The sequence below is a fragment of the Chitinophaga sp. W3I9 genome (assembly GCF_050434025.1).
Classification (GTDB): domain Bacteria; phylum Bacteroidota; class Bacteroidia; order Chitinophagales; family Chitinophagaceae; genus Chitinophaga.
This window is the reverse complement of the sequence record NZ_JBNPWC010000001.1, coordinates 1809938-1925280: the sequence shown is the minus strand read 5'-3', so window position 1 is coordinate 1925280 and position 115343 is coordinate 1809938. Positions and strand designations below refer to the sequence as shown.

At 47.2% G+C, this 115343-nt stretch carries 103 protein-coding genes (2 of these 103 running past the window's edge); 38 read left to right on the top strand and 65 right to left on the bottom strand.

What is annotated here, in order from left to right; translation table 11 throughout:
• Both QFZ51_RS08300 and QFZ51_RS08295 read left to right on the top strand, forming a co-directional pair.
• Positions 1-518 carry the end of a Pls/PosA family non-ribosomal peptide synthetase gene (locus QFZ51_RS08300; protein ID WP_429044983.1) on the top strand. 3415 nt of this gene lie to the left of the window's left edge, so 518 of the gene's 3933 nt are visible here — the last part of the coding sequence; its start codon lies off the left edge, out of view; it ends in the stop codon at positions 516-518.
• Between the two features lie 19 nt (positions 519-537).
• A complete protein-coding gene (locus tag QFZ51_RS08295; protein ID WP_429044981.1) occupies positions 538-1020 on the top strand; it encodes an N-acetyltransferase family protein in 483 nt (160 codons plus the stop codon).
• 11 nt (positions 1021-1031) lie between these two features.
• On the opposite strand, the gene QFZ51_RS08290 is transcribed toward QFZ51_RS08295, so the two are convergent.
• The 7 genes from QFZ51_RS08290 to QFZ51_RS08260 all read right to left on the bottom strand — a co-directional run bounded on the left by QFZ51_RS08290 (position 1032) and on the right by QFZ51_RS08260 (position 10648).
• Positions 1032-2288, bottom strand: coding sequence for a DUF2264 domain-containing protein (locus QFZ51_RS08290; protein WP_429044979.1), 1257 nt, complete (start codon positions 2286-2288; stop codon positions 1032-1034).
• 18 nt (positions 2289-2306) lie between these two features.
• Entirely contained in the window at positions 2307-3500 is a 1194-nt protein-coding gene (locus QFZ51_RS08285) for a glucuronyl hydrolase (RefSeq protein WP_429044977.1), read from the bottom strand.
• A 21-nt stretch (positions 3501-3521) separates the two neighbouring features.
• Complete coding sequence (locus QFZ51_RS08280; RefSeq protein WP_429044975.1) at positions 3522-4574, bottom strand: LacI family DNA-binding transcriptional regulator; 1053 nt, start codon at positions 4572-4574, stop codon at positions 3522-3524.
• Positions 4575-4605: 31 nt separating this feature from the next.
• On the bottom strand, positions 4606-5367 hold the full coding sequence (locus QFZ51_RS08275) for an SDR family oxidoreductase (RefSeq protein WP_370909437.1): 762 nt from the start codon (positions 5365-5367) through the stop codon (positions 4606-4608).
• Between the two features lie 51 nt (positions 5368-5418).
• Entirely contained in the window at positions 5419-7641 is a 2223-nt protein-coding gene (locus QFZ51_RS08270) for a DUF4861 family protein (RefSeq protein WP_429044973.1), read from the bottom strand.
• Positions 7642-7663: 22 nt separating this feature from the next.
• Positions 7664-8506, bottom strand: coding sequence for a 5-dehydro-4-deoxy-D-glucuronate isomerase (gene kduI / locus QFZ51_RS08265; RefSeq protein WP_429044972.1), 843 nt, complete (start codon positions 8504-8506; stop codon positions 7664-7666).
• Positions 8507-8692: 186 nt separating this feature from the next.
• The gene (locus QFZ51_RS08260) at positions 8693-10648 is read right to left on the bottom strand and encodes a heparinase II/III domain-containing protein (protein WP_429044970.1); all 1956 of its coding nucleotides are present in this window, start codon (positions 10646-10648) and stop codon (positions 8693-8695) included.
• A gap of 464 nt (positions 10649-11112) precedes the next feature.
• On the opposite strand from QFZ51_RS08260, the gene QFZ51_RS08255 reads away from it, so the two are divergent.
• A complete protein-coding gene (locus QFZ51_RS08255; RefSeq protein ID WP_429044968.1) occupies positions 11113-12759 on the top strand; it encodes a UxaA family hydrolase in 1647 nt (548 codons plus the stop codon).
• 296 nt (positions 12760-13055) lie between these two features.
• Here QFZ51_RS08255 and QFZ51_RS08250 read toward each other — a convergent pair whose 3' ends face one another.
• From QFZ51_RS08250 to QFZ51_RS08230, 5 genes are read right to left on the bottom strand one after another with little or no spacing between them, the layout of a single operon-like run.
• A complete protein-coding gene (locus QFZ51_RS08250) occupies positions 13056-14345 on the bottom strand; it encodes an MFS transporter (protein WP_429044966.1) in 1290 nt (429 codons plus the stop codon).
• A 33-nt stretch (positions 14346-14378) separates the two neighbouring features.
• Positions 14379-15041: a bifunctional 4-hydroxy-2-oxoglutarate aldolase/2-dehydro-3-deoxy-phosphogluconate aldolase gene (locus QFZ51_RS08245; RefSeq protein ID WP_429044964.1), complete on the bottom strand. Its 663-nt coding sequence runs from the start codon at positions 15039-15041 to the stop codon at positions 14379-14381.
• 3 nt (positions 15042-15044) lie between these two features.
• A complete protein-coding gene (locus QFZ51_RS08240) occupies positions 15045-16043 on the bottom strand; it encodes a PfkB family carbohydrate kinase (protein WP_429044962.1) in 999 nt (332 codons plus the stop codon).
• Positions 16043-17437: a glucuronate isomerase gene (gene uxaC, locus QFZ51_RS08235; protein WP_429044960.1), complete on the bottom strand. Its 1395-nt coding sequence runs from the start codon at positions 17435-17437 to the stop codon at positions 16043-16045. Before uxaC ends, QFZ51_RS08240 begins: the two co-directional genes overlap by 1 nt.
• Before the next feature lie 7 nt (positions 17438-17444).
• Complete coding sequence (locus QFZ51_RS08230; protein ID WP_429044959.1) at positions 17445-18938, bottom strand: tagaturonate reductase; 1494 nt, start codon at positions 18936-18938, stop codon at positions 17445-17447.
• A gap of 210 nt (positions 18939-19148) precedes the next feature.
• Here QFZ51_RS08230 and mnmA point away from each other — a divergent pair, with 210 nt between their 5' ends.
• Positions 19149-20255, top strand: coding sequence for a tRNA 2-thiouridine(34) synthase MnmA (mnmA, locus tag QFZ51_RS08225; protein WP_429044957.1), 1107 nt, complete (start codon positions 19149-19151; stop codon positions 20253-20255).
• Positions 20256-20318: 63 nt separating this feature from the next.
• Here mnmA and QFZ51_RS08220 read toward each other — a convergent pair whose 3' ends face one another.
• The 5 genes from QFZ51_RS08220 to QFZ51_RS08200 form a co-directional block, all read right to left on the bottom strand.
• Complete coding sequence (locus QFZ51_RS08220) at positions 20319-21476, bottom strand: Fmu (Sun) domain-containing protein (protein WP_429044955.1); 1158 nt, start codon at positions 21474-21476, stop codon at positions 20319-20321.
• Between the two features lie 96 nt (positions 21477-21572).
• The gene (gene sucB / locus QFZ51_RS08215; protein ID WP_429044954.1) at positions 21573-22298 is read right to left on the bottom strand and encodes a dihydrolipoyllysine-residue succinyltransferase; all 726 of its coding nucleotides are present in this window, start codon (positions 22296-22298) and stop codon (positions 21573-21575) included.
• The gene (locus QFZ51_RS08210; protein WP_429044952.1) at positions 22261-23151 is read right to left on the bottom strand and encodes a biotin/lipoyl-containing protein; all 891 of its coding nucleotides are present in this window, start codon (positions 23149-23151) and stop codon (positions 22261-22263) included. The genes sucB and QFZ51_RS08210 overlap by 38 nt, the downstream gene beginning before the upstream one ends.
• A 96-nt stretch (positions 23152-23247) precedes the next feature.
• Positions 23248-24762, bottom strand: a complete 1515-nt coding sequence (locus QFZ51_RS08205) for a thiamine pyrophosphate-dependent enzyme (protein WP_429044951.1) — start codon at positions 24760-24762, stop codon at positions 23248-23250.
• Positions 24716-26008: a thiamine pyrophosphate-dependent enzyme gene (locus QFZ51_RS08200; RefSeq protein ID WP_429044949.1), complete on the bottom strand. Its 1293-nt coding sequence runs from the start codon at positions 26006-26008 to the stop codon at positions 24716-24718. The genes QFZ51_RS08205 and QFZ51_RS08200 overlap by 47 nt, the downstream gene beginning before the upstream one ends.
• A 241-nt stretch (positions 26009-26249) precedes the next feature.
• Here QFZ51_RS08200 and rpsT point away from each other — a divergent pair, with 241 nt between their 5' ends.
• From rpsT to QFZ51_RS08175, 5 genes are all read left to right on the top strand, one after another.
• The gene (rpsT, locus tag QFZ51_RS08195) at positions 26250-26504 is read left to right on the top strand and encodes a 30S ribosomal protein S20 (protein WP_079469282.1); all 255 of its coding nucleotides are present in this window, start codon (positions 26250-26252) and stop codon (positions 26502-26504) included.
• A gap of 72 nt (positions 26505-26576) precedes the next feature.
• Positions 26577-28301 carry a M14 family metallopeptidase gene (locus tag QFZ51_RS08190; protein ID WP_429044947.1) on the top strand — a complete coding sequence of 575 codons (1725 nt, stop codon included), beginning with the start codon at positions 26577-26579 and terminating at the stop codon, positions 28299-28301.
• Between the two features lie 153 nt (positions 28302-28454).
• Entirely contained in the window at positions 28455-29474 is a 1020-nt protein-coding gene (locus QFZ51_RS08185; protein WP_429044946.1) for a PDDEXK nuclease domain-containing protein, read from the top strand.
• Between the two features lie 97 nt (positions 29475-29571).
• A complete protein-coding gene (locus QFZ51_RS08180) occupies positions 29572-29937 on the top strand; it encodes a DUF1016 N-terminal domain-containing protein (RefSeq protein ID WP_429044944.1) in 366 nt (121 codons plus the stop codon).
• Complete coding sequence (locus QFZ51_RS08175) at positions 29889-30218, top strand: PDDEXK nuclease domain-containing protein (RefSeq protein WP_429044942.1); 330 nt, start codon at positions 29889-29891, stop codon at positions 30216-30218. Before QFZ51_RS08180 ends, QFZ51_RS08175 begins: the two co-directional genes overlap by 49 nt.
• Here QFZ51_RS08175 and QFZ51_RS08170 read toward each other — a convergent pair.
• From QFZ51_RS08170 to QFZ51_RS08125, 10 genes are all read right to left on the bottom strand, one after another.
• Positions 30215-31258 carry a beta-ketoacyl synthase chain length factor gene (locus QFZ51_RS08170; protein WP_429044940.1) on the bottom strand — a complete coding sequence of 348 codons (1044 nt, stop codon included), beginning with the start codon at positions 31256-31258 and terminating at the stop codon, positions 30215-30217. The two genes, QFZ51_RS08175 and QFZ51_RS08170, sit on opposite strands and share 4 nt — an antisense overlap.
• Positions 31248-32462 carry a beta-ketoacyl-[acyl-carrier-protein] synthase family protein gene (locus tag QFZ51_RS08165; RefSeq protein ID WP_429044939.1) on the bottom strand — a complete coding sequence of 405 codons (1215 nt, stop codon included), beginning with the start codon at positions 32460-32462 and terminating at the stop codon, positions 31248-31250. Before QFZ51_RS08165 ends, QFZ51_RS08170 begins: the two co-directional genes overlap by 11 nt.
• Positions 32463-32475: 13 nt before the next feature.
• Positions 32476-32733, bottom strand: coding sequence for a phosphopantetheine-binding protein (locus tag QFZ51_RS08160; protein WP_370909418.1), 258 nt, complete (start codon positions 32731-32733; stop codon positions 32476-32478).
• A 92-nt stretch (positions 32734-32825) separates the two neighbouring features.
• Positions 32826-34118: an ABC transporter permease gene (locus tag QFZ51_RS08155; protein ID WP_429044937.1), complete on the bottom strand. Its 1293-nt coding sequence runs from the start codon at positions 34116-34118 to the stop codon at positions 32826-32828.
• Positions 34119-34151: 33 nt separating this feature from the next.
• Positions 34152-34898, bottom strand: a complete 747-nt coding sequence (locus QFZ51_RS08150; RefSeq protein WP_168771237.1) for an ABC transporter ATP-binding protein — start codon at positions 34896-34898, stop codon at positions 34152-34154.
• A gap of 19 nt (positions 34899-34917) precedes the next feature.
• Entirely contained in the window at positions 34918-35922 is a 1005-nt protein-coding gene (locus QFZ51_RS08145) for a BtrH N-terminal domain-containing protein (protein ID WP_429044934.1), read from the bottom strand.
• A 90-nt stretch (positions 35923-36012) separates the two neighbouring features.
• Complete coding sequence (locus QFZ51_RS08140; protein ID WP_429044933.1) at positions 36013-36411, bottom strand: hypothetical protein; 399 nt, start codon at positions 36409-36411, stop codon at positions 36013-36015.
• A 24-nt stretch (positions 36412-36435) separates the two neighbouring features.
• Positions 36436-37572, bottom strand: a complete 1137-nt coding sequence (locus QFZ51_RS08135) for a beta-ketoacyl-ACP synthase III (RefSeq protein ID WP_429044932.1) — start codon at positions 37570-37572, stop codon at positions 36436-36438.
• 224 nt (positions 37573-37796) lie between these two features.
• Positions 37797-38717 carry a hypothetical protein gene (locus QFZ51_RS08130; protein ID WP_429044930.1) on the bottom strand — a complete coding sequence of 307 codons (921 nt, stop codon included), beginning with the start codon at positions 38715-38717 and terminating at the stop codon, positions 37797-37799.
• 326 nt (positions 38718-39043) lie between these two features.
• The gene (locus QFZ51_RS08125) at positions 39044-39781 is read right to left on the bottom strand and encodes a head GIN domain-containing protein (RefSeq protein WP_429044928.1); all 738 of its coding nucleotides are present in this window, start codon (positions 39779-39781) and stop codon (positions 39044-39046) included.
• Between the two features lie 65 nt (positions 39782-39846).
• Between QFZ51_RS08125 and guaA the strand changes: the two genes are divergently transcribed.
• The 4 genes from guaA (at position 39847) to QFZ51_RS08105 (ending at position 45542) form a co-directional block, all read left to right on the top strand.
• A complete protein-coding gene (gene guaA / locus QFZ51_RS08120) occupies positions 39847-41412 on the top strand; it encodes a glutamine-hydrolyzing GMP synthase (RefSeq protein WP_429044926.1) in 1566 nt (521 codons plus the stop codon).
• 130 nt (positions 41413-41542) lie between these two features.
• A complete protein-coding gene (locus tag QFZ51_RS08115; RefSeq protein ID WP_429044924.1) occupies positions 41543-42853 on the top strand; it encodes an ABC transporter substrate-binding protein in 1311 nt (436 codons plus the stop codon).
• A 73-nt stretch (positions 42854-42926) separates the two neighbouring features.
• Positions 42927-43934 (top strand): ligase-associated DNA damage response exonuclease, encoded by a 1008-nt coding sequence (locus QFZ51_RS08110; protein WP_429044922.1) that lies wholly within the window; start codon positions 42927-42929, stop codon positions 43932-43934.
• 3 nt (positions 43935-43937) lie between these two features.
• A complete protein-coding gene (locus QFZ51_RS08105; RefSeq protein ID WP_429044920.1) occupies positions 43938-45542 on the top strand; it encodes an ATP-dependent DNA ligase in 1605 nt (534 codons plus the stop codon).
• On the opposite strand, the gene QFZ51_RS08100 is transcribed toward QFZ51_RS08105, so the two are convergent.
• Positions 45507-46898, bottom strand: a complete 1392-nt coding sequence (locus tag QFZ51_RS08100) for an MFS transporter (RefSeq protein ID WP_429044918.1) — start codon at positions 46896-46898, stop codon at positions 45507-45509. The two genes, QFZ51_RS08105 and QFZ51_RS08100, sit on opposite strands and share 36 nt — an antisense overlap.
• 108 nt (positions 46899-47006) lie before the next feature.
• On the opposite strand from QFZ51_RS08100, the gene QFZ51_RS08095 reads away from it, so the two are divergent.
• Positions 47007-47504, top strand: a complete 498-nt coding sequence (locus tag QFZ51_RS08095; RefSeq protein WP_429044917.1) for an Lrp/AsnC family transcriptional regulator — start codon at positions 47007-47009, stop codon at positions 47502-47504.
• Between the two features lie 98 nt (positions 47505-47602).
• Positions 47603-48382, top strand: a complete 780-nt coding sequence (locus QFZ51_RS08090) for a hypothetical protein (RefSeq protein WP_429044916.1) — start codon at positions 47603-47605, stop codon at positions 48380-48382.
• Here QFZ51_RS08090 and QFZ51_RS08085 read toward each other — a convergent pair.
• Positions 48291-48875: a hypothetical protein gene (locus QFZ51_RS08085; RefSeq protein ID WP_429044915.1), complete on the bottom strand. Its 585-nt coding sequence runs from the start codon at positions 48873-48875 to the stop codon at positions 48291-48293. The genes QFZ51_RS08090 and QFZ51_RS08085 overlap by 92 nt on opposite strands.
• Before the next feature lie 162 nt (positions 48876-49037).
• Between QFZ51_RS08085 and QFZ51_RS08080 the strand changes: the two genes are divergently transcribed.
• The 4 genes from QFZ51_RS08080 to QFZ51_RS08065 all read left to right on the top strand — a co-directional run bounded on the left by QFZ51_RS08080 (position 49038) and on the right by QFZ51_RS08065 (position 52335).
• Positions 49038-49841: a PDDEXK nuclease domain-containing protein gene (locus QFZ51_RS08080; RefSeq protein WP_429044914.1), complete on the top strand. Its 804-nt coding sequence runs from the start codon at positions 49038-49040 to the stop codon at positions 49839-49841.
• 115 nt (positions 49842-49956) lie between these two features.
• Entirely contained in the window at positions 49957-50814 is an 858-nt protein-coding gene (locus QFZ51_RS08075) for a helix-turn-helix domain-containing protein (protein WP_429044913.1), read from the top strand.
• A gap of 61 nt (positions 50815-50875) precedes the next feature.
• The gene (locus tag QFZ51_RS08070) at positions 50876-51271 is read left to right on the top strand and encodes an ester cyclase (RefSeq protein ID WP_429044912.1); all 396 of its coding nucleotides are present in this window, start codon (positions 50876-50878) and stop codon (positions 51269-51271) included.
• A gap of 32 nt (positions 51272-51303) precedes the next feature.
• Positions 51304-52335, top strand: coding sequence for a S66 peptidase family protein (locus tag QFZ51_RS08065; protein WP_429044910.1), 1032 nt, complete (start codon positions 51304-51306; stop codon positions 52333-52335).
• On the opposite strand, the gene QFZ51_RS08060 is transcribed toward QFZ51_RS08065, so the two are convergent.
• Positions 52336-53661, bottom strand: coding sequence for an NCS2 family permease (locus QFZ51_RS08060; protein WP_429044908.1), 1326 nt, complete (start codon positions 53659-53661; stop codon positions 52336-52338).
• A gap of 52 nt (positions 53662-53713) precedes the next feature.
• On the opposite strand from QFZ51_RS08060, the gene QFZ51_RS08055 reads away from it, so the two are divergent.
• From QFZ51_RS08055 to QFZ51_RS08045, 3 genes are read left to right on the top strand one after another with little or no spacing between them, the layout of a single operon-like run.
• Entirely contained in the window at positions 53714-56167 is a 2454-nt protein-coding gene (locus tag QFZ51_RS08055) for a ligase-associated DNA damage response DEXH box helicase (protein ID WP_429044907.1), read from the top strand.
• A 41-nt stretch (positions 56168-56208) separates the two neighbouring features.
• Entirely contained in the window at positions 56209-56856 is a 648-nt protein-coding gene (pdeM, locus tag QFZ51_RS08050; protein WP_370909397.1) for a ligase-associated DNA damage response endonuclease PdeM, read from the top strand.
• Positions 56853-57752, top strand: coding sequence for a histone deacetylase family protein (locus QFZ51_RS08045; RefSeq protein ID WP_429044906.1), 900 nt, complete (start codon positions 56853-56855; stop codon positions 57750-57752). Before pdeM ends, QFZ51_RS08045 begins: the two co-directional genes overlap by 4 nt.
• On the opposite strand, the gene QFZ51_RS08040 is transcribed toward QFZ51_RS08045, so the two are convergent.
• Positions 57749-58399 (bottom strand): ABC transporter ATP-binding protein, encoded by a 651-nt coding sequence (locus tag QFZ51_RS08040; protein WP_370909395.1) that lies wholly within the window; start codon positions 58397-58399, stop codon positions 57749-57751. The genes QFZ51_RS08045 and QFZ51_RS08040 overlap by 4 nt on opposite strands.
• Positions 58400-58499: 100 nt before the next feature.
• Here QFZ51_RS08040 and QFZ51_RS08035 point away from each other — a divergent pair, with 100 nt between their 5' ends.
• Positions 58500-58721: a DUF2795 domain-containing protein gene (locus tag QFZ51_RS08035; protein ID WP_012794455.1), complete on the top strand. Its 222-nt coding sequence runs from the start codon at positions 58500-58502 to the stop codon at positions 58719-58721.
• 155 nt (positions 58722-58876) lie between these two features.
• On the opposite strand, the gene QFZ51_RS08030 is transcribed toward QFZ51_RS08035, so the two are convergent.
• From QFZ51_RS08030 to QFZ51_RS08010, 5 genes are all read right to left on the bottom strand, one after another.
• Positions 58877-59689, bottom strand: a complete 813-nt coding sequence (locus QFZ51_RS08030) for an enoyl-ACP reductase FabI (protein ID WP_079469311.1) — start codon at positions 59687-59689, stop codon at positions 58877-58879.
• A gap of 144 nt (positions 59690-59833) precedes the next feature.
• Positions 59834-61489 (bottom strand): DNA repair protein RecN, encoded by a 1656-nt coding sequence (gene recN / locus QFZ51_RS08025; protein WP_429044901.1) that lies wholly within the window; start codon positions 61487-61489, stop codon positions 59834-59836.
• Positions 61490-61521: 32 nt separating this feature from the next.
• Positions 61522-63009: a tetratricopeptide repeat protein gene (locus tag QFZ51_RS08020; protein WP_429044899.1), complete on the bottom strand. Its 1488-nt coding sequence runs from the start codon at positions 63007-63009 to the stop codon at positions 61522-61524.
• A gap of 282 nt (positions 63010-63291) precedes the next feature.
• Positions 63292-64044 (bottom strand): zinc ribbon domain-containing protein, encoded by a 753-nt coding sequence (locus tag QFZ51_RS08015; RefSeq protein WP_370909391.1) that lies wholly within the window; start codon positions 64042-64044, stop codon positions 63292-63294.
• A 3-nt stretch (positions 64045-64047) separates the two neighbouring features.
• On the bottom strand, positions 64048-65142 hold the full coding sequence (locus QFZ51_RS08010; protein ID WP_429044896.1) for a Nif3-like dinuclear metal center hexameric protein: 1095 nt from the start codon (positions 65140-65142) through the stop codon (positions 64048-64050).
• Positions 65143-65202: 60 nt separating this feature from the next.
• Between QFZ51_RS08010 and QFZ51_RS08005 the strand changes: the two genes are divergently transcribed.
• Positions 65203-66714 (top strand): carboxypeptidase M32, encoded by a 1512-nt coding sequence (locus QFZ51_RS08005; RefSeq protein ID WP_429044894.1) that lies wholly within the window; start codon positions 65203-65205, stop codon positions 66712-66714.
• Between the two features lie 67 nt (positions 66715-66781).
• On the opposite strand, the gene QFZ51_RS08000 is transcribed toward QFZ51_RS08005, so the two are convergent.
• Both QFZ51_RS08000 and QFZ51_RS07995 read right to left on the bottom strand, forming a co-directional pair.
• Positions 66782-67474 carry a rhodanese-like domain-containing protein gene (locus tag QFZ51_RS08000; RefSeq protein ID WP_429044893.1) on the bottom strand — a complete coding sequence of 231 codons (693 nt, stop codon included), beginning with the start codon at positions 67472-67474 and terminating at the stop codon, positions 66782-66784.
• Entirely contained in the window at positions 67456-68055 is a 600-nt protein-coding gene (locus tag QFZ51_RS07995; protein WP_429044891.1) for a methyltransferase, read from the bottom strand. The genes QFZ51_RS08000 and QFZ51_RS07995 overlap by 19 nt, the downstream gene beginning before the upstream one ends.
• Positions 68056-68186: 131 nt before the next feature.
• Here QFZ51_RS07995 and QFZ51_RS07990 point away from each other — a divergent pair, with 131 nt between their 5' ends.
• The 4 genes from QFZ51_RS07990 (at position 68187) to QFZ51_RS07975 (ending at position 77671) form a co-directional block, all read left to right on the top strand.
• Positions 68187-73058, top strand: coding sequence for a PKD domain-containing protein (locus tag QFZ51_RS07990; protein WP_429044890.1), 4872 nt, complete (start codon positions 68187-68189; stop codon positions 73056-73058).
• Positions 73059-73221: 163 nt separating this feature from the next.
• Positions 73222-76077: a PKD domain-containing protein gene (locus QFZ51_RS07985; RefSeq protein WP_429044888.1), complete on the top strand. Its 2856-nt coding sequence runs from the start codon at positions 73222-73224 to the stop codon at positions 76075-76077.
• Between the two features lie 20 nt (positions 76078-76097).
• A complete protein-coding gene (locus QFZ51_RS07980) occupies positions 76098-77129 on the top strand; it encodes a PorP/SprF family type IX secretion system membrane protein (RefSeq protein ID WP_370909384.1) in 1032 nt (343 codons plus the stop codon).
• A gap of 188 nt (positions 77130-77317) precedes the next feature.
• A complete protein-coding gene (locus tag QFZ51_RS07975; RefSeq protein WP_370909383.1) occupies positions 77318-77671 on the top strand; it encodes a T9SS type A sorting domain-containing protein in 354 nt (117 codons plus the stop codon).
• A gap of 81 nt (positions 77672-77752) precedes the next feature.
• On the opposite strand, the gene QFZ51_RS07970 is transcribed toward QFZ51_RS07975, so the two are convergent.
• On the bottom strand, positions 77753-78925 hold the full coding sequence (locus QFZ51_RS07970) for a class I SAM-dependent rRNA methyltransferase (RefSeq protein ID WP_429044886.1): 1173 nt from the start codon (positions 78923-78925) through the stop codon (positions 77753-77755).
• Between the two features lie 139 nt (positions 78926-79064).
• Here QFZ51_RS07970 and QFZ51_RS07965 point away from each other — a divergent pair, with 139 nt between their 5' ends.
• From QFZ51_RS07965 to QFZ51_RS07955, 3 genes are all read left to right on the top strand, one after another.
• Entirely contained in the window at positions 79065-79637 is a 573-nt protein-coding gene (locus QFZ51_RS07965) for a nucleotide exchange factor GrpE (protein ID WP_429044885.1), read from the top strand.
• 112 nt (positions 79638-79749) lie between these two features.
• Positions 79750-80925, top strand: a complete 1176-nt coding sequence (gene dnaJ / locus QFZ51_RS07960; protein ID WP_370909380.1) for a molecular chaperone DnaJ — start codon at positions 79750-79752, stop codon at positions 80923-80925.
• 224 nt (positions 80926-81149) lie between these two features.
• Positions 81150-82091, top strand: a complete 942-nt coding sequence (locus QFZ51_RS07955; protein ID WP_429044883.1) for a class I SAM-dependent methyltransferase — start codon at positions 81150-81152, stop codon at positions 82089-82091.
• A 4-nt stretch (positions 82092-82095) separates the two neighbouring features.
• Here QFZ51_RS07955 and QFZ51_RS07950 read toward each other — a convergent pair whose 3' ends face one another.
• From QFZ51_RS07950 to tgt, 17 genes are all read right to left on the bottom strand, one after another.
• The gene (locus QFZ51_RS07950; protein ID WP_429044882.1) at positions 82096-83841 is read right to left on the bottom strand and encodes a YfbK domain-containing protein; all 1746 of its coding nucleotides are present in this window, start codon (positions 83839-83841) and stop codon (positions 82096-82098) included.
• Between the two features lie 45 nt (positions 83842-83886).
• Complete coding sequence (gene hpt / locus QFZ51_RS07945) at positions 83887-84432, bottom strand: hypoxanthine phosphoribosyltransferase (protein WP_370909377.1); 546 nt, start codon at positions 84430-84432, stop codon at positions 83887-83889.
• Positions 84433-84482: 50 nt separating this feature from the next.
• Positions 84483-85919, bottom strand: coding sequence for a glucosaminidase domain-containing protein (locus tag QFZ51_RS07940; protein WP_429044880.1), 1437 nt, complete (start codon positions 85917-85919; stop codon positions 84483-84485).
• A gap of 24 nt (positions 85920-85943) precedes the next feature.
• Positions 85944-86585 (bottom strand): O-methyltransferase, encoded by a 642-nt coding sequence (locus QFZ51_RS07935; RefSeq protein WP_429044879.1) that lies wholly within the window; start codon positions 86583-86585, stop codon positions 85944-85946.
• 161 nt (positions 86586-86746) lie between these two features.
• On the bottom strand, positions 86747-87445 hold the full coding sequence (locus QFZ51_RS07930) for a TIGR00730 family Rossman fold protein (RefSeq protein ID WP_370909374.1): 699 nt from the start codon (positions 87443-87445) through the stop codon (positions 86747-86749).
• Between the two features lie 339 nt (positions 87446-87784).
• A complete protein-coding gene (locus QFZ51_RS07925) occupies positions 87785-88930 on the bottom strand; it encodes a TIGR03364 family FAD-dependent oxidoreductase (RefSeq protein ID WP_429044877.1) in 1146 nt (381 codons plus the stop codon).
• 21 nt (positions 88931-88951) lie between these two features.
• Entirely contained in the window at positions 88952-89629 is a 678-nt protein-coding gene (locus tag QFZ51_RS07920) for a phosphonatase-like hydrolase (protein ID WP_429044876.1), read from the bottom strand.
• Between the two features lie 288 nt (positions 89630-89917).
• On the bottom strand, positions 89918-90499 hold the full coding sequence (locus tag QFZ51_RS07915; protein ID WP_429044874.1) for a hypothetical protein: 582 nt from the start codon (positions 90497-90499) through the stop codon (positions 89918-89920).
• A gap of 41 nt (positions 90500-90540) precedes the next feature.
• A complete protein-coding gene (locus QFZ51_RS07910) occupies positions 90541-91950 on the bottom strand; it encodes an FAD-binding oxidoreductase (RefSeq protein WP_429044872.1) in 1410 nt (469 codons plus the stop codon).
• A 46-nt stretch (positions 91951-91996) separates the two neighbouring features.
• A complete protein-coding gene (locus tag QFZ51_RS07905) occupies positions 91997-93022 on the bottom strand; it encodes a PorP/SprF family type IX secretion system membrane protein (RefSeq protein ID WP_370909369.1) in 1026 nt (341 codons plus the stop codon).
• A 6-nt stretch (positions 93023-93028) separates the two neighbouring features.
• Complete coding sequence (locus tag QFZ51_RS07900) at positions 93029-94885, bottom strand: PKD domain-containing protein (protein ID WP_429044870.1); 1857 nt, start codon at positions 94883-94885, stop codon at positions 93029-93031.
• Positions 94773-96656: a hypothetical protein gene (locus QFZ51_RS07895; protein WP_429044869.1), complete on the bottom strand. Its 1884-nt coding sequence runs from the start codon at positions 96654-96656 to the stop codon at positions 94773-94775. Before QFZ51_RS07895 ends, QFZ51_RS07900 begins: the two co-directional genes overlap by 113 nt.
• 246 nt (positions 96657-96902) lie before the next feature.
• On the bottom strand, positions 96903-98759 hold the full coding sequence (gene recG / locus QFZ51_RS07890) for an ATP-dependent DNA helicase RecG (protein ID WP_429044868.1): 1857 nt from the start codon (positions 98757-98759) through the stop codon (positions 96903-96905).
• Positions 98746-99042, bottom strand: coding sequence for a hypothetical protein (locus tag QFZ51_RS07885; protein WP_429044866.1), 297 nt, complete (start codon positions 99040-99042; stop codon positions 98746-98748). The genes recG and QFZ51_RS07885 overlap by 14 nt, the downstream gene beginning before the upstream one ends.
• A gap of 65 nt (positions 99043-99107) precedes the next feature.
• Positions 99108-100433 carry a citrate (Si)-synthase, eukaryotic gene (locus tag QFZ51_RS07880; RefSeq protein ID WP_370909366.1) on the bottom strand — a complete coding sequence of 442 codons (1326 nt, stop codon included), beginning with the start codon at positions 100431-100433 and terminating at the stop codon, positions 99108-99110.
• A 1253-nt stretch (positions 100434-101686) separates the two neighbouring features.
• On the bottom strand, positions 101687-102766 hold the full coding sequence (locus tag QFZ51_RS07875; protein WP_370909365.1) for an LptF/LptG family permease: 1080 nt from the start codon (positions 102764-102766) through the stop codon (positions 101687-101689).
• A gap of 38 nt (positions 102767-102804) precedes the next feature.
• Positions 102805-103935, bottom strand: a complete 1131-nt coding sequence (tgt, locus tag QFZ51_RS07870) for a tRNA guanosine(34) transglycosylase Tgt (RefSeq protein WP_429044863.1) — start codon at positions 103933-103935, stop codon at positions 102805-102807.
• Between the two features lie 140 nt (positions 103936-104075).
• On the opposite strand from tgt, the gene QFZ51_RS07865 reads away from it, so the two are divergent.
• Positions 104076-105212: a glycosyltransferase gene (locus QFZ51_RS07865; RefSeq protein WP_429044861.1), complete on the top strand. Its 1137-nt coding sequence runs from the start codon at positions 104076-104078 to the stop codon at positions 105210-105212.
• A 53-nt stretch (positions 105213-105265) separates the two neighbouring features.
• Entirely contained in the window at positions 105266-105895 is a 630-nt protein-coding gene (rsmG, locus tag QFZ51_RS07860; RefSeq protein WP_429044859.1) for a 16S rRNA (guanine(527)-N(7))-methyltransferase RsmG, read from the top strand.
• Here rsmG and QFZ51_RS07855 read toward each other — a convergent pair.
• Positions 105885-106769: a cation diffusion facilitator family transporter gene (locus QFZ51_RS07855; protein ID WP_429044857.1), complete on the bottom strand. Its 885-nt coding sequence runs from the start codon at positions 106767-106769 to the stop codon at positions 105885-105887. The genes rsmG and QFZ51_RS07855 overlap by 11 nt on opposite strands.
• 89 nt (positions 106770-106858) lie before the next feature.
• Here QFZ51_RS07855 and QFZ51_RS07850 point away from each other — a divergent pair, with 89 nt between their 5' ends.
• The 5 genes from QFZ51_RS07850 to QFZ51_RS07830 all read left to right on the top strand — a co-directional run bounded on the left by QFZ51_RS07850 (position 106859) and on the right by QFZ51_RS07830 (position 109923).
• Positions 106859-107446 (top strand): RNA polymerase sigma factor, encoded by a 588-nt coding sequence (locus tag QFZ51_RS07850; RefSeq protein ID WP_370909360.1) that lies wholly within the window; start codon positions 106859-106861, stop codon positions 107444-107446.
• Positions 107447-107461: 15 nt separating this feature from the next.
• On the top strand, positions 107462-107893 hold the full coding sequence (locus tag QFZ51_RS07845) for a hypothetical protein (protein ID WP_429044855.1): 432 nt from the start codon (positions 107462-107464) through the stop codon (positions 107891-107893).
• 13 nt (positions 107894-107906) lie between these two features.
• Positions 107907-108116, top strand: a complete 210-nt coding sequence (locus QFZ51_RS07840; RefSeq protein ID WP_079469342.1) for a hypothetical protein — start codon at positions 107907-107909, stop codon at positions 108114-108116.
• A gap of 195 nt (positions 108117-108311) precedes the next feature.
• Positions 108312-108878 (top strand): DinB family protein, encoded by a 567-nt coding sequence (locus QFZ51_RS07835; RefSeq protein WP_370909358.1) that lies wholly within the window; start codon positions 108312-108314, stop codon positions 108876-108878.
• A 37-nt stretch (positions 108879-108915) separates the two neighbouring features.
• Entirely contained in the window at positions 108916-109923 is a 1008-nt protein-coding gene (locus QFZ51_RS07830) for a patatin-like phospholipase family protein (RefSeq protein WP_429044853.1), read from the top strand.
• Between the two features lie 63 nt (positions 109924-109986).
• Here QFZ51_RS07830 and QFZ51_RS07825 read toward each other — a convergent pair whose 3' ends face one another.
• The 8 genes from QFZ51_RS07825 to QFZ51_RS07790 all read right to left on the bottom strand — a co-directional run.
• Positions 109987-111345: a M1 family metallopeptidase gene (locus tag QFZ51_RS07825; protein ID WP_429044851.1), complete on the bottom strand. Its 1359-nt coding sequence runs from the start codon at positions 111343-111345 to the stop codon at positions 109987-109989.
• Positions 111269-111877, bottom strand: coding sequence for a hypothetical protein (locus tag QFZ51_RS07820; protein ID WP_429044849.1), 609 nt, complete (start codon positions 111875-111877; stop codon positions 111269-111271). The genes QFZ51_RS07825 and QFZ51_RS07820 overlap by 77 nt, the downstream gene beginning before the upstream one ends.
• An 89-nt stretch (positions 111878-111966) precedes the next feature.
• Positions 111967-112224, bottom strand: a complete 258-nt coding sequence (locus QFZ51_RS07815; RefSeq protein WP_429051569.1) for a DNA glycosylase AlkZ-like family protein — start codon at positions 112222-112224, stop codon at positions 111967-111969.
• Between the two features lie 37 nt (positions 112225-112261).
• Positions 112262-113038, bottom strand: a complete 777-nt coding sequence (locus QFZ51_RS07810; RefSeq protein ID WP_429044848.1) for a winged helix DNA-binding domain-containing protein — start codon at positions 113036-113038, stop codon at positions 112262-112264.
• Positions 113039-113117: 79 nt separating this feature from the next.
• Positions 113118-113786 carry a 16S rRNA (cytidine(1402)-2'-O)-methyltransferase gene (rsmI, locus tag QFZ51_RS07805; protein WP_370909354.1) on the bottom strand — a complete coding sequence of 223 codons (669 nt, stop codon included), beginning with the start codon at positions 113784-113786 and terminating at the stop codon, positions 113118-113120.
• A 102-nt stretch (positions 113787-113888) separates the two neighbouring features.
• A complete protein-coding gene (gene purS, locus QFZ51_RS07800; protein WP_142683702.1) occupies positions 113889-114134 on the bottom strand; it encodes a phosphoribosylformylglycinamidine synthase subunit PurS in 246 nt (81 codons plus the stop codon).
• A gap of 46 nt (positions 114135-114180) precedes the next feature.
• Positions 114181-114948, bottom strand: a complete 768-nt coding sequence (locus QFZ51_RS07795) for a CDP-alcohol phosphatidyltransferase family protein (protein ID WP_429044846.1) — start codon at positions 114946-114948, stop codon at positions 114181-114183.
• A 119-nt stretch (positions 114949-115067) separates the two neighbouring features.
• Positions 115068-115343, bottom strand: the 3' end of a protein-coding gene (locus QFZ51_RS07790; protein ID WP_429044845.1) for an aminopeptidase P N-terminal domain-containing protein. Its footprint extends 1020 nt past the window's final position; only the last 276 of its 1296 coding nucleotides appear in the window; its start codon lies off the right edge, out of view; it ends in the stop codon at positions 115068-115070.

Sequence of the window (115343 nt, the reverse complement as noted above, 5' to 3'; positions counted from 1 at the left end):
TCTTTTTCCTGGGGCTGCCGGCATTCTTCTTTACCGTGCTGCTCAAATGGATTCTTGTAGGCAAATACAAGGCTTTACAAAGCCCCATGTGGACATCCAATGTATGGCGCAGTGAAGCGATTACTTCTACCTACGAAGCACTCTCTATTCCATTCCTGCTGGAATACCTGAAAGGGACTCCGTGGCTGCCGGTAATACTCCGCCTGCTGGGTGTAAAAACAGGCCACCGCGTATTACTGAATACCGCAGATATCACGGAATTTGACATGGTGGAAATAGGTACTGATAGTATGTTGAATGAAGACAGCGGCCCGCAGACACACCTGTTTGAAGACAGGGTGATGAAGATAGGACCCATTAAAGTAGGTCGCAGAAGCAGCATTGGCGCAAGGTCCATTATCCTGTACGATAGTGAAATAGGCGATGATGTAAATATTGCGCCGTTGTCGTTGTTAATGAAAGGAGAAAAATTACAACCTGGTACCAGCTGGACAGGCAGCCCGGTTAAACCGGAATAACGCTATCAACTATACGAAAATGATTAACATCCAATCCATACAAATAAAAGATCACTATGCTCTCATCAGCAACATGATGGAGCAGCTGCATCTTTCGGAAAAAGCATTTTTCCCGAAAACGGCCACCTGGGAAAGCATTGCATCCAACTATATGCAACATGTGATAGAAATGCAGGAAACCTGCGGTGGCACTTGCCTGCTGGCCTATGCAGGTGATAAACCAGCAGGCTTCATCTTTGCATATCCGGAAGAACCGGACGACAGCCGGATTGAAGATTATACGGGTAACACCCTCTATGTATCTGATGGTTATGTAGCAGATGAATTCCGCCGCCAGGGTATTTACAGGATGCTGAATGAAGAACTGGAACGGATATACGTAGCAATGGGTATTCGCAGGATAGTCAGATATACGCTGGCGAACAACCATCGTATGCAACGGTTCCTGGCATCGGAAAAATATGAGCCGGTACGGCTGGTATATGAGAAGTGGCTGACTTAACAGCCCCTTCTCTAATAGTCGATAGCATGGTCCTTTTTCACAGAAGCTCCGGCATATACTTTCTTTGAGGTCCATGGCTGCGCCGGTTCCGACCAGAACGGACTGTCGTAAGGTAAGCCCAATGCCAGGAAACCGGTGCTGCATAAATACAGGCTGCCGGTAGAGGTATAGGTATCTGCAATCTCCGGCTGATGCCCGCAGAAACCAATCTTCAGCCATCCTTTTTTATCAAAAGTACCGGGCACCTCAAATATTCGTTTATTCACTGCCGTTAGTGCACACCTTACCTGTGCGGGCGATATTTCTTCCGGCAGTTTTTCTTCCAGTGCAATTTGCGCAAGTGCCTGGAAAGCCGCGTTGCGGTAAGGCATGGAGCGACCCACTACCGGGAAAGTTCCTTCAGGAGAAATTTGCCTTTCAAGAATAGCGGCATAACGCTGCATTCGTTTTAATGCCAGTTCATAGTTTGCTTTACTTCCCTCTTCTTTTTCAGCCATCACCTTTAGTACGTCTACCAGCATGGGCTGGATCACAAAAGAGTTGTAATAGTCGTAATGAAAATGCGCGCCGTCGCCATACATACTGTCACCCTTATACCACTCCATCATTTTTTGCACGGCCAGGTCAATTGGTTTGCGGTCCCAGTCGGCGCCGAATTTCAGCAGCATGGCTTCAATGATGGCGGAGAACAATACCCAGTTGTTGGTAAATGCTTTAATGCTGCGTAAACTGATTAATCCATCTATTACCTGCTGTTGTGTTTTGGGAGTGAGCCTGCGCCATACATGCTTTGGTGCGCGTAATAATCCATGCGCGAGGAAAGCGCCGTCTACCAGTGGTTGTGCATCAAATTTGCCGGTAAAGTTCATATAGTCCGGGGATGCAGGATCTACTGCCATCGCTATTGCTTTGTGGGTCATTTCCAGCATGGCAATACGCTTGCTTCCCTCCATCGTGTTGTCTGGTCCAAGTTCCAGCCAGGGGGCAATGCCGGCCAGGGTTCTGCCAAATGCTTCGAGGTAGGTTACTTTCTCCACCGGTTTTCCATAGTTCGGCGCCACTTCGGTAGGCATGGTGGCTTTCAGTTTTCCTTTGCTCAGTTGCTCAATAACGGGCTGGCATATACGAATCATCAGATCCACATTATACTCCCTGTCATCGGGTGCAGGCTTTTCAGCCGCCATCGCTTTCAGCAATCCCTTTTCAGAGCCTATAGTACTTGCCACTCCTGCCATAGGAATAGCTTTGATAAAAAAACGTCTGTCCATGCAAATAAATTTACGGCATTATTTTGCCCATTGTTTATACCGGAGTAATGCTTCTATAAAGTAATAATCAGCATAAGTGAGCGGTACATCCACTTCCGATTTATTAGGCAGGTGGCCTACGCTATGCATCAGTATAAAATCATTGTTTTCTCCTTCCTTCGCCAGGTATGCCGGGCTGCAAAGGCTTGCCAGCATTTTTTCTGCTGCATTCCAGTAACGTTTGCCATCGGCTTTATTGGTGAAACGGCTTAGCTCCAGCAAGGCTGATGCAGCTACTGAAGCAGCAGATACATCACGCAGTGCGTTGGGAATATCCGGTGCGTCGTAGTCCCAGTAAGGCACGAGATCGGCCGGCATATGCGGGTTATCCAGGATAAAGTTTGCGATATGACGGGCCTGCTCCAGGTAGGCTTTATCTTTTGTATCGCGGTACATAAGGGTATAGCCATATAGTCCCCATGCTTGTCCGCGTGCCCAGGCAGAACTGTCGGCCAGTCCCTGATGTGTTTTACGTTCATTTACCGCACCGGTAGCGGGATCGTAATCCACTACGTGGTAAGAGCTGTAGTCCGGGCGGAAATGGTTCTTCATCGTAGTGTTAGCGTGTATGCGGGCGATTTCTGCAAACTTTTTGTCGCCGCTTTCGCGGGTAGCCCAGTTCAGCAGTTCGAGGTTCATCATGTTATCAATGATCACCGGGAACTTCCATGCGCCGTGATCCCATGATTTAATACAACCTACGGTTGGGTTAAAGCGGGTGGACAATGACTTTGCGCTGGTGAGCAAAATGGATTTGTAAGCGGTATCTTTTGTGATGCGGAGGGCATTGCCAAAGGGGCAATACATCATAAAGCCCAGGTCATGTGTGTGGGTATTGTACTGTTCTTTTTGTACCAGCGCCATTCTCTTCAGGGCTTCGTTTTTAAAGGCCGGATCTTTGGTATATTCAAAAAGGTACCAGTTGGTACCGGGATAAAAACCGGAGGTCCACCAGCCGGAGTTAGATGTCATCAAACTGCCATCTTTGCTGGTGCTGCGTGGCAGCAAACTATCGGGTACATGCGTCATCATCAGCTTGTACTGCCTGGCGGCGAATTGCAGGGTGGCATCTGCTTTTGCGAGTAGGGCTTTATCTACTTTACCCGCCTGCGCATACGATTGCATCATAAATGCCGGCAATAACAATACCGTAAAGAACAGGTTCTTCTTCATAATAACGTGATTATAGTATGATCATTTCTTTTTTCCACTGCTCTTTGCTGTACCAGCAGAAGATTCGCGGGCTATCAGTTGAATAGGTATTATTTCCTGTGAATAACGTGATACAGTGGAAGGTGCGGTACTGATCAGTTCCATGAGAGCGGCTACCACACGTTCCCCCATCATGGCCGGGTACTGGTCTACACTGGTAACAGCCGGCGTTACGATTTCTGTACGGGGATCATTGGAATACCCTACTATTTTCAGGTCTTCCGGCACCCTTACATTTATTTTCCGGCAATACTGCATGATGGTAATGGCTGTTGTATCGTTAGATGCAAAAACGCCATCGGGGAATGGAGGTTGCGAGAATATTTTTTCACAGGTTTGCCAGGCGTTATCGCGGGTGAGTTCGTGATAAAATACACGCGTTTTTTTAAACGGCAGTTTTGATTCCTGTAATGCATTCTTATACCCTGCTACCCTTTCCACATAAAGGTTACAGCTGAGCGGCCCGGAAATGTGAACAATATCTTTACAGCCTTTTTCTATCAGGTGGTTAGTGGCGGTATAACCTCCCAGGTAATCATCTCCCTTAATTACCTTTACATTGTAATCCTTCGGTACCCTGTCAAAAAATATCAGCGGAATTTTGTTGTCCTTGAATACATCGAAATGGGAAAAGTCGGTGGTATATAAAGTGGTAGATACCACCAATCCATCTACCCTGGCGGAATACAGCGTATTTACCAGTGCTATTTCCTGTTCGTAGGAATCGTTGGATTGGCAGATGATCAGGTTATATCCATGTTCCTGCAGCTTGTTTTGAATGATGGTGCTGATGGTAGCTGGAAAGAACATAGAGATACGCGGAACAATAAGCCCGATGGTTTTGCTTTTGTTGTTGCGTAACCCGGCGGCTAAGGCGTTGGGACGATAGCCGAGTTTACGGGCCATCTTCTTTACCTTATCTTTCGTACGTGCGCTGATGTTAGGATTATCATTCAGGGCGCGTGAAACAGTGGATACGGAGAGCTTCAGCTCTTCAGCAATATCCACAATTGTTTTTTCGGTACGTTTGCTCATGTATAGAGGCTATTAGCTGTAATATGTCCTGTTATCTTCCCATCCAGCCACCATCCACTGTAAGGATTGTACCATGTATGTAATCAGCCGCTTTTGAGGCAAGGAATATTGCTGGTCCGGCAAAATCTTCCGGTTCACCCCATCTGCCGGCCGGAATGCGGTCCAGTATAGCGCTGCTGCGTTGCTGATCTGCCCTGAGGGCTGCCGTATTATCCGTGGCAATATAACCCGGCGCAATGGCATTCACGTTTACACCTTTTGAAGCCCATTCATTGGCAAATGCCTTTACCAGTGAGCCTACGGCTCCTTTACTGGCTGCATATCCCGGTACGTTAATACCACCCTGGAAGGTGAGCAAAGACGCTGTAAAGATAACTTTTCCGCTTCCACGGGCAATCATTCCTTTTCCTATTTCGCGGGTCAGGATAAATTGGGCGTTCAGGTTGATGTTAATCACTTCGTCCCAGTACTCGTCCGGGTGCTCTGCGGCGGGTTTACGGAGAATAGTGCCGGCGTTATTGACGAGAATATCTATTACCGGAACGTCCTGTTCCAGTTGTTTAATAAAGGCATAAAGGCTGGTCCGGTTGGAAAAGTCGGATTGATAGGCCTTAAAACTACGGCCCAATGCTTTTACTTCTTTTTCCACTTCGCTGCCCTCCAGCTCCAGGGAGGCTGAAACCCCGATAATATCTGCACCTGCGGTAGCCAGTGCCACTGCCATTGCTTTTCCTATGCCACGTTTGCAGCCGGTAACCAGCGCAGTTTTTCCTTTTAACTGAAATAAGTCCATGATGAATAAGTTGGAGTTTTCCGGCGGGCCAGTGGTGGCCTGCCGGAAAAGTTATTGAATCGTTACCTGTAAGGGTTGTTTAATCTTCCGGGCGAATGTTTCGAGATAAGCGAACCACTCTTCGGCAGAAGTGATCCTGCCACCTTTGCTCCATGCTGCCCCGAAATAGTACTCATATGGCTGCTGGCTCCCTGCTGTTCCGGGACTCAGCAAATGTACATGATCCGTTTTCATTCCGGGTACTTCCCGTGCAAAAACACAACCTATGCCCAGCGTGCCATCGTCGCCATGAGCGGGCTCCCAATAACCCATTACGCCTGTTTTCTCATCCAGCAATACGGTGCCGGGCTCTTTGCGTTTTACAATACCTGTTACCACGGGGATGTCATTCCCTTTGAAGCTGTATTGTACCTGCATTTTATTGAGCTGGGAACCTGCATCCAGGGAGATGGTTTTAGTAACGGTAACGGCGGTGTTGCCTGCCTGCCAGGTATCGTAGGTGAGGGAGAAAGTGGTGCGCAACGGACCATTGTCGAGGGTTTTCGACTGCCGGTAGTTTTTTGGGAAATAGATGGTATCCTGTCCGGATGGCGCTGTGTCACCTGCGCCAAGTGTTAAGCCCACGCTGTAATAGTCCAGTCCCTGCCCGTTATCGTGGTGATAGTTGTCCAGTTTATACCAGGTGTCAATCACCATATCGGTTGTACGCTTGGCCCATACATCAATACCATAGGCCATTTCTTTTGGTACTTTTTCAAGCGCCTTGCCATACATGCGATAGGCCATGCGGTCGTTTTCCCAGGCGTAATCATCTTTACGCTCCGGCACATAACGGCCGTATGCCTTTGCCTTTACGGGCGCAGGGGCGCCTTCCACTACCCGCGCATACAAACTTGCAGCAGCGGGCAGTGTTACCTGTACCAATATCTTCTTTGGCGATTTACCGCCTTCATAAATCAGTTGATAAGGAATTTCCTGTCCGCTCAATACGTCCACTATCTTAAAACCTTTCAGCGTTTGTTTGGATAATTTTGCACTGAAAGCGGGGTAAGGAATTTCTGTCACTTCTTCTATCCTGTTGATACCAGTGTTATTGGAGATGATTACCTGGGCAGCAGCACTTTTCCGGAGATCATATTTGATCAGTTCCGAGCCTGCTAACAGGAACGCACCTACGCCATATACTTCGGTATCATTGGCGGTTGCTTTTCCGGGTGCAGCGCCTATTTCCTGCACAAATCCCAGCTTACCATCCGGGTGCACGCAGCCGGTAAGCGCTTCCCATCCCTTTTGTATCACCGGTAAAAATTCCTTCTCCGGTAAAAGACCACTATTCACTCCCCACATCAACGCATATACGTAAAAGCCGGTGCCGCTTGTTTCCTTTGCTGGGTAGCTTTCAGGGTCCAGTAAGCTGGCGTGCCAGGTACCATCGGCTGTTTGCAGGGCTTTTATGCGGTAAGCCATTTGTTTATACAACTCCTGGAAACGTGCCTTTCCGGCGTAGCCGGCGGGCATATTATCCAGCATACGAACCAGGCCGCCCATTACCCAACCGTTGCCACGGCTCCAGTATACATTGGTCCCGTTCTTTTCTTTTTTTCCGATATAGCTGCCATCGCGGTAATAAAGGCTGTCCTGTTTATTATACAGGTAGTCTGTTGTTTTCCACCATAGCTTATCTGCGGTGGCCAGGTAACGCGGATCACCGGTGGCCGTGCTTAAATATGCCAATGCCGGGGGGCCCATGAATAAGGCATCACACCAGGCCCATTCGCGGTGGTGAACACCATTTTTCCATTCGAGTGATTCTGTATGCGGCGCTGCCACAATGCTATCTGCCAGCTTACGGAACTTATCGGTCATTACCGGATCTTTATAGACACTATTCAATTGTGAATAGAGCTGACCTACGCAATATTCATCTGCGAAGAAACGATCGGGCCCGGTGTTCCAGTTGTTGTCTTTCCCTACCTGTACCAGGCGGTCCACAAAAAAGGGATTGGATGTTACCTGGGCCAGCGACATCATACCGGCGTACATTGCGCCATTGGTCCAGTCGGTAGGCGCGTGGTTCCAGCCATTTTCAGCTATATGGCGCCATTGCCAGGAAGCCACTTTTTCCATTTGCGCCCTTACCGCAGCTGCGGTATAGGCATCCGTGAAAGCCGTGGCATGCAGGCTGGTAACGGGTTCCGCAGCATGCACCGGTAAGCCGGCATGCAGGAAAGACAAGCCCAGCAAGCTTCCTGCGATAATTTTTTTCATCATCATGATAGCAGCTATTATCAGTTCATTAACGTAGTTCCGTGATCTTGCAATGATCCATATCACTGTAGTCGAGGTTTTCACCGGCCATACCCCATATAAAAGTATAGTTGCTGGTGCCGGCGCCGGAGTGAATGGACCAGGGTGGGGAAATAACCGCCTGTTCATTCTGCATCCAGATATGCCGGCTTTCCTGTGGCTGTCCCATGAAGTGGCATACAGACTGGCCTTCCGGTATTTCAAAGTAAAAATATACTTCCATTCTTCTGTCGTGCGTATGCGCCGGCATGGTGTTCCATACGCTGCCTGGTTGCAGCTCTGTCATGCCCATTTGCAGCTGGCAGGTTTCCAGCACGCTGTTCACCAGCAGTTTATTGATGGTGCGGTGATTGGCAGTTTCCAATGTGCCCAGTGTTACCACTTCCGCTTCTTTTTTAGACACTTTACGGGTTGGGTAGCTATGATGCGCTGGTGTGGAGTTGAGGTAAAATTTAGCGGGTGTTGCTGCGTTTTTACTGGAGAAGATCACCTGTTGTTTTCCTTTGCCGATGTATAATGCTTCTTTATACGCCAGTTCAAATTTCTCACCGTCTACTTCCACTATGCCATCACCACCTACGTTGATCATGCCCAGTTCTCTTCTTTCCAGGAAATAGGTTGCTTTCAGCAGGTCAATGGTGTCCAGTGTTACCGGTCCTTTTACGGGCATGGCGCCGCCTGTGAGGTAGCGGTCATAATGTGTGTGGGTCCAGGCAATGTGGTCGGCGTCGAAGATTTTCTCCATTAAAAATGCCTGCCTGAGTTGTGCAGTGTCCATTTGCTTTACTTCAGCCGGACTGCTGGCATATCTTGATTCGAACGTGGTGCTCATATAGTCTGCATGTTTTTATTTATTTGAAACAGTAGCTGATGGTTCTTCTTCAGCTTACCGGCAATTTACATCATTATCTTTCCGGATAATTTTTGCTAATCAGGCGAAAACTCTAAAGTAATGCAAACGTTTGCAAAAATCAAGCATTTATTTAAAAAAATGCCTTCACAGGATGGCCAAATTCCTTTATTTACGGCGCATCACGAACTCCACCGAGTGTTTGCCGGTTAACGCCTGCTTCCGGGCCTTCAGGCTGATGCGTGTTACATACTCGCCCCACACCGGTGATAAGCGGCCGTCTTTTATTTCCTGTTGTTCCGCAGTTGCTTCAAATAAGGTAGGATCGTAGGTCAGTAACAGGTCAGCTGTGCTGCCTTTCAGTAAAATCCTCCCTGGCGTATGGATATCGGCATCCAGGCTGGTCATAAAATGCAGCAGGAAGGGCTCCTTCCAATCTTTCAACTGGTATGTTTCTGATAACTGCAGTGAAGTTTTGGCGGGGTTGAATGTAAAGGTGCGCTTCCAGGATTGCACCATAGCTGCCTCGGGATACGCCGCGGCAATGTCCATACTCAGCTTGTTACGGCTGTATTGCACAGCAGTAGCCTGGAACTGCCGGCCATCGCGTTGCTGAACACCGTTGATAGTAGGACAGTTATGCCATTGCGATTGCATAAACCATAGCTTATAGCGGTCGGCACTGAATGTTTGCTTTGTATAAGTGCCTACGCCCACATCAATAATGGCGGGTTTCCCATCCATGTACAGCACAAAATTCCCCACGTCGTTGTGATTATGGCTTTCTGCATTATGTCCGCCCTGTGCGGCAAAGAACAAGCCTTTGGATACGCCGGCTTCTGAGCGAAGGGACAATACCTGCAAATCCGGGAGCCAGTTTTCAGCGGTATAAGGGGCTGCTGCTTTAGCAGATAACAGGGCGTTGCGAAGTTCCACGTTATACACAAAGAAAGCCAGGGAAGGCGTCTTCACCCTGTTGGTGTCGGGGCTCTCCAGCCTTGAGAGATAAGCGGCGAAGTTGACCAGCAATGGATCATGAAAGGCTGCTCCGAATAAATACACCGTATGTGCGGGCGGAATGGTGCTGGCAGAAGCATCTGCAAAATTCACAAACCGGCTGCTGTCCACATGCATTTTATAAATGTAGGCCCCAATGCGGTGAATCAGTTCATTGTTGCTCCAGCTCAGCTGGTGTGCAGAAGCACTGTTCAGCAAATCGATAAATTCAATGAGTTTACCTCCTGCATGTCCCCAATAGGTAGGTCCTTCATCGCAGCCGCCATCCTCCGGATAGCCGTTCACGAAATTATCCGCGCTGCGGATCGTTTTCTCAATTACTTTATTTCGTATATCCGTTTCATTTATACCCAGTAACGCAGTTTGTAAAACATTGGTATTGATCCAGATATTCCAGTTATTCACGCTGCGGCCGGCCCATCCCATCCACCAGAAATCGGTCCGTTTCAGGTAAGGCTCCACAATGCGGTGTTGTAGTTCATAGGTGATCCGCTTATTTACTACCGGGGAAAATTTATCCAGCTGATCGTGCAGCAGGAACTGTGCCCAGCTCAGTGTGGCGGCAGTTTCCCCTGCAAACAGGTCTACCACCGGCTCTTCAGGGTCCGGCAGATCGCTGCCTGCTTTCTGTGCCCCGATATGTGCCGGCAATACCCAGGTGCTTTCTTCCAGGATCAGCCATAAACCATTTACGATTTGCGGTATATACTTTCCTTTCCCCTCCACCAGTTCTCCTGCCACTAATGCCGCTAATACCTTCCGGCGTTCAAACTGTGCATTTTCAAAATTTACGCGGTTGCCATTATCACGGTATTGCAGGTATAAAGTAGCCGGCAATGAAGGCCAGCTGAACGATAAATTTTTATCCGCTTCCTTCAGCAATATGGCCCTGCTGGCGGCCGGCAGGCCGGCAATTTGTTCCACGATGGATTTATATCGTTGCTGCCTCCATTGCACAATATTTTTAAATGCAGCATCACTACCTTTCTGCCTGTATTCTTCGTACAAATAATTTCTTGTTTTACCAGCATCCTGGGCACCAACGTTGCCGCCTATACTAATACCTGAAAAGAGCAATACCGTGCATACCAGTTTTTTAACGTGCATTTGACATTTATTTTTAATAAGATATAAGCAGGACGGAATTATAGGCTAAGGTGTGGAGAGGCACTGTCATGTATTTGTTACAATACTGTCATTCATTGTTCACCTGGTGCTTACTTTCAAACGGAATCGTGCCGCCTCCGGTAAATAGTGCCCATACCGGCATCTTTAAAAATATTACCTCTTCTCCCATGGAATTTACTAGTTTCATCGCCGGAAACCCGCGCCGGTGAATCAAAAATATCAAAATATACCAGAATTACAAACGTTTGCATAAACATTACCGGATAACTACCTGCTCCTATCCGGCCGGTGAAATCCTACTGATAGCCGATTAACAATTTATAATTCATTCCTGACCTGCTCCCATAAGGTGTTCCAGCGGTATAATCAAATAGTCAAAATCTTATCATGGATTAACATTTTACTATCACCAGCCGGAGCAGTTATTTACTACTTTAGCTCCTATGAACGCTTATTTACAAATTCATCCTGACGATAATGTGCTGGTAGCCTTACAGGATATACCGGTAGGAACCGATATCTCATTTAACGGACATAACATTCAACTGCAACAAAATATTTCTGCTAAACATAAATTCCTGGTAAATGATATCCGTGAAGGGGATCCCATCACGATGTATGGCGTGCTGGTGGGCAAAGCCAGCAAAAGCATCAGGAGGGGAGAAACCATTACCACGGAAAATGTGATCCATGATGCCAACGCATTTCATGAAAAAGACAGCTCCCTGGAATGGCAGGCGCCCGATGTGAGTAAATGGAAAACCCGCACCTTTATGGGCTACCACCGGGCCGATGGCCAGGTAGGCACCCGTAATTACTGGCTGGTAATTCCATTGGTTTTTTGTGAAAACAGGAATGTAAGTGTAATTAAAACTGCCTTCGAAAAGGGTCTTGGTTTTTCTCCTGCCGAAGTATACAACGAACAGGTAACAGACCTGGTTTCGCTTTACAAAAGCGGTGACCTGGAAGCCATTAAAAACTACGAGGCAGGCGCACTAACGGAAACGAGTAAACGTAACGTAGTTTTCCCGAATATTGACGGTATCAAATTCCTCACCCATGAGGGAGGCTGCGGAGGAACCCGCCAGGACTCAGACGCTTTATGTGCCCTGCTGGCCGGTTATATTCATCACTCCAATGTTGCCGGAGCCACTATTCTTAGCCTGGGATGCCAACATGCGCAGGTATCTATCCTCCAGGAATCACTGAAAAAGCTCAACCCGGCCTTTAACAAGCCGGTATTGGTATACGAACAGCAGAAAAGTGCTTCCGAATTTGCGATGCTGTCTGCCGCCATCAAAGACACGTTCCTGGCGCTGGTGGAAGCCAATAAGCTGACCCGCAAGCCAAGCCCGCTCTCCAAACTGGTCATCGGACTCGAATGCGGGGGCTCTGACGGATTTTCCGGCATTTCGGCTAACCCGGCCGTAGGTCATACCTCCGACCTCCTGGTAGCGCTGGGCGGCACTTCCATTCTTTCTGAATTCCCTGAACTCTGCGGCGTGGAACAGGAACTGATTAACCGCTGCCAGACAGAAGAAATTTCCGATAAATTCATCCGCATTATGCGCATATATGAAAACCAGGCCCAGTCAGTGGGTTCCGGTTTTTATATGAACCCTTCTCCGGGAAATATCAAAGACGGCCTCGTTACAGATGCCATCAAATCTGCCGGGGCAGCTAAAAAAGGCGGCACCTCCCCGGTTACAGACGTACTGGATTATACAGAATATGTCACCAAACCCGGTCTGAACCTGCTTTGCACGCCTGGTAACGATGTTGAATCCACTTCAGCAGAAGTTGGTTCCGGCGCTAACGTGGTGTTGTTTACCACGGGCCTCGGCACGCCTACCGGCAACCCGATTGCACCGGTAGTAAAACTGGCCACCAATACCAAACTGGCCACCCGCATGAAAGATATCATCGACATCAACACCGGTACTATCATCAGCGGCGAACAAACCATTGCCGGCATGGGAGAAGAAATCCTGGAATACGTTATCCGTACCGCCAGCGGCGAAGTGCATACAAAGGCCGAGCAGCTTAACCAGGACGATTTTATTCCATGGAAACGGGGAGTTTCTTTGTAGCGAAGGTTGTCTTACTCAGGATTACGCTGATTAAGCTGATTACTTTGATTTTGTCTTTTTGATTTTATTTTGATTTTACTTTTGATTTGTGAATTAAGAGAGATACTAAGCGAATAATTTTTGATACTCATAAGAATAAAAACAAACGTCCGGACATCTGCCCGGACGTTTTCTATTTAAAGGAATTTACAATTCTTTCTTACTCTTATTAAATCTTATAAATCAAAATAAAATCAAAAAGACAAAATCAAAGTAATCAGCTTAATCAGTGTAATCCTGAGTAAGACAAAATCCGCTTAGTTCAGGTTAACCGCCTCCATTTTAGGGGCAAAGAAGTGCATTACGGTCCAGGCTACCAGGTAGGCTAAAGCGCAAATGGTGAATAGGATATTGTAGCCAATACCAATGTTGCCGATTAATTTATAATGATCCAGCATAGCGCCGATCAGCATGGGAAACAGCGTACCGCCAATAGATCCGGCCATACCACCGATACCCACTACAGAACTTACCGCCCGTTTAGGGAACATATCAGATGCAGTGGTGAATATAGTGGCGGACCATGCCTGGTGTGCTGCGGTAGCCAGGCTGATCAATGCAATAGCGAACCATACATTATTGGAATACTGTATAAGCATAATAGGCAATACACAAAGCGCAAAGATCAACATAGACACTTTACGGGCTTTGAAAACCGGCCAACCGGATTTGATCAGGTGGGAAGATAACCATCCGCCACCGATGCTGCCAAAGCTGGTAATGGAATAGATGATGATTACCGGCAGACCCAGCGTTTCTTTCATATTTACATGGAAAATAGATTCCAGGTAACCTGGTAACCAGAACAGGAAAAACCACCATACGGGGTCTGTCAGTAGTTTTCCAAATATGAAAGCCCATGTTTGCCTGATACCCAGGAGTTTACTCCATTTAATGGGTTTGGGTTTCAGTTCTTCCACTTCCTGGTCGGAATGGATATGATCAAATTCTGCTTTGGATAATTTCTTGTGACGGGCAGGAATTTCATAATAGATCCACCAGAATATCAACCAGATAAAACCGATGGCGCCGGTCCATACAAAAGCATTTCTCCAGCCATGATTGCTGGCCAGCCAGTATACCATAGCCGGTCCTATAACAGCCGCAATATTGGAACCTGAGTTAAAAATGCCTGTAGCCAGTGCCCGCTCCTTTTTTGGAAACCATTCCGCGGTGGCTTTAATAGCCGCAGGGAAGTTACCCGCTTCACTCACACCCAGGATAGATCTTACCACACCAAAACCCAGCGTGGAACGCACCAGTCCATGTGCCATCGCCGACAGGCTCCATACCACAATAGATACCGCGTATCCCAGTTTGGAACCTATCTTATCTACCAATGCGCCAAAGAAAAGCAAGCCAATCGCGTAGGAAGCGGAAAATGCCATTACCAGGTTGCTGTACGCCGTTTCCGACCAGTTAAACTCGGCTGATAAATCAGTTTTAAGCAATCCTAATATCTGTCTGTCTATATAATTAATGGTTGTAGCAACAAATAAAAGTGCACATACCCTCCAGCGATACTTACCTAAAGTTGTGGAATTCATTACGGTTTATTTGGAATTTATAAAGTGCATAAGTTACTTCTTAGCCCTGAGAAATGCAAACGTTTGCACTATTTTATCTTTCAGCGCGCCCCAGTCCTTACTTTCAATCAGGGACTTAGACAGCAAATTAGACCCCATTCCCACGCATACCACGCCGGCATCAAACCAGGCATCCATACTAATACGAGTAGGTTCTACACCGCCTGTAGGCATAAACTTCAGTTGCGGGAACAGCGGCTTAATGGAATTTACATAGCCCGGTCCGAGTACATTACCCGGAAACAGCTTCACCAGCCGGGCGCCATTCTTTTCGGCAACAGCAATTTCGGTAGGCGTCATACAGCCGGGAATCCAGGTAATGCTTTCAGCACTGCAATATGTAGCCGTTTCCGGATCGGTTACGGGACAAACGATAAAGTCGGCGCCCATACCGGTATATACTGCGGCATCTGATGCGTTTTTAATAGTTCCGATACCCAGGTACAAATCCGGCATGGCAGCCAGTTTCCTGTCGCGCAGGGTAGCAAAGTTCTTTCGTGCATTTTCTCCCCTGCTGGTAAATTCAAATACCCGTAAGCCGCCATCATAACAGGCTTGCAGTACTTCCAGGCAAACATTTTCATCATCATGATAAAAAACCGGAATAATCCCGCTTTGCTCAAATGCTGCTATAATTGTATCAGGACTTGGTGCCATATGCTATATCAGTTTTATTATTTCTTTCTCAGAGGTAGTATTAAAATCTCCCATCACAAAAAATTTGGAATACGCGGCAGCGGCGGCAAAGGAAATGATCTGCTGATCGTCCAGTCCCTGCAGCTGTGCATGTATTAACCCGGCCATGAAGCAGTCTCCGCTACCTACGCGATCCACCACGTCATTGGTATCATATTCACGGGAAATACTCATCTGTCCTTCGTTATAGTAAAAAGCGTAGTACAAATTATGAGTAGGAGCATTGCTGAAACGGAAAGTGAACGCCACCCGCTTGCAACGCTTATACGTAGCAGTGATTTCTGCTGCTACCTTTTCTGCCTGTTGCAGGTAGGTGTCCTTGCTATTGGCTTCCAGCGCAGCTGTATCCAGTACGGTATCCAGCATGTTATTGGCTGCCCAGATGTTGCCCATGATTACATCACAGTACTGCACCAGCTCCGGCATCACATCCACCGGCTTTTTCCCATACTGCCATAGCTTGCTGCGGTAGTTAAGATCCGTGGAAATGATCAACCCCTTCCGGGTAGCCGCTTCCAATACTTCCTTGCAAACTGCGGCTGCATCGGGGTTTAAGGCGGGCGTAATAGCGCTCCAGTGAAACCATTCGGCATCACCAAGCAAACTGTCCCAATCAACCGTGCCGGGGGCTATCTGGCTGAAAGACGACCATGCCCTGTCGTACACCACTTCTGCATGTTTAAGGTCGCTGCCCTGTGCCAGGTAATAAATACCAATGCGCGCGCCGCCCCACAATACCCTGTCGGTATGGATACCGCGGTTACTCAGTTGCTCCAGCACGTCTTTCGACAGGCCGTTTTCAGGCACTTTGCTGATATAGGCCACTTCTGTGCCCCAGTTGGCCAATGCAGCGGCAACGTTGGCTTCCGCACCGCCTACGTAAATGGCGGCAGTATTTTGTGCCAGCTGCGGCGACAAGCGTAATAATATTTCTCCGAATGTGATAACTTTTACCGGCTTCATTAGAATCCAAAATATGCTTTTGCGTTATAGTAACATATATCCTGTACCATTTTCCCTAACCAGGCAATATCATTTGGCAGCTCTCCCTGCTCCACATCGTTGCCGATCAGGTTACACAAAATACGGCGAAAATATTCATGGCGGGAATAAGACAGAAAACTTCTGGAATCGGTTAGCATTCCTACAAACCGGCTCAGCAGGCCCATGTTGCTTAATACGTTCATCTGCTTTTCCATACCGTCTTTCTGATCCAGAAACCACCACCCGGAACCATACTGGATTTTACCGGCAACGGTGCCATCCTGGAAGTTGCCTGCCATAGTCGCAAAAACTTCGTTGTAAGAAGGGTTGAGGTTATACACTACTGTCTTTGTTAACTTATCTTTCTTATCCAGTGCATCTAAAAATGCGCTCATGGCTTCCGCAACGCGCCAGTCGCCGATAGAATCCACACCTGCATCTGCCCCTACCCGTTGCAGCAGGCGGGAATTATTATTACGGATAGCGCCTACGTGAAACTGTTGTGTCCATTCCCGTTCGTGGTTCCACTCGCAAACAGCCAGCAGGATCGCCGTTTTAAACTGTGCATTCTCGTAAGGCGTTGCTGCGCGATGGTCTCGGGTATTATTGAAAATAGTGTCCAGTTCCTTTCCGGTAGCCGGTGAAAAATAAAAGGTGCTGATGCCATGATCACTCAGGCGGCAGCCGGCTTCATGAAAATAGGTATGCCGGCTATGTAATGCTTCTATGAGATCATCGAACCTGGTGATTTCTTTATTGGTAACTGCCGCCAGCTCGTTAATAAAACGGTTGAACACCCCGGGATTGTCCACTGCCATGGCCCTGTCGGGGCGGAAGGTAGGCAGCACCCGTGTGCCGAAAGGCTTATTGGCAATAGCACGGTGGTGTTCCAGCGAATCTACCGGGTCGTCGGTTGTGCACAGCGTGTCTACTTTATAATGTTGCAGGAGTGTTTGTGTGGATAACCGGGGTAATTGTGCATTACAGTCGTGGTATATCTTCTCCGCCGTTTTTTCATTAAGCAGGTCCGTTACACCAAAAGGATTCTTTAATTCCATGTGCGACCAATGATACAACGGATTCCGCATGGTATACGGCGTAGTAGCTGCCCAATGGCGAAATTTCGTATAGTCGTCGGCGGGGCCGGTAATAAACTCTTCCGGTACGCCATTGGCACGCATGGCCCGCCATTTATAATGGTCTCCTTTCAGCCAGATGGCATACAGGTTGGCAAATGTTTTATTCCCTGCTATTTCGTCCGGTGGCAGGTGGTTATGATAATCTATCACCGGCATGGACGCGGCGTAATCAAAATATAATCGTTTAGCCGTTTCCGTTTTTAATAAAAAATCTTCAGACAGAAATTCCTTCATAACATGATTAATTTTTGAGCAGCTGCGATTGAATAAATGCTTTCACGCCGTTGCTTTTCAGCATTTTTAAGATCCCGGCCACCTGTTCAGCAAAACCGGGAATGGCCGACAGATCTGTTTCCCATAAACGTTTATCACTGCAGATCCCGGTTACCATATCGCTTATATTGGTGTGATCACGCCACCAGGCGGCAAAAACCGTGGCGTTATCATCGGTAATGACATATTCCTCCCCGTTCCTGCTGCCGTAATATTTACCGGCTTCTTCCCTCGCCGGCTGCAGGAACAGCAGCATGGCGGCGAAGCCCAGGCACAGATGAGGCGGGAGCGCTTTGTATTTTTCGTAGTAACGTACCAGTGTGCGCACGTTGCGCGCATTCATCTTGGAACTTTCCTGGAACGTGATGCTGATGAGCTTATGCGCAATAAACGGATTGGCAAAACGATCGAGCACTTCCGGTGCAAACGCGGCGGCCGTAGGACAAGCCTCTTCAATGGTAGGCAGTATTTCCCGGAGCACGACTTCTTTGAAGAAATGACTCATATAATCGTCCTGCATGCACTCGTATACGGTGTTGAGGCCCGACAGGAAAGCCAATGGCACTGCCGCGGTATGACTACCGTTCAGTAACCGGAGCTTCTGTTCACGGAACGGGGTGATGCTGGGCTCAATCAACATTCTTTCATCTGCCTTATAAAAAGATAATACGGAACGGGTACGTTCATTCCCTTCTATGGCCCACAACAGATAGGGTTCTACTTCTATCCATAATTTATCGGTGTACCCGGCCTTTTGTTCAATTTCCGCCAGGTTACGGGGTTTACCGGGAACGATCCTGTCGACCAGGGAATTGCAGAATTGATTATCCTGCTGGATCCACGTGATAAATGCCGGCGGCAGTTCATTATAGGCGGCCAATTGCAATACAATATCTTTTAAAAGGCGGCCATTGTCTACCACCAGTTCCGTGGGTACAATGACGAAGCCGGTATTGGCGCTACCTTTAAAAAAGGTAAACCGCTCCCACAGCACCGCCAGCAATTTGCCCGGGAAGGAGGCTGGTACGCCGTCTGCTATTTTTTCCGGAACATATTGGATTCCTACTTCTGTGGTATTGGAGATAATTGTTTGTAAAGCGGGCTGATGAACCGCAGCTAATATTTCCTGCCATTCTGCATTCGATTGCAAAACCCGGCTAATAGCGGCGTTGATCAGCACCTGATCTACCAGTTCTCCCTGGGAAACACCTTTGATATGGGTGGTAAACAGGCTATCCTGACTGGAAAAATCAATGGTATCGCCATCGGTCGATTTCACTACCACAATCCTTCCTTCGTAAATTCCCTGGCGGTTGGCTTTATCTACAAGGTAGTCTACTAAACCGCGTAAAAGCACGCCGGTACCGAATTGAAGGATCTTTTCCGGGAAGGTGAATGTTTTTTCATGAACGCCGGAATCCTGGTTTTTAAATATAAGCTCTTTGTTTAATATAGGTAGCATTGCGACTAATTTATGCTAAAAGGTGGCTAAAACTAATAAATATATAATTCACAACTAACAATTTATAGTGTTTCGGAAAATAATCGCCAAAACTTGTTAAAATTATACCAGGGATATAATTAGAATCAATCCCGCCATTGTCAGGATCAATAAAGCACAGATGGCCGTTGGCTTAAATTTAAGTAATTTTGTTGCTCTAAACTTTTATAAATGAGCAAGCATGGTAAAGTGCTGGTAGCCATGAGTGGTGGTATTGACAGCACTGTTACAGCGCTGATGCTGCATGAACAGGGGTATGACGTGGTGGGCATCACCATGAAAACCTGGGATTATGCATCTGCTGGTTCCAGTAAAAAGGAAACCGGCTGCTGTAACCTGGATTCTTTTAACGACGCCCGCGCGGCAGCGGTGCATCACGGCTTCCCACACTTTGTGCTGGACATCCGTGATGAATTTGGTGATTTTGTAGTGAATAATTTTGTCGAGGAATATATCGCAGGACGTACGCCTAACCCGTGCGTACTGTGCAATACCCATATAAAATGGCGCGCACTGATGAAACGTGCAGACGCAATGGATTGTGAGTTTATTGCGACTGGTCACTATGGCCAGATCCGTCAGCACGACAATGGCCGCTATGTAATCAGCAAAGGCCTGGATGAAACCAAGGACCAAAGCTATGTGCTGTGGGGCATTCAACAGGATGTACTGGCCCGCACAATTCTTCCTTTAGGCAAATACCGTAAAACACAAATACGCCAGATGGCCTTTGATTTCGGTTATCCCGAACTGGCTAAAAAAGCAGAAAGCTATGAGATATGCTTTGTGCCGGATAACGACTACCGCGGTTTTCTGAAAAGAAAAGTAGCCGGACTGGAAGAAAGAGTAAACGGCGGCAATTTTGTGCTGGCAGACGGCACGATCGTTGGCCATCACAAGGGTTACCCCTTCTATACCGTTGGGCAGCGTAAAGGGCTTGATATCGCCCTCGGACGTCCTGTTTTTGTAACGGAGATTATTCCCGAAACCAACACCGTGGTGTTAGGTAATGAAGATGAATTACAGAGAAGCGAAATGTTTGTAAGCGGCATTAACATGGGTAAATACGATACCATTCCAGATGGCATGGAAGCGGTTACCAAGATCCGCTATAAAGATAAAGGCGCGCTGAGTAACCTGTACAATGAAAACGGACAGGTAAAAGTAAGCTTCTACGAAAGTGTGAAAGGCATAGCCCCGGGCCAGTCGGCTGTTTTTTATGAAGGCGACGATGTAGTTGGCGGAGGAATTATCCAGCGGACGATGCCGGTTTTGTAAAAATTAATTTCATAAAAAAGGGTGGGAAGACAAATCTTCCCACCCTTTTTTTATCTTCAAAAACTAAGACAATCTTACTGCATACATGGTATCCGCGCCCTTGTCGTATCCGGCAATTACGCCTCCTTCCTGCTTCCGCAGATCACTGATCTCTTCTATATATTTCACCACTTCTTCATTCTCCTGTTTAAAAACAGAGCAGGTGATATAGATCAGCGAGCCTCCTTTTTTTACAAATGGCGCTACATTATGAGCAATCTTTTTCTGTAACTGCTGGTATTTCCCGATCTCCTCTTTTTTAAAGAAGGAGATGCTTTCCGGGGTACGGCCCCAGGTACCGGAGCCGCTGCAGGGCGCATCCAGGATGATGCCATCAAACTGCTGACTTCCCATAGAAGCAGGAAAGTTTTCTGCTGTAAGATCTGCCACACGTGCTTCAAAATGCTTGACCCCTGCTATCGCAAAACGTTGCTGCAGATTTTCCAGGATAGATCTTCTCACATCAGATACCAGTAATTGTACACCGGGCTGCTGGTCTTTCAGCAAGATGGATTTACCACCGCTGGCAGCACAGCAGTCCCACCAACGCTGCTGCTTCTGCGGATGGAATAATTCACCGGTCTGCTGACTGGAAGCGTCCTGCACCTCGTACCAGCTTTTTTCCGGTACCACTACTTCTATTTTAGTGCCGTTGGGCAATGCCAGGGTAGTATTATTGGGAAACAGTTCATACGGAATGGCTGCCTTATCCAATAATGACAATACTTTATCGAGCTTATTATTGCGCACGCGGATAAATAACCGCGGCTGCTTTAAGACAGTATAGGCGTATGCGTTAGCATCTATTCCGTCCGACAGGTCGGGCAGAAACGGAAAAAGTGTATCAGGAGTTAAAGGAACAGGCAGCAGCGCTGCTTTATCAGTCAGCGGCGATGTGATCTGCTGGTTCCAGGCAGGGCGGATCGCTGCCAGGAAATCATTCGGTGTGGTTTCGCAAAGAAACGCGCCGGTAATGATCCGTTCGCTTACAGAAAGGCTTTTACCCCAGCTTCCGAGGCGGAAGTAATGATATACCAGCTGTGAAATCCAGCGCCGGTCGCGGCCTCCCATGTAGGGATGTTCCTTGAAAAAAGATTTCAGGAAATGGTGTAATGGCAGGCTGCCCTGGTAGGCGCCGATAATTTTTTCTGCGGATGCTAAATAATTTTCCCAACGGGTCATACGCGAAGATAAGGGCTAATATTGACGCGGTGGTGATCGCACAAAAAAATCCGGCCTGATAACAGACCGGATTTTATTTTATTTTCTCAGCTGAAACTAGAGTTTCAGCAATGCTTTCAGCGGATCTTTACCGAACAGCAATTGTTCAGGATTTTCCAGCATTTCTTTTACTCTTACAAGGAAGCTCACTGATTCGCGGCCATCGATAATACGGTGGTCGTAGCTCAGCGCCAGATACATCATCGGGCGGATCACCACCTGGCCGTTGATGGCCATGGGGCGGTCCTGGATTTTGTGCATACCCAGGATAGCGGATTGCGGGATATTGATGATAGGTGTGCTCATCAGGGAACCGAAAACACCACCGTTGGTGATGGTGAAAGTACCACCGGTCATTTCAGGCATGGTCAGTTTGTTGTCGCGGGCTTTGGTAGCCAGTTCCACTACTGCTTTTTCAATACCTGCCATATCCAGGCTTTCTGCATTGCGGATCACCGGTACTACCAGTCCTTTCGGAGCCGATACCGCGATAGAGATATCGCAGTAGTCGTGGTACACCAGTTCTTCTCCGTCGATATAAGCATTTACAGAAGGGAATTCCTGTAAAGCGAAGCAGCATGCTTTGGTAAAGAAGCTCATAAAGCCGAGGTTTACCTCATGCTGCTTTTTGAATACTTCTTTATACTTAGCACGCAGCGCCATAATTTCTGTCATATCTACCTCGTTGAAGGTAGTTAGCATGGCCGTTGTATTTTTCGCTTCCACCAGGCGGCGGGAAACGGTTTTACGCAGGTTGCTCATTTTTTCCGCGGCGTTCGGCACGGGTAAACATTTCCTGACCTATTGCCACGCCTGGATTTTGCAGGGCGGCATATACGTCGTCTTTCATGATCTTGCCATGAGCGCCGGAGCCTTTGATGCTGGAAGGATCCACATGTTTATCGGCAATCACTGCGGCAGCTACCGGGGATGCTTTCACATCATTCGGGATGCTGGTAACAGGCGCCTGTTGCGGTTGTGGAGCAGCTTTGGCGGGTTGTGCGGCGGGAGCGGCTGCCGGTGCGGCTTTGCCTGCCGGTCTGCCAACACTGGTATCAATTTTACAGGCAACGTCGCCTATTTTTAACGTATCGCCTTCTTTGGCTACGGTAATCAGTGCGCCGGCTTCTTCTGCATTCAGTTCGAAGGTGGCTTTTTCTGATTCCAGTTCACATACCACTTCATCACGCTCTACATAATCACCATTATTCTTCAGCCACTTTACCAGTGTTACTTCACTAATAGATTCTCCTACTGTAGGCACTTTCATTTCAATCGTCCCTTTATTTGCTGCAGGTGCTGCCGGTGCGGCTTCTGCCGGAGCAGGTGCAGGAGCTGCTGCTGCTGGTGCAGCGGGTTCAGCTGCCGGTGCGGCGCCGGTTGCTGGTGCAGCGGCGTCTGTATCGATGCTACAGGCTACATCACCAATCTTCAAAGTAGCTCCTTCCTGAGCTGCGGCGGCAATTTTGAGAACGCCCGCCTTTTCTGCATTCAGTTCGAAGGTGGCTTTCTCAGATTCCATTTCACACAATACCTCGTCCTGCTGAACATAATCTCCGTCTTTTTTCAACCACTTTGCAATTGTTACCTCGCTAATAGATTCTCCTACCGTAGGGACTTTGATTTCGATAACCATATTTAATCAGTTGATGGTGATACCAGGTTTTGCATTTAGCGGTTAGCCCTTAGCTTAACGTAAAACCCCGTTATTCTGTTTATACTTTGAATTTCTTTAGATGTTAAAAGCCGTGTCAATGATCTGTTGCTGCTCACGGGCATGAACTTTCGCATAACCGGTTGCTGTGGAAGCGCTCGGGTTGCGGCTGATAACACCATAATTGATCTGTTTCAGGTTCATTTGCAGGAATGCTGCAGCGCCCATGTTCAGTGGTTCTTCCTGTACCCAGAAGAAGGTAGCTCCTTTATACTTCTGCGCGATGGCTTCCAGTTGTTTAACCGGCAGCGGATACAGTTGTTCCAGGCGAACAATCGCTACATCTTTGCGATCGTCTTTCGCCTGTTTGTCACTCAGATCAAAATACATTTTACCGGAGCACAGTAATACTTTCTTCACTACAGCGGCGTCGTCGATAAACGGATCATCCAGTACTTCCTTAAAGCCACCCTGTGTAAATTCCTGCATGGCGGAATAAGCGCCCACGTGACGCAGATTCGCTTTTGGAGAGAAGTTGATGAGTGGTTTGCGGAACTGCCAGGTTAACTGGCGGCGTAACGCATGGAAGAAGTTGGCAGCAGTAGTAATATTGGTGATCACCATATTTTCTTCTGCGCATTGTTGTAAGAAGCGTTCCGGGCGGGCATTGGAGTGATCCGGTCCGCCGCCTTCATAACCATGAGGCAGCAGCATTACCAGGCCATTCTGTGTAGTCCATTTCTGTTCTGCACTGCTGATGTACTGATCAATCACTGTTTGCGCACCGTTTACAAAGTCGCCGTACTGTGCTTCCCATAATACCAGGTTATTAGGATTAGCCATGGCATAGCCATATTCAAAGCCTAATACCCCATATTCGCTCAATAACGAGTTATAAATTCTGAATTTACCCTGGTTTTCCTGGAAATGACTGAGACGGCTATACGTTTCATTGGTATTTTCATCAAACAACACCGCATGACGGTGGGAAAATGTACCACGTTTTACGTCTTCCCCGCTCATTCTTACGTCTTTTCCTTCGATCAGGAGGCTGGCATATGCCAGCAGTTCACCGGTTGCCCAGTCCACCTTGCCTTCTTCCTGGTAGAGTTTTATTTTGTCCTGCAGCAGTTTGCTCACTTTACGCAGTGGCACAAAGCTTTCAGGCCATTTCATAAGGCCGTCGAACAGCCGTTTAAAATCTTCTTCTTTAATAGCGGTTACCGGGGAAGCCTCAAAGTCTTGCGGGGTGGCTTTGCGCAGCGCCTGCCACCACTGCTCCGGTTTCTGGCTTACATAAGGCAGCGGATGTTGTTTTACATCATCCAGGCGGGCCTGTAAATCGTCCCAGAAGCCTTTTTCCATTTCTTTGGCCAGCGCCTGTGCTTCAGATTCTCCGTTGTTCAGGAGGAACTGGGTATATACTTCCCGCGGATTCGCGTGTTTTTCAATCAGGGCGTAGAGGCTCGGCTGTGTAAACTTAGGCTCATCGCCTTCGTTGTGGCCATGTTTGCGGTAGCAAACCATGTCGATGAACACATCTTCGTTAAATTCCTGGCGGTAGCGGGCAGCGAGCTGGGATACTTTCACCACTGCTTCTGCATCGTCGCCGTTTTACATGGAATACTGGAGCCTGTACAATAGATGCAACGCTGGTACAGTAGTCTGACGAGCGGGCATCATCAAAATCGGTGGTAAAGCCGATCTGGTTATTGATTACAAAGTGAATGGAACCACCTACGTAGTATCCTTTCAGTTTGCTCATTTGTTCCACTTCATACACAATCCCCTGGCCGGCAACGGCAGCGTCGCCATGAATGAGGATAGGGAGTATTTTGTCGTAATCGCTGTTGTAGATCACGTCTGCTTTACTGCGTGCAAACCCCACAACGATCGGGTCCACCACTTCCAGGTGGGAAGGGTTGGGCATCAGTTGCAGGTTAACGGGTTTGCCGCCGGGAGTGGTTACCTGTGAGCGGAAGCCGAGGTGATATTTCACGTCGCCGCTACCCATGGTCATATCCGGTACGGCGAGGCCTTCAAATTCATTAAAGATCTGTTCGTAGGTTTTACCCAGGATATTGGCCAGTACGTTTAAACGGCCACGGTGGGCCATTCCTATCACGGATTCCTGTACGCCATATTCTGCGGCTACGTTAATGATCGCATCCAGCGCCGGAATGGTGGATTCTCCTCCTTCCAGGCCAAAACGCTTCTGTCCGATATATTTTGTGTGAAGAAACTTTTCAAAAATAACGCCCTGGTTGAGCTTCTGCAGGATGCGTTTGCGCTGTTCCAGCGACAACGGTTGCAGCATGATCGACTCAAACTCTTTCTCCATCCACTTCGCTTTATCGCGGTCGTTGATGTAAGTGTATTGAAGTCCTACGGAACCGGCGTAGATCTGCTGCAGGTAGGCAACGATCTTCTCCAGGGTGGTTTTACCCACGCCAATGGTGGTTCCGGCGTAAAATTCTGTTTTAAGATCAGCGTCCCCTAATCCGAAACTGGCGAGGTCCAGGTTGGCCTTGCGGTCTTTTCTTTCACGGATGGGGTTGGTTTTAGCAATTAAATGGCCTTTTTTGCGATACGCCTGTATCAGGCGGTACACGCCCAGTTCTTTCGCCAGCTGGTCGTCGTTCACAGGCAACGAAGTGCTGCCCCCTGCCACCGGCGCTGTTGTTGCCGCCTTGCCGTTTACGTTGGATACTGCAAAATCAAATCCTTCGAAAAATTTAACCCAATCCGGGTCTACAGAGTTGGGATCTTTGCGGAAATCCTGGTATAACGATTCAATGTAAGCAGGATGTGAGTTAGTGACGAATGAGAAGTCCTTCATTTACAACGAGTTTTGCTGATCTTCAGTTCAAATACTTTTCTGTTGATCCCAATATATTAATATATGGGATTGCAAATATCGCTCGTTTTTCGATACGCTGGTTGGAAAAAATGAGAAAAAATCAACTGATTATCTGTGATAAAAGGTGCTTATATTTGTAGCTCACCGGAAAAACTAGATTTAGTTTGTTTTGTAAAGGGAATATAGTTACCTTTGCCGTCCGAAACTTGAAATTTGAAAAATGGCAAACCATAAAGCAACAAAGAAAGACGTACGTCAAAGCAGAAAGCGTAATGAGCGTAACCGTTACTATGGTAAAACTACCCGTAACGCCATCCGTGACCTGAAAGCAGTTACCGATAAAGCAACAGCGGAGAAAGATTTAACTGAGGTAGCTTCTATGCTTGATAAGCTGGCTAAACGTAACGTTATTCACAAGAACAAAGCTGCAAATCTGAAAAGCAAGCTGGCTAAGAGAGTATTAGCTCTGGCTTAATTGCTTCAGTAACAATATTTATAGCTCTTCCTCGAAAAGGAAGGGCTTTTTGTTTTTCCATTTATCAAGACGATGAAAAAGATACTCCTGCTGCTGACCGCCCTGTTTCCCCTGCTCTCTTCTGCGCAGGATTTCACCACGCGGTATGAAAAAACCAATGGCCGGGAAACCGCCACTTACACTGAAGTGATCCGGTTTTACGAACAGCTCGCCAAAAGCTTCCCGCAAATCCATATACAAACCGTTGGCGCCACCGATGCCGGATTCCCCCTGCACCTGGTTACCTACTCCCCCGGCCGGAATTTCGACTTTAAAAGCCTTCACCGGCAAAATAAACGGGTTATCCTCATCAATAACGGTATCCATCCCGGGGAACCAGATGGCATAGACGCCAGTATGATGCTCCTCCGCGACCTTGCACAGGGGAAAATCCATCTCCCGGAAAATATTATACTCGCTGTAATCCCCGTATATAATATCGGCGGAATGTTGAACCGCTCCCCCTGGTACCGGGTAGACCAGAACGGACCCGATGCCTTCGGGTCCCGCGGCAATGCCCAGAACCTGGATCTTAACCGCGACTTCATCAAAGCCGATTCAAAAAACGCCCTCGCCTTCCAGCAAATCTATCACCTCACCGATCCGGATGTATTTGTGGATAATCATGTGAGCAACGGCGCCGACTATCAGCATATCATGACCCTGCTCACTACCCAGCACAATAAACTCGGCGGACCAATGGGCGAATTCATGAACAAAACATTTGAACCCGGATTATACGCCCTTATGAAAAATAAAGGTTACGACCTCGTTCCTTATGTAAATCACTTTGGTGAAACGCCCGACAGCGGCTGGGTAGAATTTGCCGACGCTCCCCGCTACTCCACCGGCTATACTACCCTCTTCCATACCTTCGGTTTTGTACCGGAAACACATATGCTGAAACCCTATCCATTACGCGTAAAGGCAACTTACGCCCTGATGGAATGCTTTATTAGTTTTACTGCGACCCACAGCGAAGAGATTAAACACCTGCGCGAACAGGCAAAGCAAACTGCTCTTACACAAAAAACATTTCCGCTCGCCTGGGAGTTTGATATGAACAAATACAGCCTGATCACTTTCGGTGGCTTTGCTTCCGGGCACAAACCCAGTGATATTTCCAGCCTACCCAGGTTGTACTACGACCGCTCGAAACCCTACACCAGGCAGGTGAAATTTTATAACTACGCCAACGAAGAAAACTTTGTGGAAAAACCGCAGGCCTATATTATTCCACAAGGCTGGTGGGCGGTAATTAACCTGCTTAAAAATAACCAGGTAAAAATGCAGCCACTGCAACACGATACTACCATCCTCGTAGAAGTATACCACATTGCCGACTTCCAGAGCTACACCAAACCGTTTGAAAAGCATTATCTGCACACCAATATTAAAGTAACCAGCAGTAAAGATTCCATCAGGTTCCGCAAAGGAGATTACTACATTCCCATGAATCAGAACGCCAACCGTTTCCTGATAGAAACACTGGAACCCACCGGTGGCGATTCGTTTTTTGCCTGGAACTTTTTTGATGCCATCCTCGGACAAAAAGAAGGATATTCTTCCTATGTTTTTGAAGATACCGGTGCTGAATATCTGAAACAACATCCGGAGCTGCAGGAATTGTTAGCTAATAAAAAGGCTACCGATACCTCATTTGCAAACAGTGCCAGTGCGCAACTGAATTTTGTGTTTAAAAATTCACCTTATGCAGAGCCGGAATTCATGCGTTATCCGGTGTACCGAGTGCGATAAAATATTATCAGCTATAAAGGCGGAGATATAAGCAGGGCTTATGTCTCCGCCTTTTTTTATGCATGCTGTTCATGATAATGAACGGATCATTTCACCCCTGAATAAAATGAACGGTTTTTTATTGGAACATACTTTAAATTCGTCCGCGTTTAAATGTTTTTCGTACAGGATTTAAAACAAAACATTGTTCGAAGCAGATACATTGCTGCAAGGCTCGCAAATCAGGAGCAATTAAAACTCTATTTCAAAATTGGACAAATGCTTTCCGAGAAAATAAATGCGGAGAACTGGGGAGCAAAAGTAATAGAACAAATAGCTATAGATCTTCAACAATCATTGCCAGGTCTCAGAGGATTCTCCGCCAGTAGCCTGAAAAGGATGCGGCAGTTTTCCGACCTCTACGGGAAGTTTGTAATTGGCCCATCAGTGATGGGCCAATTACAAACTTCCTTTTATAGCATAAGTTTTACACATCACAACCGTATTCTTGAAAAATGTTCCAGCGAAAATGAACGTTTGTTTTATATCTTTCAGGCCGCGGAACAATTCTGGTCAGTAAGAGAATTAGAACATCAAATTAACGCCAATCTTTTCAAACACCAGGGCAATATGCCCCACAACTTCAATAAAACACTGCCGGAAAATATCAAATCCAAAGCACTGGAAGTATTTAAAGACGAATACCTCATCGACTTTGTTAATATTAATGAAGATGATGATGAAGGCATCCTTGAAAACGAAATAGTGAACAACATCAGGAAGTTTATTATGAGTATGGGAAAAGGATATTCCTTTATTGGCAATCAATATAAACTGGAAGTAAACAACAATGAATTCTTTGTAGATCTGCTCTTCTATAACCGGCACCTGCAATGCCTTGTGGCGATTGAACTTAAACGTAAAAAGTTTAAACCTGAATATACCGGTCAGCTGAACTTTTATCTGAATGTGCTGGATGATAAAGTAAAGCTGCTACACGAAAATCCAAGCATCGGCATTGTGCTCTGCAAACAGAAAGACAATATGGTGGTAGATTATGCTATCAAATCTATCGATAAAGCAATGAGTGTAGGCACCTATACACATTATCAGGCCAATAGTATACCTGAAAACATGAAAGAATTTTTACCTAATGCTGAAGCACTAGGCAAATGCTATAAAAAAGTTAATTAACAACTCATTTTAATAATCCCAAAATAACTGCAGTTCCCGTCTACACGTTATCATTCTTCCTTTACAACAAAATCTCTCATATAAAACCATTATCAAAATGAAATTTAACCATCTGCTTAACAGCATTGAAACCACACATGTACATTTCCAGGAAGTAGCTGCCAAAGCCATTAATCGTTCCCTTACTATCCGTAACTGGATGATTGGATGCTATATTGTAGAGTATGAACAAAAAGGTGTAAACAGGGCCAGATATGGCGCACAATTATTGGAACAGATTTCAAAAGCGTTACCGATGCTAAAACTATCCCCTACAAACTTAAAGTTGTGCAGGCAATTCTATCAGTATTATCCTCAGATTAACTCTGAAATCTCAGTCGAATTAAAAACAGTGCTTTTCAAATTCATCAGTCAATGGCAGATGAATTTGAAAAAATTAACATGCGAATTCGTCAGTCAGTGACTGACGAATTACAATCAACTGATAGTCAATTAAATAGAATTCGTCATACAGTATCTGATGAATTGGGAACTTCAAATAATCCAATTGACCCTTTTGCGCCAGGTGATAATCCACCGATCGGTATTTTATTGGTTACCAATAAAGATGAGGCACTTGCTGAATATGCCATTCCTTCGGGAATGGACCAGCAAATGTTCATCTCCACTTATGCAGTACAGCTCCCTACCAAAGAACAGTTACAGCAGTTCCTGGCGGGTGAATTGAGAAGATGTGAAAGCTAAACCCTTTCCAGTTTCAGCATGACATGCTGTTCCCCGTAAAAATGATTGTAAAAAAGAAGAGAATGCACAGGCGCAGACAACTGCTCCGTACCGGGAAACCAGGCCACGGGTATTTGCTGCGCTTTGATAATCTGCGCGGCCAACCATAATCCGAACGCCCCGGCGGTGTCATATTCACCGCAAAGATGCTTGAACGGCAACTGTGGTATGCCAGGAAAACACTGATCCAGCTCCTGGTAAAAATGTTCGTAGTTACTGTCGCCATTACGGCCGGTAATGATCAGGTCAGGAGGGGTGATAAAGGCTTTCAGTGCGGCAGACAATTTCTCCCCGGTTGGTTTGTACAGCATCCTGAAGTCGGCAATAGACGCGTAACTCTGCGGTGTAGGCGTGCCCGCTAGTGTGAAGAAAGTAGCGCCTTCTCCGGCAATGCTGCCGGGGGAGAGATGACGGTACAATTCCCGGTTGTCGGTGGGCTGGTCTTTCCAGAAACCGATCCGGCTTTTGATATAAAAATGTTCTTTTGTAATTTCTTCGAATGCGCCGGTAAGCGTGTGCGTGGCGCCTTCCTGCAACAGCATCATACTGTCCAGCAAAGCATTTTCAAAGGAAAAACCCCGGTGTACAAAAGTGTTGTTGTAAGCGGTACACTTTTGCTGCAATGCAATTAATCCATTCACAGAATTGTAAGTAGATTGAATAAAAGGAGTGGGATTCAGGGCTGTTTCCTTGTATTCGGCAATCTCTTTGATAAACTTTTCCGTGTCTTGTAAACTGCCTTTGCCGGTACCGGTAACAATAGGGCCTGGTGTGGTGATACCACTTTCCTGGATGCATTTAAGTGCAGCGGTCAGTCCCATTTTAAGCACCCTTGTCATACGACGCAGGCTGTTGCCGGGAATGAATGGCTTATAATCGGGTTCAATACAGGCAAGCAGATTACTATCTGTATGTGCCAGCTGTGCCGAAAAAATATCCCCTTCAAAAGTTGGCTGCGGGGAGATGGCCGCCATTGCTTGTATGTAACACTTACCCTTCATATTTGCTGATCACCAGGGAAGCATTGTTGCCCCCAAAGCCGAATGAGTTTGAAATAACATGATTTACCGGGTATCCTTCCATCAGGGTGGTAACCGGACTAATATTCAATTCCTCCATTCTTTCAGAGAAATTGAGATTGGGAAATATTATCCCATGTTGAATGGCCAGTATGGAATAGATGGCTTCTATTGCGCCTGCTGCAGCCAGCGTATGTCCTGTAAAAGGCTTGGTAGAACTGAACAGGGGCACTTTATCGCCGAATAAGCGTTCCAGCGCCTTTCCTTCGGAAACATCGTTATTCAGCGTGGCAGTGCCATGTACATTGATATAAGATACTTCTTCCATTGAGCACCCGCTCATAGCGAGGGCCATTTTCATGGCCTCATAGGCGCCGTCGCCATCCGGTGAAGGAGACGTGGGGTGGAATGCCTCGTTAGTATTACAGTATCCGCTTAGCTCTGCCAGGATGCGGCTGTTGTTGGCCCTGGCAAAAGATTCACTTTCAAGTACGAGGTAAGCCGCGCCTTCGCCCAGGTTCAAGCCGGTGCGTTGCTGATCAAAGGGACGGCAAAACTGCTTATCCACATTTTTCAGGGAATTGAATCCATTCAGTGTAAAACGGGTAAGCGCTTCAGTGCCGCCGCATACCATCCGTGGTAACATCCCCAGCTTAATCATGCGTGCACCAAACATCAGCGCGTTGGCAGAAGAGGAACAGGCAGTGCTGATGGTAGCAATATGTTCACTGAACCCTACGGTGTCGGCTATACGCTGCGTGCAATCCGCACAATCCAGCGTATCTATATATTGTAAAAAGGAACCTGTCTTTTCAGGATTGATAATGTCAAAATATAACTTCTCGGTATCGCACATACCTCCTACGGTACTGGCGTTAATAAAGCCTGTAGGGGCCGATTGAACATCCGTAATGCCGGCATCCTGCAAGGCTTCCCGCATAGCTGCCAGTCCGAGTAAAGTGGTACGTGTATACCCTTCCTTTACCGGTACACCGGCCAATGCAAACAAGGCATCGCTGGCATGTTTTACTTCTGCAACAGGCAGCACATTTTTGTAGATGGTATCAATGTAGTTGCTGTAACCCAGTCCACTTTGCTGTAACCGCAGATGGTGCAAGTTTCCGGCTACATTATCACCAATGGCGGTGATCATTCCTATCCCTGTTATAAACACTCTTTCCGCCATGTAGCCAGTTTACTTATGCTGGTTGTTTTGATTGGATAAACTCCGCCATAGACTGAACAGACTGCAGGATCTTGCGGCCTTCGCGCGGGTCTTCTACTTTGATATGATACTGTCTTTCCAGCAATACCATCAGTTCAAGCGAATCGATGCTATCGAGACCCAGGCCATCTCCAAATAACGGTGCATTGTCATCAATGTCTTCCGGCTTGGTATCCTGAAGGTTGAGCGCCTCAATGATTTGTTCTTTCAGTTTCTTTTTTAATTCTTCCATAATGTTGTAGGTTTATCACCTGTTGTTCACAACAGGCGAATGCCCTTGTGGGGAGTAAAAATACAGTTTTACTATTGTTTTGAAAACATTTATCAGTTCATTCTTCTTTTTTCCACCCATCCGGCTATGGCCAGCATAGCGAGTCCGGTGAGTATTAATCTCAATACATTTTTCCACACAAACCTGACATCTCCGTTGCGAAGGTAAATATCGTTAATAGCATCGAGTCCCCAGCTTAAAGGCGACAAATGCCCCAGCAGCTGCATCCTGGCAGGCATCACCTCCAGCGGAATCCATATGCCGCCAATGGCCGACAGTATCACGATAGAGATTGCCCCGAAGTTCAGCGCCTGGTTAGGTGTTTTAAATACCGTGCCAATCAGGATGCCATAAGCGGTTGCGGCCAGTCCTATTCCACCGGCTACCAGCAGGGTAGCCCCCGGATGCTGTCCCATTACCAGTTGTGGTAAATCCAGCAGTGGCAGCACATAAATGCCGACCAGCATCATCAGGTAAAACTGCAATACACAAACCCCTACAAAAAACAGCATCTTACCAGCCAGTATAGCCAGGTAAGACCCCGGTATCAGCTTCATCCGCAGCAGGCTGCCATCCTCCCTTTCGCGGATCATATTGCCTGCAATGGGTATCACAATAAAGAACATCGCAAAAATGCTCCAGGCAGGTACGTTATGCTGAACAGAATTAGAAATTACATCCAGTTGTTTTGCCGTGCCGGTGCTTTGTTCCTTCAACCCCACTGCCTGTAGGCGGATGGCCAGCGTATCAGCAGGAGCAACCGTGCTGTCTTTACTCTTCAGCTGTTGTTTAATACGGCTTAGCAGCAAATCTGTTTCCACCTGTGTGAGGAAATTATCTACTGATTGATGAATAGCGCCTTTAAATGCTTTCTTCGCGGCCGGGTCGAAATAGATTGTTACGTTTAATGAATCAACGGTTTTCTTAACCGGCAGGGATACCGACATGCCCATTCGATGGGTGATATCATTTACAATGCGGTTGGCATTGCTCACAATAGCGGCTGTAGCACCTGCCGGTATGATAATGCTGATCTTGTATTTCCCTTCGTTCACCAGTTGCCTGGCCCGTTCGGCCGTTACTGGCTGGCCATCAAGAGAATCGATTATATTGAATTGCCCGCCGGAAGCCAGTCCTTCTTTTACAGACCGGCCCAAACGGCCGTGGTCATTATCTACTGTTAAGATATCGAACCTGATATCCTGGTAATCTTTGAAGGGCGCGTCCTGGATCAGCGCCATTACTGTAATCAATACCACAGGCATTACAAACAGAAGGATGATCCCTGTTTTATCACGTAACAGCAATTGCCACTCTTTCCTGATGGTTGCCAGTAGTCTTAACATTGCTTTTGGCCCTTCGCTTTTAGCTTTAAAAAATTAATCCCGGAGTGCATTTCCGGTGAAATGCAGGAATACGTCTTCCAGGTTATTACAGTCAGGATGCTGATGGATCAGGGTTTGCGGGTTACCCTGTACGATCATTTTTCCTGCATCCATGATCACTACTTCTTCACATAACGATTGCGCCTCTTCCAGCAAATGGGATGTATACAGTATACTGGCTCCCTGGCTGTTGTAATCGCGCAGGAACTGTAATATCATACTGCGCGACTGCACATCCACGCCGGCAGTAGGTTCATCCAGCACCAGCAGTTTGGGGTTGTGGAGGATGGCTGCAATAATGTTGGCCCGCCGTTTCATACCGCCGGAATATTTGTGAATTTCTTTGTGTGCGCTTTTCTCCAGGCCGAAAAGCTCCAGGTAATGCATAATTTTTTGTTGCAGTGGCTTTCCTTTGAAACCGTAGAGATTACCAAAATAAGTGAGATTTTCTACGGCAGATAGCTGTGGATACAAGGCTATCTGCTGCGGTACGATCCCGATAATATGTTTGATTTCCTCCCGGTGGGCGGCCTGCTGTTTTAAGTCGTGTATGATTACTTCTCCGCTGTCGCCTCTCACGATACCGCATAATATTGAAATCGTGGTGGTTTTACCTGCCCCGTTGGGGCCGAGTAGACCGGCAATCTTCCCCTTCCCGAACTGAAACGTAAGTCCTTTCAGTGTGGGCTCTGCACTACCCTTGTAGGTTTTATATAGATCTTTTACAGATATGCCGGACATAATTCAATTGGATATTTAATTACCACTTCACCTGTGCCAGCTTGCGGAAGAATGCGTCTTCCGATGCCGCGCACTCCAGTAACATCTGGCTCAGCTCTTTATAGGAAACATTATCCGCCGATCTGCTTTTGCATACGCGGCCGGCGGCAAATGCAAAATTACGCCATAAGTCGCCGGTTTTTGTCAGTTCCCCTGCAAGTCTGCTCAATTCATCTTTCTTCAGTAAAACTGCTGCTTCCTGTAAAAAAGCGGCGTACAGGAAACGGAAACCTGCGCCACCGGTGCCGATCTCTTCCTGCATGCGGATAATATTTCCAAGATACAGGGTAGCTTTCCGGTCGCCGGGATTTTCAGCATAGTTGGCGACCCTTTTGGCAAGGAAGCGGATTCCTTTTACGCCGAACATGGGAATAGGCACTTTCAGCATAAAGTGGCAGGCCTGTTCTATGCCGGCTTTGATCGGTTTCTCAAATGAGGCAGAAGGCGGTACGTGTACCGGGTAATACATTTTTCCTTTAGGGGCCGGAAACCCTTTGGCAAAGCGGGCCTGCGCCAGGCTTTCCGGGTCAATGGTGGTGGCGGTATCCATTACGGGATCGCTTACCAGGTATTGTCCGTCCTGTTTGCCGTAAACAACCAGGTTATGTGCGTTAAAGTGAAACCGGTAAGAAGCTGGAAAGTAGGGCAGGTAATAAACACTGGATTGTAATCCGACGGGAATACCCGCTTCAATTACTTTATCCAGGGCCAGCATTCCTTTTTCCGGTGTAGAAAATTTCTCGGATTCCATCCGTACGCCCAGCCGTTTGCACACCCGTTGAAAAATAGCGCCTGGCCATATCCGGTAAGTGGTACCAGGCACGCCGTTCACCTTTACAAAAGGCAGGTGGCCGAAAAAGATGCCTGCACCAATGCCAAAAGCCATTGGTTCACTGATCTGCAAACCATAATGTCCCAGCAGGTTTGATATTACTCCACTTTCACAATGGGCGGTCTGGTGGTGTTGGAAAAAAGAATTAGTCATAATATTTTTTGTGGCAGCATGACGAATAACGGATTTGTGGGAAGATCATCGGATATCATCTACCCACAAATCCGTTACTATTGGTATGCTTTATCTGATGTGCAGCAGATCTGTTAAACTCACTTTGAAGGCATCTGCATAACGCTGCAGCAGTTTAGGACTGAGCTTTTTGAATACGCCGGGTTTCATGTGTCTTTTTACCTGCCACTGGAATTTACCGACATAGCTGGCCAATAATGGCAGGTCCATCAGGTTTTTTTCCATGTAATAGGCAACAGGACTGATTTCGCCGGCTTCTACCCTGGCGCGCGCCGCTTTTACTCTTTCGTTTACTTCTTCCCAGGCCTGGTCCAGAGCAATGTTTTCCGGCTCCCAGCCTGCGCTCTGCACCTGTACATAATTGCCGGAATTATCCACCGCATACATAATCTGCTTGAATGTACCTTCATGCAGGTTATCACTATCCTGTGGTACTTCCTCTTTTTTCATGATAGCAGTTTTAGAAGTGATTGCTTATACCACGGTGATATGTGCATAAGCATATGAAAAACGTGCACTTTCCGGAACCATCATTACTACTTTCTGACCTTTCTTAAAACGGCCGCTGTTCATCAGTTCTTCCAGCATCAGGTAAGGTGATGCGGTGCCTACGTTTCCTACCTCGGCCAGGTTGGTGAACCATTTTTCCAGAGGAATAGGAACGCCTAACCGGGTAATTTCCTCGTCTATCTTTAACCTGAAAAATTCAGACGACAGGTGAGGCAGGAAGAAATCTATTTCATCAAGATTAATCTGGTGGCGCTCTACCAGCTCTTTCCACATTTGTGCTCCGGAAGGAACAATATTTTTACCGAGTAAACGGGTATCTTGTTTAAAGGAGAATACGCTATGCTGCGCCCATTCTTCCGGGGTCATATCAATCCATCCGGTGGTGCTGCCATCCGGTTGCTTGATAGCGCCGGCATACATACATGTTTCCAGCTCATTAGCATAGGAAAGTATTTCTACCCAGTCTACCCGCAGGGATAAGCCGTCTTCATTGGGTTTATCCTGGAAAAGGGCTGCACTGGCGCCGTCTGATAACATCCAGCGGAGAAAGTCCTTTTCAAAAGCGATGATCGGATTTTCGTCGAGGCTTTTCAGATTTTCTGCTTCCGGCTGGAATTTCTGCGCCAGCATCCAGGCGGAAAACTTTTCAGAACCGGTGCTTACGGCATTGGAAGTATTACCACAGCGGATAGACATCCAGGCGTATTTAAAAGCCTGCATTCCTGCCGCACAAGCACCTGTGGCTGCAATCAGCTCTACCGGCTGGCATTTCAAAATACCATGCACCATCGCAGCATGATTAGGCAACAATTGATCAGGAGAAGTGGTACCGCAGGCCAGCAACTGTAATTTGCTGATCGGAAACTGCTCATCAAATAATTGTGACACGGCAGTTGCGGTCATCTCTGCATTAGAATGCGTGGATTTCCCTTCTTTGTCCAAAGAGTAGTAACGGGTTTTGATTTTGTTGTTACCCAGTATCTTCAAACGCGCACGGGAAGCCTTTCCATCTACCATGCCGAGAATGCTCTCCATTTCCTCATTTTCTACAGGCTTGTTAGGTAAAAATTTAGACAGCCTGGTAATATAAACTTCCTTCATTTGAATTATTCGTCTTTTAAGGCTACATGTAAAACCTGGTCAAAGCTGCCCTGCCTTGCCAGCCAGCTCACAGTGAAAAACATATTTTAATTTAATATACGTTGTATACAGACGTAAATATAGAATTCTAATTGGAATTACAAGTATCACGCCACTGCCTGAAGGTCGCTTTATACACGCTTTATGTACGGCTTTGATACGCCTTTAAGGTGGACTTGATCCTGTTATCTCAGGGAAATACCCTTATAATAATCTACTTCGCGGCGCAGCTTAGCCTTTTTCAGATTTAACTGTATAAGAGAAGTAATCAGGGATATTGGTGTTAAAACAAAAATACCTACCAGCAGTAATCCCCGGTACATGGATACGCGTCCCTGACGGGAAGGGGCTCCCGGACCACCTTTAGCGCTGATGAACTTTGCCCAGAAGCGGAAAGCCTTCATTCCTTTATTTTCCAGTACTACCAGGTTGGGAATCAGTTCTACCGCATCCAGCGACAGCAATTGTGCATGCAGGGTGTCCCATTGATTCCTTTGCAGCGCCTCGGCTATCGGTGCCGCAAACCGGCCGGAAGTAATGATCTCGTTTTCCTGTACTCCTGCCTGGGGCAGAAAGCGCGTGGCTTCCTTTTTTCCTTTAAACGCCCAGCGAAGGATGGTAATTACAGAAATGAGGTTAGGTGATTTATCCACCAGTACAATATTGCCCACCAGGGTGCTGCCTGCCTGCTGCAGGTAATTTTTCACCTTTTCCTGTGCATTCAGCCACATATTCCGGCTGCCTAGCAGGGTAACCACCTTTTTGCCTTTCAGCAATTGTTTGGCAGCATCACTTTGCAGGAAAGCGGCGGTTGGTTGTGAAGGAGAAAGAAACCAGGGCTGATAAGCCAGTATCACCAGGTCGAATTGCGCATTCACGTCCACTTTCAATGGTTCAATACCACGGGGGGTGGATTGAACGGTTTCCGGCATGGTATCATAAAATTGCTGTTTCCCCCATGGGAAAGGGAAAGGCGTTACAGGCACCAGTTGCTCAAAAGTAATATCGGCTTTGCCTTCCAGCGGAGCCAGCACATGATCAATAATCCTCTTCAATTGCCCTGTCTGTGTATAATATACCACCAGGATCTTCGGTCTTTCGTTCATAAAAGGAATAGGAGTTCAACAATTCAAAACGTAAATCAAACAGTTCAAATAGTAAAATCTACAATTCAAGCCGTAAACATACAAAAAAACGGCAATGATTCATGTGATTTAATGATAATTTGACGCGAATTGTTGATGGGGTGGGGTATTTATTAAGGGGGTAATGTCTTGTGCCCCAGCCAGGTACAGCATCAGCGGGATAATTAAAGCGAATGCTGTACCTGGACTCAAGGACTTGATATTGTTTTCTTCAAAACATCTCTATAAACTCTCTAACGCCGCCAAATATGATATTGAGAATGTTAAAGATTTGTAAATGTTGAAGCTTATTTTTTACTAATACTGCCAGAACCCGCTACAGAAGAGGAAATTTGCGGGGTACCCTTGTAATTTACGTTTCCGGAGCCGGCAATTTTTGCATCCAGCTTTACGCTGGCATATACATCTGCATCACCGCTACCTGCAATATTTACACTTACATTTTCCGATAGCAGCTCATCTGCCTCAAAATTACCGCTGCCTGCAATAGACAAATTAACATCCTTTGTTTCGCCTTTCAGGAACATATCGCCGGAACCGGCAATGGAGGCTTTTACTGCCGGGGCGTTGATTTCGCCTTTGAGGTTACCGGAGCCGGACAGGTTGAACTTCACATCAGATCGGGAAGTAAATTTGCCATCCAGTTTCAGGTCGCCGGAGCCAGCCAGGCTGGCCTCATTGATTTCCGGGGTGGTGAGGAATACGTTCAGATCTTTATGGGTGCTGATGGAAACGCCGCGTTTCAATCTTACAATGAGGCGGCCGTCTTCTTCTACCAGCTCCACCAGTGGGGCGATATTATCTTCTGCCTCAATAACAGCCGCTTTGGCAGCGCCCTGTGTGAGGTATACATTCATGCTTCCTTCTACTTTGATCCTTTGAAAGGGGACTACCTGCCGTTCTTCCTTGATAACATGGCCGTTACCTTTTACACGATTTTGTCCGATTACATCACAGGAATAAAAGAGTACAGAAACAGAAGAGGCCACTATGGCCTGATACAGGAGCGATTTTGCTGATATCATGGGTTTAAATTATAATAGAAAGATACGCCAGATTTCCGAAATTCGAATTTCCAAATCCGAAATTCGTGGAAGGACTTTATCTTTGCACCACCATGACAGAAAAGATACTTATCCTCGATTTCGGTTCCCAGTATACACAGCTGATTGCACGCAGCATCCGTGAACTGAATGTTTATTGCGAAATTAAACCTTGCCTTCAGCCCATTGCCTGGGACGAAACTATTAAAGGTGTTATATTATCAGGCAGTCCTTTTTCGGTGAATGATGAGCATGCGCCTATCATTGATATTGCCGCGATTGCTGCAAAAGTACCCGTACTCGGTATTTGCTACGGCGCACAGATGATGGCCAAAGTTTTTGGCGGTGAAGTGGCTAAAAGCAACCTCCGTGAATATGGACGCGCCTTTATGGAGCACAACGACAAAGAGGAAAAGTTATTATATGATATCTCTGCAAAAAGCCAGGTATGGATGAGCCACGCAGATAGCATTAAACGTATTCCTGAAGCTTTCGAAATTATTGCCACTACAGAAAATATCCCGGTAGCAGCTTTCAAAAATACTACGCTGGCCGCCAACCCGATGTTTGGTTTACAATTCCACCCGGAAGTAACCCATTCCCTGGAAGGTAAGCTGATCCTCCGCAACTTCCTGTTACACATCTGTAACTGCAGCCAGGACTGGACACCGGCGGCTTTTGTACATGAAACCGTAGAAAAGATCAAGGCGCAGGTAGGCGATAAAAGAGTGGTAATGGCCCTCAGCGGCGGTGTGGACTCTACCGTTGCCGCTGAACTGATCCATAAAGCCATCGGCAAAAACCTGTTCTGCATCTTTGTGGATAATGGTTTGCTGAGAAAAGACGAATTTGAAACCGTACTGGAATCTTATAAACACATGGGACTGAACGTAAAAGGGATCAATGCAAAAGATCTTTTTTACGGAAAACTGGCAGGCGTTTCCGATCCGGAACAAAAACGAAAGATCATCGGTGGCCTGTTCATCGATGTTTTCCAGCAGGAAGCCACTCACCTTACTGATATCTCTTTCCTGGGCCAGGGTACCATTTACCCCGATGTAATTGAATCCGTTTCCGTAAACGGTCCTTCCGTTACTATCAAGTCGCACCACAACGTAGGCGGGCTGCCGGAAAAGATGAATATGCAACTGGTAGAACCGCTGCGCTTCCTCTTTAAAGATGAAGTACGCCGCGTGGGTCGTGAAATTGGCATCAGCGAAATATTCCTGGGCCGCCATCCTTTCCCGGGTCCTGGCCTGGCCATCCGTATCCTCGGCGCCATTACCCCCGAAAAGGTACACATGCTGCAGGAAGCGGATAATGTATATGTAGAAGGACTGAAAGAAGCCGGCTTATACGACAAAGTATGGCAGGCGGGCACCATCCTGCTACCGGTTCAAAGCGTTGGCGTAATGGGCGACGAACGTACCTACGAATTCACAGTAGCTTTACGTGCAGTAACTTCTGTAGACGGAATGACCGCCGATTGGGCGCATTTGCCTTATGAATTCCTCGCTAAAATGTCTAACGACATCATTAACAAGGTAAAAGGCATTAACCGCGTAGTATACGATATCAGCTCCAAGCCACCTGCTACCATTGAGTGGGAATAAAAAAAGGAAGCAATAAAATACTGAGCTATAGTTACGGAGTTGTGGATAGACAGATAATTTCTTCTATCCATAACTCCGTAATGCTTTATTTCACATTCCCCGGAATGATTTTTGTAAATTAGCGCCAATTATGAACCACTTAGTTTCAATTAAGCACCTGTTATCCGGATTGGCTTTATTGGTTTTGATCAGCTCCTGCTCATCTACCAGGAAAAGTGCCAGTAAGGTAGACGGGCCACCACCATCTCTGAGTAAACCTACACCGGCCAAAAAACCGGAGGATAATAAGAAAGACGCTGCAAAAGCGCCTTTTAATGTGCCCGCATTTGGGAAAGAAGTTAAAAAAGCTTCCTATAACATTGCCTTCTTCGCACCATTATACCTCGATTCCGTTTTTGCCAACAGCAGTGAAATTCCCGGCCGGACCATGCCACGGTATGTATTGCCTGGTCTCGAATTTTATGAAGGCGCGCAACTGGCACTGGATACGCTGCAACAACAGGGATATAACCTGAAAGTGACCGTATATGACAGCAAAGCAAGGCAAAGTGTATCTTCCCTGATCCGCAGCAAAGCGCTCGATGAAACGGACCTGATCCTGGGTGCTGTGAGCAACCCGGAGCTGAAAGAACTGAGCGACTTTGCCAAAAACAAAGAGATCAACTTTGTTTCCGGTACCTTCCCCAACGATGGCGGTATCAGCAACAACCCGTTTTTATACATCTCCAACAGCACGCTGAAAACACATTGCGACGCGCTCCAGAATTATATCCAGGACGCATTTGCCACCAAAAACATTGTGTTGTTCCGAAGGAACACGGCCTTTGAAACAAGGCTGGCAGCAGATTTCAAGGCATCCTATGATAAAATGGAAAGTACCAAAAAATCAAGGATCCGGGAAGTAGTATGGAATGAGGCCACCACACCAGAAGAAATTTCCAAATACCTGCTGGCAGACCGTACCAATGCTGTCATCGTAACTGCCCTGGATGAAGCCGGCGCCAAAAGCCTGCTGCGTAAGCTGAGCATTTCTGCCACTACCTATCCGCTGCAGATCTTTGGTATGCCCACCTGGGACGTGATTAAGCTGAAAGAACCCGAGTTTAAAGGCTTACAGGTATTTTATTCATCTCCCTATTATAACGACAAAACAGATTACTACAGCCGGTATGTTTCCGATTATTTCCGCAGGGTATACAAAGCACGCCCGTCTGACATGGCTTTCAAAGGCTTTGACCTGACCTACTACTTTGTAAAACTGCTGTATACCAATGGCGTTTATTTCAACAATATGGTGAGTACTTCCCCCAAAGTGATCACCAACTATAACTTCCTTCCGGTGTATCTGAAAGAAGGAGAGGAAACGCCTTCCTACTTTGAAAATAAAAATATCTACATCATCCAGAAGGGCGACAGCGTAGACATTAAAATGAATAAATAGTTGCTTTGCAACACCACTTACTTCGTGCCACGGCGGTTGTCGTGGCACGATTTTTTTTACGTACATTCCCTATATGAATGTGCTGCAATTTACCGACAACGGCATCTACTGCCCTGCAGGCGATTTCTACATTGATCCCTGGAAACCCGTCAAACGAGCGGTGATCACGCATGCACATTCCGATCACGCCAGGTGGGGAAATCAATACTACTTATGTGAAAATGCCAGTGTTCCCTTACTGCGGTTAAGGCTTGGCAACGACATCCAGGTACAGGGCGTCGCCTATGGAGAAACTATTTTTTTTAACGGGGTAAAAGTATCCCTGCATCCCGCAGGCCACATCATTGGCTCCGCACAGATACGGGTGGAACAGGATGGAGAAGTATGGGTAGCCAGCGGGGATTACAAACTGGAAAATGATGGGCTGTCGGCCCCCTTCGAACCTATCCGCTGCCATACGTTTATTACCGAATCTACTTTCGGGTTACCTATTTACCGTTGGGCGCCGCAGCAACAGATCTTTGATGGCATCACCCAATGGATATACGAAAATCAGCAGGCCGGTAAGGCCAGTGTGCTACTGGCTTACAGCCTGGGGAAAGCACAACGGCTGCTATATCACCTGAAAGATAAAGTGGATCATTTTCTGGCGCATGGCGCCATCGCCATTCCCCATGAAGTGCTGCTGCAGGAAGGATGGGCGCTACCTCCCGTAGAAAGAATAACGCCCGAAACACCTAAAACTGCGTTTAAGAATGCGGTAATTATTGCCCCGCCTTCGGCGGAAGATAATGTCTGGATGCGCAGATTCCAGCCATACTCACTGGGTATTTGCAGTGGCTGGATGCAGGTGCGTGGTAATATGCGCCGCAGGAATGCGGATGCGGGATTTGTATTATCGGATCATGCGGATTGGGCCGGCTTGCTGGAGGCGGTAACCGCTACCGGAGCAGAACAGGTATATGCCACTCATGGCTTCAGCAGCGTATTTGCCCGTTATCTTACAGAAAAAGGTATTGCCGCCAAAGAAGTAACTACTTCGTATGGCGATGAGGAAATTATTAATAATCCTGAATCGTAAACCGTGCAACAATTTGCTGAACTGGTACAATTATTAAGCAACAGCACCAAAACCAATGAGAAGTTGGGGGCGCTGAGCCAATACTTTGCCACAGCGCCGGATAAAGATAAAACCTGGGTGCTGGCATTGTTTTCAGGTCGCCGGCCCAAACGAACGGTCAACAGCACACAACTGAAAACCTGGTGCATGCAGGCCACGGGGTTGTCCGACTGGCTTTTTGAAGAATGCTATCATACGGTGGGAGATCTCGGGGAAACCATCGCGTTGCTGCTGCCACCACGCACCACTCCTATAGCGGCGCCCCTGCATTACTGGCTGGAGCAGCTGCAGCAACTGGAGAAAGCAACCGAAGAAACGAAACAGGCTTTTATTTTGCAGGCATGGGATGCATTGGACAGCGGGGAAAGGTTTGTATTCAACAAGCTGATCACCGGTGGATTTCGTATAGGCGTGTCGCAGAAAATGATGGTGAATGCACTCGCTAAAACGTACCAGATTGAACCTGCTACGCTTTCACATATGATCAGCGGCAACTGGGATCCGCATAATGTTACGATCGAAGAACTGCTGCATCAGCATACTACCGGCGCAGACGCTTCCCGGCCATATCCATTTTATCTCGCTTACGCACTGGAAGGATTACCGGAATCACTGGGGCCGGAAACAGACTGGCAGGCGGAATGGAAGTGGGACGGCATCCGCGGGCAGATCATCAAGCGGGAAGGACAACTGTTTGTATGGTCGCGGGGAGAAGAACTGATCACTGAAAAGTTCCCGGAGTTTACGCCATTAACTGCCGCTCTACCGGATGGTACTGTACTGGATGGAGAAATACTCACCTTTGCCAATGGCCTCCCACTACCCTTTCAAACACTGCAAACCAGGATAGGCCGTAAAAATGTAACCCGCAAACAACTCCAGGAAGCACCGGTTATATTCCTGTGTTACGATCTGTTGGAATGGGAAGGAACCGATATCCGGGAAAAAACGCTGGCAGAACGCCGTGCACTCCTGGAAGCGCTGGTGCAGAATATGCAGATGCCGGTATTGCAGTTATCGCCCGAAATTATTTTTGACAGCTGGGATCAGTTAACGCAACTGCGGCTTCAATCACGCGATAAAGGCAGTGAAGGACTGATGCTCAAGAAAAAGATAACCGCTTACCAGGTAGGCCGCAAACGCGGCGACTGGTGGAAGTGGAAAATAGATCCACTGGTAATAGATGCCGTGATGATATATGCACAGAAAGGTCATGGCCGCCGTTCAAATTTATATACTGATTACACTTTTGCAGTAAAAGATGGCGATCAACTGGTAGCCTTTACCAAAGCCTATTCCGGCCTGACAGACAAAGAAATTGCGGAAGTGGATAACTGGATCAAGCGCCACTCTATTGAAAAATTCGGACCGGTAAGAACGGTGCAGCCGCAGCTGGTATTTGAAATTGCCTTTGAAGGCATTGCCGCCTCTAACCGCCACAAATCCGGAGTAGCCCTGCGCTTTCCACGTATCAACCGGTGGAGGAAAGATAAGCCGGTAGCAGAAATAAATACGCTTGAAGACCTGAAAGAACTATTGCGGGTGAACGGCCACAACACCAGCAGCTGATTGATTGCGCCTATAAAATACCAGCAGCTGTATAATAGCTGCCAGCGCAATCATCGCCAGCATGGTTAATCCTGCGCCATAGCTGCTCCAACCCTTTATTGAAGCCAGCTGCATCATCAATCCGACCAAAGATAAACCCAGGCCGCCGCCCAACGCATTGGCCGTCCCATTAATGCCAGAAGCAAGTCCCTGCTGTGGTTCGGGCACCGACTGCACCGCCAGGATAGTTACGCACGGGAAAGTAATAGCCATACCAAATGAATTGATACAGCCTACCGCGCAAAAAATAAACAACAACCTATAATCTGTGAAGTAGCTCACGATAAAAAAGAGTATGCCACATGCCATAAAAGCATTTCCCAGCATGCCTGTTTTTACCACGCCCAGCCTGCTAAACAAACGGGGTAATATAAATTTTGAAATGACACCTGATAAAATACTAAAGGGGAATAACAGCAGGCCGGCCTGTGAAGAGGTGAAGTGCAGATCCTGTTGCAGGTAGATGGTGAGCATAAAAATATAGCTTAGAAAGATACAACCCAGCATTACTGCTCCTATATTTCCGGTGATCACCCCCTGTGACCTGAACAATTTAAAGTCTACTAACGGAGACGGATGTACGCGTTCACGGCGTATAAAAAACATACCGGCTGCGAGGAACAGTAATAACCACAGGCAGTATTCCATATAGTGGTAGGTGATATTGCCAAGATCATGGATCAGCCATGCTGCCAGCATCATCAGTCCGGTAATCAATAATGCACTGAGTAAGTTATGCGCTGGTTTTGCCGCGGTCTTTTCATCAGCGGGAATATATGCCATCGCCAATATCACTGCCAGTCCTATTACCGGTACATTAATAAAAAATACCCATTGCCACCCGAGATAATTGCTGATTAATCCGCCGATAGCAAGCCCCGTGGCAAATCCAATGCCCGCTGTAGCGCCAAAAATTCCGAATGCGCGGTTTCTTGCTACCGGTTCTTTAAAAGTATTGGTAATAATAGCCATTGCCGCCGGAATGGCTAATGCCACACCGGCGCCTTGCAGTGCCCTGCATACCAGCAGCCAGGTGAAGTTTTGGGAAAAACCTGCTGCCAGGGAAGCCAGCACAAAACAGCAGGCGCCTGTTACAAATACTTTCTTTCTTCCTATAGTATCTGCCAGCCGGCCGCCAAGCAATACGAGTCCCCCATAAAATAAAACATACACGGTTTGTACCCATTGAATGGCAGCTGCATCAAAATGAAAAAATGATTCCATCTGCGGAATCGCCATGTTGAGCACAGATACATCCAATGCTTCAAAGAAGATAGCCATGCAGGCAACTGTTAATATGATTCGCTCCTTTTTCACAGTACAAACGTATTAAAACATCTCAAAAGGAATTTAATTCCTAAAAATTTAGAACAAACGGCTATAATCCCGCAATAAATTAGATATTTGTTCCAAACACATATGCACATGGTAAGCAAAAAAGAAAATAATACGGAGGACATACAATTGAACCTGGATGAGAAAGACCTGGGTATCCTGAAGTTATTACAGCAGGATGCAAAAATGACCATCCGGGATATTGCCCGTCAGCTGAACCTCAGCACTACTCCGGTGTACGAGCGGATCCGGAAAATGGAACAGGCAGGCGTTATCAAACAATATGCAGCCATCGTAGATCCCAGGAAGATTAATAAGAGCCTCACTGTTTTATGTTATATCACCCTGAAAGAACACAATAAAAAGTGCGGTAAGAAATTCATCCAGGAAATACTGGGTTTCACGGAAGTAACGGAGTGCCTGAATATTTCAGGAGAGTTTGACTTCATGATCAAAGTACAGGTAAAAGACATGGATGAGTACCGTGAATTTTACGTGAATAAACTGGGTGAGTTAGACAATCTGAGTCATACACAAAGCATATTTGTGATTTCCGTGATTAAAGCAACGCACCAGGTAGTGTTTTAACACCAGCAAACGGGTTAGGGATCAGCAGTACACGATAAAATTGATACACAAAAAAATATATACTGTAACCTTATAACTTATTTACCCGTTTTAAACCTATGAAATACCTTTACCTATCCCTGTTAATGTTTGTAACTGCTACTGTCACTGCCCAAAAGAAATCTTTTCAATCTGCTGCCGGAATAGGCGGTATTGGTGGCTATCATTACGGCGCCCTGGCTTTTAGTTTTGAGCCCCGATTTAATTTTTATGAATTTTCTGAGAAGGAGAGTTTATCAGTTGGCGTCTGCTTTGCGATGGGCCCTTCCATTGGTTCTGACCGGCGTACTGATCGCGATAAGATTTCCGGCGGCCCTATACAGCCAGGATGGATGGTGAATATTCCCGTTACCGTTCATTATACTTTTGGCAATGCTGCCACTCCCCGAAGCTATAAATATATTGGGTACTCTGTTGGAGCAGGCTACGCAGCGCACAATGGCCGCCGCTATGTGGATCCGGGACCCGGTATCGATACGGTGGAAGTACATGCGCATGGCCTGGTGCTGGATGGCAGCATCAATTTCCCTATGGGTAATTCCTCATGGAGCCTGCAGTCTTCCTATATGTTTAACTTCAGCAACAACAATCCTGATATCAAAGGTATATTCAGCATGTCGTTGCTCTATAATATCGGCATCTGTATACATCAGCACAGGGAAAAACGGCACTACGACCACCCCAGGGAATACTATCACGAACTGGACCGGGAAATGAGAAAGAAAAAGATGGAGAGCCGGCGAAAAATTATGGCGCCACGGGGTTCATCAAATCAAAACCCGCGTGAAAGTCGAGATAGCCTGCTGCAGATTCCCCCGGATCAAAAACAACTACCATAGAACATACCGGCTTCCTGCTGCGGGAGTTGGTTGTTTCAAAAGCAATGCCCTGTTTCTTATCCTCATATACTACAATTTTTCTTGCCTTATTAGCAGATTCATAGGCCTGTGCTTTTTGAACACCCGGATATGCTTTTTTGATGGCTGCAATGCTGCTTCCTGGTCCCACGCCTTTATGGGTTCTGAACTTCGGTGAATTTACGCGGATCTGTTTTACGTACTGCGTATCCTGTGTGCGCATCGCGGTAAATACGGCCAGCATATGCGACGAATCAATACTGTCGTCTTTTCTGCGGCTGTACCATATCCGCCAGGCTTTCATCATAGCGGCATCGCCGCCATCCGGTTTCCCCAATACCGCCAGGCTCTGTGCCGGTGCTTCGAGTTTTATTTGTCCGATTGATTTTCCGGGTGTGATGAGCCAGGCGCTTTTCTGGGCGAATGCTGCGGAGGTAGCGGATAAGATGGATAAGAAAATGATAAGGAGGCGCATAGTTTTCGTTTAGGAAATGAGTTCAAAAATGTTGCCATTAATAGTAACGTTCTCCTCTACAGAAAAGTTAAAATTGCAGTCAAAAATATATAAAACAGCAGCAGCAATGTGACGTTTACACAAACAATGGTGTATATACTTTGAACATAAAAATTACACCTAATGGTCAATATAAAAACATCATTTTTAGCAGATATTAAAAGCATGCTTTTTACCGCCAGACAGAAAGCATATGCCGCTGTTAATTCTGCAATGGTAGAAGTATACTGGAACATCGGCAAACGTATTTTTGAAGAAGAGCAGTTAGGAAAGGAACGTGCAGATTATGGTACCTTTCTGATAAAGGAACTTGCAAGGCACCTAACTAAGGAGTTTGGGAAGGGTTTTGATGAAAGAGAACTACGCCGTATGCGGCAATTTTACCAGCTATTCCCAATTCGGGACGCACTGCGCCCCGAATTGAGTTGGACTCATTATCGCATTATTTTACGAGTTGACAGCCCAACAGCCAGGCAATATTACCTTATAGAGACTGCAGAGCAATCCTGGAGTACTCGCCAGCTTGAACGCAATATCAATACCCTTTATTACGAACGGATATTATCGACCTCTAATAAAAGGGAGGCCTTATTGGCCGAGCAAAAAATGGAAAAAACAAAGCCTGACGATGTTATCAAAAACCCTTATGTTTTGGAATTTCTAGGATTAGAGTGGCCAACCGGATACTCAGAAAGCGAAATTGAGTCTGCGATTATTACCAATTTACAATCATTCTTACTCGAATTAGGTAAAGGCTTCTCATTCGTTGGACGCCAATATCGTATTAAGACAGATACTAAAGTGTTTTTCATAGACATGGTTTTCTACAACTATATTTTAAAATGCTTCGTATTAATTGACCTGAAAATTAAAGGACCTCACACATCAGGATATTGGGCAGATGGATATGTATGTTCGGATGTTTGAAGATCTCAAAAAATGAACTTGAACGCGAAAAGCAATTTATCCGGGAGCAAATTGCCAATAAGCAACCAGCTTCTTAAAAATCTATTTTTAGCAAATCTCGTGTACCTTTACCCCCATGTTACTCAAATTTCCCAAAGATCAAAACGGGCAGCAGATCCTCAAAGCAGGCAATACCCACTTCGCCATGTTAAAGCAAAGGAGTAAGGCTGATAAACGCACTATATTCCTGACGGAAAACGTGATAATATTTGTATTGGCGGGACATAAACTGCTGCATTTCGACCAGCATACTGTAAAAGTGGAAGCGGGTTCTGTATTGCTAATGAAACGTGGGTTTTACGTAATGTCCGACTATGTGAGGGAAGAAATACAATTTCAAAGTTTGCTGTTATATTTTTCAGATGAACAACTGCGCAGGTTCCTCCATAAATACAATTACCTTACGCCTGTAAAATCTGCTGCCACCAGTCATCTTACCTTGCCCATTACTCCATTGCTGGAAGTTTTCGGGGAACATTATACCGCCTACTTTACACAAACACCGTCTACGCTGGCGGCGCTGTTATCTGTAAAACTATACGAGGCATTCCTCCTATTGCTGGCTACGCCGCAACATGCTTCCGTGCTGGCGTTTATGCAACAGATTGTATATGCACAGCCGCAGGACATTGCCTTTATTGTAAAACAACATCTGTTTCAACCTATTACCCTGGCAGAAATGGCCAGGTTGTCCGGCCGCAGCCTGGCTTCCTTCAAGCGGGATTTCCAGCAGCAATACCAGTCCTCGCCCCGGCGGTGGATCAATGAGCAGCGACTGTCCTATGCACACATGCTCCTGGAAACCACTACACAGCAGGTAGCTGAAATAGCTATTGCCTGTGGCTTTGAAAGCACGTCCCACTTCATTCGCATCTTCAAACAAACTTATGGTATCACGCCCAATCATGTAAGAGCCAAAAAAGCTATCATCTGAGCTTTTTCCGTTACCGGCGATGCGTATTCGGGGATAATTTTGCATTTATAAAAAGAAGAATATGCAAACATTATCTGAAAAGAATAAGGCAGTGGTAAAACGCTTCAATGAAGAATTCCTGGTGAAAGGCAACCTGCAGGCTTTTGAAGAAATAGTAGCACCGGACTTTATTAACCATACTGCACCTGCCGGCAACAACGACCGTATTGCCACCCGCGATTTTATCCTACAGTTACTACACCCTGCTATGCCGGATCTTCAACTGGAAATTTTTGATATGATAGCGGAAGATGACAAGGTAGTAACCCGCAAAGCATTTACAGGCACCTTCACCGCACCTTTTATGGGACAGGCGCCCACCGGCAAAAAAGCCACTCTGCGTATTATTGATATCATACAGCTGAAAGACGGGCAATACATTGCCCACTGGTCTATCCGTGAAATGATCACCACATAAATTATTTGCTGAAATATGCTTATTTTAAGCGTATGAACCGCAAACACTTTTTGTCTGCTCTTATTACCACCGGCGCGGGCCTGCCGGCACTGCAAACACTCGCCGGCATTGGGTTATCTGCTCCTTCAGATAAGAAGGAACCGCTTGTTCCTCCTTATCTGAAACCCGGTGATATCATCGGCATTACCTGCCCCGCAGGATATATCAGCAGGGAGGAGATCCAGCCCGCGATCCGGATTATGGAAAGCTGGGGTTTTAATATTCGTATAGGCAAAACCGTGGGCGACCGGGACTATAGTTTCGGCGGTACCGATGCGGAACGACTCGCGGATTTACAAGCCATGCTGAATGATGATGATATTAAGGCTATTATGTGCGGCCGGGGTGGTTATGGTACCGCACGGATTGTGGACAAACTCGACTTCTCCCGCTTTCAGCGGAAACCCAAATGGGTGATTGGTTTCAGCGACGCTACCGTATTGCATTGCCATATTAGCCGGCACTTTGGTATCGCTTCCCTGCATTCAAAAATGTGTAACAGCTTCCCGGACGATTTCGGAAAATCAGAACCCGTTATCCAGGATACCATCATGTCTATCTACCAGGCGCTTACCGGCAAAAAAATGCAATACAGCGCCTTACCGGATACCCGCAACAGGAAAGGAAAGGCGAGAGGGGTGCTCACCGGCGGTAACCTGTCTATTATTCAAAGTATGTCAGGCACCAATTCGGAAATTGACACCAACGGGAAGATCCTGTTTCTGGAAGAGGTGGGCGAATACCCGTATAGCCTTGACCGTATGTTAGGCACCCTGCAGCGCTCACATAAACTCGATAATCTCGCAGGCCTTATCATTGGCGGATTTAACAGGATTAAGCCGGATGATCCCGGTGAAGAATTTGGCAGAACCGTGTATGATATGGTACTGGAAAAAGTGAAAGATTTTAACTTCCCCGTGTGTTTTAATTTCCCCGTAGGACATCAGAAAAATAACTATGCCCTTAAATGCGGCATGATGCATTCCCTCTATGTTGGCGACGACACGGTTACTTTAAAGGAATAATTACTTTACAAGAAATGTAATGATAAATAACACGGCCAGTACATACATGACCGGGCTGATGCTTTTGTATTGCCCGGTTAATACTTTCAGTAATACGTAAGACAACATACCAAACACAATGCCTTCTGCAATGCTATAGCTGTATGGCATCATCACAATAGCCAGGAATGCAGGAATTGCTTCTGTTACATCATTGAAATTAATTTTGGTGACCGCTCCCATCATCAACATCCCTACAATGATCAAAGCCGGTGCAGTGGCAGCTTGTGGAATCATAGCAAAAACAGGTGCAAAGAAAAGGGAGAGCAGGAACATAACAGCTACTGTAAGCGCCGTTAAACCGGTTTTACCACCGGCGGCAATTCCGCTGGCACTTTCTACATAAGCGGTTACTACGCTGGTCCCTAATAAGCCTGCCGCCGTAGTACCCACCGCATCTGCCATCAAAGCCTGCTTGGCGCGGGGAAGCCGGCCCTGCTCATCCAGCAGGCCTGCCTTATTACAAAGACCAATCAGCGTTCCTACCGTATCAAACAGGTTTACCATTAACAAGGTGAACAGGATCATCACCATATCCAGGGTGAATATTTTATCGAATTGCAGCTTAAAGGCTATCGGCGCCAGCGAAGGCGGCAGACTTACCAGGTGACCATTGGCCGGCAAATGCGTGATGCCAAGCGGAATACCCACTACCGTTGCAGCCAGGATACCAATCAGCAACGCGGCATTCACATTCCGGTACATCAGCACCGCACTTACGATCAGTCCTATCAGCGCTACCAGGGGGCCGATACTGGTCACATCGCCCATCTTCAGGATCACACCATCCAGCTTTCCGCCGCCCACATGATGCATCCCCGTTTCAATAATACCTGCATTGGCCATGCCTATCAAGGCAATCAATAACCCGATACCCACTGAAATAGCATGCTTCAGATTTTCCGGTATGCTGTTGATGATCGCCTCCCGGATCCTGAACATCGACAAAAAAATAAAAATAATGCCTTCCAGGAAAACGGCCGTAAGCGCAAACTGCCAGCTGTAGCCCATAGAAGATACAATGGTGTAGGCGAAAAATGCGTTTAGGCCCATCCCCGGCGCTACGCCAATAGGTAACCTGGCATATAATGCCATCACCAATGTGCCAATGGCAGCGGCCAGGGCAGTAGCGGTAATCAACGCATTAAAATCCATTCCTGTGCGCGACAGGATACTGGGATTAACGGCCAGGATATACGCCATGGTGGAAAAGGTGGTTAACCCTGCCAATACTTCTTTCTTAACAGTAGTGTGATGTTCGGAGAGCCGGAAAAATTTTGCGAGCATGATGCAAAAATAAGCGTTTCACGATTTATCATTTTATCCTAATTTCATTCCTATGCAACAACGTTCGGGTGGATGGAAAGTGATTAATAATTGGTTGGGCGAAAAAGAACTGAAGCCCTTCAAATTCCAGGAGGATGCCTGGAAGGCTTACCTGCAGGGCAAATCAGGAATCGTAAATGCACCTACAGGTTTCGGAAAAACCTTCTCCCTGTTCCTGGGCGCCGTTATCGCCTGGATAGATGCGCACCCGAAAGATTATACCCACAAAACAAAAAACGGGTTACAGCTATTATGGATAACGCCGTTGCGTGCGTTGGCCAAAGACCTGGGCCGGGCCATGGAAAGCGCCCTGCAGGAACTCAATGTTCCCTGGCAGGTAGGCATCCGCAGTGGCGACACACCCGTTGCCACGCGGGCGGCACAAAAAAAGCAAATGCCGGAAGTACTTATTATTACACCGGAAAGCCTGCACCTGCTGCTGGCGCAGAAAGAATACCCTTCCGTATTTAAATACCTGCACACCGTGGTGGTAGACGAATGGCATGAGCTGATAGGCAGTAAACGCGGTGTAATGGTGGAACTGGGTCTCAGCCGGCTGAGGGGACTGCGACAGCATCAGCTAAAAGTCTGGGGGATTTCCGCTACCATCGGCAACCTCGATGAAGCGCTGGAAGTGTTGCTGGGCCCCTATCATAGCGATGGCCTTATTATCCGCGCCAAACTGAAAAAGAATATTGCCCTGAAAAGCGTGATCCCCCACGAAATAGAAAATTATCCGTGGGCAGGGCATCTCGGCATCAAAATGCTGCCACAGTCGTTACCCATTATCAACGACAGTCAAACCACCCTAATATTTACCAATACCCGGTCACAGTCGGAGCTGTGGTACCAGGCGCTTCTCCGTGAAGATCCCATGCTGGCAGGCGCACTGGCTTTGCACCATGGCTCTATAGATATGGAACTGCGTATATGGGTGGAAGAAGCCCTGCACAACGGTATCCTGAAAGCGGTGGTATGTACGGCCAGCCTGGACCTCGGGGTGGACTTCCGGCCGGTAGACAGCGTTATACAGGTGGGCAGCCCGAAAGGGGTGGCCCGATTCCTGCAAAGAGCCGGCCGTAGCGGACATCAGCCGGGAGCCATCAGTAAAATTTTCTTCCTGCCTACCCATGCCCTGGAACTGGTAGAAGCGGCAGCGCTGAAAGCCGCTATGGAACAGGATCTTATAGAAAGCCGGATGCCGGTGCTACTCGCTTATGATGTATTACTCCAATACCTCATGACGCTGGCGGTATCCGACGGCTTTCATGCCAATGAAATATGGGAAGAAGTAAGACATACCTTTTGCTATCAGCATATTACCGAAGATGACTGGCAGTGGCTCCTCTCCTTCCTCACCACCGGCGGCGAGGCGCTGGGCAGTTATGATGAATTCAAAAAAGTAGAGCGGGAAGGTAACTTCTACATCTGCCGCAGCCGGATGATGGCCATGCGCCACCGTTTACATATAGGCACCATTGTAAGCGACGCGATGCTCAAAGTGAAGTTCATGAGCGGAGGCTACATCGGTGTCATCGAAGAGGGTTTCATTTCCCGCCTGTCGCCCGGCGATTCCTTTACCCTGGCTGGCCGCAACCTGGAATTTGTCCTGATCAAAGATATGACGGTACTGGTCCGCAAATCAAATTCAAAAAGATCGATTGTGCCCAGCTACCAGGGCGGCCGTATTCCACTTTCTTCCAACCTGGGACGGATGCTGCGCGAAAAATTTAATGAGGCGCTTTCGCGTAATACAAAAGATCCGGAGCTGATTGCCTTACAACCACTGTTCAACCTTCAGGAAGAACTGTCGCATATTCCAAAAGCCAATGAACTGTTGATTGAACAGATAGCTACCAAAGACGGTTACCATCTTTTCGTGTATCCTTTCGAAGGGCGGCTGGTGCATGAAGTAATGGCGGCGCTGCTGGCTTACCGGATCAGCCGTATCCAGCCCATTACTTTTTCTATCGCCATGAATGACTATGGCTTTGAGTTGTTGTCTGATCAGCCTATTCCGCTGACGGCCGAAAACGCCAAACAGCTTTTTTCTACCGAAAACCTGCTGATGGAGCTGCAAACCAGTGTAAACTCTACCGAGATGGCCCGGCGAAAATTCCGCGACATTGCGGTGATAGCCGGTTTGATATTCCAGGGATATCCCGGTAAACACAAGGCTAACCGTCACCTGCAATCGTCGGCTTCGTTGTTGTTTAACGTGTTCAAAGACTACGATCCGCAAAACCTGCTGCTAAAGCAGGCTTTCAACGAGGCGTTCTTTTACCAGATGGAAGAGGCCCGTTTGAGGGAAACGCTGGAACGCATTGCCGTTAGCAGGATCGTGATCACCACACCACAAAAGCTCACGCCTTTCTGCTTCCCGATTAAAGTAGACAGTTTACGTGACACCATGACCAGCGAAAAGCTGGAAGACCGGATCAAAAAATTGATCACGGTGAACGGTTAAGAAATCTCTAATTTGCACCTCATTAAAAAACAGTTGATCCAGTGGTCGCGGAAATATTTCACTTTCAGGAACAGCATTGGCATTTATCACCTCAGCGGGCAATTTTCTGGGAAGAAGAAAAAGCGCTGATCCTTTCAGATCTGCATCTGGGGAAGGCGGCTCATTTCCGGAAGGCAGGGATTGCCGTGCCGGCGGGTATTGTACAGGAAGACCTGTTCCGGTTACAGCAACTGATTACCCATTACCTGCCAGACAGAATTATTATAGTGGGAGATATGTTTCATAGCCGGGAGAACAATGAAGTGCAGTATTTTAAATTATGGCGGCAGCAGTTTTCCAGGATCTCCTTCGACCTGGTGAAAGGTAATCATGATATTATGGCCGATGCTGTGTATGAGCAGCTGCAGATCAATGTACACCCTGCACTTACTTTGCGTAATATTCATTTTATCCATGAGCCTTGTGAAGACAACAATGGCTTCGCCTATACTTTTTCCGGACACCTGCACCCGGCTTTCGTGATGCATGGAGCCGGCAGGCAACGGCTGCGTTTACCCTGCTTTTATTTTGGCCGGCATTGCGGCATTTTACCCGCTTTTGGCCACTTTACCGGTTCCGCGAACCTTGACCCCGAGGAAAGGGATCCTGTGTTTGTAATAGCCGGAAAATCGATTATACGCGCCCAATGAAGATTGCTAGTCACGATATATATACCCATCCTTTGCCGGCAGATCATCGTTTCCCGATGCTTAAGTATGAACTGATACCAGCACAGCTGCTGCGGGAAGGCATTATCACCCCCTGGCAGTTATTCGCTCCCGAACCGGTTACAGAAGAAACTATTCTCTTAACACATACCGCCGCATATTGGCATAAGCTGAGAGACCAAACGCTGGAGCCCCGGGAACAGCGGAAAATAGGCTTCCCCCAATCGCCTGCGCTTACCCTGCGCGAGATGGTGATTACACAGGGCACCATCGATATTTCGCTGCATGCGCTCGATCATGGTATTGGTTTTAATGTAGCTGGCGGCACCCACCACGCGTTTGCGGATCATGGGGAAGGTTTCTGCCTGCTCAACGATTTTGCTGTAGCTGCCAATTACCTGCTGCACCGGCAACGTATCAAACAGGCACTGGTGATAGACCTCGACGTGCACCAGGGCAACGGCACCGCCGCACTGTTTGCCGGTAACCCTCATGTATATACGTTTAGTATGCATGGCGCACACAATTATCCATTTCATAAGGAAACATCCGACTGGGATATTCCCCTGGCAGACGGTATGGATAACGGCACTTACCTGCAGTTGCTGGAAGAAGCCCTGCCAGTGCTGATTAACCGGGTAAAACCGGATCTTGTTTTTTATCTTTCCGGGGTAGATATCCTGGAAACGGATAAATTCGGGAAACTGAAGGTAACGCAGCAGGGCTGCCTGGAACGGGATGAAATGGTTTTCCATTCACTGAAAAAACATCACATCCCCTGTGCAGTGGCGATGGGAGGAGGTTATTCCACCCACATTCGCGATATCGTAAATGCGCACTGTAATACTTTTAAGGCAGGCATCCGTATTTACGGTTAAATAATTTTCCCGTCTTTCATTACCAGCTGGCGGTCGCTCATAGGCGCCAGTTCTTCATTATGCGTAACAATGATAAAGGTTTGCTTCAGTTTATCGCGCAGTTCCATGAACAGGTGATGCAGTTCCCGCGCGTTACGGGAGTCGAGGTTACCGGTAGGTTCGTCTGCCATTACCACGTCGGGATCATTGATGAGGGCGCGCGCTACAGCCACTCTCTGTTGTTCTCCGCCGGAGAGGGCGTTGGGTTTGTGCTCAAGCCGGTCTTTTAATCCGAGCGTTTCCAGGAGGAACACCGCTTTTTCCTTTACCTGGCTTTTGCGGGTGCCGGCGATATAACCGGGGATACACACATTTTCGAGGGCAGTGAATTCCGGCAGTAGGTGATGGAACTGGAAAATAAAGCCAATATGACGGTTCCTGAAATCGGCCAGGGCGTTTCCCTTTAAACCGGTCAGATTGACATCATTAAGCCAGATACTGCCAGCAGTAGGTGTATCAAGGGTTCCAAGAATGTGCAGCAAGGTACTCTTACCAGCTCCGGAGGAGCCTACGATGGTTACAATCTCTCCCTTACTGACAGTAATGTCTACCCCTTTTAATATGGGTAAATTGGAATAATTTTTGGTAACATTGCGAGCGGTTAGCATAACCCAAAGAAAAGTAATTAACCGATAAAATAGTAAAAGTTGTTTATTTCAAATTAAATAATACTTTTGCGGAAAATTAAAAAGTAAAAATTTTAATAAGATGTACTGGACATTAGAATTAGCTTCATACCTGGAGGACGCTCCATGGCCAGCTACTAAAGACGAACTTATCGACTACGCCATTCGTTCCGGTGCACCGATCGAAGTAATCGAGAACCTTCAGGAGCTGGAGGATGAAGGGGAAATTTATGAGGGGATTGAAGATATTTGGTCTGATTATCCGTCGCAGGATGACTTCTTCTTTAATGAGGATGAATATTAGCCAGTATCACTGACCGCACTCCCGTTCAACTATGACAAATAATTACTAAGCCGCTCCTGATAAGGAAGCGGCTTTTATTTTTGGTATTCAGAGATCCGGCGATGTGGCAGAAATGATTGTTTCTGCTGCATCGCCGGGCTCAATAAATAACTGGTTTATTTTTCCATCTGGTCGATCACCGGTTTGGAAACGCCGGTGAAGGAGAAACCTCCGTCGTGGAACAGGTTCTGCATGGTCACCATTTTGGTGAGGTCAGAGAACATGGCTACAGCGTAGTTAGCGCATTCGTCTGCAGTGGCATTACCCAGCGGGCTCATTTTCTCTGCATAGGACATAAAGCCATCGAAACCTTTCACACCGCCACCTGCGGTTGTTTTAACCGGTGACTGGGAGATGGTGTTCACACGTACTTTTTTGTGGGTACCGTAATGGTAACCGAAGCTGCGTGCAATTGATTCCAGCAAGGCTTTTGCGTCGGCCATTTCACCATAATCGGGGAATACACGCTGAGACGCGATATAAGACAATGCGATAACAGATGCCCATTCGTTCAGTGCATCCAGCTTGTAGGCTGTTTGCAGCACACGGTGCAAAGACATCGCAGAGATATCAAATGTTTTGTGATTAAAATCGTAATCCAGGTCGGTATAGCTTCTGCCTTTACGGATGTTCATACCCATTGCTACGGAGTGGAGAACGAAGTCGATCTTACCACCAAAGTGCTCCATGGATTTGTTGAACAGGTTGGCCAGATCATCCATATTGGTAACATCAGCCGGAATAACAGGTGCCTTACAGGTTTCCGCCAGTTTGTTGATCTCACCCATACGCAGGGCAATAGGGGCATTGGTAAGCACAATTTCAGCGCCTTCTTCCACGCAACGCAGTGCAGTTCTCCAGGCAATAGACTTGTCGTCCAGTGCGCCAAAGATGATACCTTTCTTCCCTTTTAATAAGTTATGAGCCATTTGGTCAAAAATTAATTTCGGCAAAAATAGTCGTTATAGTTGAAAAAAAAAGCTGTTAGCTGTCAGCGACCAGCATTTAGACGGTTAGTCTTTAACTAAATGCAGCCTGCTAAAGGCTAACAGCTATTATGAGATAGCAGTTTATTAATGTACGGCCAGCATTTCGCGGGCGTTCTCCAGCGCAGCGGCAGTAGGCCGTTCTCCACTCAGCATCTGGGCAATTTTATTCACCCGTTCGTCCTGCGACAATAAACGTACGCTGGTAGTTACTTTATCCGCTTTAGCGTCTTTATATACAAAGTAATGTGCATCTGCTTTCCCGGCTATCTGTGGCTGATGGGTAATACAGATGATCTGGTGTGATTTGGCCAGATCTTTCAGAATAACTCCCACCTGGCGGGCAGCTTCTCCTGAAATACCGGTATCAATTTCATCAAAGATCAGGGTAGGCAGCGCTACCGACTGGGCTACCAGCGACTTGATGCATAACATGATGCGGCTCAATTCCCCACCAGAGGCCACTTTGCCCACTGGTGCAAACTGGTTGCTCTTATTGGCGTCAAACAGGAATTCGATGGTATCCTGTCCGTATGAATTGAGTTCTCCGGGTATGATGTCTACTTTCAGGCGGGCGTTAGGCATACCTACCTGCGCCAGTAAAGTGTTTACATGTTTTTCAAAAGGACCGGCCTGCTCCTGGCGATGCCCGGTGATGACTGCGGCCGCTTGCTGCAGGCTTTCTTTCAGCCGGGTTTGTTCCTGCTCCAGTGATGCCAGCTGTTCGTCCAGGTTTAGTACATCCTCTACTTTCTGTGTCAGCACTTCTTTTATGGCCAGCAATTCGGCAGTGGTATGCACCCCATGTTTCTTGAACAAACGGTAACCCAGCGCCATTCTTTCATTCACCAGTTCTATCCGTTGCGCATCATATTGTACATGGTCGTTGATGCTTTCCACTTCACCGGCAATATCCTGCAGTTCGAGATAAGTGGACAATAGCCGTTCAGATACCGCGGGCATCTCTTTATGGAAGGCAGATAAGGCCTGCAGCGATGACTGCAGCTGTTTCAGCTGTTGAAGAATGGGTTGTTCATCTTCCTTCAGCTGGAAATAAACCCGGTTCAGGGTGTTCTTTATTTCTTCTGCGTGACTCAATGTTTGCAGTTCTGCTTCCAGTTCTTCTATTTCGTTGGTGTTGAAGCCTGCTTCCGCCAGTTCATCAAGCAGGAAGCGGTTATAGTCCAGCTCTTTGTTGGCATTGTCGCGGTTATCCAGCAGCTGTTTGTATTTCTTCTGTACCTGTGTGTACTGAACAAATCCCTGGTGGTACTGTTGCAGTTCCGTTGGTTTGTTTACCAGGGCATCGATCACTTCGCGCTGGAAATCGGCGTTACCGAGCGCCAGTGTATCAAATTGTTGATGGAGGTCTACCAGGTATCCGCTGAGTTCTGCCAGCTGGGAGATGTTCACCGGCGTATCATTTACAAACGCCCTTGATTTACCGGCAGCACTTACTTCTCTTCTTATGATCAGCTGATCTTCCAGATCCAGCTCATGCTGCTGGAAGAAGGCCGCCACCTGTGATTTCTTTACTTTAAAGAGCCCTTCTATGATGCATTTGCCGGTTTTATCGAACAATACTCCCGGGTCTGCTCTTTCTCCGAGTATCAGGGAAAGGGCTCCGAGGAGGATAGATTTACCTGCACCGGTTTCTCCGGTGATCACATTCAGGTTCCCTGAGAAGTCTACTTCCAGGTGATCGATAATTGCGTAGTTCTTGATGGTTAGTCGCTGTAACATAAGTAAGGAAATTCCTTTATGATGTTGAAAGCTCAGGTTCCGTTTACCCGCTGCATGCCTGCTTTGGCGCGCTGGTCAAGGGAATTCTTATAATCGTGGCCTTTCATGTTCAGACAACGCTGATAACATTCTATGGCTTTGGCTTTTTCGTTTCTCTTTTCATAAATGTAACCCATTTGGAGGGAAGCCCGTGCCGCATAATATTCCGGCCTGTTGCTGCCCACTTTCACGGTTACCTCGTACATGGCAATGGCCTGATCATCCTGCCCGCTTTCATCATATATGCGGCCCAAACGGTAGGCATATTCCAGCTTATCTTCCATTGCAGGGAATTCAGCCGCTTTTTTGGTAAGCAGCAATGCCAGCGCTTTATTGAAATATCCGCCATCGCTCAGTAAACGTACGCGCAACAGGAATGGGTTGGGCCATTTACCGGTTTTGGCTTCTTTCAGTGCCTGTTTGTCGGCGTCCGTTTCCAGTCCCCCTTTTGTGAGGATCAGGGCGCGGTATTTATCTGCCGCAGCCTGGTTTCCCTCCAGGTAATAATACCAGCTGAGTCGCTGCAAACACTCCTTCACATAAAACTTGCCTTTAAAATTACTGACAAACCGCTCCAGGTAAATATGTGCATCCGGATCCAGCCGTGTTAATTTCAGTAATCCCATTACATAATTGTAATACTGCATGTCCGCATACTCCGCTGTATCATTCCGTTCCTGCAACACTTTTATGCCGGTAGCTGCCCTTTGGTTGTTTAAAGAAAGGTTCGCCACCATTAAAGCAAACAGGTAGTTATTTTTAGTATCCAGTTGTTTTTTTTGTAAGAATTCCCACGTTTCTTCCGGTTTATTCACAATAAACAACATCAGGTAGCAATAATAGTAGTAAGATTCTTCCCGGAACATTCTGGCTTCGGGCGCATTGCTCTCAATGAACTTATTCACATTCGCCATGCCTTCTTTCATACTGCCCTTAAGGCCAAGGATATTGGTGATCCACTTATAGCCTTCCGGAATAGTGCCGAATACGGTTTGCATGGCGCCCAGCAGCAGGTTGTTGGGAACAAAGCCCGGAAACCGTTGCTGGTTTTCTTTCAGCATGATATATGCTTTCCGGATCTCCCAGGTCGCATCCCATTTTTCATCAAACTTTATTTTGATCAGGGCCCACTGGAATTTGATGGCCGCCTGTGTGTACAGGTAATAAGGCGAGTCCGGGGAACCTTCTGCCATTTTATTCAGCCGGAAGGAACGCAGACTCCTTTTCTTTGAATACTCTGCAGGGTCTTCATTAAAGAAGAGTGGGAAAAAATCTGCATAGTTATCCAGGAAATAGGGCGCCAGATTATCCGGATGCTCTTTTTTTTCTGCTTCCAGCAAAGCCTTACCGGTGTTTAACCTCAGCTGCATAATGGCATCATATGCCTGCTCGCAGCGGGTGTTAAAATCAAATACTTTCTGCCTGGCGCTCACGTTAAATCCTACACTCAACAATAACAACAAAGAAAAAATAATACGCATACGGGGAAAAATTCCAAAATTAAAGGCCAAATCTCTCATAACATCCTCCAAATCCCAAATAACACTTCACATTTTTTAAAGTTGCATTGTTTTAGCTAAATCCCTGCCACAAAATAAAAGAACTACTACGCAAGGTACCTGCGCAACGGCAATGCACACAAAGCTAATATAATTAGTAAAACAAAACTAAATAAATTAGTATATTTTTTTATGCACATACACCAATAGAAAAAGGACATCCGGAGATGTCCTTTTAAATACTTATTGCTGAGGGACTATATTTTAGATAGTCACAGTCGCTTCGAGATCGTTATCCACCAGGATACGTCCGCAGTGCTCACAAACGATGATCTTTTTGTGCTGACGGATTTCTGCCTGACGCTGAGGAGGGATCGCATTAAAGCACCCACCGCAGGAATCACGCTCTACAGTTACTACAGCCAAACCGTTGCGGTAGTTCTTACGGATTTTTTCGTAAGCCTGCAATAAGCGGGGATCTACCTTGGTTTTAGCATCTTCACTTTCTTTGCGGAATGCTCTCTCTTCTTTATCTGTTTCGCCGATGATCTTTTCCAGTTCGCCTTTCTTGTGCTTCAGGTTCGCTTCTTTATCTGCCACCGCTTTCTTGGCTACTTCCAGTACGCGGCTTTTTTCCTTGATCTCTTCGTTAGCGTCCTTGATATGCTTTTCAGCCAGCTTGATTTCCAGCGCCTGCATCTCCATTTCTTTGGTGATGGCTTCAAACTCACGGTTATTCTTCACATTATCCTGCTGCTTCTCGTACTTCTTGATCAGCGCTTCCGCTTCTTTGATGGCGTTTTTCTTGCTGGCAACAAAGTCTTGTATACCTTTCATTTCATTCTCAATGTGAGACTGACGTGTGTTCAGGCCTTCGATCTCGTCTTCCAGGTCTTTTACCTCCATCGGCAACTCCCCTTTCAACACCTGGATCCCATCCAGCTTGGAATCGATCTTTTGCAATCTGAGTACAGACGCTAATTTTTCTTCAACGGAGTATTCTTTTACGGTTGCCATGTATTATAAATAATTTACCGGGTTTGTTTTAATCGTAGATTTAAGAGGCGCAAAATTACGGAATTTTTCGGTCAATATATGATAAAATAATTCCACTGTGAACTGCTCACTCTCAAAATGTCCGATATCTGCTATAATTAATTGATTGTCAGCGTCAAAAAATTCATGATACTTGAAATCAGCCGAAATGTAGGCATCTGCCCCGGCCGATATTGCCTGTTTCAACAGGAAACTGCCCGCTCCACCACACAACGCCACTTTTTTTACGGGACGCCCTCTCAAAGGAGTATATTTCACACAACCAGTCCGGAACTGCTCCTTTACAAACTGTAAAAATTCCAGCTCTTCCATTGCCTCCGGCAAAGTACCTATCAATCCCGAACCTACCTGCTGATAAGCATTTTCCAGGCTTACTATGTCATAAGCCACCTCTTCGTAGGGATGGCTGCTCAACAGCGCCTGTAAAATTTTTCCTTCCAAATATACCGGAAAAATTACTTCCAACTTTATTTCGGCCTCAAAATGTCGTTTTCCGGGCGTACCTACGTAAGGATCAGTGCCTTCCGCCCCTTTAAAGGTGCCTTCTCCCGCGCCGTTGAAGCTGCATTCACTGTAATTGCCAATATGGCCGGCGCCCGCTTCAAACAAGGCAGCCCTTACCGTTTCCACATCTGCCGAAGGCGCAAATGTGAATAACTTTTTTAATAATCCCCGCTTAGGCTGCAATACCCGCGTTTGCTCCAGCCCCAGTTTAGCCGCCATCTGCGCACATACCCCGTTCCGTACATTATCCAGGTTGGTATGCGCTGCATACACGGCAATATCATGTTTAATGGCTTTAATAGCCACCCGTTCTACATAATTATTCCCATTAATCTTCTTCAATCCCCCGAAAACAATGGGATGGTGGGCAATCACCAGGTTACATCCGGTTGCAATGGCTTCGTCAATAACAGCTTCAGTGGCGTCCAGGGTAAGCAGGGCATTGGTCACCTCCACATCCGCCCGCCCGAAAATAAGCCCGGCATTGTCGTAGCTTTCCTGGTACTGCAAAGGCGCGAACTGTTCGATGGCCTGTATGATCTCTTTTATCTTCATATCTGCAAAAATTAATGGTTCATTCCCGGCATCTGCTAAATTTGCAAAAAAATATCTTTTATGCCCGGAAGCAAATCTACAGCAGAACAGTATGCGGATTACAAAATAAAAATGCAAAAAATTGCGGACGTAAGAAATGCCCTGGCGGTACTTGGATGGGACCAGGAAACCTATCTTCCGGAAAAAGGCGCGGGATTCCGCGGTCAGCAGATCACCACCCTCAGCTCTATAGCTCACGAACTATTCACCGCCCCGGAACTGGAAGCCATCCTCCAGGCCCTGAAAGGGAATACCACACTGAATCCTGTAGAACAGAAAAATATCATTCTTTCCACAGAAGACTTTGAAAAGAATAAAAAATACCCGGCAGCCTTTGTGGCAGAAATGTCGAGAGTGACCAACGAAAGCTATCACGCCTGGATAAAAGCCCGCAAAGCCAACGACTATTCCATTTTCGCCCCGGCGCTCGCCCGGATGGTTGAACTGAAAAAACAGGAAACGGATATCCTCGGCTATGAAGGACATCCCTACAATGCCCTCCTGAATGAATATGAAAAAGGCGCCCATACCGGTATGCTGGATACCATTTTCAATGAGGTGAAAACCGCCCTTTCACCACTGCTCAGCCAAATAGAACAACAACCCGCTATCAATAAGGATTTCCTTCATCTGCATTATAACCGCGATGTACAATGGAAATTTGGTCTCGCCCTGCTGGAAGGTATGGGATACGACCTGAAAGCAGGCCGGCAGGACGTTTCAGAACATCCTTTCACCACCAGCTTCAGTCCACTTGATGTAAGGGTAACCACCCGCATCGATGAAAATGATTTTGGTAACATGACCTGGAGCTGTATCCACGAAGGTGGCCATGCCCTTTACGAGCAGGGGCTTCCTACCGAACAATACGGCCTTCCCTGCGGAGAAGCCACCAGCCTTGGCATACATGAATCCCAGTCGCGCCTCTGGGAAAACAACGTGGGCCGGAGCCTTCTTTTCTGGCAATATCACTATCCCCGCCTGCAGCAACTCTTCCCTGAAAACCTCGGAAACGTGTCGCTGGATGCGTTCTATAAAGCCATTAATAAAGTGCAGCCTTCCCTCATCCGCACGGAAGCAGATGAACTCACCTATCATTTCCACATCATGATCCGGTATGAAATTGAAAAAGGATTGATCGATGGCAGCATTGATGTAAAAGATCTGAAACACACCTGGAATGAATACTACCGTCAATACCTGCACGTAACGGTACCCGACGATGTTCATGGCGTATTGCAGGACATCCACTGGTCGCACGGCAGCTTCGGCTACTTCCCTACCTATTCACTCGGCAGTTTTTATGCCGCCCAGTTTTTTGCTGCTGCACAAAAACAAGTACCTGGTTTGGACGCACGTATTGCCGGCGGCAATTACCAGCCGTTACTGGAATGGCTGCGTACCAACGTACATCCGTTTGGAAGATTTTATACCTCAAATGAATTGTGTGAGAAAGTAACCGGGAAACAACTGGTATTTGGCGAGTTCCTGGAATACGCGAAAGCGAAATATGCCGGGATATACGGTTTCTAAAATAAAAGTCCGGAACGATCTGTGAAAGATGGTTCCGGACTTTCCTGTTACTTGTAGTATACTTCGATTACAACCCCGCCAGCTTCTCCAGCTCTGCCAGCTCCATCACACCCTGCTTCCGCGCTATTTCTTTACCATCCTTATAAAAAATAAAAGTAGGCAGCTTAGTTGCATCAACAGATTTCATTACGTCCTGGTCGTTACCGCCATCTACCAATACCCTCTTTACCTGCGGATGTTTTTGGAAGAATTTTTCCAGCACCGGCTCCATCTGTTTACAGGGAGGACACCACGCAGCTCCAACATCGGTAAGTACCATTCCTTTTGCATGAACGGCGTTGTTATAATCCGCTATAGTAAGCTGCGGCTTCTTTTCAGCGACACCCTCCAATTGTTTGCCTGCCCGCTTCCATGCATTGATGCCGCCATCCAGCTCCACCACCTCCGTAAAACCATGCTCTCTCATCCATTTGGCGGCGGCGGTGCTGCGGCCGCCGCTCAGGCAGTAAATATAAACGGTCTTTTTCTTGTCCAGGTACTGCGCCCGGTCCATGAATTCTTCTTTCTTTGTATAATCGGCCTGTAAGGCATGCGGCAAATGCCCGGTACTGAATTCCCCGGCGGTACGCACATCAAACACCTGTGCATCCGGCTGTTGAATATCCTTTTCAAATTCCGCGGCATCCACTTCCTGCCGCTCCTGTGCCATTGCGGTAATGCCTGTGAGCATCAATAAGATGGCTAAGAAAACTCGTCCCATATCTTCTTTATTTTCGGCATAAAATTAATAAACAACTCTGCACCTTGCCTGGCCGGATGAGAATTATAACAGGGCTGTAACGTTTTTATATCAAATAAGTGAGAAAACAACTTGGTGTATTCCGCTGCTGTACCACCGAAGGGCGGCCCGTCCTGCGTAAAATGACGGTTAAATAACACCCCTGCCAGGTGCCCGCCAGGTTTGATCAGCGAATACATATGGTCCACGTAATCCATCCGGAGGAAAGGAGGCAACGCGCAGAAAAATGTTTGTTCCAATACCAGGTCGTAACTGCCTTTATGCGCAAAAAAATCTTCTTCCAGCACTTTCACACGGGTACGGGCAAACGTTTTTTTCAGTTGTTCCACCAATGCCGGTGCAATATCCAGCACCGTTACATCGCTGAAAGCCTGGCCTGCCAGGTAAGCAGCCTCGTAACTGTTGCCTCCACCGGGAATGAGTATACGAATATCCCGGTCCACCAGCTGATCAATATACTCTTTCAGGGGTGGCGACACCGCTCCCATATCCCAACCCGTATCTCCTTTAAGATAGCGGTCATTCCAATACTGACTATCCATATCCGGCATTGCTTTTTATGCTAAGTTACGGCCATTCAGCCACATACATAAATGCATCGCTTTTCCAAACATTATTACTATTTTTATGCTTTGAATATACCTGTGAAAAGGCCTTAACGCCAACCTATGCCATGAAAAGCCTACACAATTATTTGTGGATTGTCACAAAACATATTTTGCTTTGCCTGCTGCCGGTGATGGCCCTGGCCGTTGCTGCCCGTGCGCAGTCAGTTGCCATCAATGCAGATAAATTAGCAGGCTGTCCTCCTTTCCTGGTGAACTTTACCGCCACATTAGATGCAGGCTACCAACAGATAGAATGGGATTTCGGACTTGGCGCCAATGTGACCAACGACCTCACCCCCTCCAAAACATTCCAGGACCCCGGCATTTACCATGTTAAACTAACGGCTACCTACGGCGCCAATACCATCGTCAAACAACTTGACATCCAGGTATATAACAAACCCCTTGTCAACTTCACCATCCCCAACACCACCGGATGCGCACCCTTCATGGCTACTTTCAGGGACCAGTCTGCCCCCGGAAACGGCAGCATTGCAGATATTACCTGGGACTTCGGCGACGGTGGAGGCGCCACAGGCGCAAATGTTACACACACCTATACGCAGGCAGGCACTTATAATGTACTCAGCGCTGTAACTAACAGCCACGGATGTACGGCATTTAAAGGACCCGAACCAGTGAAAATACAAAGCGCGCCTACGCCGGCTTTCTCGGCCGACAAAACACAAAGCTGCACCACGCCATTCATGGTAAATTTCTTTAACAATACAGTGAATAACTCGCCCGATCCGGTGACCTATACCTGGGATTACGGCGATGGCACTACCAGCACCGCCAACCAGCATACCTATACCAGGGAAGGCCGTTTCACCGTAAAGCTCACCGCCACTACCTCCGGTGGATGCTCCGCTCCTCTTACTAAAACGGCGTACATCGTCATTGAAAAAGTGAAACCGGCGTTTACTTTTTCAGCACCCTGTGCTGATCAACCGGTTAACTTCACCAATACCACACAACCTGTTCCGGACCAGGTGACCTGGGCATTCCCGGATGGCACTACTCAAACCACTGCAAACGCGGTGAAACAATTTGCCACGCCGGGCGACTATGTCGTGAAAATGCGGGCCACCCTCGGTACCTGCATGGAAGAGATCCAGCAAACTATTCACGTAGCTCCTTCTCCGCAAATCAACCCGGCAGCTACGCCACTCAGCGCCTGTAATACGCCTTTTACCACGCAGTTCAACGCGCAATCCGCCAACGCTACTGCATGGAACTGGAACTTTGGAGACGGCGCTACTTCTACGCTCGAAAACCCTTCACATACCTACACCCGCGAAGGATCATTCACGGTAAGTCTCACCGCCACCAATGCTTCGGGCTGCAGTAAAACAGTCACCAATCCTGGTTACATCAACATTGCCAAACCCAACCTGAGTATTTATCGCAGCGCAACGGAAGGATGTATCCCTTTACCGGCGGACTTCTACATAGAACTGGATGTTACCGATCCCATTGTCAGTTATCAATGGAACTTCGGTGATGGCAGCACGTCTACCGATGCAAGGCCCCATCATATTTTCACCACACAGGGAACTTTCACGGTTACCATTACCGTAACCACAGCAGGCGGATGTACTGCCAGCGGCACTACTATTGTTATGGCAGGAACAAGACCAGTAGTGGATTTTGTTGCCACCCCTCTGAAATCATGCGCTAAAGACCCGGTACAGTTCACCAACCTGTCTGTTCCCCGTGGTACTTCCTGGATCTGGACATTTGTACAGGATAACAGCACCAGTACAGAGGAAAACCCCAACCACACCTTCAATGAAATCGGCAGTCATGATATCATTCTCACAGTAAACAATAACGGCTGTATTGAGCAGTTAATAAAGCGGAATTATATCCAGATCATTCCACCTATTGCACGGTTTGAAACTGCGCCGGATTGCATGGATCCCTATCACCGTAAATTCACGGACAATTCCACCTTTGGGCCTATTCCCACCGCAGTAAAATCCTGGCTTTGGGAATTTGGCGAAAACGGCGCTACTTCCACCGATCAGCATCCGGATTTCCGGTACCAGACAACAGGTCTGAAACAGGTACGGCTCACCATCGACAATGGCATCTGTACTTCTACCACTACGCAATCGGTGAACATCATTGATGAAAAGCCCGTTATTACTGCTGATAAGCCCAGGATATGCAAAGGAGAAAACATCCACATTTCATTAGGACCGCTGAATAATGCCAATATCAACGAATATAACTGGGATTGGGGCGACGGCAGCGCCATTCAAAATATACCGGCATACAATTTTAATCCTGCCAATGGTATCACACATACCTATAACAAAACAGGCACCTTTACCATTAAGCTTACCATTACAGATAAAAACAGCTGTATCCGCGAGGCCCCACCCATTAGCATTGATGTAAACGGGGCTACACCTGATTTTGATTACACCGGCAAGAGATGTAAAGATGAGATTTTCAGCTTCACGGATAAGTCTACCGTAAACAGCGGCAACAGCATACTCAACTGGGAATGGGATTTCGGGGATCAGAGCAATAAAGAGAATTATACTACACAACCCATTGACATAAAACATACCTATACTAACGCGAACGATTACACGATATCATTAACCGTCACCGATCAGTTTAGTTGTGCAGTGAAAATCCAGAAAGTGATTCGTTTCGACCGGGTGAAGGCCGACTTTATGGTGCCATCCAATATCGCTTGCCTGGATAAGTCGTTTACATTTATGGATCAGTCGCAGGGTACTATCCAAAACTACGCATGGGATTTCGGCGACAATACCACCGGCACGGGAAACAGACCTGTAAAGGTTTACAGCGCCCCTGGCCAATATAACGTAACACTCAAAGTAACCTCCCCCGCGGGTTGTACGGATGAAATCACCAAAACAAATGCCATCAGGGTTCCTGATCCGAAAGCATCTTTCACGATACCGGATAACCTGGACCTGTGCCCGCCGGTGAAAGTATTATTTACCAATACTTCTACTGATTTTGTAAACTCCAGCTGGAATTTTGGTGATAACGGCACTTCCGCCAAAAATGATCCCGATGTGCATATATACGCACGGGCACGCACCTACGACGTAGTGCTCACCGTATATTCAGAAGGAGGTTGCTCCAGCACTGCCACGCTTCCTATTGCCATCAAAGGACCGGACGGCACCATGAAAACCACGCCTACACAGGGTTGCGTACCACTGGCAATCAGTATCAGCGCTACCTCTGTTAAAACCGACAGCTATATGTGGGACTTCGATGATGGTACCGTACTTACTTCTACCACACCGGTATCCCCGGCACACACCTACACCAAGGCAGGCATATATTATCCGCGTGTATCTTTACTGGACGATCAGGGTTGCGTGGTAAAAGCGGCAGGCAACGATAAGATTATTGTAGATCAAACAATAGCTGATTTTGCTACCAATGATTTCCAGGTATGTGGCGGTGGTGAAGTAACTTTTACCAACAAGAGTAAAACGTTAACCAAAGATTCACTTGCACTTGATTTCACCAATGCCTGGGACTTTGGCGCACCGGGTCATCCCGGCAACAGCGCTGCCACCGTGAACGGCTTGTTTAATTATCCGCAGCCTGGAACTACTCATGTTAAACTGGTAGTAACCAGCGCCTATGGTTGTATAGATGAGAAGATCCTGCCGGTGGTAATTCCGCCGCAACCGGTGGCCGTCATTGCTCCTGTTTTACCGCTTTGTGTGTCTGGAAAAGTACAGCTGGCCGGCAGCGACAGCAAAAATATACCAGGCACCAAGTGGCACTGGCAGATAGGAACCGGGCAAACATACGACGTACCTGTTCCGCCGGAAATACTTTTAAACAGCACCGGCACCATACCGGTGGTATTAACGATCACCAACAGTGATGGTTCCTGTCCTTCAGAAACTACTACTCAGATGATCGTACATCCTTCACCGGTATTAAATCCCTCTCCGGTTTCGGCCACTATCTGCCGTGGTGCGGCATTACAGTTACAGGCGAATACCACCGCCAATGTAGCAGTAAACTGGACTGATTACAACATCTCCGACGTAACCAGCGTATCGCCGCAGGCAACGCCGGATATCGATACCTTATACCGGGTTACCGCCACTAACGAATACGGTTGTACGAATATTGGTGAAATAGCCGTTACCGTTACGCAGCCGTTCAAAATTTACGCGCAGGATGCCGAAATATGTGCGGGCGAAAGCGTGAAGATGAATGCAGGCGGTGCCTTACACTACCAGTGGATTCCCGCCAGGGGCTTGAACCGCGCGGATATTGCCGATCCCGTTGCCAGTCCGGATGGCAATATCACTTACCAGGTAGTGGGTTATAACAACAGCACCTGCTTCACAGATACTGCGTTAGCAAGAGTTTACGTACGTGCGGTACCGGTAGTGAATGCCGGTCCGGATATGGTGATAGCTACCGGCTCTGTTATTCCATTGCCGGTAACAGGCAGCGGCGATATTATTAAAACTGAATGGACGCCGGTAACTGGTTTGAGCTGTTACGACTGCCTGACGCCTACGGCCACGCCCACAGACGATATTACTTACCATGTAAAGGTAACCAACCAGTTTGGCTGTGTAAGTACCGACGATGTAGCGATCAAGCTGGTATGCAATGAAGGTAATGTATTCATCCCCAATACATTTTCTCCCAATGGCGATGGACAGAATGATGTTTTCTATGTGCGGGGCCGCGGTATGCAGTCCATCCGCATTTTCAGGATCTTCAACCGCTGGGGACAACTGGTATTTGAACGTACCGGAGTGAATACCAATGATCCATCCTCTGGATGGGATGGCCGTTACAAAGGCGCCATCCTGAACCCGGATGTATTTGTATACTATATGGAAGTTGTGTGTGACAAAGGTGCTGTAAACCTGTTGAAAGGGAATATTACCCTTATCAGGTAGAGACGCCCCGAACGGAATTTTTGATACGGATGTTGTTGATTTGCAGCCACTCTGCTGTATTTCCATCTTTCTTTTATCAAAATTTCCGAAAATCAAAAAGTTTATATATGTAATTTTTATTAATTTGTGTAGACATTTAGTCAATGGAAAACCTGTGTACCCTATGAAATACCGACAGGCAAAGTGTTTTTGGACATTGCTGCTCCTTATATCCCTTTTGCAGGCAAACTGCTTACTGGCACAGAAGGCGGACTTTACCTATACCGCTTCGCCGGGCAACCTGTGTACACCCGTAACACTTACATTGAGAAATACCAGCACCGGCACTCCGCTTACCTATAACTGGGATTTCGGGGATGGCAGAACTTCACATGAGGAGCATCCACAGGTCACCTATACCAGTGGCGGACCCGTAAAAATCACCCTCGAGGCAGTATATAAAGTAAGCGGCGGAACAACTACCAGTACTTATTGGCGTAACCTGGTAGTAGGTGCTACCCCCCAGGTAATTTTTTCGGCAGATGTAACAAAAAGCTGCAAAGTATTCGCCGCTAATTTCACGGATGCCACGATAGGCGCGGCCAGTCGTACCTGGGATTTCGGCGACGGTACTGCACCGGTTACCACCAGTAATGCTTACATACCACATCAATACACCCGAGCGGGCAAATTTGATGTAACCCTTACCGTTACTAACACCAATGGCTGTACGGCCACATTAAAGAAAGATGCCTATATCGATATTTCATTGCCCCAGATCACCATGGCTACACCGTTATCCGGCTGTGTGCCTTATACCGCTGCGTTCACGGCTACTTCCGCCAACGATATCAATGATCCGGTGGTATCCTGGGCCTGGAATTTCGGGGATGGCAACACCCAATCCACTGCCAACGGAAATGTAAATCACATCTATACGCAAACCGGAATTTATAACGTAGGCGTTACCGTTACTACCCAGGGGCAATGCGTCGTAACTACAGCGTTCGATAAGTTTGTGCATACCGGCAATCCCCCGTCCAGTGTAAGCTTCACTGTATCTCCGGCCAGTACCTGTACCGGCGATCCGGTACGACTGCTCGCCAATGCCAGCTTTGCGGACACCTACAGCTGGGATTTCGGAGATGGAAAAACGGAATCAGGCAGCAGTAACGATATCCGTCATTCGTTTAATGCCAATGGCACCCTCACCGTGCAAATGAAAGCGGGCAGTAATGGCTGCTTCACAGCTGCGCCACCAGCTACTGTAAACGTAACCGGTCCGGTGTCACAATTCAGCGTGGTTCGCGATTGTGCCGATAAAAGTAAATTTATCTTTACCAACAACTCCATTGGTACCAGCGCCAACTCTACCTACCAGTGGGATTTTGGAGATAACTCTCCCCTGGTAAACACCATGGACGCAGTACATAATTATATAACACCCGGTAATTATACCGTTCGTCTTACTATTGGGGAAATAGGCAATAACTGCAACCATAGCAACTTCCAGACAATCTATTATTTCCGGGCCGATTTTACTGCCGGCGTCAACTCCATCTGCCGCGGAAGCAAGGCGACCTATGGTGTGCTGAATGTACCACTGGGACTGGTTTCCAGCTACACCTGGCAATTTGGCGATGGCACCACTTTTACCACGACTGACCAAACCTATATAAAAACATGGGCCGCTGCGGGTACATTCGATAACCAGCTGACCATTCGTTATAATGATCCCGCTTATTGCGACGACATTGTGTATAAACCGGATGATATTGACATCCTCGCACCGCAGGCCGACTTTACCACCGGCCCGGTTACCTGTGCAGGCCAGGCGGTAAGCTTTATCAATAACACCATTACTTCTCCCAATATCCCGATTGCCAACTGGTACTGGGATCTGGGCAATGGCCTTAGTTCCACCACTCAAACACCGCCAGCCACTAAGTACAGCGCTTCCGGCGGACAGGCGGTGAAACTGGTGGTGACAGATGCCCGCAATTGCAGGGACTCTGTCAGCAAAACCATCAACATTCATCCCACCCCGGTGTTGAAAGCATCGGCACAACAACCAAAGATTTGCGAGGGCAACAGTGTTAACCTGAATGCCTTATCAGACGGCACGGTGCAATGGCTCACCACCAACCAGCTCAGTTGTGTTTTCTGTACAGATCCGGTGGCATCGCCACTTACAAATACCCGTTACCGCGTGCAGGCTTCTAACGTATACGGATGTACGGTATTTGATTCCACTGATGTAGTAGTAGTGCCGAAAGTAAATCTTACCGTAAGCAATGATACCATTGCCTGCTACGGCACTTCAGTACAACTGAAAGCCGCCGGCGCTACCATCTATAACTGGACGCCCGTTACCGGCCTGACCAACAATACTATCCCGAACCCGGTTACCACACCCATAACAGACATCACTTACCAGGTAACCGGCACCAACGACGCCATTTGCCCCATGAGTGCGCCGCTTGCTGTGAAAGTATCCGTAAAACCGGTACCACAGGTAGATGCCGGCAAGGACCAGACAGTGATGGTGGGAGATATTGTGCGGCTGATGGCCAGCGGAAGTCCTGACATTGTGAAATGGAAATGGAGCCCGGATGATTACCTCGATAACACCAGTTCTCCTTATGTAACGGCTGCCGTACGTAAGCCTATCACTTACAGCATTACCGGTACTAACCAGTTCGGCTGTACGAAAAGCGATATCATGAACGTGGACCTCGTTTGCAATACCGACGTGGTATTTATTCCAAATACTTTCAGTCCCAATGGCGACGGGCAAAATGATATATTCTATCCACGCGGAAAGGGCATCAGCCTGATAAAGTCTTTCCGGATTTTCAACCGCTGGGGACAGGAAGTACATCATCGCGAAAGAATCAACATTGATGATATCAGCACCGGGTGGAACGGCTCCTTTAACGGCAAGCCGCAGCCTTCTGATGTGTATATCTACTTTATTGAGGCTTACTGTGATACCAACGAATTTTTCCAGATGAAAGGCAACGTAACATTACTCAGATAAATATTTTTAACCTGGCTAACATGAAAACCATATACCGCGTATTACTGGCGATAGTTTGCATCACGCATGCAGCACCGTTGTATGCCCAGGATATACATCTGTCGCAGTTCTATGAAACGCCTATCCTCCGCAATCCTGCTCTGATAGGCATTTTCAACGGCGATGTGCGCGTGCAGGCTGTATATCGTAACCAGTGGAACAGCGTTACCATTCCTTACCAGACCGGTACCGTGAGTGGCGAAATAAAGTTCCCTGTGGGTCGCAGCAACGACTATGTGACTACCGGTTTGCAGGTTACCTACGACCGTGCAGGTACTTCCAAACTGCAGTCCACGCAGATCTTCCCGGCTATCAACTATCATAAATCGCTCAATGAAGATAAGAGTAGTTTCCTCTCTGTAGGATTCATGGGCGGCTTTGTGCAGCGGCAGTTCGATCCCACCAACATGACCTTTAACAACCAGTATACCAACGGCCGGTTTGATCCTGCTACCGCTACCGGGGAAGAAGGCAAACTGGCGCTGAAAGGCTACAGTTACCTCGATGCTGGAGTGGGCCTGAGTTACAACAGCGTAATCGGAGAAGATGTGAATTACTTTATCGGGGCCGGGTACTTCCATTTTAACCGAGCCAAAATATCCTTCTATAACGATCAGAATATTGAGTTGCAGCCGAAACTTACGTTTAACGCGGGTATCACAATCCCGGTAGATGAGCGGGTAAAAGTAATTGCACATTACAACCAGTTGCACCAGGGCACTTATACAGAATATATTGGCGGTGCTTTAATCGGTTATGGTTTAATGGACCAGGGACTGGAATCGACCCGGGCCATTTATGGCGGCCTCTTCCTGAGGTGGAATGATGCTATTATCCCAACCATCAAAATTGACATGGATAAATACGAGATCGGAATGAGTTATGACACCAATATTTCCAAACTGAGAACAGCCAGCCAGACATTTGGCGGCTTCGAAATTTCATTGGTTTTCAAGGGATTTCTTAACAGCCGGAATTCAACGCTGGAAAGCGTAAACTGTCCCAGATTTTAATCTATTATAAATCAATTAATTATGAAAATAAATTACCAAGCGTTAAAAATTACATAAAATATGCGGAAATACTAACAAAATGGCCTGTGGTTTGTTATTTTTATGTAGAAACATAGGCGCTCGAATGAGCCGAATTTGTCAAACAAAAATTAGGAAATATTTGAAAAAAACTTTATTTTTATAATACTATGTGGAAAACCTCTACCCTGATTCTCATAATGGTTTTCAGCCTTTTTACCAGCATAGGCAAGGCTCAAAGCGAAAAATCCCAACCTGCCACGGAGGGGGGTAGCAAAATCGTGAAGCTATATCCCAATCCCGCTACTACCGTCATAACATTTGAAGTTCAACAACATAATAACGATCGCTTATACGATCTTATTGTATATAATTTCCTCGGAAAAAAAATAGATCAGTTAAAAGGCATCAGTTCCAAGACAACGGTGAGCCTGGATAATTATTATAACGGTTTGTATATTTTCCAATTAAGGGACCAGCGGGGCAACCTGGTGGAATCCGGGAAATTCAATGTAGTGAAATAGCTTAGATATATCTGGCATCAAAATAAAAAAGGAAAAGTCACGATTTACATCGTGACTTTTCCTTTTTTATATCTTCTGTTATCAGGAAACTTCAACAATCAGGAATTTCAGGTACGTAGTATTCTCAATATTCCGCAGGATGGGATGGTCCTGGGCCTGTGTCTGGAAAGTAACCTGGCGCAGTCTTTTCTTCGCATCTTTTGCGGCCGCATCTATGGTTTGCAGGAACAGGTCCGGCGATACCAGGTTGGTGCAGGAAGCTGTTACCAGGAAGCCTCCGGGTTTCAGCAGTTTCATTCCACGAAGATTAATTTCCTTATAACCGGTTACTGCCTTCGAAATATTTTCGCGGCTTTTGGTAAAGGCCGGCGGATCCAGTATTACCACGTCGAACTTCTTCTCTTCCTTTGTCCATTGCTTCAGCTGATCAAACGCATTCACCGCCTGGAACCGGCAGATATCCTGCAGGTTATTCAGCTCGGCGTTTTTGCGGGCAGTAGCAACCGCTGTTTCGGAAATATCAAGTCCAAGTACGCTTTTAGCGCCATAAAAGCCGGCATGACAGGAAAAAGTACCGGTATAGCAAAAGGCTTCCATCACATCGGCGCCTTTTACAATATGCTTGATTTCGCGGCGGTTGTCTTGCTGATCCAGGAAATAGCCCGTTTTCTGACCGTTTACGATATCCACATGAAACCGCAAACCATTTTCATTGATGATCAGGTTGGTGTCGAAAGGCTCGCTGAGAAAGCCTTTCTGCTGGGTCATGCCTTCCAGTTCCCTTACAGGCACGTCATTTCTTTCGTAAATTCCTTTGGGTGAAAAAATGCGGTTGATAGCATCTACGATGGCATCTTTCCATTTCTCCATACCCAACGCGAGGGTTTGTATCACGAAATAATCGTTGAATTTATCGATTACCAGTGCCGGCAGGTCATCTGCTTCCCCATATACGAGGCGGCAGTTTTCCACATAGCCCAGTTTCTGGCGGTATTCCCAGCACTTGAGGAGACGGCGGTAAAAGAATTCAGGGTTTATTTCTTCGTTCTTATCACGGGTAAGAAGCCTTACGAGGATCTGGGATTGAGGGTTGATATAACCACGACCCAGGAAAAAACCTTTATGCGTATATACATCTACGATATCACCGGCATTTACATCTCCTTTTATTTCGGCCACTTCATTGCCAAAAATCCAGGGATGCCCTTGTAATACCCTGTTCTGTATCTGTTTCTTTAAAAAAACTTTAGTCATTTATTGTATTTCGAGGGGCAAAGGTAGCTATTTAGCGGTTAGCCTTGGGGATTTCACTTTCAATTCTGCCTTTTTGTCGGCAAAACCGCTGTTGGCAAAGAAATTGACTGGATACCTGCGCAGACAATTATTACTTATTATGACAGAAAACGAAAAAGACATGCAGACAAACGGTCAGGCTAACACTGGTAGCGAAAACGAAGGCATGCCAGAAGAAAATATAAGCAATAGTTCAAATACGAATAATGAATCAGGTGAAGTGAGTGAGCTGGAGAAGAAAGAAAAGGAAGTAAGTGAAATCCGTGATAAGTACCTCCGGTTACAGGCAGAATTTGACAATTACCGTAAGCGTACTGCTAAAGAGCGTATAGAACTGATGCAAACAGCCAGCAAGGAGGTTATCATATCTTTGCTGGATGTGCTGGATGATACCGACAGGGCTGAAAAGCAGTTGGAAAACACAACAGATGTTGCGGTCGTTAAAGACGGTGTAATGCTGGTTTTCAATAAACTGAGAAACACTCTGCAAGCGAAAGGACTGAAGCCAATGGAGAGTATACATACCCCATTTGATCCGGATCTGCAGGAGGCTATTACCGAAATCCCTGCTCCCACGCCAGAGCTGGTTGGTAAAGTAGTAGATGTGCTGCAACCTGGTTATTACCTGAGTGACAAATTGATCCGTCATGCTAAGGTAATTGTGGGCAAATAAAATGACGATGTGGCATAATCTCTAAGGATGCCCTATGCTAAAAGCTGACGTAAAACAATATTTTTTACCGGACAAGAGCTGGTGCCTGCACCAGCATTAAGTGATTATTATAATGTCTACCAAGAGAGATTATTACGAAATACTGGCTGTTGCCAAATCTGCTTCACAGGATGAAATTAAAAAAGCCTACCGCAAGGTGGCGATGCAGTTTCACCCTGACCGCAACCCCAATAACAAAGAGGCAGAAGAAAAATTCAAAGAAGCAGCCGAAGCTTATGAAGTATTAAGCGATCCTGATAAAAGGGCGCAATACGACCGCTTTGGCCATGCCGGCATGAATGGCAACCGTGGTGGCGGCGGATATGGCGGTGGTGGAATGAACATGGACGACATCTTCTCCAACTTCGGTGACATTTTTGGTAACGATGACATTTTCGGTAGCTTCTTTGGCGGCGGTGGCGCCCGTGGTGGCGGTGGAAACCGCCGTGGACGCGGTACCCGCGGCTCCAATCTCCGGGTTAAGATCCGTCTTACCTATGAAGAAATCGCCAAAGGCGCCAACAAAAAGATTAAAGTAAAAAAATATGTACCCTGCCAGCATTGCGGTGGCCTGGGTGCAAAAGATAAAAACGCATTCCAGTCATGTAATACCTGCGGCGGTTCCGGCCAGGTAAGAAAAGTTACCCAAACTTTCCTCGGACAAATGCAAACCGTTACCACCTGCCCCACCTGTCATGGCGAAGGCCAGATCATTACCAGCAAATGCGGCCACTGTAAAGGTGAAGGCCGTATGTACGGTGAGGAAATGGTGAGCATCGACATCCCAGCAGGCGTTCAGGAAGGCATGCAGCTGAGCATGAGCGGTAAAGGTAACGCCGGCGAAAGAGGCGGCGCACCCGGCGATCTGCTGATCCTCATCGAAGAAGAACCACATCCGGAGCTGCAACGCGATGGACTCAATGTAGCCTTCGATCTGCACATCTCCTTCCCCGATGCAGTATATGGCACCTCCCTGGAAGTGCCTACCATCGACGGAAAAGCCAAAATTAAAATCCCACCCGGCACACAGAGCGGTAAAATATTCCGCCTGAAAGGCAAAGGATTCCCTTCCGTAAATTCTTATGAAAAAGGCGATCAGCTGATTCATGTGAACGTATGGACACCACAACACGTGACCGCGGAAGAGAAAGAAATGCTCGACAAATTACAATCGTCCGATAACTTCAAACCAAATCCCGAAAAATCTGATAAAGGATTCTTCGAAAAGGTAAGAGATATTTTCAGCTGATGCGGATTTTGTCTTTCTCGCTGATTACGCTGATTTTACTGATTAGTTTGATTTTACTTTTTGGATTTTTTTGATTTTCTTAAGATATAATTAAGGGAGATAAAAGCGAATATCCGCTTCTATCTCCCTTAATCCTTTATAAAATCAAAAGTAAAAATCAAAAAAATCAGTATAATCAGCGTAATCAGCGAGAAAGACAAAATTCGCGCGGTAAACACTACACCATGGAACAAAAACTGCAGATGTTCGAAAACCGGCTGACGAAAGTTTTCCGGCATACCTCCAAACTGGCCAGACGACAAAACATCACCTGCTACCGGGTGTATGATGATGATATTCCTGAATTTCCCTTCAGTATAGAAATGTATGAAGACCATGTTTACATCGCAGAATACCACCGCAAACACGGCATGGAAGAAGATGCACATGAAGAATGGCTCGATACCTGCCTGGAACTGATCAGCAAAGTACTGGAAGTAGCACCCAATAAAATATGGGTTAAACAACGGCAACGCAAAGAAAACAGGAAAAGCCAGTACGAAAAACTCAGCCTGGAAAGCCATATCATGACGGCTTACGAAGCTGGACTACAATTTAAAGTGAACCTTTCCGATTATCTCGATACCGGCCTGTTCCTCGACCATCGCATTACCCGCAGCATGGTAAGGGAAGAAGCAAAAGACAAGAAAGTACTTAACCTGTTTTGTTATACCGGCTCGTTCTCCGTATACGCCGCCGCTGGAGGCGCAACAGAAGTAACTTCTGTGGATCTGTCTAAAACCTACCTGGCCTGGGCAGAAGAAAATATGAAGCTGAACGGGTTCGATAACCCGAAACATACTTTTGTACATGCGGATGTACTGCAATACCTCGACACCCTTAAACTTAATACCTACGACCTCGTGATCATAGACCCGCCTACTTTCTCCAACAGCAAACGGATGAAGGATTTCCTCGACGTACAGCGGGATCATGCGGATATGCTCAATAAAGTGCTGCTGGCTACAAAAAAAGATGGCATTGTTTACTTCAGTAACAACTACCGCCGGTTTGTACTGGAAGCCGATAAGATCAGCGCCTCCAGCATAAAGGATATTACCAATCAAACTTTACCATTTGATTTTCAGCAGAAGATGATCAGGAAGTGCTACCGGTTAATAAAATAAAGGATCAATGCTTTCCTTTGCGTACCATTTTTACCATCTTCAAAAACTCTGAGCGATAGTTGCCTTTGTCGGCGCCCAATGCCTGGCGGGCAATATCGTTCACCATTTCTATATTGCCTTTGCCGCAGTAAGACGACTTGCGCAGCAGCATCCCAAATAAAGCCACGCCGGCAGCAAAGCGGCAATCATCGGAGGCCTTATCAAAATTTTTCATTTCTGCGGATATAACACCGGGTAAATATTGCATCGCCGTATCCTGCGGATCCCGCCAGGATATTTTTACCTTTGCCAGCACTGTATCGACGGCAGCAGCTTCCGGTGCGGGAATAATTTCATACAAGGCCACAGAACAATGCCCGCTGCCAATGATCCCTCCGCCAAATTCCCCCTTCTCCGAGCTGTCGGCAGGCAGTATTTTATTTTCATAACCGATAAGCCTGTACGATTTTACGAGTGCCGGGTTAAACCATACCTCCGACTGCACATCGCGGGCAATCGTAAACAAGGTGCTGCCGAATTCACGGGCAAATATTTTATTGGCTTCTTCCAGGTCATCTATATAGGCAAAATTACCATTCCCTTTACTGGACAGGGATTGCAGCTTTGAATCTTTATAATTCTTCATCCCAAAACCCAAACAGGTAAGCAATACTCCGCTTTCCTTTTGCTGAACGATCAGCTCTTCCATTTCATTATCACTGCTGAGGCCTACGTTGAAATCGCCGTCGGTGGCCAGTATCACGCGGTTATTGCCCTCAGGGATATACTGCTCTGATGCGATCCGGTACGCCAGTTTGATGGCGGCTTCCCCGGCAGTGGCGCCGCCGGCACTGAGATTATCTATTGCGTTCAGGATCTTCTCTTTCTGATCGCCGGGCGTAGCCGGTAAAAGAACACCGGGTTCGCCTGCATAGGCTACTATCGCTACTTTATCTACCGGACGGAGATTATTGACCAGGATGCGGAAAGCTGCCTGTAATAAAGGTAATTTATTGGGGGTGCCCATAGAGCCGGAAACATCCAGCAGGAAAACCAGGTTACTGGCGGGAAAACTATCTGTCTCCAATGCGCGGGCCCTAATGGCGATCTGTAATAACCGGTGGGTAGTTTCCCAGGGGCAGGTGGTGTAATTACTATACATAGCCATCGTTTCGCCGGCTAACGGTAACGGATAATCGTAGTGAAAGTAGTTGATCATCTCTTCAATACGAACGGCATCTACCGGCACTGCTTCTTTCAGCCGCAGGAAGCGGCGGATATTGCTATACGCGGCCCTGTCCACATCCACGGCGAAGGTAGATACGGGATGGTTGGCCGTACGGACAAATTTATTTTCGTAGGTGGCTCCGTAAGTTTCATTGTAAAAGGAGTGTACTCCCATGCCGGTATTACCGTAATTGGGATTGCTGCTATGCAACAGTTTTGACCGGGCTTTGGCAAGGGCCACCGGATCTGCATCTTTTCGTAGAGGCGATAACGTTATTAACAGCCTGTCGTATTTGCGCACCGTTATCTCTTTGGATTGATAACCGTTTTGTGTAAGCAATAACGTGGCCGATGCCGTGGGGATTGAAATTTTAAAAAGACCGAAAGCGTTTGTGACCACATGGACTGTGTCATCCATCACCTTCACCTGTACTCCTGCAACGGGGCGGTGGGATAAACTGTCTTCTACCGCTCCCGATACCCAGATTGTTTGCGCCTGCAGCCCTCCACCCCACAAAAGAAAGAGTAAAAGGTACTTGAGCATGTATTAAGTTAAGATTTTTTCCGGGCAAGCGCCCGGAAAAAATAATTACTGCCCGGATTCCACCAGTTGATAAATGGCTGGCAGGTTCCGGCCCAGGCCATCGTAATCGAGGCCGTATCCCAGCAGGAACTTATCGGGAACGGAAAAGCCCAGGTAATCTATTTTGATAGGATGGATCATCGCATCCGGCTTTGTGAGCAGGGCGGCCACCAGTAATTTTTTCGGTTGCTGATGCTCCAGCTGGGGCAGGAACTGGCTCATGGTCCGGCCGGTGTCCACAATATCCTCCAGGATTACTACGGTGCGTCCAAAGAGATCTTCGTCCAGGCCAATGGCCTGTACCACATTACCCGTAGATTTGGTGCCTTTATAGGAAGCCAGCTTAATAAACGAGATCTCCGCCTCAATAGTGAGGTATTTAAACACATCTGCGGCAAACATAAAGGAGCCGTTAAGAATGGCAATAAATAGAGGGCGCTCTCCCTCCAGATCCTTATTGATTTGTTCCGCCATCTCCTTCACCCGCTGCTGCAACGCCACTTCATCAATATAGGGCTGGAACTCTTTGTCATGCACTTTGATCAACGACATAATACGCTCATTTCCTTATTTAACAATCATCAGCAAAAAAAGATCGCTGCTTATTTACTTACCAGTAAACGCTGGCCGATTTTAATATCAAAACCCTGCAGGTTATTCCATTCCTGCAACTGTGTAACAGACCGGTTGTACATTTTGGCAATACCATACAACGTTTCCTTCGGCTGTACATCATGGTACTGCATACCTGATTTCTGCACTGGTGCAGGTGTAGCAGGCCGCGGAGCCGGTTGCGGCACGGATGTTTTTGGCGTACCTGTATTCCCGGTGGTGGTTACCTGGCCGGCTTTCTTCAGGTCTTCTATCATGGCTACCGGCACACCACCCTGTTGCGGGGCTGGTTTTGTTTCCGGTACAGCACCAGCGCCTGCTGCGTTTTGGGCCACTTCTTCCTTAATACCCTCCAGTGCTTTACGGGGAGAGAAATCTTCCGGTGGCTCCTGGTCTTCTTCTTTCAGTACCCGGGTATTTTTAGCCAGCCGTGGTGCGGCGGAAGCAAAACCATCAAGCGTTAACCGCTGACCCGCAGCAGGTTCTTCCCCTTCGTTCATTTTATTACGGCGGCGTAACCATCTTAACTGTACGCCTTCTGCCTGGGCTACGTCGTGCAAGGTTTCCCCGTTAACAACGCTGTGGTATTCCCTGCTTCCTCTTTTGCTTTTCTTTTGTAAGAAAACGATCATATCCTTTGCAGGCGGGTTATCATTTTCCAGGTCGTTGTAACGTACCAGCTTACGCAGGCGCATATTACGCTGGTCGGCTACCTGGATGAGGGAGCTGCCTGCCTTTACATACACTGCTTTGCGGCCGTTGATTTCAAAGATACCTTTCGGATAGCTGGCAGTTTGTTTGGTGCCTGTACTTTGATTTTTCCTTCCGGGAGATGTTTTGCTTCCCTTTTCGGTTACTTCTGCATACATCGTTCCATCGGTTGCTGCGCCACCGGCAGAAGGATCTTTCCCCATAGCAATCATCGTATATTGCTGAAGGTTATAATCTTCAATTACTTTAATCAGCTGTTGTGGGTAAGTTTTATTAGTAGCGTATCCGGCTTGTTTAAGACCAAAAGCCCATGATTTATAATCCTCGCCATCAAACTGGAAGAGGAAGGCATAGCGCGGGTTGGCGTGCAGAAAATCGGAGTGATCACGGTAGGAATCGGTGGCGGATTCATATACACGGAAACACTCCTGGGCTGCATCGTCATCGTATTTGATGGTTTTGCCGGTCCAGGTATTTTTGCATTTAATACCGAAGTGGTTGTTCGATTGTAAACACAAGGTGCCGTTGCCGGACTGTGTTTCTATAATCCCCTGCGCCAGTTTGATGGCGGCAGGCACGCCTGAGCGGCGCATTTCCTCAATGGCTAAGTTTTTATAGGTGGCGATGTACTGCTGCGTTGTGATGTTCTGTGCGTGCAGTACGGTAACGAAGCCAATAAGAAAACTGACTACCAATAAGAATTTTCTTACTTGCATGTATGTTCGGATTTAATGGGCGTTTTATTTCTTCCTGATCATCAGTACACCATCCCGCATGGTGAGTAATACCTGTTCTGCACGGTCATCTGCCAACACTTTTTCACAAAAACTGATCATGGCTTTTGCCTGGCGTCCCTGTTCGTTTTCAGGCAGCAGTACCTGGCCGTGATACAACACGTTATCTGCCAGGATAAATCCGCCGGGACGCAGTTTATCCCAAACCAGGTCGTAGTACTGTTCATATCCGGATTTGTCCGCGTCAATAAACACCAGATCAAATACTTCATCCAGTTGTTCAATGACATCGGCCGCTTTGCCGATATGCATTTTTATTTTATCTGCATTCCCGCTTGCCGAGAAATATTGATGACAAAGGGCTTCCAGTTCTTCGTTGATATCTACGGTGTGTAATATGCCATCGGGTGCGAGGCCTGCGGCCAGGCAAATCGCTGAGTACCCGGTGTAAGTGCCCAGTTCCAGGATACGGTGCGGCCGGATCATATGGCTTATCATACTGAGGAACTGGCCCTGTACCTGCCCGCTCAACATATGCGGCAACGCTACCTTCAGATGTGTTTCCCTGTTCAGCTGGTACATCAATTCACTTTCCAGGCTGGTATATTTTTCTGAATAGGCCTCTACTGCTGCCGGTATGAGCTCCATATATTAAAATTTCTGCAAAGCTAAGAAAAAGCGGCTAACCGACAGCCTGTTGCTTTCAACAGAAAAAGCGGATATATCCATAAACGCTATTCTGCCGGGTTTTATTCTCTCCGGGCGTACGTTCACGCATATCCGCTTTTCCGGCCTGAAGGGAGGCTTTATTAGAAATTCGGTCTTAATTTATTGGTGGTATAGAAAACACGGAAATATTCCACTACTTCATCTGCTGTGTCAAATAACTGCAGCAGGTCGAGGTCCTGCGGGTTAATATTGCTTTCCTTTTCCATCATTACATTACGGATCCAGTCGAGCAGGCCACTCCAATACTCTTTCCCTACCAGCACCATCGGCGTTTCCTCCATTTTCTTGGTTTGAATAAGGGTGGCTACTTCAAAGAATTCATCCATCGTACCAAAGCCACCAGGCATCATCACAAAGCCCTGGGAATACTTGGTAAACATTACTTTACGGACAAAGAAGTAATCGAAATTGAGACTATTCTCCGGGTCTATATAAACATTGGGATGTTGCTCGTGCGGCAGGGTAATATTGGCGCCCACTGATTTGCCATGTGCTGCCTGCGCGCCTCTGTTGGCGGCTTCCATAACACCTGGTCCGCCACCGGTGATAATGCCAAAGCCTTCTTCTGCCAGCCTGGTGGATATTTCCTGGGCCAGGTCGTAATAACGGTTGCCCGGTTTGGTGCGGGCCGATCCGAATATGGAAATACAGGGTCCTATTTTAGCCAGTTTCTCAAATCCTTCAACAAACTCCGCCATTATCTTGAATATCTGCCAGCTGGAATGCGCTCTTGTTTCCGTCCAGTCTCTTTCTTTAAGATTCTTTATACTACTGTTCATGCAACTGCTTTTTTATTATGCTATAAAACACCTTCCCCCGTGCAGGCACGCGGAATGATGTAATTTATATAATAATTGGCTTACAGTAACAGCTTTACGCATAAAAAAAGCAGGTAACTATATAGAAACCTGCTTTACATTTAACACGTTATGAACGTGCAGCGATGTTAAATAAACATCGCTGCAGAAACGTTGCTAATGCTGGCAATCAAAAAAATAAATAATGTTGAAATTTAGTAAGATAGTACTACCGTTTTAATCAACAGATGTTCTCATAACGCTTAATCTCCATTAATTTATTAATTATTTAAGCAATAACCTAATTTAAATTTATCAAGGTTACGCAAAGGTATGCGCGCCTGCCACTACTTCTTCGGCCAGCCCGAAAGACAATGTCATCCCGGCTCCGCCAAGACCATTTACGATCGTTACATTTTTTTCGGGAGAGAATACCAGGTCCGTTTTGCCGTTGGTTAGTTTTGGGTAGATGCCATGCCATTGTTCCTGGATGGTATACTCCGGCGCCTGTAAAAAGGTATGCATATACTGCAGGATGAGTTCATTGATAAATGCTTTATCAAATGGTTCGAAGTCCGGACCATATTCATGTGAGTCACCAATGGTGAGTTCGCCTGCGCCATTTTGAGAAATCAGCAGGTGAATGCCCCATTTCACATACTCCGGCATTTCCTGTGCGAAGCGCTGCTTCAGTGGTTCGAGGGTTTTACAGCTTTCAAAGGCCGCATAGTGTCCCAGGGTTAAGCCTGCGCATAGTGCGGGACCCAGTTGCCAGTTGCCCGGTTGCGGAATGGTACGCATCATCTGCAGTTTGCATTTTTTCAGCGGTGCGGCCGCAAATTCAGCAGGGTAAAGCGTTTCAAAGTCAGCGCCGCTGCAAACAAATACTTCTTCCACTTTCCAGCGCTCATCTTTGGTTTCAATAAAGGGCATGCTGATGCCATTTACCGCGGTGCCGAAACGAACCGCTACGTTCAGGTGTTCCTCCAAATGCTTTGCGATAACGGCACTGGCCTTGCGTGGGTTCACGGTCATTTCGGAGGCACTCCACAATGCACCTTTCAACCCGTTTGTTTTAATCGCGCTGGTATATTTTCCTATTTGTGAGGGAGCAATCAGCTCACAGCTGTAACCGTTGCCGGGAGCGGCCTGTACAAATTCTTCCAATACCGCCAGTTCATCTTTTTCATACGCCAGGTGCAGTGATCCGGTTTCCTGGCACTGCAACCCGGCGGCAGCAGCCAGCTCTTTCCAGGTACGGCGGCTGCGCATAGCGCGGTCGTACATTTTACCTGCCGTTTGCCCGATGGGCCATACCAGTCCGAAATTGCGGATAGAAGCGCTGATCGCTTTACTGTTACGTTCAAACAGCACTACTTTTCTTCCTTTTTTTGCCAGGTGGTAAGACATGGCCAATCCCACTATTCCTGCGCCTATTACTGCTACATCTGCCTGTTGTTGTTGCATGATATCAAATGTAAAGTGTGATTAAAAGATAGACAGTAGTTCATCCAGGGATGCTACCAGGTGGGTATGCGGACCTTTCTCCAGCTCTTCCCGCGTATAAGCGCCGGTAGTAACCCCTATTACATAGCGGCAACCTGCGTTAGTACCTTCTTCCAGGTCGGAAATGGTATCGCCGGTTTTAGCGACCGACGCTATACTGCGGATTCCCAGCTGTTCCATGATCCGGTATATCATATACGGGTATGGACGGCCGAAGGGTACTTCATCGCTGGTAGCCACGGCATCAATAAGTCCTTTTTGCTGCCAGCCCACCCTTTCCAGGATCACGTTGGTAATGGCCCTGTCGAAGCCCGTATCCAGTGCCACTTTAATACCTTTTGCCTTCAGTGCGGCAAATACCGCTGATACCCCTTCTTTTTCCCTTACCGCAGGATGTGTGGCATAATGCACTTTCATGTCCGCCACAAAACGGCTGTGCAGGTCGCCAATAAAGGTTTCATCGCTGTAGCGGCTATCCTTCTGCTGCTGCAACAGGTAACGGATAGCATACGGTTTGGCGTACCCCATCACCTCGTTCACCTGTTCCAGCGTTACTGTAACACCCGCCAGCCCGATGGCTTGCTGCAACACCTTTGCTACATTGGATTCATCATGCAGGGTAGTGCCTGCAATATCAAAAACAACTAATTGTATTCCCATCTTTTCCCATTGTTAATAGGTGGCAAAGATAAGGAGTTACTAAAAATAAGTTTAGCATTTATAAACATTTAACATGCGCGTAATATGCGAATTTGTCTTTCCCGCTGATTGCGCTGATTATACTGATTAGCTGGATTTTTGCTTTTGGATTTTGTAAGGATTTTAAATGATTTGGGGAGATATAAGCGGATATTTTCGCTTATATCTCCCCGAATCATTTAAAATCCAAAGAAATAAAATCCAGCTAATCAGTATAATCAGCGCAATCAGCGGGAAAGACAAAATTCGCTAGAAGCCGAGTCCTGCACCCACCCGGTATATCAGGCTGTTGTTATAGGGCGAGCGATCGTCCTGGATCACATCATATAAAATGGAGATGCCAATACCTACCCTGCCGCCTACGTTTTGGGTGTAACCCGCGCCTACCAGTAAGCTGGGAACGCCATAGTTGGTTTTGTAGGTTTGTTTTTCGTTGTTGTTGAGGTAAACGGTAGAATTTTGTGTAACGAAATTATATTCCGGCTGAACATGTATAAATACCATCGGGAGCGGATATACACGGCCCCAGATACCACCACCAAAAATAGTGTACTTATCCCGCTGCACTATCTGGTCATAGCTCCACACTTTATACTGGCCGTATTGCGCATTGATGTTAACACCTGCAGCAATGTAGTCGGAGAAGCGGTAACCTACCAGCGGAGAGATATCCACGTTGGTAACATCGCCAAACACCATTCCCAGCGAACCGCCTAATACCAAACGGGAAGGATCAAAGCCCTTACGGGTAACCGTGTCTGTTTTATAATATTGGGCGTGTGCCAGCTGTACGCCAGCCAGCAGGAAAAAACATATCAATAAACGTTTCATGATCAGCTTTATTAAGTTTAACTATTTACCGGCAGAAAGGTTTAACAATCAAAAATTTTACCCCGGTTTAATATATTCTTCGGATCAAAGATCTGTTTTATTTGCTTCATGAGCTGCATGGAGGTCTGATCAAAAATGATATCCATATAGTTTTTCTGTACCAACCCAATACCATGCTCACCGGAGATGGTACCACCCAATGCTTTCACCAGCTGAAAAATTTCCCGTATACCTTCCGTGAGGGTCCCGTTCCATTGTTCTTCCGTGAGGGTGCCGCGGATAATATTTACATGCAGGTTACCATCGCCGGCATGCCCGTAGCATACTGAATGGAATCCATACCTGTTCCCGATTTCCTTTACTCCTTTCAGCAATATCGGCAGTTCTGCGCGGGGTACCACGGTATCTTCTTCTTTATATACAGAATTTGCCTTTACGGCTTCCGCTACCCGGCGGCGCAGTTTCCAGAGTTCTTCCTTCTGCTGGGAATCTTCTGCAAACAATATCTCCCCGATATCAAAACCTTCTACCACACCGGCAATACCTTCCATTTCCTGCATCAGCACTTCCGGGTAATTGCCATCTACTTCTATGAGCAGGTGTGCCTGTATATCGTCTTCTATTTTAACTGCGCTGCTTTGTACATATTTTGTTACCCAGTCGATAGCGTCGCGTTCCATAAATTCCATGGCGGAAGGTGTGTAACCCGCCCGGAAGATAGCGCTTACCGCTTCACAGGCGCTTTCAGCAGAGCGGAAAGGAACCAGCATCAGCAGATCTGTTTTGGGTAGTGGTATTAAACGCAATACTATTTTGGTAACGATGCCCAGGGTGCCTTCGCTGCCTACTACCAGCTGAGTAAGATTATAACCGGTGGCATTTTTTAGTACATTGGCGCCCGTCCAGATCACTTCACCACTGGGCAGCACCATTTCCAGGTTCAGCACATAATCCTTTACCACGCCGTATTTTACCGCTTTGGGACCACCTGAATTTTCAGCAATATTACCACCGATAAAGCAGGTACCGCGGCTGCTCGGGTCGGGCGGATAAAACAATCCTTTCTCTTTTACGGCGTTCTGTAATTCTTCTGTGATCACACCGGGTTCGGTGATTACCTGCAGGTTCCTTTCATCTATGAGGGTGATGCGGTTAAAGCGTTCCATGGATATGAGCACGCCACCAAACTGGGCGAGCGCTCCTCCGCTGAGCCCTGTACCGCCACCACGGGGAGTTACGGGCAACAGCGCTTCATTGCATAATTTCATGATACGGCTTACCTGTTCGGTGGTATCCGGCTTAACCACTACTTCGGGGAGATAATGCAGATCCTCGGTTTCATCCTGTGCATAACGGCTCATACTTTCTTCGTCGGCCAATACATATTGCGCTCCGGCTATTTCACGTAATGCCGCTACGTGAGCGGCAGTTACTTTATTGAACGTTGTCATGGAACAAAAATAATCATAATGCCGGTTAGGTGGTATATCCGGACTGTTAAAAAGAGGGACAGATCGTAGATCTTCTCGCATTGTTAAAGGTGCGGTTGCTGTAAAGTCCTGTATAAACGATGCCTATCTCATAAGCGCCACGCCGGTTGTTGGCGGCAGAGAGACTGGAGGTAGTGATATCATAGTTAAACATGAGTTTTATGGCGTTGATCTGGTAGCCAACCAGGAATACAGCCGCATCATTGGCGCGGTAATAAACGCCGCCATACAGTTGTTGTACGCCGTCGCCGGAAAGATTATAGGCAGCATTGGCGCCCAGCATCAGTTCCCGCGCGCCGGCCTGTGTGGCATAATACGCTGCAGGGTTCAGGATCACTTTATCGCTCATTTTCAAACTCGCATTCAGGAACCCGATATAGCGGCGGGGAACGGTGTTATTGCCATCAAAAAAGGTTTCCCTGGGTGTGTTGATATGTTGTACAGAGAAACCTGCATTTACATAAATATTATCGGTAGGAAAATAAGCATAATTCAAGCCTGCCTGCAGGTCGAAATAATTGACGCTGCTTTGGGTGATGGGTTCCCCGGTGGGGATCTGTGAATCAAAGAATTTACCATTCCACTGGTCGGCGAATGTGAGCTTGGTGATATCCACCCGTTTGCCGGCGGAGCCTACATTAAACCCTGCGGATAACAGGCTGCTGAAACCCAGGAGCTGGTGATAAGCGATCGAAGCGTATCCTTTGGTAGAGGTGAGGTTTCCTGCGCCGGCTACGTCGCGGAGCAATACACCCCCGATGCCTACCCAGCCATATTCCAGCTGATCGCGGAATAACTGGAAGTCGCCATATGCCGACATCGTCCGGTAAGGTATCGGAACGCTGGTCCACTGATCGCGGTAATTAATGCCAATACGGTAATTGCCGTCCGGAATGAATCCGGTATTGGCAGGGTTAGTTGTCAACGGCGAATTAAAAAACTGTGAAAAATGGAGGTCCTGTGCGTACGCCCCACCCATTGAAACAATTAATAAAATTGCCAGACATGTTGATAATTTAACGATCTGATTCATGGCTCATCATCTTAACAAGGTTACACTTCCTGATCTGCTGCCTTTGGTGCCATCCGTAAACTCCAGGTTTACGATATAGGCATAAGCATCCATGGGCTGAATATTTCCTTTAAACCGGCCGTCCCATCCGATTTGAGGATCCGAACTTTCAAAAACCAATTGTCCCCAACGGTTAAATATTTTAAGATTGAATTTGGTCGCTCCAAAAGCTTTTACATAAAACACATTGTTCTTACCGCCTGGTGCAAAGGCGTTGGGCACATCAAACAGCGGTACCACAATAGCGCTTACTTCCTCACATTTTGTATCCGTACAGCCTTCTGCGTTAGTAACAGTAAGACACACATTGTATGTACCTGTGCGCAGGTATTGATGGCTGGGGTTTGGCAGGGAAGAAGTATCCCCGTCGCCAAAATTCCAGAGGTAATGTATCGCGTTTGCCGAAGAACCATTCAGGAACTGTATCGGCGTATTTTCAATTGCTTTGGTGGGTGAAAAATCGAAGTCTGCTACAGGCGGCGCTGCCACATTTATTTCCTGTGTAATCGAATCCCGTTTGTTACAGGTGTTTGGATCGTCTACCTCGAGGGTTATTTTCCAGCGGCCTGCTTTATTAAATGTATGCACCGGGTAAGGGTCGTGTGAAACGGAACCATCATCTTCAAAGGTCCAGGTGAATGTTTCACCGCCTTCGGTGGTATTATCCATTTGTATTTCTGTGCCAACGCAAACCGTTCCCGGGTCGGTAAATTTCGCTATAACGTTCTCGGCTACACGCAGGGTGTAGGTAATTGTTTGCGGTGCATTACAGAAATTAGTATCCACCAGTGTAAGAGTAGCATTATAGATGCCCGCATTCTGGTAATAGTGGAATAGCGGGAAGGTATCTAAACCGGTATAGAATGGAGGTGTTCCATCGCCATAGTCGAGGATAAATGAGCTGTCCCTGAAATCCGCAGCTGGTGTGGATTCATTGACAAACATATACTTCAGGCTATCGCATGGATCCTGGCGTCGGGCTTCAAAATGGAGTATCGCTTCATTGTTGCCCAGTTTCACGGTTACGTAGGCGGTATCTGATCCGTTACAACTTTGCGGATCATATTTTACCATTCTTACGCGGAAGGTGCCAATTCTTGTAAAGATATGCGTCACGGTATCTCCCTCTGGTCCGAAATTCAGCGTGGTGCCATCATCCGGGAAGAACCACTGATACGACTTACCTGGTAAACGGGTGGTATCCACAAAGGTGATGGTATCCGGTACGCAGTAGTTGGTGCGCCTGTCGAGTGTTTTGGCTCCTGCTTTCACCCCATCGAGGTTAAAAGCAATTTTCAGTGCTCCGAGATTACAGGAGGCTGGCGGTGTGCTGGAGTAGGCGCCCGGCGTGGTCGGGTACCGCGGTTTGAAGCCGCTGTTGCTCACGTTGCACCAGGCGCAGATCCCCTGGTAGATAATACCATTGCGGTCGAAGCGGCTGGTACCGCCATCTACGTGTTCATACAAACCGGAGCCGCCAAAATAACTGGCATACAATGGGCCCTGGGTGGGACTAAACCGTACGGCATCGCGCTGCAGCACATAGAAATAAAAATCCATCCCGTCTGTATTGCGTTGCAGCGCATCCGGGGTGGTCGTTAAACCGGAAGTTCCTGAATTCGGGTAGTGCAGGGAGGTATTGATACCTCCGCCCCATCCGGACACGTATACGTTTTCGCAGCGGTCTACCAGGAAGGCGGTGGGAGAAATATTAGGGGAAAGAAACCAGTGTTCTTCTTTTTCCGAAAGTAGTGGAATACACGAATGCGGACAGGTTTGCCTGGAGCTTCGAGATAAACTGCAGTCCGTTTTCATTGTATCCATTGGCGCTTATTTGTATGATGGGCCATGCTCCTTCTGTGGTGCCCATTACGTATACAAATCCATTTTTATCCAGCTGGATGCCGTATACCTGGTCGGCAGCGGGATTATCAGAACCGAGGAAAGTACTCTGGATAATGTTTCTTCCGTCGTTAGAAATATGAGCAATAAACCCATCGCATACGCCGCCGCGGTACTGGGGGTATATGGTGCCGGCAGTAACGGGGAAGTCGTCGCTGGCGGTGCCCCCGGCCACATACAGGGTATTCAACCCGTTTAATGCAATTACATAAGCCGCATCTTCCTTGCTGCCTCCGAGGTAGCTGGCCCAAACCAGGTCCTGGCAAAGCGGGTTTATTTTCATAATCACGCCATCCTGCGAGCCTTTGTTGGTGCTCTGGAATACGCCGGCTGTTACGGGGAAATCGGTGGAGCGGGTGCAGCTGGCCACATAAATATAGCCTGCATTATCCACTACCACTTCGCTGCGGGCGTCGTCGCCATAGTTACGCAGCAGTACCCAGTCGCCGGCCTGACGGTCGGCCCGCATATTTACGCCGTCATCTCCGCCGCCGGCAATGATCAGTGAGCCAATGATAGCGGTGCCTGTGGCGTTTATTTTAGTAATGGCGATATCCCATCCTCCGCGGGTTCCTTTTACGTTGGTATTGGGATAGTCGCTGGAAGTGGTTCTGCCAGAGATCACGAGGTTGCCCTGCTGATCTACAAATAAGCTATGAGGTTGTTCCACGCCGCTGCCGCCCATGTAGGTGGCGTATACCAGCCTGGTTCCATTGGTGTTGAATTTTGAAATGGCGATATCAAACTGGCCGCCGCCGTAAACGCTTTGTACTGCCCCGGTTGTTATGGGGTAGCCCGGATTAAACACAATACCGCCGCCGTATAAATTGCCGGCATCATCGTAGGTGGCAGTGAAGCCCCAGTTATCCGAGCGGGCACCCGATACGGTAGAAAAAACGTAGATCGGATCTATGACCAGCGGGTAGGCCGCGTTATATTCACCGGATATTTTGAAGCCCAGTTTATTACCATTTAACCGGTAAGATACCTTTACGGTTACACGTTGATTATTGATATACTGGTAAGCAAAGGGCAGTTGTTCAATCACATCCCCCACAGAGGTGTGCACCAGCAACTGGCCTTTTTTCAGTTCCATACCGGTAGCGCCTTCATATACCATCTGGATATTATCCGGGTTAGCACCCGGATGCACAATCAGGTCATATTTCAGTTGGGAACCTTCAGAGTAAACATGCGCGTCGATGCCGGAATAAAGGGAGTTATAATTAACGCCCTGGAAGGAACCCACCCCGGTTGCCCATTTGGTTCGGTCGTTTCCGATGAAATAGCTGCTTTTGGCGTCCTGTTCTTTTTCGGGTGCTATTTGTACGTCGGGATTGGCGTTCAGGAAAGTAACGTTATACGCATGCCCGCGCACATCAGGAATTTTGCCGGGCTGTGGAGGGGGCTGGCCATTCCCTGGCTGGGCAGGTGCTGGTTTAAAGTTGCTTTTCGGAACGTATACCGTATCACTCCGGTGGGAGTGTCCGTGCACATATTCGTTCAGGCTCCAGAGATCCTGCTGGTTCATCATCAGGAAAGTGAAGCCTGTTTTTTTGAGGAAGATAGCAGCGCCATCCAGTTCTGTTCTGTAGATGACATCTTTATCCCACTGGCCTTTGTTCTCAATAAAATTCAGCGGTGTGAAGTTCGCATGTTGCTGCTGCGCCTGGGCGGATCGTCCGGTGAACAAAAAGCAAATCATTAATCCAATAAGGCCGGTCGGGAAGGTAAATTTCAACGGGATTAGATTTTATTTTATTCTTAAAAACCAATATAATACTATTAAACGCAGAAGCCACTCAAATTGTTACGGTCGGGAAAGGCACAAAACTTCTGAATTGAGGAATAACAGGCTAAATGGGAAACAAGGTGAATCTCAGCTTCAGCAGCTTTATACTTTTTTAATTCATCCATCAGTTAATAAACGTAAAAACCATCAGGAAATTTTACTCCAGACAGATTTACTTCTCTGGGCAGCTAAAAATTCTTTTAGTGCCTGATTTTCAGGCAGAAGCAGATCGGTGTCTTCTTCCAGGATCTTTTCTGCGCTGGCGCGGGCGGCGTCGAGGATGGGTTTGTCCGCAACAATATCCGCCAGTTTAAAGTCGAGTACCCCGCTCTGGCGGGTGCCTTCAATATCTCCGGGGCCTCTCAGTTCCATATCTTTCTCCGAAATAATAAATCCGTCGTTGGTTTGCACCATTACGTTGATCCGTTCGCGGGAATCCTGGCTTAGCTTATTACCGGTCATGAGCACGCAGAAGGACTGTTCCGCTCCGCGGCCCACCCTTCCCCGCAACTGGTGGAGCTGCGACAGCCCGAAACGTTCGGTGCTTTCTATCACCATTACAGAGGCGTTGGGCACGTTCACCCCTACTTCAATAACGGTGGTGGCTACCATAATATGGGTATCGCCGGTTACAAAACGCTGCATGTTGGTTTGCCGCTGTTCGGCCGGCTGGCGGCCATGTACCATACTGATATAATACTGCGGTTCGGGGAAGAAAGCTTTCACCTCTTCATATCCTTTCATCAGGTTTTCATAGTCCAGCTTCTCTGAATCTTCGATCAGCGGGTATACGATGTATGCCTGTCTTCCTTTCTTTACTTCTTCCTTTATAAAATCCATTACCTGCGGCCGTTGATATTCGGTGCGGTGCACGGTAGTAATGGGTTTACGTCCCGGGGGCATTTCATCAATAACGGATACGTCCAGGTCGCCGTAGATGGTCATAGCCAGTGTTCTTGGTATAGGCGTTGCCGTCATAACAAGAATGTGTGGCGGGATGGTATTTTTTTCCCATAGGCGTGCCCGTTGTGCCACGCCGAAGCGGTGTTGTTCATCCACGATGGCCATTCCAAGATTTTTGAACGCCACTTCTTTTTCCAGCAGGGCGTGGGTGCCAACGAGGATATCGATGCTGCCATCGAGGGCGCCGGCCAGTATCTGCTTACGTGCCTTGCCTTTGATGCTGCCGGTAAGCAGTGCTACCTTTACATCCATCCGCTCCAGCAATTCGGAGATGCCTTTAAAGTGCTGCTGCGACAGGATTTCCGTGGGCGCCATAAGGCATGCCTGGAAGCCGTTGTCTTTTGCCAGCAACATGGATAGCAGTGCTACCATTGTTTTACCGCTGCCTACATCTCCCTGCAGGAGGCGGTTCATCTGCCGTCCGTGAACGGTATCTGTCCTTATTTCTTTCAATACCCTTTTCTGTGCGCCTGTTAAGGAAAAGGGAAGATGATTGTTATAGAATTCATTAAAAGAATCGCCCACTGCACCAAACACAAAGCCGTGTGATTGCTTGTGTCTTTTGAGCTTTAACCGGCATATACGGATTTGTGCAATAAACAGTTCTTCAAATTTCAGCCGTCGTTGTGCCAGCCGTGCATCGTCTTCGCTGGCGGGCAAATGGATCCTGAAATAGGCCATCGCACGGGGCATGAGCCGGTATTGCTGTAATACTTCTGCGGGGATATTTTCCCTAATTTCCAGTGGAGATAATTGTTCCAGCAGGTTCTTGGTCAATTTTCCTATAGCCTTTGCCGTTAGTCCGCGGGCTTTGAGTTTTTCTGTGGTATAATAAACCGGTTCCAGGAATTGTTTACCGGTTGCAATTTCTTCTGTGAGCAGGTCCACCTCCGGGTGTGCCAGCTGGGTAACGCCATTGAATACGGAGATCCTGCCGAATACGAGGTAGGCCACATTTTCCTTTAGTGATTTCTGCATCCATTGCCAGCCCTGAAACCATACCAGGTCGATGGTGCCTGTTTCATCTTTAAAAGTAGCCACCAGTCTTTTCGACCTGTTTTCTACCCATTACCACCATGTTGATGATCTTTCCGCGGATCTGCACAAAATCTTCATACCCGCTGAGGGAGGCAATTTTATCAATCCTGGTACGGTCTACATAACGGAAAGGAAAATATTGCAGGAGGTCGCCAAAGGTATATACTTTGATTTCTTTACGCAGCAGTTCTCCTTTCTGCGGGCCTACTCCTTTCAGGTATTCTATCGGATTTGATAATATGGCAGTAAAAGTAGAAATGGTTATTTCGTTTTTTGTGAACAACAAAAATAAAAAAGGCAAGTGGTAAAAACTCACCACTTGCCTCTTTTACTAAAAAAACAATTATAAAACTATTCGGCTATTGCATCTACTTTTCCTTCCACGAACTGCTTCATCCACTCGGTGGTAACAGATTTCGGTCTTTCCAGGGAAAGTCCGAGTGCCCTGTCCCAGCAAAGGGAAGCCAGTACGCCTAATGCACGGGATACGCCAAACAACACGGTATAGAATTCATATTCCACCAGGCCGTAGTGTACCAGCAATGCGCCGGAGTGAGCATCTACGTTAGGCCATGGATTCTTTACCTTGCCCAGGTCCTGCAGGATTGGCGGCACGGTTTCATACACTTGCCATACAATTTTCACGAGTTCATCGTTTGGCAGGTGTTTTTTGGCAAACTCCATCTGTGCGGTAAAGCGTGGATCTGTTTTGCGTAAAACCGCGTGACCGTAACCGGGTACTACTTTACCATCGGCTAATGTTTTGCGTACGTAGGATTCAATTTGTTCTTTAGTAGGAACGCCACCACCCAGTTCTTCACGCATCTGGAGTATCCATTTGATCACTTCCTGGTTAGCGAGGCCGTGTAACGGACCGGCCAAACCGTTCATACCGGCGGCGAACGAGAGGTAAGCATCGCTCAGTGCGGAACCTACCAGGTGCGTCGTGTGTGCGCTCACGTTACCACCTTCGTGGTCGGCGTGGATCACCATGTAAAGGCGCATCAGTTCTTTGAAACCTTCATCAGAGTAACCGAGCATGTGTGCAAAGTTGCCTGCCCAGTCGAGCATGCCGTTTGGCTGAATATGCTGGCCACCTTTATATTTACGGCGGTAAACATATGCTGCAATACGTGGCAGACGGGCAATGAGGTTCATGGTGTCCTCATAGGTATAGCTCCAGTAATCTTTTTTATTAATTCCTTCTGAGTAAGCCTGTGCGAAAGCAGATTCTGTTTGCAGCGCCATGATACCCACGTTGAACATGGTCATGGGATGTGCAGTGATCGGGAGAGCTTCAATAGCATCAAAAACGTGGTTGGGTACATGAGAACGGCGGCCCCACATGCTGGACAGATATTGTACATCTGCCTCAGTAGGCAATTCGCCGATCAGCATCAGGTAAAATAAACCTTCGGGTAAAGGTTCTGCGCCACCTGGTGCTTTTGGCAGGTGTTCTCTTAATTCCGGGATGGAATATCCGCGAAAACGAATTCCTTCATTGGCATCCAGCAGGGAAGTTTCTGTTACCAGGCCGGTTATACCGCGCATACCCTGATAAACCTGTGCCAGTGTTACCTCCTCAATTTTCTTGGTGCCGTGATTCTTTACCAGGTCTTTTACTTCAATGTTAAGTTCATCTGCTTTAACCTTGAATTTCTCTTTTATGTACCCCATTTTACTGCTATTGTTATTAATGAAAACAAAATCGATCAATAGTCAAAAGTAATGATTTGTTAACGAAGTTACCACCCTTTCGTGGTATTTAATGCCAAATTAACAACGATTCCCGGATGAAAAAGTAAGGCGATATAGTCGCAGCGGGCTTCATTAACAGCATATTTATAAGCCGATTACGAATATAACATATAACGCATCTATATAGACGTTAAAGAAATGTAAAATTTTCAGAATGAATTGAAAATATTGAAAGAAAAATAGCGGTGATTTTAGCGGAGGTTGTAGCGGAGGTGGTCTTGAGCGCTGATTACGCTGATTTTGCTGATTGACTTTTTGGGATTTGGGGAGATGGAAGCGGAGGTTGTAGCGGAGGTGGTCTTGAGCACTGATTACGTTGATTTTGCTGATTGACTTTTTGAGATTTGGGGAGATGGAAGCGGAGGTTGTCTTGGGCGCTGATTACGCTGATTTTATTGATTGGATTTTTGTGATTTTGAGGGAAGTTTGGAATTTTCAGGGTAATTGATGGGTAAATTTTATTGAATGAAATTGGGGGAGGATGGTGGTTGAATTAGGATTGAATAAAGGTTGAATAAGATGGGACTGATATTGACTGTGGAATACTTCATTTTTACTTTGCATGGGCTTAGCATATGCTTGAAAGATGCTTGATACATGCTTAATGTATGCTGATGACCCGGAGGTGATGTGGAGGTGACGTGGACTTGAAGCTAAGATTGTTTGTGGCAGGGCTTTACAGACGAGAAAGTATATGGCGCTTAGACGCAGTGCTATCATATAAGTGAAACGGTGTGCTAATATAACTGTGAAAATGACTCACCAGCATTCAATAAATCTTTACCGTTAAATACTATCCGCCTTTTTAAATTATCTATGGAATAATGATGGTAAAAGGCTTTTAAATTCATTGAATTTTCCGAAAAATCACATAAAAACGAAATTAAACCAATTCCCCAGAGAAAAACCAATAGACGAATTAAAATCTAACCAGCGTACTAATCTTCCTAAATCTCTGCCAAAATCACAAAAATCCAATCAATAAAATCAGCGTAATCAGCGCCCAAGAAAACCTTCGCTTCGATCTTCCCAAATCTCAAAAAGTCAATCAGCAAAATCAAGGGAATCCTGAGAAAGACAACCTCCGCTTCCATCTCCCCAAATCTCAAAAAAGTCAATCAGCAAAATCAGCGTAATCAGCGCTCAAGACAACCTCCGCTACAATCTCCGCGTCATTTGGGGGCCTGGCGATACAGGTAGAACGCCAGGGCGCCGAACAAAATATTGGGGATCCACACCGCCAGCAGCGGGTTCAGGTCTGCTTTTACGGAAAATACGGTGGCAAATTGCAGGAATATGATGTAGCTGGCACTGATCACAATACCTACTGCCAGGTGCAATCCACTTCCGCCCCTCACCTTCTTGGCGGCGATAATGCCACCGATCAGGGTAAGGATCACTACTGCGAAGGCGGCGGAGGTTCTCCTGTAATATTCTACCCAATAGGTATTCAGTCCTTCGGCACCACGGATGCTTTCCCGCTGGATGTATCGCCTGAGATCGGGCGTGGTCATGGCTTCCTGGATATTCTTTTCGTCGACCAGGTCTTTGGGGACCAGGGGTATTTTAAGCAGGGTATCCTGTTTGCTGGTCCAGGTTTCCTTCAGGCCGTTCATGGTGCGCATGGATACGTAGTCCAGTTTCCACTTTTTGGCGGTGGAATCCCAGCTGATACGGTCGGCTTTAAGTTTGAAAGTCATGGATTGTTTATTCACAACAGACAGTACAAAATTGCTCCCGCTTTTATAGTTGGGATCGTAAGTACCGAAAGTTACATAGGTAAAGCTATCGATACGGGTGGTGCGGTCGTATTGTGATTTCTCGTCGTCGTGACTATGGAGGTATTTATTTTCAAAGCTGGTACGGATGCGGTTGGCGTTGGGAACTACCCAGTAGTTGGCGAGCCAGAGTACTCCCCCGAATAGGAAGGCGCCCATCCAGTAGGGACGCAGAAAACGGCGAAAGCTTACGCCGGCAGCCAGTATGGCGATGATCTCCGAGCGGTAGGCCATCTTGGAAGTAAAAAAAATAACTGACAGGAATATAAACAGCGGAAACAGTAATGCCAGGATATGCGGGATAAAGCCGAAGTAATAATCCACTATGATTTCATGCAGCGACAGGTGATGCTTCATGAAGTCATCCACCTTTTCCGTAGTGTCGATCACTACAGAAATCAATAGGAATATCATCAGGGAGTAAATGAAAGTACCTATGAGCTTGCGTAAAATGTACCAGTCAATTTTAGTCATGACCCCAAAGATATTAGTTTATTTTATAGTCCGGACTTTTACAGACGTGTTTTCAGCTGATTGATCATCCCGGTTTTCCAGGTGGCGAAAGTGCCGGCCAGTATTTGCCTGCGGGCTTCCTTCACGAGTTCCAGGTAAAAGGCCAGGTTGTGGATACTGGCTAATGTCATGCCTAAAATTTCGCCGGCTACAAACAGGTGTCGCAGGTAGGCCCTTGAGTAGGTGCTGGTAGCAAAGCAGGGGCTGTTAGCATCCACGGGGCTAAAGTCGGTTGCCCATTTTTTGTTCCGGATGTTGATAACGCCGTTCCAGGTGAACAGCATTCCGTTACGGCCGTTGCGGGTGGGCATTACACAGTCGAACATATCGATGCCGAGGCTGATGTTTTCCAGGATATTCCAGGGGGTGCCCACACCCATCAGGTAACGGGGTTTGTCGGTGGGCAGTGATTCGCATACCAGTCCGCACATTTCGTACATTTCATTTTCCGGTTCTCCTACGCTGAGGCCACCGATGGCATTACCGGCGCAATTGCGGGAGGCAATGTATTCCGCGGAGGCTTTGCGGAGATCCTTATAGGTGCTGCCCTGTACGATCGGGAACAGGGTTTGTTCATGACCGTAGGCAGGTTGGGTGTCGTTGAGGCGTGTGATGCAGCGGTCGAGCCAGCGGTGTGTGAGTTCCATCGACTTGCGTGCATAACGGTATTCCGACGGATAGGGCGGGCATTCATCAAAGGCCATAATAATATCGGCTCCGATGGTGCGCTGGATATCCATTACATTTTCGGGCGTGAAGAGGTGGCGGGAGCCGTCGATATGCGACTGAAAAACCACGCCTTCTTCTTTGATCTTGCGGTTGGCTGCCAGGGAAAACACCTGGTATCCGCCGCTATCGGTGAGGATGGGCCGGTCCCAGCCATTAAATTTATGCAGACCACCGGCGAGCGACAACACTTCCAGGCCGGGTCTTAAATAAAGGTGATAGGTATTGCCAAGAATGATCTGAGCCTGTACATCTGCACGCAGCTGTTCCTGGGTAACCGCTTTTACGCTGCCAACAGTACCTACCGGCATAAAAATGGGCGTTTCTATTTCCCCGTGGGCAGTGGTGATTTTCCCGGCCCTGGCATTGCTGCCGCTATCTGTAGTTATCAGTTCAAAATTCACTCGTCGATATTTCAGGCCGCAAAGATATTGAAATGAAGCGAAGATCGAAGCTGGTGGATTTTGCTGCGGGAGGCAATCTCTCCAATGTTCATAATTAATTCTTTTACAGATAATAAAAATATTATATTTTTGCGGTCATTATGCTAGACCATCTAGGTGAAATTGCCTTATACTCTTTTGCTGCCATAGCCGGGATACAGATCATTTATTTCCTTTTTGTGTTTTCCCGGGTAGCTTTCTATAGACGTAAATTTGACCTGGACCATGCACCGGACGGGCCTTTTTCGGTTATCATCTGCGCCAAGGATGAAGAATTGAACCTGCAGAAAAATCTGCCGGGCGTATTGCAACAACGCTATCACCAGCACATGAAACCCGAATACGAGGTGATTGTGGTAAATGATAACTCTGAAGACGACACCAAGTACTACCTGCGCTCCATTGAACCAGGTTATCCACATTACCGGCATATAGAGATCAAGCAGGCGGCTAAATTCATTCCCGGCAAGAAATACCCGCTTTCCATCGGTTTGAAGGGCGCCCAGTTTGAAAAGGTATTGCTTACGGATGCCGATTGCAAACCGGGCAGCACCTACTGGCTTTCGCTGATGAGCCAGGGCTTTACCGATAAAAAGGAAATAGTGCTGGGATACGGCGCTTATCATAAAAAACCGGGGTTCCTGAATAAGATTATCCGGTATGAAACCTTTTTCAGTGCGCTCCAGCATCTTTCCTTTGCCATGAGCGGTATGCCTTATATGGGTGTAGGCCGTAACCTGGCTTATAAAAGAGAGCTGTTCTTTAAACACAAGGGGTTTACAAGCCACCAGCATCTTGCCAGCGGGGACGATGATTTATTTGTGAACACGGCGGCCAACCGGAAAAATGTGGGAGTGGTAATAGACAAACAGGCTTTTACCTACTCCGAGCCGAAGCTGAGCTGGAGAAGCTGGTTCCAGCAAAAAACCCGGCATATGTCTACCGGTAAGCATTACCGTTTCGGTCATAAGTTTGTGCTGGGATTATTTTCGCTGACGCATTTCCTTTTTTACCCGGCGTTTATTTTCGCTTTATTTTTCCCGCCGCCCATACTCTGGTATGTGCTGGGAATTTTCGCGGGGAAAGTGCTGATACAGTCCATTATTACTTATGCCGCCATGCGCAGGCTGGATGAAAGCGATTTGTTTAAATTCAGCTGGCTGATGGATATTTTCATGGTATTATATTATATCATTTTTACACCGGCCTTGCTTTTCAAGTCAAAAAATAAATGGTAATAAGCAGCAGGCAATAGCTTTCTGCTTATTTGCTTTTGCTTTACTTTTGCCGCATGGAAGTTATTTTAAAGTATTTCAGCGACTTCACACCGGAACAGCTGTCGCAGTTTGAGGCACTGCAGGGATTATACCAGGAATGGAACGAAAAGATCAATGTGATATCCCGTAAAGATATAGACGCCTTATATGAAAAACACGTATTACATTCTCTCAGTATAGCCGCTATAGCGGAGTTCCAGCCAGGCACCCAAATCCTGGACCTGGGTACCGGCGGCGGATTCCCGGGTATCCCCCTGGCCATCTTTTTCCCGGAAGTACAATTTCACCTGGTAGATTCTATTGGTAAAAAAATCAAGGTAGTGGAGGGGGTAGCGGAAGCACTGCAGCTGAAAAACGTTACTGCGGCGCACAGCCGCGTGGAAGACATTAAGAACCGGAAGTTTGACATCGTGGTGTCCCGTGCTGTGGCTCCTTTGGGAGATCTCTGGCGCTGGAGCAAGCATGTATTAAAGAAATCCACCGTGCCGGGTAAGCAGTTTGAGAAGGGGCTGATTTGCCTGAAGGGCGGGGATCTGGCCCAGGAAATTTCCGACAGCGGCTTAAAACCACGCCTGGTAAAGGTGTATGATATTTTCCCCGAAGAAAGTTTTAAGGAGAAGTTTGTGGTATTGGCTAAGAGCTAAACCCGGTTTCCAGTGTAGTGTGGTGGATGCCTAGGTGTTCCAGTTCATGGCGCAGTTCTTTCTTCAAAGCTTCTGTGCCGGCAGCGTCCAGCTGCGGATCTATGGTTACCTGGGCCGTTAAAGCGTTTTCGGTAGTGCTGATCGCCCACACATGAATATGATAAATATCTTTCACCCCTTTCACGGCCAGTGCTTTTTTCCTTATTTCCTGTAAGTCGATATCCTTTGGCACCCCGTCCATCGACAGGCGCAGGCTGTCGCGCAGCAGCCCCCAGGTACCGATTACAATTACTACCATTACTATTATACTCAGCAGGGGATCCAGCCAATACCATTTGGTGTAGATGATCAGGATACCGGCAACTACGGTTGCCATAGATACCAGGGCATCTGCCGCCAGGTGGAGGTAGGCTCCTTTTATATTCAGGTCTCTTTCTTTGTCTTTGAAAAACAGCCAGGCCGTAAAGGCGTTGATGAAAATGCCGATGCCTGCTACAACGGCAATGGGGGTTCCGGGCACTTCGTAAGGCTGACTGAAGCGGCGGATGGCCTCGTATCCGATTACGCCTACCACAATAAGCAGCAGCATAGCGTTAAACAGGGAGATAAGAATTGTACTTTTGCGGTAGCCGTAGGTATAGCCGGGGTTGGAGGTGATTTTAACCAGGCGGAAACCCAGCAGTGAGAGGGCCAGGCTGGCTACATCGCTGAGATTATGACCGGCATCGGCCATGAGGGCCAGGGAATGGGTGAGGAAACCGGCGATAAACTCGGCCGCCACAAAAGCCAGGTTGAGGGAAATACCCCATATAAAAGCCCTGTTAACCTGGGCGTTGTTAAGTGCCGGCGTATGAGCGTGGGCATGATCATGCATAAACAACTGATTTCCTTGTACGTAATTTAAGAAGATTTTTTTTCGTCCTTATAAAATATCCGCTTCGCTGCTTCGTCATCCTTATTAAGATGAAACAGCTGGTCCTTACAAATAGCATTATGGCCATAGAGCAAAACGAACGCATACAGGCAACCGTGAAGCAGGAACGCAAGCGATTGCTGCATTTTATCCGGCAACGGGTAAATAATGCGTCCGATGCAGAGGATATTTTACAGGATGTTTTCTATCAGTTTACCGAATACCTGCGCCTGGGAAGCCAGGTAGATTCTATCACCGGATGGCTTTTTGCCGTAACCCGGAATAAGATTACCGATTGGTTCCGTAAGAAGAAAGAAACTCCTTTTTCCGAATTCACGCGCGAGATAGAAGGCGAAGAAGTGCTATTTCTCCCCGAACTACTTTCCGACAAAAACATGGAGGCAGATACTCCGATGGCGAAAAAGATTATGTCGGAAGCCATCATGCAGGCCATTGATGAGTTACCGGCCGATCAGCGGCAGGTATTCCTGCAGCACGAACTGGAGGGGAAATCCTTTAAGGAAATGAGTGAAGAAACCGGCATCGGGGTAAATACCCTTTTGTCACGCAAACGTTATGCAGTGCTATTCCTGCGGGAACGCCTGGCAGAGCTGTACAACGAATTACTTAACGACTGATTTAATTAAAAAGATATGAGAAACAATTTTGGCAGGAGAAGAGGACTACAGGTGCTCAAATTTGTGATAATGGGAGCGCTGTTTGTTACAGTTGTGGGATTTGCCACCATGCTATTATGGAACTGCCTGATCCCTGAACTGTTCCACGGGCCGGTCATTACTTTCTGGCAGGCGCTTGGCCTGATGTTACTGGGTAAGTTACTTTTTGGATGGCATAACCATCACGATAAATTTAACCGTGGCCGGGAATGGAAATCCCGCCTGAAAGACAGGATGGCGAACATGACGCCGGAAGAACAGGAGAAAATGAGAGAACACCTGCGCAACCGCTGCAGAACCGGGTTTGGCGCATGGAAACGTGACGACTGGCATCGTGATCCGGACAGCAGATGGGATCGTGACCGTGACCCTGAACAACCTAAAAACGAAGAAAAAGAATCACACTAAAAACGTTTGTGCGATGATAGGAATATTCAAAACCAATATAGGCAGCCTGGAGGAGCGTCAGCAGATGATCCAGGCCATTGCTTCCAGCTTCCCCGTTGGGTCATGCCATGTAGACCTGGACGACTGCGATAAAGTATTACGCATTGCCGACTTACAGGTGGAAGAGAATATTATTATAGAATTCGTTCAAAAACAAGGTTTTGAATGCGCTGTGCTGGAATAATCTGAGATTTTTCCACAGCAAATCAATATTCCCGGGCCATGTGGCGGTTTTATTATACATAAATTCATTTTATATGTAATATGCTATTGGCCGGTTCGCAAATCTGACGTAACTTCAAAGAGAATGCAGCGGCCCGGGTATATTGTTTACAAAGCCAGGTATTGTGTATCTGAAACCCTCTAAATTTTGTTTCCTATGTACCTGAACCAGCACGAGATCAAATCTCTCTTAAATACCAGTTTCGATAACTTCGTGGATTTTGTGAATACGTTGCCGGATATACGTTTTACCGCTTCACCTTACGGTAAGTGGTCTGCCGGCCAGCAGCTCGATCATCTCACCAAATCCATCAGGCCTGTAAGCAGCGCCATGGGATTTCCCAAAGTAACCCTGCTGTATTTCGGCACCAGCGCCATGCCATCACGGTCGTACGACCAACTGGTGGCTGATTATGAGCGGATACTGGATGCCGGCGCAAAGGCTACCAGGGCCTATCAGCCCGGGGTGATCTATCCTGCGCAGCGACCAGCGTTACTGCAAGGTTTTCTTCTTCAGAAAAATAAACTGATCAACAAACTGGCTGCCTGGTCGGAAAGTGACCTGGATAAGTATCGCCTGCCACATCCCCTGCTCGGAAAAATTACCATCCGCGAGATGCTGTATTACATTGCGCATCATAATGAACATCACCTGAACAAATTAAAGGACCAGGAATTACAGGGCCACACCTGGCAGAACCAATTACAGCAGCTGATATTCTGATTTTTTAGGTTAAATTGTTGCTACTTAAAAAATCATCATGGCTACAACTGCGTTAGTCATCAGCGGCGGCGGCTCCAGGGCAGCTTTTGCTGTAGGCGCCCTGAAGTACCTCTATTCACAACAACCAGCCATTGCATTCGACTTTTTTTGTGGCACTGGTATCAGCGCATTAATTGCTCCGCTTGCAGCTTTGGGAGAAATTGGCTTGCTGGAAAAATTGTTCACCAGCAACACCACCGCCGACCTGGTAAGCACCAGTAACATGTTGCAACGCTTCCCCCAAAACAACTCTCTTTACAACGCCACCGCCCTTACCCATAAAATTACCAACATCTTTACCGACGTCCGCTTCCGGGCGCTGCAACAGCTGAACAAAGAAGTATTTGTGACCGCGCGCTGCCTGCAAACCAATCGTATCACCTACTTTTCTCCATCGGGTACGGATATGGTGAAGAAGGATTATGACGTTATATCGCTGCACGACAATTATACATTCCGTGAAGCCATGCAGGCATCCTGCAGCATGCCGGTGTTTATGCCACCGGTGGAAGTGGCTTCCCTTCCCGATCATGTGCAGCAGTTCACCAATGCAGGAGGCGCACATTATCATCCCGTTAAACTGGCCATAGAAAAAGGCGCCGCCGAAATCTATGTTATCCTGCTCACCCCGGAAACACCCGGCGAAAATGATATCTTATTCAAAAATTTACTCGATATCCTCGAAAAACAGGTGGATAACAGCACCAATGAAATAGCTGCCACCGACCTGGAAATAACACAGCTCATCAACCAGTCGCTGACTTATCTTGATACAGTAAAAGATCACCTGAAAAAAAAGGGCATCCCTGCTGCCGATATCGATGCGTGTTTTGATCTTCCCGCCGCTAACCCGTTCAAAGGAAAAAGAACAGTAAAGCTGCATGTCATCCGCCCGAAAACAGCGCTGGATGTAGCTATGGGAGGACTCGAATTTATACCGCAGGCAATGAAAGAAATGATGGAAGCCGGGGAACAGCGGGCAGCAGAAGCGTTGCAACTGCTGTAAAAAAATACCGGGATGCTGCTTTTGCAAACAACATCCCGGCGCATGCTTTATTACTGGTGTGTGTTAAGACACTGCTTTGTTATTACTTCTGTCCACATCGGCCATACGCTGACTGGGATCTATTTCCAGCTCCTTAATATCTCCGAGCGGGGTATCCAGTTCCACTTCATAAACAGGATTAGTCCAGTACCAAACGGGATCGACTATACGCTTTACATCCGGGTATTCGTTAGGTTTTTCGCCATACATGATTGACAACGGAATATAGTGCAGCACTTTATTACCGCTCTTATCTGTTACCATAAAATCAATGGGCATCGGCATATATCCTACCCTGCGCAAACGCACTATTGTTTTATTTCCCTTTGCAAAAACACTGTCGATACCATAGTCGATATGTTTTACCGCATTGATAAAATATTGTTTGTACCAATCCAGTTCTATCCCGCTTTCTTTCTCCATTACCCGTACAAAATCATTTACGTTCGGATGTTTGAAACGCCACTCGTTATAATAGCGTAACAGGCCGTTGTCGCGGTTTTTAGCGCCAATTACATAACCCAGCTGTTCCAGGAACACAGCGCCTTTGGAGTAAGCGGTAAGACTGTAACCATAATTGGTATTAAAGTGATCGGCGTGTGTGGTAGCGGGTTCTTCGAAAGGACTTCTTGCCAGCGCAAAATAACCGGCATAAGCATCTTCCTGTGCATCGCGGCCTTTCAGTGAATCAACTGTGTTAAAGATCACATTGTTTTCCGCGAAGGTGGTAAAGCCTTCATCCATCCAGGGATACAGGCTTTCGTTGGTAGCCAGCATTCCCTGGTACCAGCTGTGCATCCATTCGTGCATGGCTACACCGTACAGGCCATCCATTTTACCGTTACCCATGATGAGCGTGCCCATTGGATATTCCATACCGCCGTCGCCACCTTGTATGAACGAATACTGCTCATACGGGTAAGCGCCGTAATGTGCTTTGATATAGGCATAGGCTGCCGGCACCATTTTGGCCAGCTGAGGCCAGGTATTGTGCGTGTATTCGTTGTCGATATAAAAGAAGTGCGCCGTAAAGCCATCCACTTTCTGTGTGATGTGTTTGTAATCCGGGTCGGCGGCCCACATAAAATCATGCACATTGGGCGCAATGAAATGCCAGGTGAGCGTTTTGCCGGTGGGAGGCGTTACTTTGACGCCTGGTTTCTGGTAACCATGGCCAATCTGATCGGGGTTTTGCAGGTAACCCGTACCGCCAATCACATATTTTTTATCGATGGTAATCTTTACGTCATAGTCGCCCCATACGCCATAAAATTCGCGGGCGATGTAAGGGGTGGCGTGCCATCCTTCATAATCGTACTCCGCACATTTTAGGATACCATTGTGACATGGAGAAGTCCACTCCTTCTGCGTTATTGCGGCCACTGCGACGGATCTGTACCGGCACCTGTGAGGCAAACTCCATGTCAAAAACGGCTTTGGAATGCGGAAGGATCGGCTTATCCAGCGGCACTTCCAGGATAGTTTCCACTACTTTGAAGTCCTGTGGTTTCCCATCGCGTTTCAGGGAGATGATTTTCTGGTAACCTATTTCATCTGGTTTCAGTTGGGAGATGCGGTCACGTACGCGGTTATCCCAGTCGCGGCGTTCGTTCCCTTTCTTATCTTTTCCTATTACAATTTTGCCCAGTTCGCGGCTGCGTACATCCATCATGCTGCCGGGCTGAAAGGCGTTCCAGTAGAGGTGATAAAAGACTTTCTTTAATGTATCGGGGGAGTTATTGTAATATTCAAGGTGTTGTTGTCCTGTGAACTGATTAGCCGGCGCATCCACCTTCACATCCATCGTATACTTTACTCTCTGCTGCCAGCGGTCTGACTGAGCGCTTAGCTTTAACCAGCTGCCCGCCAGCAAAGCGATGGCCAGACAGCTACCTGTTGTAACCCGATACTTCATTCCGTTTCATTTGGTTTAAAACAGCTAAAATAAGGATGATTTGGCGATTTTGCCGTTGATATTTGATGAATGCGGGCGGTGAAAGTAAATCAGGAGAAACTGTGGAGGGTGAGTCCGAGAAAGTCCGCGTACTGTTGTGCGGCTGGTTCAAAAGTTTTGAATGTGGCTTTTTTTAGTGGTTTAAACGGATCGGTCATGATGGTGACGCTGTCTTTTTTAAAGCTGCGTTTCCAGGTGCCAATGATTTGCCCGTTTTGCACCATGATGGGGTTGAAGATCCCGTTGATCGTCATTACTTTTTTGGCGAACTGCATGTCTATCAGTGTGCTGCGGTCTTTATAACCGATGAAATATTCATCGAAGGCGGGCAGCAGCAGGGCGGTGTCATGTGTGGTTTGTTTTTTTCCCGGGGGCCATCCAATAGGCCGTGCCGCTTACATCTAGTGGTTTTAATGCAGATTGGGCGCCTTCCAGTCCGGTTTTAGCATCTGTGAGCGACAGGCCGGCCCATTGGGCAAAGTCCGGTAAAGTAGCCGGGCCGTGGCTGATGAAGTAGCGTTTGGCCAGGGTAACCAGCGACGTTTGTTTGTTAAATGTTGCTGTGCCTGGCAGCCATTCATCCAATAAGGTGTAGGTAAATTGTTTTCCGCTGAGGGGGCCGTTGCAAATAATTCCGTCCGCCGCAGCATGATAAATGATGTGGTTCATGCGGTGGTCGTCGGTATTAATTCCTTTTTCCTGCAGCAGGGTGATGAGTTCTTTGCGGGTGAGGTGGTTGCCTCCCTGCAGTGCTTTGGCGATGTATTGATTGGTTTTCTGCAGGAGGGCGTTGTCCATGTCCAGTTTGCGCATCATGCTGCCCATGCGGGCTTTTATAGTAGGGGCAATGAGTTGGAGTATCCATCGTACATCGGCGGCGGCCAGGAGGTGCAGGGTACCGCGGAAGGCGGTAGTGCGGATAATGGATTTATTGCTGATCGCTTTTTCGATGTCTGCATCGGTGCTGCCGGGGAGCCGAACGCCAATACCCCATTTGCTGTTGGCATGCTCCTGTGCCTGCATGGCGCCGAAGAAGGCTACTATGTCCTGTGGTTTTTTGAAAGATGTTTTGAGCAACTGCTGATGCTGGAGTCTTAATGCAGCAATATCAATAACGGGCATGGCTAAATGATTTGTTATACAAAACAACAGCACGGGTGAGACAACGGTATGTCAGCAACGAACCTGAAGTTAAAGATAATTATTCAACGCCCTGAACCACTACTACGATTTCTCCTTTTACACCTTTTTCAGCGAAGTAATCGTGTACTTCCTGGAGTGTGCCACGTTTATTTTCCTCGAACATTTTGGTGAGTTCGCGGCATACGCAGCATGGGCGGTCTGGTCCGAAATACTGGATCAGGTCGGAGAGGGTTCTGAGCAGCCTCATGGGCGACTCATAAAAAACGATAGTCCGTTCTTCGGTGGCCAGTTTTGTAAAGAGGGTGTGGCGGCCTTTTTTGAGGGGGAAGAATCCTTCAAAGGCGAACCGGGTCATAGGGATGCCGCTGTTTACCAGTGCGGGTACAAAGGCGGTGGCGCCGGGAAGGCATTCTACCGGTACGCCGGCGCGGGCGCATTCCCTTACCAGTAAAAACCCGGGATCGGAAACACCGGGTGTACCGGCATCCGTGAGCATGGCCATTGTTTTACCACCCTGCAGCTGTTGCAGGAGGTGTTGTACTATTTTATGCTCATTATGCTGGTGGTAGGGTGTAACGGGTTTATTGATCTGGTAATGCCGCAGTAATACGCTGGAAGTACGGGTATCTTCCGCGAGGATGAGATCAGCTTCTTCGAGTACTTTTACGGCCCGGTAGGTAATATCGGCGAGGTTGCCAATGGGAGATGGAACGAGATATAATTTCATAATTTAATTACGAATTACGAATTACGAATGTGTGGGGAGATGCAGTCCGGAGACTTTACCAGTCATCTCCCCACAGCTCCGTTATCCGCAATTCGCAATTAATTATTGTATTTGTACTTCAAAAGATTCCATTACCTGGTTTGCCAACAGTTTCTGGCAGGCATTTTCAGCGATCTGCCTTGCTTCTTCCTGGCTGGCGGCTTCAATTTGCAGAGTAATGTGTTTACCAATACGTACATCTTGTACCTGGCCCAGGCCGAGGTTCTTGAGACCACTCATTACCGCTTTACCTTGCGGGTCTAATAATTCTTTCAGTGGCATCACATTGATATGTGCAGTAAAAGTCATTGTGCTAGAAATTTTGCCGCAAACCTACATCAAAAAATCCAGAATGTTAAACCGCTTCTATTTTGGGCGGCGCCACTACCGATAATATTACGTAACAAATAAATATAAAAGGAACGGCAGCAAACTTCAGGAGCGGTATGCTCACCAGGGTGAGCCCGATCAGTAAGAAGCGGGGCCAGTTGTGTGACAGGCTTTTGCTTTTAAACTTCAGGCTGATCATGGGTATTTCCGCCACCATCAGGTAGCAGAGCACGGCAATGGTGATATATAATACCCAGATATTCTGGAACCAATGTGCCAGGTTGAAGGGATTAAATAAAAGGATAAGTGGGAAAGAGGCCACCAGCAAGGCTACTGCCGGAGTGGGCACGCCAATGAAACTTTCGGATTGACGGGTATCTATATTGAACTTGGCGAGGCGGTAAGCAGCGAAACAGGGTACCAGTAAGGCTGGCGCCAGGTTGAGAATAGATACGTCAAATACGTCGGGTTGCTGAAAATAAGCGCTGCGCAGGAGGCGGTATAACATCATGCCGGGCACTACGCCAAAGGTAACTACATCGGCCAGTGAATCGAGTTCCTTGCCCATAGGCCCTGATACTTTGAGGAGGCGGGCTATCATGCCATCAAAAAAATCAAAAATTCCTGCAATCACTACCAGAGCAGATGCCCAGTATACAGGTTCAGGGCTGATAATCGTATAGTCGGTACCGTTAATTTCCGCGCGGTATTCAGGCGCATGCAGTATGCAGATAATGGCCAGTGCACCGCAGAAGAGGTTACATAGGGTAAGAATATTCGGTATTTGTTTCATTAACTGTGATTATGATGATTTTGTGATTATCCTGATGAGCGAAGATAGAATATTGACAATTATATTATATCATCTATCTTTTAATCTTTGCTAAGCAGGATAATCACAAAAAAACACCTTTATTTTTTCGCCATCAGGGCTTCAATTTCATCTGCCGTGATAGGAATATTCTTCATCAGGTCTACATTACCATCGGCGGTGAGCCAGATATTGTTTTCAATGCGGATACCCAGTTGTTCTTCTTCAATATAAATACCTGGTTCGATGGTCATTACAGCGCCTACCGGGATAGGTTGATGGAAAGAAGGGCCGAGGTCGTGCACATCCACACCCAGGTGATGGGAAATACCATGATACAGGTATTTGCGGTAGGCCGGTGTTTCCGGGTCCTGGTT

Bases quoted from the DNA above. Each gene is read 5' to 3' on its own strand.
- QFZ51_RS08295 (WP_429044981.1), top strand. From the start codon at position 538: ATGATTAACATCCAATCCATACAAATAAAAGATCACTATGCTCTCATC.
- QFZ51_RS08290 (WP_429044979.1), bottom strand. From the start codon at position 2,288: ATGGACAGACGTTTTTTTATCAAAGCTATTCCTATGGCAGGAGTGGCA.
- QFZ51_RS08285 (WP_429044977.1), bottom strand. From the start codon at position 3,500: ATGAAGAAGAACCTGTTCTTTACGGTATTGTTATTGCCGGCATTTATG.
- QFZ51_RS08280 (WP_429044975.1), bottom strand. From the start codon at position 4,574: ATGAGCAAACGTACCGAAAAAACAATTGTGGATATTGCTGAAGAGCTG.
- QFZ51_RS08275 (WP_370909437.1), bottom strand. From the start codon at position 5,367: ATGGACTTATTTCAGTTAAAAGGAAAAACTGCGCTGGTTACCGGCTGC.
- QFZ51_RS08270 (WP_429044973.1), bottom strand. From the start codon at position 7,641: ATGATGATGAAAAAAATTATCGCAGGAAGCTTGCTGGGCTTGTCTTTC.
- kduI (WP_429044972.1), bottom strand. From the start codon at position 8,506: ATGAGCACCACGTTCGAATCAAGATATGCCAGCAGTCCGGCTGAAGTA.
- QFZ51_RS08260 (WP_429044970.1), bottom strand. From the start codon at position 10,648: ATGCACGTTAAAAAACTGGTATGCACGGTATTGCTCTTTTCAGGTATT.
- QFZ51_RS08255 (WP_429044968.1), top strand. From the start codon at position 11,113: ATGAACGCTTATTTACAAATTCATCCTGACGATAATGTGCTGGTAGCC.
- QFZ51_RS08250 (WP_429044966.1), bottom strand. From the start codon at position 14,345: ATGAATTCCACAACTTTAGGTAAGTATCGCTGGAGGGTATGTGCACTT.
- QFZ51_RS08245 (WP_429044964.1), bottom strand. From the start codon at position 15,041: ATGGCACCAAGTCCTGATACAATTATAGCAGCATTTGAGCAAAGCGGG.
- QFZ51_RS08240 (WP_429044962.1), bottom strand. From the start codon at position 16,043: ATGAAGCCGGTAAAAGTTATCACATTCGGAGAAATATTATTACGCTTG.
- uxaC (WP_429044960.1), bottom strand. From the start codon at position 17,437: ATGAAGGAATTTCTGTCTGAAGATTTTTTATTAAAAACGGAAACGGCT.
- QFZ51_RS08230 (WP_429044959.1), bottom strand. From the start codon at position 18,938: ATGCTACCTATATTAAACAAAGAGCTTATATTTAAAAACCAGGATTCC.
- mnmA (WP_429044957.1), top strand. From the start codon at position 19,149: ATGAGCAAGCATGGTAAAGTGCTGGTAGCCATGAGTGGTGGTATTGAC.
- QFZ51_RS08220 (WP_429044955.1), bottom strand. From the start codon at position 21,476: ATGACCCGTTGGGAAAATTATTTAGCATCCGCAGAAAAAATTATCGGC.
- QFZ51_RS08210 (WP_429044952.1), bottom strand. From the start codon at position 23,151: ATGGTTATCGAAATCAAAGTCCCTACGGTAGGAGAATCTATTAGCGAG.
- QFZ51_RS08200 (WP_429044949.1), bottom strand. From the start codon at position 26,008: ATGAAGGACTTCTCATTCGTCACTAACTCACATCCTGCTTACATTGAA.
- rpsT (WP_079469282.1), top strand. From the start codon at position 26,250: ATGGCAAACCATAAAGCAACAAAGAAAGACGTACGTCAAAGCAGAAAG.
- QFZ51_RS08190 (WP_429044947.1), top strand. From the start codon at position 26,577: ATGAAAAAGATACTCCTGCTGCTGACCGCCCTGTTTCCCCTGCTCTCT.
- QFZ51_RS08185 (WP_429044946.1), top strand. From the start codon at position 28,455: ATGTTTTTCGTACAGGATTTAAAACAAAACATTGTTCGAAGCAGATAC.
- QFZ51_RS08180 (WP_429044944.1), top strand. From the start codon at position 29,572: ATGAAATTTAACCATCTGCTTAACAGCATTGAAACCACACATGTACAT.
- QFZ51_RS08175 (WP_429044942.1), top strand. From the start codon at position 29,889: ATGGCAGATGAATTTGAAAAAATTAACATGCGAATTCGTCAGTCAGTG.
- QFZ51_RS08170 (WP_429044940.1), bottom strand. From the start codon at position 31,258: ATGAAGGGTAAGTGTTACATACAAGCAATGGCGGCCATCTCCCCGCAG.
- QFZ51_RS08165 (WP_429044939.1), bottom strand. From the start codon at position 32,462: ATGGCGGAAAGAGTGTTTATAACAGGGATAGGAATGATCACCGCCATT.
- QFZ51_RS08160 (WP_370909418.1), bottom strand. From the start codon at position 32,733: ATGGAAGAATTAAAAAAGAAACTGAAAGAACAAATCATTGAGGCGCTC.
- QFZ51_RS08155 (WP_429044937.1), bottom strand. From the start codon at position 34,118: ATGTTAAGACTACTGGCAACCATCAGGAAAGAGTGGCAATTGCTGTTA.
- QFZ51_RS08150 (WP_168771237.1), bottom strand. From the start codon at position 34,898: ATGTCCGGCATATCTGTAAAAGATCTATATAAAACCTACAAGGGTAGT.
- QFZ51_RS08145 (WP_429044934.1), bottom strand. From the start codon at position 35,922: ATGACTAATTCTTTTTTCCAACACCACCAGACCGCCCATTGTGAAAGT.
- QFZ51_RS08140 (WP_429044933.1), bottom strand. From the start codon at position 36,411: ATGAAAAAAGAGGAAGTACCACAGGATAGTGATAACCTGCATGAAGGT.
- QFZ51_RS08135 (WP_429044932.1), bottom strand. From the start codon at position 37,572: ATGAAGGAAGTTTATATTACCAGGCTGTCTAAATTTTTACCTAACAAG.
- QFZ51_RS08130 (WP_429044930.1), bottom strand. From the start codon at position 38,717: ATGAACGAAAGACCGAAGATCCTGGTGGTATATTATACACAGACAGGG.
- QFZ51_RS08125 (WP_429044928.1), bottom strand. From the start codon at position 39,781: ATGATATCAGCAAAATCGCTCCTGTATCAGGCCATAGTGGCCTCTTCT.
- QFZ51_RS08115 (WP_429044924.1), top strand. From the start codon at position 41,543: ATGAACCACTTAGTTTCAATTAAGCACCTGTTATCCGGATTGGCTTTA.
- QFZ51_RS08110 (WP_429044922.1), top strand. From the start codon at position 42,927: ATGAATGTGCTGCAATTTACCGACAACGGCATCTACTGCCCTGCAGGC.
- QFZ51_RS08095 (WP_429044917.1), top strand. From the start codon at position 47,007: ATGGTAAGCAAAAAAGAAAATAATACGGAGGACATACAATTGAACCTG.
- QFZ51_RS08090 (WP_429044916.1), top strand. From the start codon at position 47,603: ATGAAATACCTTTACCTATCCCTGTTAATGTTTGTAACTGCTACTGTC.
- QFZ51_RS08085 (WP_429044915.1), bottom strand. From the start codon at position 48,875: ATGCGCCTCCTTATCATTTTCTTATCCATCTTATCCGCTACCTCCGCA.
- QFZ51_RS08080 (WP_429044914.1), top strand. From the start codon at position 49,038: ATGGTCAATATAAAAACATCATTTTTAGCAGATATTAAAAGCATGCTT.
- QFZ51_RS08075 (WP_429044913.1), top strand. From the start codon at position 49,957: ATGTTACTCAAATTTCCCAAAGATCAAAACGGGCAGCAGATCCTCAAA.
- QFZ51_RS08070 (WP_429044912.1), top strand. From the start codon at position 50,876: ATGCAAACATTATCTGAAAAGAATAAGGCAGTGGTAAAACGCTTCAAT.
- QFZ51_RS08065 (WP_429044910.1), top strand. From the start codon at position 51,304: ATGAACCGCAAACACTTTTTGTCTGCTCTTATTACCACCGGCGCGGGC.
- QFZ51_RS08060 (WP_429044908.1), bottom strand. From the start codon at position 53,661: ATGCTCGCAAAATTTTTCCGGCTCTCCGAACATCACACTACTGTTAAG.
- QFZ51_RS08055 (WP_429044907.1), top strand. From the start codon at position 53,714: ATGCAACAACGTTCGGGTGGATGGAAAGTGATTAATAATTGGTTGGGC.
- QFZ51_RS08045 (WP_429044906.1), top strand. From the start codon at position 56,853: ATGAAGATTGCTAGTCACGATATATATACCCATCCTTTGCCGGCAGAT.
- QFZ51_RS08040 (WP_370909395.1), bottom strand. From the start codon at position 58,399: ATGCTAACCGCTCGCAATGTTACCAAAAATTATTCCAATTTACCCATA.
- QFZ51_RS08035 (WP_012794455.1), top strand. From the start codon at position 58,500: ATGTACTGGACATTAGAATTAGCTTCATACCTGGAGGACGCTCCATGG.
- QFZ51_RS08030 (WP_079469311.1), bottom strand. From the start codon at position 59,689: ATGGCTCATAACTTATTAAAAGGGAAGAAAGGTATCATCTTTGGCGCA.
- recN (WP_429044901.1), bottom strand. From the start codon at position 61,489: ATGTTACAGCGACTAACCATCAAGAACTACGCAATTATCGATCACCTG.
- QFZ51_RS08020 (WP_429044899.1), bottom strand. From the start codon at position 63,009: ATGCGTATTATTTTTTCTTTGTTGTTATTGTTGAGTGTAGGATTTAAC.
- QFZ51_RS08015 (WP_370909391.1), bottom strand. From the start codon at position 64,044: ATGGCAACCGTAAAAGAATACTCCGTTGAAGAAAAATTAGCGTCTGTA.
- QFZ51_RS08010 (WP_429044896.1), bottom strand. From the start codon at position 65,142: ATGAAGATAAAAGAGATCATACAGGCCATCGAACAGTTCGCGCCTTTG.
- QFZ51_RS08005 (WP_429044894.1), top strand. From the start codon at position 65,203: ATGCCCGGAAGCAAATCTACAGCAGAACAGTATGCGGATTACAAAATA.
- QFZ51_RS08000 (WP_429044893.1), bottom strand. From the start codon at position 67,474: ATGGGACGAGTTTTCTTAGCCATCTTATTGATGCTCACAGGCATTACC.
- QFZ51_RS07995 (WP_429044891.1), bottom strand. From the start codon at position 68,055: ATGGATAGTCAGTATTGGAATGACCGCTATCTTAAAGGAGATACGGGT.
- QFZ51_RS07990 (WP_429044890.1), top strand. From the start codon at position 68,187: ATGAAAAGCCTACACAATTATTTGTGGATTGTCACAAAACATATTTTG.
- QFZ51_RS07985 (WP_429044888.1), top strand. From the start codon at position 73,222: ATGAAATACCGACAGGCAAAGTGTTTTTGGACATTGCTGCTCCTTATA.
- QFZ51_RS07980 (WP_370909384.1), top strand. From the start codon at position 76,098: ATGAAAACCATATACCGCGTATTACTGGCGATAGTTTGCATCACGCAT.
- QFZ51_RS07975 (WP_370909383.1), top strand. From the start codon at position 77,318: ATGTGGAAAACCTCTACCCTGATTCTCATAATGGTTTTCAGCCTTTTT.
- QFZ51_RS07970 (WP_429044886.1), bottom strand. From the start codon at position 78,925: ATGACTAAAGTTTTTTTAAAGAAACAGATACAGAACAGGGTATTACAA.
- QFZ51_RS07965 (WP_429044885.1), top strand. From the start codon at position 79,065: ATGACAGAAAACGAAAAAGACATGCAGACAAACGGTCAGGCTAACACT.
- dnaJ (WP_370909380.1), top strand. From the start codon at position 79,750: ATGTCTACCAAGAGAGATTATTACGAAATACTGGCTGTTGCCAAATCT.
- QFZ51_RS07955 (WP_429044883.1), top strand. From the start codon at position 81,150: ATGGAACAAAAACTGCAGATGTTCGAAAACCGGCTGACGAAAGTTTTC.
- QFZ51_RS07950 (WP_429044882.1), bottom strand. From the start codon at position 83,841: ATGCTCAAGTACCTTTTACTCTTTCTTTTGTGGGGTGGAGGGCTGCAG.
- hpt (WP_370909377.1), bottom strand. From the start codon at position 84,432: ATGTCGTTGATCAAAGTGCATGACAAAGAGTTCCAGCCCTATATTGAT.
- QFZ51_RS07940 (WP_429044880.1), bottom strand. From the start codon at position 85,919: ATGCAAGTAAGAAAATTCTTATTGGTAGTCAGTTTTCTTATTGGCTTC.
- QFZ51_RS07935 (WP_429044879.1), bottom strand. From the start codon at position 86,585: ATGGAGCTCATACCGGCAGCAGTAGAGGCCTATTCAGAAAAATATACC.
- QFZ51_RS07930 (WP_370909374.1), bottom strand. From the start codon at position 87,445: ATGAACAGTAGTATAAAGAATCTTAAAGAAAGAGACTGGACGGAAACA.
- QFZ51_RS07925 (WP_429044877.1), bottom strand. From the start codon at position 88,930: ATGCAACAACAACAGGCAGATGTAGCAGTAATAGGCGCAGGAATAGTG.
- QFZ51_RS07920 (WP_429044876.1), bottom strand. From the start codon at position 89,629: ATGGGAATACAATTAGTTGTTTTTGATATTGCAGGCACTACCCTGCAT.
- QFZ51_RS07915 (WP_429044874.1), bottom strand. From the start codon at position 90,499: ATGAAACGTTTATTGATATGTTTTTTCCTGCTGGCTGGCGTACAGCTG.
- QFZ51_RS07910 (WP_429044872.1), bottom strand. From the start codon at position 91,950: ATGACAACGTTCAATAAAGTAACTGCCGCTCACGTAGCGGCATTACGT.
- QFZ51_RS07905 (WP_370909369.1), bottom strand. From the start codon at position 93,022: ATGAATCAGATCGTTAAATTATCAACATGTCTGGCAATTTTATTAATT.
- QFZ51_RS07900 (WP_429044870.1), bottom strand. From the start codon at position 94,885: ATGGATACAATGAAAACGGACTGCAGTTTATCTCGAAGCTCCAGGCAA.
- QFZ51_RS07880 (WP_370909366.1), bottom strand. From the start codon at position 100,433: ATGGGGTACATAAAAGAGAAATTCAAGGTTAAAGCAGATGAACTTAAC.
- QFZ51_RS07875 (WP_370909365.1), bottom strand. From the start codon at position 102,766: ATGACTAAAATTGACTGGTACATTTTACGCAAGCTCATAGGTACTTTC.
- QFZ51_RS07865 (WP_429044861.1), top strand. From the start codon at position 104,076: ATGCTAGACCATCTAGGTGAAATTGCCTTATACTCTTTTGCTGCCATA.
- rsmG (WP_429044859.1), top strand. From the start codon at position 105,266: ATGGAAGTTATTTTAAAGTATTTCAGCGACTTCACACCGGAACAGCTG.
- QFZ51_RS07855 (WP_429044857.1), bottom strand. From the start codon at position 106,769: ATGCATGATCATGCCCACGCTCATACGCCGGCACTTAACAACGCCCAG.
- QFZ51_RS07850 (WP_370909360.1), top strand. From the start codon at position 106,859: ATGAAACAGCTGGTCCTTACAAATAGCATTATGGCCATAGAGCAAAAC.
- QFZ51_RS07845 (WP_429044855.1), top strand. From the start codon at position 107,462: ATGAGAAACAATTTTGGCAGGAGAAGAGGACTACAGGTGCTCAAATTT.
- QFZ51_RS07840 (WP_079469342.1), top strand. From the start codon at position 107,907: ATGATAGGAATATTCAAAACCAATATAGGCAGCCTGGAGGAGCGTCAG.
- QFZ51_RS07835 (WP_370909358.1), top strand. From the start codon at position 108,312: ATGTACCTGAACCAGCACGAGATCAAATCTCTCTTAAATACCAGTTTC.
- QFZ51_RS07830 (WP_429044853.1), top strand. From the start codon at position 108,916: ATGGCTACAACTGCGTTAGTCATCAGCGGCGGCGGCTCCAGGGCAGCT.
- QFZ51_RS07820 (WP_429044849.1), bottom strand. From the start codon at position 111,877: ATGAAGTATCGGGTTACAACAGGTAGCTGTCTGGCCATCGCTTTGCTG.
- QFZ51_RS07810 (WP_429044848.1), bottom strand. From the start codon at position 113,038: ATGCCCGTTATTGATATTGCTGCATTAAGACTCCAGCATCAGCAGTTG.
- rsmI (WP_370909354.1), bottom strand. From the start codon at position 113,786: ATGAAATTATATCTCGTTCCATCTCCCATTGGCAACCTCGCCGATATT.
- purS (WP_142683702.1), bottom strand. From the start codon at position 114,134: ATGACTTTTACTGCACATATCAATGTGATGCCACTGAAAGAATTATTA.
- QFZ51_RS07795 (WP_429044846.1), bottom strand. From the start codon at position 114,948: ATGAAACAAATACCGAATATTCTTACCCTATGTAACCTCTTCTGCGGT.